Annotated in this window: 94 protein-coding genes and 2 pseudogenes (2 of these 96 running past the window's edge); 25 read left to right on the top strand and 71 right to left on the bottom strand. The window is 41.8% G+C overall.

Annotated elements, in window-relative coordinates:
- The 4 genes from NST34_RS03830 to NST34_RS03815 form a co-directional block, all read right to left on the bottom strand.
- Positions 1-961: the 5' portion of a DUF917 domain-containing protein gene (locus tag NST34_RS03830; protein WP_038568756.1), read on the bottom strand. The gene continues 152 nt to the left of window position 1, outside the view; only the first 961 of its 1,113 coding nucleotides appear in the window; it begins with the start codon at positions 959-961; the stop codon falls past the left edge of the window.
- Positions 962-965: 4 nt separating this feature from the next.
- Positions 966-2,276 (bottom strand): cytosine permease, encoded by a 1,311-nt coding sequence (locus NST34_RS03825; protein WP_341127191.1) that lies wholly within the window; start codon positions 2,274-2,276, stop codon positions 966-968.
- Between the two features lie 37 nt (positions 2,277-2,313).
- Positions 2,314-2,895, bottom strand: coding sequence for a TetR/AcrR family transcriptional regulator (locus tag NST34_RS03820; protein ID WP_341127190.1), 582 nt, complete (start codon positions 2,893-2,895; stop codon positions 2,314-2,316).
- A gap of 190 nt (positions 2,896-3,085) precedes the next feature.
- Complete coding sequence (locus tag NST34_RS03815) at positions 3,086-3,535, bottom strand: VOC family protein (RefSeq protein WP_341127189.1); 450 nt, start codon at positions 3,533-3,535, stop codon at positions 3,086-3,088.
- A gap of 96 nt (positions 3,536-3,631) precedes the next feature.
- Here NST34_RS03815 and NST34_RS03810 point away from each other — a divergent pair, with 96 nt between their 5' ends.
- Complete coding sequence (locus tag NST34_RS03810; RefSeq protein WP_341127188.1) at positions 3,632-4,570, top strand: helix-turn-helix transcriptional regulator; 939 nt, start codon at positions 3,632-3,634, stop codon at positions 4,568-4,570.
- A gap of 46 nt (positions 4,571-4,616) precedes the next feature.
- On the opposite strand, the gene NST34_RS03805 is transcribed toward NST34_RS03810, so the two are convergent.
- A complete protein-coding gene (locus NST34_RS03805; RefSeq protein ID WP_341127187.1) occupies positions 4,617-5,054 on the bottom strand; it encodes an Lrp/AsnC family transcriptional regulator in 438 nt (145 codons plus the stop codon).
- Between the two features lie 138 nt (positions 5,055-5,192).
- On the opposite strand from NST34_RS03805, the gene NST34_RS03800 reads away from it, so the two are divergent.
- From NST34_RS03800 to NST34_RS03790, 3 genes are all read left to right on the top strand, one after another.
- Positions 5,193-5,777, top strand: coding sequence for a beta-class carbonic anhydrase (locus tag NST34_RS03800; protein ID WP_076300290.1), 585 nt, complete (start codon positions 5,193-5,195; stop codon positions 5,775-5,777).
- Between the two features lie 38 nt (positions 5,778-5,815).
- Entirely contained in the window at positions 5,816-6,259 is a 444-nt protein-coding gene (gene cynS / locus NST34_RS03795; protein WP_283910234.1) for a cyanase, read from the top strand.
- 104 nt (positions 6,260-6,363) lie between these two features.
- Positions 6,364-7,677, top strand: a complete 1,314-nt coding sequence (locus NST34_RS03790) for a purine/pyrimidine permease (protein WP_341127186.1) — start codon at positions 6,364-6,366, stop codon at positions 7,675-7,677.
- A gap of 2 nt (positions 7,678-7,679) precedes the next feature.
- Here NST34_RS03790 and NST34_RS03785 read toward each other — a convergent pair whose 3' ends face one another.
- Positions 7,680-8,354, bottom strand: coding sequence for a MarR family transcriptional regulator (locus tag NST34_RS03785; protein ID WP_341127185.1), 675 nt, complete (start codon positions 8,352-8,354; stop codon positions 7,680-7,682).
- Between the two features lie 168 nt (positions 8,355-8,522).
- Between NST34_RS03785 and NST34_RS03780 the strand changes: the two genes are divergently transcribed.
- On the top strand, positions 8,523-9,146 hold the full coding sequence (locus NST34_RS03780; RefSeq protein WP_341127184.1) for an NAD(P)H-dependent oxidoreductase: 624 nt from the start codon (positions 8,523-8,525) through the stop codon (positions 9,144-9,146).
- A gap of 1 nt (position 9,147) precedes the next feature.
- Here NST34_RS03780 and NST34_RS03775 read toward each other — a convergent pair whose 3' ends face one another.
- From NST34_RS03775 to lpdA, 3 genes are read right to left on the bottom strand one after another with little or no spacing between them, the layout of a single operon-like run.
- Entirely contained in the window at positions 9,148-10,308 is a 1,161-nt protein-coding gene (locus NST34_RS03775; RefSeq protein ID WP_341127183.1) for an ABC transporter permease, read from the bottom strand.
- Positions 10,292-10,924, bottom strand: coding sequence for an HlyD family efflux transporter periplasmic adaptor subunit (locus NST34_RS03770; RefSeq protein ID WP_341127182.1), 633 nt, complete (start codon positions 10,922-10,924; stop codon positions 10,292-10,294). The genes NST34_RS03775 and NST34_RS03770 overlap by 17 nt, the downstream gene beginning before the upstream one ends.
- Positions 10,921-12,315, bottom strand: a complete 1,395-nt coding sequence (gene lpdA, locus NST34_RS03765; protein ID WP_341127181.1) for a dihydrolipoyl dehydrogenase — start codon at positions 12,313-12,315, stop codon at positions 10,921-10,923. Before lpdA ends, NST34_RS03770 begins: the two co-directional genes overlap by 4 nt.
- Positions 12,316-12,510: 195 nt before the next feature.
- On the opposite strand from lpdA, the gene NST34_RS03760 reads away from it, so the two are divergent.
- The 3 genes from NST34_RS03760 to NST34_RS03750 all read left to right on the top strand — a co-directional run bounded on the left by NST34_RS03760 (position 12,511) and on the right by NST34_RS03750 (position 14,634).
- Positions 12,511-13,077 carry a TetR/AcrR family transcriptional regulator gene (locus tag NST34_RS03760; protein ID WP_341129502.1) on the top strand — a complete coding sequence of 189 codons (567 nt, stop codon included), beginning with the start codon at positions 12,511-12,513 and terminating at the stop codon, positions 13,075-13,077.
- Positions 13,078-13,162: 85 nt separating this feature from the next.
- Entirely contained in the window at positions 13,163-14,155 is a 993-nt protein-coding gene (locus tag NST34_RS03755; protein ID WP_341127180.1) for a DUF4003 family protein, read from the top strand.
- A 20-nt stretch (positions 14,156-14,175) separates the two neighbouring features.
- Positions 14,176-14,634 carry a GNAT family N-acetyltransferase gene (locus NST34_RS03750; protein ID WP_341127179.1) on the top strand — a complete coding sequence of 153 codons (459 nt, stop codon included), beginning with the start codon at positions 14,176-14,178 and terminating at the stop codon, positions 14,632-14,634.
- Positions 14,635-14,754: 120 nt separating this feature from the next.
- Here NST34_RS03750 and NST34_RS03745 read toward each other — a convergent pair whose 3' ends face one another.
- Together NST34_RS03745 and NST34_RS03740 are read right to left on the bottom strand one after the other, a co-directional pair.
- The gene (locus tag NST34_RS03745) at positions 14,755-17,400 is read right to left on the bottom strand and encodes an FtsX-like permease family protein (protein WP_341127178.1); all 2,646 of its coding nucleotides are present in this window, start codon (positions 17,398-17,400) and stop codon (positions 14,755-14,757) included.
- Positions 17,401-17,413: 13 nt separating this feature from the next.
- Entirely contained in the window at positions 17,414-18,115 is a 702-nt protein-coding gene (locus NST34_RS03740; RefSeq protein WP_042184895.1) for an ABC transporter ATP-binding protein, read from the bottom strand.
- Between the two features lie 274 nt (positions 18,116-18,389).
- Here NST34_RS03740 and NST34_RS03735 point away from each other — a divergent pair, with 274 nt between their 5' ends.
- Together NST34_RS03735 and NST34_RS03730 are read left to right on the top strand one after the other, a co-directional pair.
- Positions 18,390-20,165, top strand: coding sequence for an ABC transporter ATP-binding protein (locus NST34_RS03735; protein WP_341050305.1), 1,776 nt, complete (start codon positions 18,390-18,392; stop codon positions 20,163-20,165).
- Positions 20,152-21,927: an ABC transporter ATP-binding protein gene (locus tag NST34_RS03730; protein WP_341127177.1), complete on the top strand. Its 1,776-nt coding sequence runs from the start codon at positions 20,152-20,154 to the stop codon at positions 21,925-21,927. Before NST34_RS03735 ends, NST34_RS03730 begins: the two co-directional genes overlap by 14 nt.
- Before the next feature lie 80 nt (positions 21,928-22,007).
- Here NST34_RS03730 and NST34_RS03725 read toward each other — a convergent pair whose 3' ends face one another.
- The 11 genes from NST34_RS03725 to NST34_RS03675 all read right to left on the bottom strand — a co-directional run bounded on the left by NST34_RS03725 (position 22,008) and on the right by NST34_RS03675 (position 35,978).
- Positions 22,008-25,373, bottom strand: a complete 3,366-nt coding sequence (locus NST34_RS03725) for a HEAT repeat domain-containing protein (protein ID WP_341127176.1) — start codon at positions 25,371-25,373, stop codon at positions 22,008-22,010.
- A gap of 171 nt (positions 25,374-25,544) precedes the next feature.
- Positions 25,545-26,297, bottom strand: coding sequence for a peroxide stress protein YaaA (yaaA, locus tag NST34_RS03720; RefSeq protein ID WP_076286119.1), 753 nt, complete (start codon positions 26,295-26,297; stop codon positions 25,545-25,547).
- 103 nt (positions 26,298-26,400) lie between these two features.
- Positions 26,401-26,652, bottom strand: a complete 252-nt coding sequence (locus NST34_RS03715; RefSeq protein WP_341127175.1) for a hypothetical protein — start codon at positions 26,650-26,652, stop codon at positions 26,401-26,403.
- A 31-nt stretch (positions 26,653-26,683) separates the two neighbouring features.
- Complete coding sequence (locus tag NST34_RS03710; protein ID WP_341127174.1) at positions 26,684-28,240, bottom strand: glycosyltransferase family 39 protein; 1,557 nt, start codon at positions 28,238-28,240, stop codon at positions 26,684-26,686.
- A gap of 169 nt (positions 28,241-28,409) precedes the next feature.
- Positions 28,410-29,282, bottom strand: a complete 873-nt coding sequence (locus NST34_RS03705; protein WP_341127173.1) for an aminoglycoside phosphotransferase family protein — start codon at positions 29,280-29,282, stop codon at positions 28,410-28,412.
- Between the two features lie 37 nt (positions 29,283-29,319).
- A complete protein-coding gene (locus NST34_RS03700; protein ID WP_143764129.1) occupies positions 29,320-29,451 on the bottom strand; it encodes a VOC family protein in 132 nt (43 codons plus the stop codon).
- A 733-nt stretch (positions 29,452-30,184) separates the two neighbouring features.
- Positions 30,185-30,805 (bottom strand): GHKL domain-containing protein, encoded by a 621-nt coding sequence (locus tag NST34_RS03695; protein ID WP_339268733.1) that lies wholly within the window; start codon positions 30,803-30,805, stop codon positions 30,185-30,187.
- 653 nt (positions 30,806-31,458) lie between these two features.
- Positions 31,459-32,187 carry a LytR/AlgR family response regulator transcription factor gene (locus tag NST34_RS03690; RefSeq protein WP_341127172.1) on the bottom strand — a complete coding sequence of 243 codons (729 nt, stop codon included), beginning with the start codon at positions 32,185-32,187 and terminating at the stop codon, positions 31,459-31,461.
- A gap of 129 nt (positions 32,188-32,316) precedes the next feature.
- Complete coding sequence (locus tag NST34_RS03685; protein ID WP_341127171.1) at positions 32,317-32,730, bottom strand: GNAT family N-acetyltransferase; 414 nt, start codon at positions 32,728-32,730, stop codon at positions 32,317-32,319.
- 53 nt (positions 32,731-32,783) lie between these two features.
- Entirely contained in the window at positions 32,784-34,946 is a 2,163-nt protein-coding gene (gene gnpA, locus NST34_RS03680; RefSeq protein WP_341127170.1) for a 1,3-beta-galactosyl-N-acetylhexosamine phosphorylase, read from the bottom strand.
- Between the two features lie 12 nt (positions 34,947-34,958).
- Positions 34,959-35,978 (bottom strand): glycoside hydrolase family 88/105 protein, encoded by a 1,020-nt coding sequence (locus tag NST34_RS03675; protein WP_341127169.1) that lies wholly within the window; start codon positions 35,976-35,978, stop codon positions 34,959-34,961.
- 406 nt (positions 35,979-36,384) lie between these two features.
- Between NST34_RS03675 and NST34_RS03670 the strand changes: the two genes are divergently transcribed.
- Positions 36,385-37,326 (top strand): AraC family transcriptional regulator, encoded by a 942-nt coding sequence (locus tag NST34_RS03670; protein WP_341127168.1) that lies wholly within the window; start codon positions 36,385-36,387, stop codon positions 37,324-37,326.
- 17 nt (positions 37,327-37,343) lie between these two features.
- Here NST34_RS03670 and NST34_RS03665 read toward each other — a convergent pair whose 3' ends face one another.
- The 4 genes from NST34_RS03665 to NST34_RS03650 form a co-directional block, all read right to left on the bottom strand.
- Positions 37,344-38,066 carry an MBL fold metallo-hydrolase gene (locus NST34_RS03665; protein WP_341127167.1) on the bottom strand — a complete coding sequence of 241 codons (723 nt, stop codon included), beginning with the start codon at positions 38,064-38,066 and terminating at the stop codon, positions 37,344-37,346.
- A gap of 207 nt (positions 38,067-38,273) precedes the next feature.
- The gene (locus NST34_RS03660) at positions 38,274-40,190 is read right to left on the bottom strand and encodes a hypothetical protein (RefSeq protein WP_341127166.1); all 1,917 of its coding nucleotides are present in this window, start codon (positions 40,188-40,190) and stop codon (positions 38,274-38,276) included.
- A 472-nt stretch (positions 40,191-40,662) separates the two neighbouring features.
- Positions 40,663-41,829 carry a DUF4317 domain-containing protein gene (locus NST34_RS03655; protein ID WP_076300262.1) on the bottom strand — a complete coding sequence of 389 codons (1,167 nt, stop codon included), beginning with the start codon at positions 41,827-41,829 and terminating at the stop codon, positions 40,663-40,665.
- 310 nt (positions 41,830-42,139) lie between these two features.
- Positions 42,140-43,261 carry an NAD(P)/FAD-dependent oxidoreductase gene (locus NST34_RS03650; protein WP_341127165.1) on the bottom strand — a complete coding sequence of 374 codons (1,122 nt, stop codon included), beginning with the start codon at positions 43,259-43,261 and terminating at the stop codon, positions 42,140-42,142.
- Between the two features lie 169 nt (positions 43,262-43,430).
- On the opposite strand from NST34_RS03650, the gene NST34_RS03645 reads away from it, so the two are divergent.
- Positions 43,431-44,618 carry a YhgE/Pip domain-containing protein gene (locus tag NST34_RS03645; RefSeq protein WP_341127164.1) on the top strand — a complete coding sequence of 396 codons (1,188 nt, stop codon included), beginning with the start codon at positions 43,431-43,433 and terminating at the stop codon, positions 44,616-44,618.
- Between the two features lie 46 nt (positions 44,619-44,664).
- Positions 44,665-45,204, top strand: coding sequence for a PadR family transcriptional regulator (locus NST34_RS03640; RefSeq protein WP_341127163.1), 540 nt, complete (start codon positions 44,665-44,667; stop codon positions 45,202-45,204).
- Between the two features lie 75 nt (positions 45,205-45,279).
- Here NST34_RS03640 and NST34_RS03635 read toward each other — a convergent pair whose 3' ends face one another.
- From NST34_RS03635 to NST34_RS03615, 5 genes are all read right to left on the bottom strand, one after another.
- Positions 45,280-46,140: a hypothetical protein gene (locus NST34_RS03635; protein WP_341127162.1), complete on the bottom strand. Its 861-nt coding sequence runs from the start codon at positions 46,138-46,140 to the stop codon at positions 45,280-45,282.
- Positions 46,133-46,711 (bottom strand): sigma-70 family RNA polymerase sigma factor, encoded by a 579-nt coding sequence (locus NST34_RS03630; RefSeq protein WP_052404147.1) that lies wholly within the window; start codon positions 46,709-46,711, stop codon positions 46,133-46,135. Before NST34_RS03630 ends, NST34_RS03635 begins: the two co-directional genes overlap by 8 nt.
- A 279-nt stretch (positions 46,712-46,990) precedes the next feature.
- A complete protein-coding gene (ssuE, locus tag NST34_RS03625) occupies positions 46,991-47,524 on the bottom strand; it encodes an NADPH-dependent FMN reductase (protein ID WP_341127161.1) in 534 nt (177 codons plus the stop codon).
- 167 nt (positions 47,525-47,691) lie between these two features.
- On the bottom strand, positions 47,692-48,807 hold the full coding sequence (locus NST34_RS03620) for a slipin family protein (protein WP_149647752.1): 1,116 nt from the start codon (positions 48,805-48,807) through the stop codon (positions 47,692-47,694).
- Positions 48,808-49,193: 386 nt separating this feature from the next.
- Positions 49,194-49,343: a hypothetical protein gene (locus tag NST34_RS03615; RefSeq protein WP_339800334.1), complete on the bottom strand. Its 150-nt coding sequence runs from the start codon at positions 49,341-49,343 to the stop codon at positions 49,194-49,196.
- A 62-nt stretch (positions 49,344-49,405) separates the two neighbouring features.
- On the opposite strand from NST34_RS03615, the gene NST34_RS03610 reads away from it, so the two are divergent.
- Both NST34_RS03610 and NST34_RS03605 read left to right on the top strand, forming a co-directional pair.
- Positions 49,406-50,716 (top strand): helix-turn-helix transcriptional regulator, encoded by a 1,311-nt coding sequence (locus NST34_RS03610; protein ID WP_341127160.1) that lies wholly within the window; start codon positions 49,406-49,408, stop codon positions 50,714-50,716.
- On the top strand, positions 50,703-51,527 hold the full coding sequence (locus NST34_RS03605) for a WYL domain-containing protein (protein ID WP_341127159.1): 825 nt from the start codon (positions 50,703-50,705) through the stop codon (positions 51,525-51,527). The genes NST34_RS03610 and NST34_RS03605 overlap by 14 nt, the downstream gene beginning before the upstream one ends.
- A gap of 372 nt (positions 51,528-51,899) precedes the next feature.
- Here NST34_RS03605 and NST34_RS03600 read toward each other — a convergent pair whose 3' ends face one another.
- Positions 51,900-52,970 carry a hypothetical protein gene (locus NST34_RS03600; RefSeq protein ID WP_341127158.1) on the bottom strand — a complete coding sequence of 357 codons (1,071 nt, stop codon included), beginning with the start codon at positions 52,968-52,970 and terminating at the stop codon, positions 51,900-51,902.
- A gap of 221 nt (positions 52,971-53,191) precedes the next feature.
- Positions 53,192-53,434 carry a hypothetical protein gene (locus tag NST34_RS03595; protein WP_341127157.1) on the bottom strand — a complete coding sequence of 81 codons (243 nt, stop codon included), beginning with the start codon at positions 53,432-53,434 and terminating at the stop codon, positions 53,192-53,194.
- An 807-nt stretch (positions 53,435-54,241) separates the two neighbouring features.
- Between NST34_RS03595 and NST34_RS03590 the strand changes: the two genes are divergently transcribed.
- Complete coding sequence (locus NST34_RS03590) at positions 54,242-54,379, top strand: hypothetical protein (protein WP_341127156.1); 138 nt, start codon at positions 54,242-54,244, stop codon at positions 54,377-54,379.
- A 395-nt stretch (positions 54,380-54,774) separates the two neighbouring features.
- Here the strand turns inward: NST34_RS03590 and dcm are convergent, their stop codons facing one another.
- The 12 genes and pseudogenes from dcm to NST34_RS03530 form a co-directional block, all read right to left on the bottom strand.
- On the bottom strand, positions 54,775-55,914 hold the full coding sequence (gene dcm, locus NST34_RS03585) for a DNA (cytosine-5-)-methyltransferase (protein WP_341127155.1): 1,140 nt from the start codon (positions 55,912-55,914) through the stop codon (positions 54,775-54,777).
- 76 nt (positions 55,915-55,990) lie between these two features.
- Complete coding sequence (locus NST34_RS03580) at positions 55,991-56,179, bottom strand: hypothetical protein (protein WP_341127154.1); 189 nt, start codon at positions 56,177-56,179, stop codon at positions 55,991-55,993.
- 326 nt (positions 56,180-56,505) lie between these two features.
- Positions 56,506-57,657, bottom strand: coding sequence for a type II restriction endonuclease (locus NST34_RS03575; RefSeq protein WP_341127153.1), 1,152 nt, complete (start codon positions 57,655-57,657; stop codon positions 56,506-56,508).
- 294 nt (positions 57,658-57,951) lie between these two features.
- Positions 57,952-58,227 (bottom strand): annotated as a pseudogene (locus tag NST34_RS03570) (sigma-70 family RNA polymerase sigma factor); the annotation flags it as partial.
- 159 nt (positions 58,228-58,386) lie between these two features.
- Positions 58,387-61,017 (bottom strand): Z1 domain-containing protein, encoded by a 2,631-nt coding sequence (locus NST34_RS03565; protein ID WP_341127152.1) that lies wholly within the window; start codon positions 61,015-61,017, stop codon positions 58,387-58,389.
- Between the two features lie 1,326 nt (positions 61,018-62,343).
- A complete protein-coding gene (locus tag NST34_RS03560; RefSeq protein ID WP_341127151.1) occupies positions 62,344-68,346 on the bottom strand; it encodes an S-layer homology domain-containing protein in 6,003 nt (2,000 codons plus the stop codon).
- Positions 68,347-68,736: 390 nt separating this feature from the next.
- On the bottom strand, positions 68,737-70,131 hold the full coding sequence (gene scfB / locus NST34_RS03555) for a thioether cross-link-forming SCIFF peptide maturase (protein WP_341127150.1): 1,395 nt from the start codon (positions 70,129-70,131) through the stop codon (positions 68,737-68,739).
- 122 nt (positions 70,132-70,253) lie between these two features.
- Positions 70,254-70,403, bottom strand: coding sequence for a six-cysteine ranthipeptide SCIFF (scfA, locus tag NST34_RS03550; protein WP_076098734.1), 150 nt, complete (start codon positions 70,401-70,403; stop codon positions 70,254-70,256).
- Positions 70,404-70,887: 484 nt separating this feature from the next.
- Complete coding sequence (locus NST34_RS03545; protein ID WP_341127149.1) at positions 70,888-71,457, bottom strand: SF0329 family protein; 570 nt, start codon at positions 71,455-71,457, stop codon at positions 70,888-70,890.
- 281 nt (positions 71,458-71,738) lie between these two features.
- Complete coding sequence (locus NST34_RS03540) at positions 71,739-74,759, bottom strand: DUF4855 domain-containing protein (protein ID WP_341127148.1); 3,021 nt, start codon at positions 74,757-74,759, stop codon at positions 71,739-71,741.
- 401 nt (positions 74,760-75,160) lie between these two features.
- Entirely contained in the window at positions 75,161-75,943 is a 783-nt protein-coding gene (locus NST34_RS03535) for a response regulator transcription factor (RefSeq protein ID WP_339244750.1), read from the bottom strand.
- Positions 75,918-77,507 (bottom strand): sensor histidine kinase, encoded by a 1,590-nt coding sequence (locus NST34_RS03530; RefSeq protein ID WP_339244747.1) that lies wholly within the window; start codon positions 77,505-77,507, stop codon positions 75,918-75,920. Before NST34_RS03530 ends, NST34_RS03535 begins: the two co-directional genes overlap by 26 nt.
- Positions 77,508-77,779: 272 nt before the next feature.
- Between NST34_RS03530 and NST34_RS03525 the strand changes: the two genes are divergently transcribed.
- Positions 77,780-79,570: a flavocytochrome c gene (locus NST34_RS03525; protein ID WP_339244744.1), complete on the top strand. Its 1,791-nt coding sequence runs from the start codon at positions 77,780-77,782 to the stop codon at positions 79,568-79,570.
- An 837-nt stretch (positions 79,571-80,407) separates the two neighbouring features.
- Here NST34_RS03525 and NST34_RS03520 read toward each other — a convergent pair.
- The 4 genes and pseudogenes from NST34_RS03520 to NST34_RS03505 form a co-directional block, all read right to left on the bottom strand.
- Positions 80,408-81,313 (bottom strand): hypothetical protein, encoded by a 906-nt coding sequence (locus tag NST34_RS03520; RefSeq protein ID WP_341127147.1) that lies wholly within the window; start codon positions 81,311-81,313, stop codon positions 80,408-80,410.
- Entirely contained in the window at positions 81,306-84,413 is a 3,108-nt protein-coding gene (locus tag NST34_RS03515; protein WP_341127146.1) for an ATP-binding protein, read from the bottom strand. The genes NST34_RS03520 and NST34_RS03515 overlap by 8 nt, the downstream gene beginning before the upstream one ends.
- A 315-nt stretch (positions 84,414-84,728) precedes the next feature.
- Positions 84,729-84,920 (bottom strand): hypothetical protein, encoded by a 192-nt coding sequence (locus tag NST34_RS03510; protein WP_143759001.1) that lies wholly within the window; start codon positions 84,918-84,920, stop codon positions 84,729-84,731.
- Between the two features lie 568 nt (positions 84,921-85,488).
- Positions 85,489-85,763: pseudogene (locus NST34_RS03505) on the bottom strand (IS3-like element IS655 family transposase); the annotation flags it as partial.
- A gap of 351 nt (positions 85,764-86,114) precedes the next feature.
- Here NST34_RS03505 and NST34_RS03500 point away from each other — a divergent pair.
- Entirely contained in the window at positions 86,115-86,567 is a 453-nt protein-coding gene (locus NST34_RS03500) for an IS110 family transposase (RefSeq protein WP_341127145.1), read from the top strand.
- A 169-nt stretch (positions 86,568-86,736) separates the two neighbouring features.
- Here the strand turns inward: NST34_RS03500 and NST34_RS03495 are convergent, their stop codons facing one another.
- The 6 genes from NST34_RS03495 to NST34_RS03470 all read right to left on the bottom strand — a co-directional run bounded on the left by NST34_RS03495 (position 86,737) and on the right by NST34_RS03470 (position 91,697).
- Positions 86,737-87,360, bottom strand: coding sequence for a hypothetical protein (locus tag NST34_RS03495; protein ID WP_341127144.1), 624 nt, complete (start codon positions 87,358-87,360; stop codon positions 86,737-86,739).
- Between the two features lie 232 nt (positions 87,361-87,592).
- A complete protein-coding gene (locus tag NST34_RS03490; protein ID WP_143759004.1) occupies positions 87,593-88,777 on the bottom strand; it encodes a DUF3800 domain-containing protein in 1,185 nt (394 codons plus the stop codon).
- A 522-nt stretch (positions 88,778-89,299) separates the two neighbouring features.
- A complete protein-coding gene (locus tag NST34_RS03485; RefSeq protein ID WP_179089273.1) occupies positions 89,300-89,482 on the bottom strand; it encodes a GrpB family protein in 183 nt (60 codons plus the stop codon).
- 218 nt (positions 89,483-89,700) lie between these two features.
- The gene (locus NST34_RS03480; protein WP_341127143.1) at positions 89,701-90,528 is read right to left on the bottom strand and encodes a hypothetical protein; all 828 of its coding nucleotides are present in this window, start codon (positions 90,526-90,528) and stop codon (positions 89,701-89,703) included.
- A 374-nt stretch (positions 90,529-90,902) separates the two neighbouring features.
- Entirely contained in the window at positions 90,903-91,160 is a 258-nt protein-coding gene (locus tag NST34_RS03475) for a hypothetical protein (protein WP_341127142.1), read from the bottom strand.
- 204 nt (positions 91,161-91,364) lie between these two features.
- Positions 91,365-91,697, bottom strand: coding sequence for a helix-turn-helix domain-containing protein (locus NST34_RS03470; protein ID WP_341127141.1), 333 nt, complete (start codon positions 91,695-91,697; stop codon positions 91,365-91,367).
- Positions 91,698-91,987: 290 nt separating this feature from the next.
- Here NST34_RS03470 and NST34_RS03465 point away from each other — a divergent pair, with 290 nt between their 5' ends.
- The 5 genes from NST34_RS03465 (at position 91,988) to NST34_RS03445 (ending at position 97,738) form a co-directional block, all read left to right on the top strand.
- A complete protein-coding gene (locus tag NST34_RS03465; protein ID WP_076104144.1) occupies positions 91,988-92,788 on the top strand; it encodes a hypothetical protein in 801 nt (266 codons plus the stop codon).
- 113 nt (positions 92,789-92,901) lie between these two features.
- Complete coding sequence (locus NST34_RS03460; protein WP_341127140.1) at positions 92,902-94,395, top strand: tyrosine-type recombinase/integrase; 1,494 nt, start codon at positions 92,902-92,904, stop codon at positions 94,393-94,395.
- Positions 94,388-95,512, top strand: a complete 1,125-nt coding sequence (locus NST34_RS03455; RefSeq protein ID WP_341127139.1) for a tyrosine-type recombinase/integrase — start codon at positions 94,388-94,390, stop codon at positions 95,510-95,512. The genes NST34_RS03460 and NST34_RS03455 overlap by 8 nt, the downstream gene beginning before the upstream one ends.
- Positions 95,513-95,529: 17 nt before the next feature.
- On the top strand, positions 95,530-96,459 hold the full coding sequence (locus tag NST34_RS03450; RefSeq protein ID WP_341127138.1) for a tyrosine-type recombinase/integrase: 930 nt from the start codon (positions 95,530-95,532) through the stop codon (positions 96,457-96,459).
- A gap of 100 nt (positions 96,460-96,559) precedes the next feature.
- Positions 96,560-97,738: a site-specific integrase gene (locus NST34_RS03445; RefSeq protein WP_341127137.1), complete on the top strand. Its 1,179-nt coding sequence runs from the start codon at positions 96,560-96,562 to the stop codon at positions 97,736-97,738.
- A 306-nt stretch (positions 97,739-98,044) separates the two neighbouring features.
- Here the strand turns inward: NST34_RS03445 and NST34_RS03440 are convergent, their stop codons facing one another.
- The 3 genes from NST34_RS03440 to NST34_RS03430 all read right to left on the bottom strand — a co-directional run bounded on the left by NST34_RS03440 (position 98,045) and on the right by NST34_RS03430 (position 101,744).
- Entirely contained in the window at positions 98,045-98,512 is a 468-nt protein-coding gene (locus tag NST34_RS03440; protein WP_341127136.1) for an HNH endonuclease, read from the bottom strand.
- Positions 98,513-99,116: 604 nt separating this feature from the next.
- Complete coding sequence (locus tag NST34_RS03435) at positions 99,117-99,689, bottom strand: hypothetical protein (protein WP_341127135.1); 573 nt, start codon at positions 99,687-99,689, stop codon at positions 99,117-99,119.
- A 312-nt stretch (positions 99,690-100,001) separates the two neighbouring features.
- Entirely contained in the window at positions 100,002-101,744 is a 1,743-nt protein-coding gene (locus NST34_RS03430) for a metallophosphoesterase family protein (RefSeq protein ID WP_341127134.1), read from the bottom strand.
- A gap of 526 nt (positions 101,745-102,270) precedes the next feature.
- Here NST34_RS03430 and NST34_RS03425 point away from each other — a divergent pair.
- Positions 102,271-103,074: a hypothetical protein gene (locus NST34_RS03425; protein ID WP_341127133.1), complete on the top strand. Its 804-nt coding sequence runs from the start codon at positions 102,271-102,273 to the stop codon at positions 103,072-103,074.
- Positions 103,075-103,174: 100 nt separating this feature from the next.
- Here the strand turns inward: NST34_RS03425 and NST34_RS03420 are convergent, their stop codons facing one another.
- From NST34_RS03420 to NST34_RS03395, 6 genes are all read right to left on the bottom strand, one after another.
- Complete coding sequence (locus NST34_RS03420) at positions 103,175-103,513, bottom strand: hypothetical protein (RefSeq protein ID WP_341127132.1); 339 nt, start codon at positions 103,511-103,513, stop codon at positions 103,175-103,177.
- An 89-nt stretch (positions 103,514-103,602) separates the two neighbouring features.
- Positions 103,603-103,785, bottom strand: coding sequence for a hypothetical protein (locus tag NST34_RS03415; protein WP_341127131.1), 183 nt, complete (start codon positions 103,783-103,785; stop codon positions 103,603-103,605).
- 592 nt (positions 103,786-104,377) lie between these two features.
- A complete protein-coding gene (gene rlmD, locus NST34_RS03410) occupies positions 104,378-105,853 on the bottom strand; it encodes a 23S rRNA (uracil(1939)-C(5))-methyltransferase RlmD (RefSeq protein WP_341127130.1) in 1,476 nt (491 codons plus the stop codon).
- 106 nt (positions 105,854-105,959) lie between these two features.
- Positions 105,960-106,850, bottom strand: coding sequence for a diacylglycerol kinase (locus NST34_RS03405; RefSeq protein ID WP_042184783.1), 891 nt, complete (start codon positions 106,848-106,850; stop codon positions 105,960-105,962).
- Between the two features lie 228 nt (positions 106,851-107,078).
- On the bottom strand, positions 107,079-107,849 hold the full coding sequence (locus tag NST34_RS03400) for a sirohydrochlorin chelatase (RefSeq protein WP_341127129.1): 771 nt from the start codon (positions 107,847-107,849) through the stop codon (positions 107,079-107,081).
- 3 nt (positions 107,850-107,852) lie between these two features.
- Positions 107,853-108,143 (bottom strand): YerC/YecD family TrpR-related protein, encoded by a 291-nt coding sequence (locus NST34_RS03395; RefSeq protein ID WP_019913624.1) that lies wholly within the window; start codon positions 108,141-108,143, stop codon positions 107,853-107,855.
- A 430-nt stretch (positions 108,144-108,573) separates the two neighbouring features.
- On the opposite strand from NST34_RS03395, the gene NST34_RS03390 reads away from it, so the two are divergent.
- Positions 108,574-109,143 carry a tyrosine protein kinase gene (locus NST34_RS03390; protein ID WP_341127128.1) on the top strand — a complete coding sequence of 190 codons (570 nt, stop codon included), beginning with the start codon at positions 108,574-108,576 and terminating at the stop codon, positions 109,141-109,143.
- 16 nt (positions 109,144-109,159) lie between these two features.
- Here the strand turns inward: NST34_RS03390 and corA are convergent, their stop codons facing one another.
- The 7 genes from corA to NST34_RS03355 form a co-directional block, all read right to left on the bottom strand.
- The gene (corA, locus tag NST34_RS03385; protein ID WP_042184779.1) at positions 109,160-110,119 is read right to left on the bottom strand and encodes a magnesium/cobalt transporter CorA; all 960 of its coding nucleotides are present in this window, start codon (positions 110,117-110,119) and stop codon (positions 109,160-109,162) included.
- 597 nt (positions 110,120-110,716) lie between these two features.
- Entirely contained in the window at positions 110,717-110,932 is a 216-nt protein-coding gene (locus NST34_RS03380; RefSeq protein ID WP_341127127.1) for a hypothetical protein, read from the bottom strand.
- 251 nt (positions 110,933-111,183) lie between these two features.
- Positions 111,184-112,176 carry an inorganic phosphate transporter gene (locus tag NST34_RS03375; protein ID WP_341127126.1) on the bottom strand — a complete coding sequence of 331 codons (993 nt, stop codon included), beginning with the start codon at positions 112,174-112,176 and terminating at the stop codon, positions 111,184-111,186.
- A 13-nt stretch (positions 112,177-112,189) separates the two neighbouring features.
- Positions 112,190-112,807, bottom strand: a complete 618-nt coding sequence (locus NST34_RS03370; RefSeq protein WP_042184774.1) for a DUF47 domain-containing protein — start codon at positions 112,805-112,807, stop codon at positions 112,190-112,192.
- A 202-nt stretch (positions 112,808-113,009) separates the two neighbouring features.
- Positions 113,010-114,107, bottom strand: coding sequence for a DUF3048 domain-containing protein (locus NST34_RS03365; RefSeq protein WP_341127125.1), 1,098 nt, complete (start codon positions 114,105-114,107; stop codon positions 113,010-113,012).
- 242 nt (positions 114,108-114,349) lie between these two features.
- A complete protein-coding gene (locus NST34_RS03360; RefSeq protein ID WP_341127124.1) occupies positions 114,350-115,126 on the bottom strand; it encodes a DODA-type extradiol aromatic ring-opening family dioxygenase in 777 nt (258 codons plus the stop codon).
- Between the two features lie 85 nt (positions 115,127-115,211).
- A protein-coding gene (locus NST34_RS03355) for an alpha/beta hydrolase family protein (protein WP_042124053.1) crosses the window boundary here: on the bottom strand, positions 115,212-115,343 show its final stretch. Its footprint extends 699 nt past the window's final position; 132 of the gene's 831 nt are visible here — the last part of the coding sequence; its start codon lies off the right edge, out of view; it ends in the stop codon at positions 115,212-115,214.

Genomic DNA, 115,343 nt, shown 5'->3' with positions numbered 1-115,343 from the left:
ATTTCAAATTCTCAGTCGTGATTGGCATACCGGTATCCTGGTCAAGCACAGAGATCAGGTCAGGAGTAATAGCAATTGAATGTCCATCTTCTGTGGCAAGAAGGAACTCATTCTGGAAGAACAAAGTCATCGTACGTCCCTTTTTAGCATCTGTACCTTCGAAGATCGCTTCACCGCGTGTAAATCCGCCTTCTGTACGACGGCGAATGTCTACTGCCTTCCCCTGGAACAACGCATATCCATTCAGCTGCTTCAGCAGCATTTCAATTGGATTCTGCTTCAATTCCTTGGACTCGAACAATGTTTTTCCGATTTCATACGCAAGCGTCAAGGTATGTGGAATTGCACTTTGCTTTACCTGCGCTCCAGTTACCGGATAATCACAAATCGAAGCTGATCCGCCCATTTGAATCGTAACCGCACGCGCCATCCGCTCTTCCCAAACACCGTCGATCGCATGCATAAGCACACCGTTGCCGCGTTCATCTGCCATCGTAATCGGACTGCAGTCAATACCGTCCAAGTAGAACGTCACCATTTGCGATTCTGGAAAAGCCCGTCCCATGGCATCCGCATCTACGATAGGAATATTGCGTTCCGCAGCCGTAATTACAGGAACCAGAGAGTTACCGCCACCAACCTCAATCGGCATAATGGCGCTCACCTTGCGTCCAAGCTCTTTCTCAATCATATCCAAGGGCTTGATCATTTGCTGAATCGAAGGAATCTTCTCATTCATAACCGTAGGTGCTCCAATCATGGATATAGGAACAACCAATGCATCGTCCTCCAGATCCTCAGGACTTACTAAACGAACAGGACCATATTTGCGAATGGCTTCCATCGCCATCAATTTACCAATATGCGGGTCACCGCCCCCGCCTGTTCCAAGAACGGCTGCACCAACAGCAATGTATTGCACCGCTTGTTCATTTAATTCTGTTAGTTTGTGATTTCTCATGTTGTTATCCCTTCTTTGTCATGATTTTGCCGATAATCCACTGCACAATAAAGGCGAACATAAACGCATCTAATGCCGGAACGCTCGTGATTTGGAACCATCCAAATCCATCTGGCGCTGCGGTTGTCATAAAAGCGAACAACGTAGCTGCAACCCATACCGCTAAGGAGCGAATCACCCAGTTTTTGTTGCGATCCAAACCTTCAAAAGTGAATTTTTTTCGATCTACAAGCAAAAATTCGGACGTGTAGATCCCCCCGATTGGAGAGACAAACACCGTAATAATATTTAGGAAAGATAAAAACTTATCATAGATGCCAAGTACGGCAAGCAACGTAGCAAAGATACCTGCCACAATAGTAATTAGCTTTTTCGGAACCTTTTGGAACACGACAGAGAACCCTAGCGAAGCAGAATATAAATTGTTCGTGTTTGTCGTCCATTGGGCAAGGGTTAAGACGATAATGGCTGGAAGCCCAAGTCCTAGCGCAATGAAAATATTCGTCAGATCATCTGTGTCCATAATTCGAGATAGAAAAATAGCTACAATCGTCATGAAGCTGTTACCCACAAAGAAGCCGATAAAGGCCGCGGTTATAGCATGCTTGGGTGTGCGCGCCCAACGAGCGATATCCGGTGAAAGCACCGTGCCGACAATAAAGATACCAATAACAAGCGAGATCGCTGTCCCCATCGGGATCGCTGCTCCGCTAATCGGTTCCCACACGGCTGAAGCTCCTTTGGTGTGAAACGCGGAATAAATAGCCACACCGATAAACAAAATAAGCAATGGTACGGACCAGGTGCTTAGTCGTTCAATAGATTGATATCCCCAAATAGCTGTCGACATCATCAAAAGCCCACCTATGAATGAAAGCACCCCTAAGGACAGATGAATATCCCATAATTGACTAAAAGCAGTCTGCATATTCGAAGCGAAGAACCCGACCTGCACCCCAAACCAACCGAGTGAGAAAATACCGAGGATAACTGCTACGACACGCGCACCCACATTTCCGAATAGAAACCGAGAGATCATCGATGTCGATAACCCTGTTTTCGCCCCTACATACGCACATAACGCTCCGATCACCCCTAGGATTAACGAACCGATTATTGTTGCTGTGAGTGAATCCGTCAGATTCATTCCATTGCCAAGCTGAGCACCCAAGAACATCGCTGATAGGTCAATCCCGATGGCGATCCAGACGAGCGACATAGATAGCCATTTTTTACGCAAATGCGCTGGAACCGGCTCTCTCTCAAAATCCCCCGAGCTGAGCTCGTTCCCCTTTACTTCACTTACTTCTGCCATTCTCCCCATCCCCTTGTTGTTATCTTCTTCTGTAGCGCTATGAGGACGCACCCTTCCAATACATTTCAAACGCATGGTTCAGCTTACGCTCATAAATTCCCTTAGAAGTGTAATAGAAATACTGCATGCTTAATCCATCCATCAAGTTGAGAAAAGCATCTGTGAGAAGCTGCACGGATTGATCGCGAATTACGCCCTCTTCCATCCCTTTTGAGATGAATTGTTCAATGATCTTCGTCAGCATCGCGTCGGACTCTAGGAATGCTTCCTCAATCGTTTCCTTTAAGAATGCCGGTGGGAAGACCACATACCTCAGTACAATTTTGCTTGCTTCAGGACTCTTCTGATAGAACTCATACTGTCTAGATAATATGCCTCGTAGACTTTCCTGCGCACTCAGTACTTTCTGCTCTTCCGATAGTTCTTGAATATAAGTGTTATAGGACTGCATAGCCTCACGAAAGACCGTCATAAACAAATCCTCTTTATTCTCAAAAAAGGCATAGATCGCCGGAGTCTTCACACCAACTTCCTTCGCAATTTCAGAGAGAGCCGTACCCTCGTAACCCTTCTCTCCGAATAGTCGCATCGCTACTTCTTTCAACTTGTTTTTGGTCAAGACATTCCACATCCCTTACTTACTTAATTAACGTTAATTAAAAAACACTATACATCTTTATGCATAATAATTCAATGTTTTTCATAAAAAATAGCCATCAATACATACAAAAAAGCCGACCAACATCAGGATAATCCCTGAATTATGATCAGCTGAATTGTGAACTGGGTTTACTTTAGATACAAAGTTGTTAATGTAATCTTTCATCAAACATGAGTTGAATCTGAATACCAAAGGGATCTTCAATGATACCGTAGGCTTTACTAAACACATTACTAGATAAAGGAGCAATAATTTTTACGCGCTCATCCGTGATTAAGCTTTTATAGAAACCTTCAATTTCCTCTAAGTTAGCACTTTGAATACATAATGAAGTGTTATTACCCACTGTATATTTCTCATTCGTATTCATTGTATCTTCTGCTATCATTATTTTTGTTTTTCCGATTAACAGGACAGAGTGAGTAATATAATTCTTATTTTCATCCGTAAGCTGTATGGAGCTGTCACGTTCTGCTAGTTGTTGATAGGTAACACGTAACAATTCCTCTGCATTAAAATGCTTTTTGTAAAATTCTATAGCTTCCTTGGCCCTTCCCTTCATTGATAAGAAAATAGCTACTTCTAGTGTTGTACTCATAGTGTAAATCTCCTTCGTATATTTGATATGTGATCCTAAACTTATTATCATATATAAAGGTATCAAAACATGACACCTTAATAAGGAGCTTTATATATGAAGAAATCAGAACGATTAAATGACATGATGAGATACTTAAACGGGCGAGAGTTTTTTAATCTAAGTGACCTTATGGAGAAATACAATATTTCAAAAAGCACAGCGCTACGTGATATTAGTTCATTAGAAGAATTGGGTATGCCTATTTTCGCGGAACATGGAAGACACGGACGTTATGGTATTTTGAAAAATAGATTGTTATCCCCTATTATTTTCACGATAGATGAAGTCTATGCACTGTACTTTGCTATGCTGACGCTAGAATCTTATCAATCTACACCTTTTCATTTAAGTGTTAACAAGCTAAACGAAAAGTTCGAGCACTGTCTATCGAGTACACAAATCATCCAGATTCATAAAATGAAAAAAGTTCTACAATTCGAAATGTATCAGCATAAGCATGTCAGTCGTTTTTTAGATAAAATCCTGGCAAGTATTCTAAATGAATGTGCCTGTACCATTGAATACACAAAAAATAACCAGACAAAAAGCTACCCTGTACAATTCTTCAGAATTTCCGCGAAGTTTGGTCAATGGTATGCTACTGGAATAGAGTTAAATACGAATACATATAGGGTGCTTAGATGTGATCGAATAACCTTCATTGAAGAAGAGGAACGCACAGCCCGCTATTCTATAGAAGAACTTCTTAGTCGTTCCTTAGAATTTTATCAATCCGAGAACAGTATTCACTTTGAAGTTGAGATTGCGGAGCAAGCTAAGGATATTTTTTATAAAGAGCATTATCCCTCTATGAAAATAGAAGCTGGCCCGAAAACAGTCATAAAGGGATTCTATAATCTAGGCGAAGAAGAATTTCTAGCTAATTATTTCATGAGATATGGTCAATATGTTAGAGCGGTGAAGCCTGAAGGCTTGAAACAAATAATTCAGGATAAAATAGAGAATCTCTTACATCATTATCAAAAATTATAAATTGGAAAAAGAAAAGAGGGGCCTACGCCCCTCTTTTTTGTATGAATTATGATTTTATTTTTCCAATGGATAGACTCACTCGATAATTGCCATGCTTCAAAAGTTGTGCCAGAAATGACTCAAGCTCCTCATTCGTAGCAAAATGTCCAGTTAACACATAACATCCTTCTCCGCTAATTCGATGCACTTCGGAAATAGCTTCCTCCTCCATCACGAACTTCTGGAATAAAGGATGATTGGTTGATTCCACAAAAAATGTAATAAAGGCCGTGATAGAAAGACCTAGCTTTGCTTTATTAGTAACGATCGTATATTGTTCGATAACCCCTAAATCTTCTAAACGCCTAATGCGATTTCCGACCGCTTGGCCGGTCATATGTATCTTTTGGCCAATGTCCTTCCACTGAATTCTGGAGTTTTCTTTTAGTAATGCTAGTATCGCAAAATCGATATGATCAAAAATAAAAATCAATCCTTTCGTCATGAAAGCAAATGGACATATAGCGTTTCGCCAACTTATTCAGCATTTAAGCATGAATATCTATACTTAGTTATATCCTGATTCACTAGTTAGTAGCCATTGAAACAGTGATAACTAAAACACTTCAAAGGAGGCCCAAGAATGCTATTACAAGAAATTTTGGAGTATAACGATCAGTTCGTAGAAGACAAGGAGTATCTACCTTATGAGGGAACGAAATTCCCTAAAAAACGCATGATTGTCGTAACGTGTATGGATGCGCGACTGATTGAACTGCTGCCTAAAGCCCTAAATATACACAATGGGGATGCCAAAGTCATCAAAACAGCAGGTGGAACGATTACCCATGCATTTGGAAGCATCATGCGCAGTATCGTAACGGCTGTCTACGAACTGAATGCGGAAGAAATTTATATCATCGGTCACCATAATTGTGGCATGAGTCAAAGCAACCCTGAAGGAACACTTCAAAAAATAATGGATCGCGGAGTCGCGACACCAGAAATTCTTTCTTCACTTGAATATGCAGGTATCGATCTTCATAAATGGTTGTTCGGCTTTACGAATGTCGTAGATTCGATTAAAGGAAACATAGATCTGGTGCGAAATCATCCGCTCATTCCGAAAGAGGTAGCTGTTCATGGTCTGGTGATAGCACCAGACACTGGTAAACTCGATCTGATTGTAAATGGATATGAACAATTAACAGGCCACGACAAGCACTAAGCGATACTCATTATACTAAACTAAAGGGAGCAATGAAAATGAATAGAAAAGAAGCGACACAACAGATATTGGACGCTAAATTTGCAAAAGGATTAACTTGGGGCGAAATCGCAAAGGAAAGCGAGCATTCAGAAAGCTGGGTTGTAACTGCACTGTTGGGCCAAGCGACAATGACGCGTAATGAAGCAGATAAAATGGGGAAATTGCTTGAACTCGACGAACAAGTGGTTCAAGCACTCACACAAATCCCACACCGTGGCGATGTCATCGATATGCCGCCTACAGATCCAGGACTGTATCGCCTATACGAAATGCTGCTTGTATACGGTCCAACGATTAGAGAACTTGTTTTGGAGAAGCTTGGCGAAGGTATCATGAGCGCGATCGATTTCCAATTCGACGTACAAAAGCAAGAAGATCCAAACGGTGACCGCATCATTCTGACGATGAACGGAAAGTTTTTGCCATATCGCAAATGGTAATAGATTAAGAAGCGAGCCAGCCACCTTTTAACGATTTCACATCGAAAGGTGGCTTTCATTTTCCTTATAGATTGTATAGTTAACAATAGTAAAGGTGAGTTGATATGGAGAACAAACGTGTTACCGATAGTCTCAGCACTGTACAATGGTTCATTTTTTTGCTAGCCAATGCAGTCGCTCTGCCCATTGTCATTGGAGGTATTTTTCAATTGTCGTTTGAACAAATTTCAACCTTAATGCAGCGGACATTTTTCGTTGTAGGAATCAGTTCATTTATTCAGGGATGGTTAGGACATAAATACCCTATTGCAGATGGTCCTGCGGGATCATGGGTAAGTATCTTTGTCATATTAGGCAACTTAGCCTTAATTCAAGGGCAAGATCAAATGTATGCATTACAAATTCTAGAAGGAGGATTAATCGTAGCCGGGCTTGTTCTCTTCGTATTAGGAACTACAGGGCTAGTTTATAGGCTTCAATTTTTATTTACACCCTTAGTTTCGGGTTCATTTTTATTCATTCTCGCCTTGCAATTAAGCGGTGTATTAGTCAAGGGCATGCTTGGGTTACAGGGAACAAGCGCCGAACCAGATGTTATGGCAGCACTCATATCCTTTTTTATTTTTGGACTTGTTATTTTTCTCTCTATTAAAGGGAGAGGATGGATTAGTAGTTACGCCGTACTGATTGGAATCGGCTTGGGTTCGGCATTATTTGCAGCATTCGGGAAAGTGGGGCCAACATTTACAGATTCAACTTCCGTCTTGAAGTTCCCTCATATTTTTGCTTGGGGAGTACCTCAATTCGATCTAGGGATCGTGATTACCTCACTGTTGTTTACGTTTTTGTTAGTATCCAATACAATTTCTTCTATTTCCGCTGTAAAACAAGTAGTTCCGGTTTTACCGAAAGATGAAAAAACAGCATTAAGTCGAGGGATTTGGACGGGAGGGATCTCTCATATACTAGCCGCCCTATTCTCAACGATAGGAGTTGTTCCATTGCCAGCCTCGGCGGGCTTTATGAAATTAACAGGGCAAAAGCGAATTGGGCCATTTCTTATGGCCTGTATGTTACTAACCGTTATCGCCCTTATGCCATCCGTTGTCAATGTGCTAGCGTTACTTCCAGCTCCTGTAGCCAGTGCAGCACTTCTAGCTACTTTTGTACAAATCGTAGGGATTGCATTCCAATCCTTGCTACAGGAACAGCTTGATCATCGCCGATTAACGATACTAGGAATAACGTTGTTGGTAAGCATTGGACTTATGTTTTTGCCTCCAGCGGTATTTCAGAGTCTTCCTTCCACACTTCGATATATTTGCAGTAATGGTCTGCTTGTCGGCACTATACTGGCCATGCTTTTAGAGCAAATTTGGAAAGCTGAAAAGAAAATAAGCCACTATCAGAAATTATAAAGCTACTCAAAAGTGGTAAAAAACACATCTTGAAGAATGGCCTTAGCTTTCTTAAGATTGCGTGTATCAAGTTGGTTAAGCATGTCTACGATTTGACTCATTTCATCGGTTTCCATTGCCTCATGAGATTCTCCAGCATTTAATCGTTCTTCTTCAGCAACCGATTCCGGATGAACCCATGATGCTTCTAAAGTATCCTCGAACGCTTGGATCAGAAATAACAATTCATCTGTGTCATATCTCTGTAGAAACCGATTTATCCCTTTATTCATCTCTTTATGTAGTGCTTGATGCAAATCGAATATTTCTTTTCCAAGAGGTGTTGTAAGAAACAGCACTTCTTTTTTATTATCGGGGAGAAACTCCGTGCGAATAATTTGCTGCAGAACTAATTTTCTAGTGATTTTGGACACGCTACCTTTCGGAATTCCGAAATGCTTCGAAATGGTAGTGCCATTCACCGGCTCAAGCTGTCCAATTGCATCGATTACATGCAGCATCATGACTGTGGAGTCTTGGAGGAAATCAATGATAAGGGGATTACTACAGTTCTGAATCAGCCACGCCTTCTCTTCATCATCCTCCGATTGAAATCGCTTTTGTAATTGGGGAATCATATCTATCAATTTTTTTATCATAATATCCTTATTAGGTAAGTTCTCGAAAGAATGCGTCACTGTTAAGTCTCCTCGTAAATTCATCTTATGCTCATTTTAACAAGACACAGCTCATAAATAAAGTTTCCTAGAAATAATATTGACAATAAGGAAACTTAAAACGTATTATTGTTTCCATGGTTAATATTTAATTTCTATGAAACAATAAAACGAAGAGAAGGTATTTATATGAATGTCTTAGTTATTTTTGATCATCCCTACGGAGCATCAGCGTCCGGGAATATCCCACATCAGCGAAGCTATTCCGCAGCCTTATTAGCCTCCGTAATGCGAGGTCTTACCACCAAAGGTCATACGATTGATCTTATCGATCTGCATGCCGATGGATTTGATCCAGTCATGTCGCGCGAAGAACTTGCTGTTTGGCGACAAAAGAAAACCACCGACCCCCTAGTCGCCAATTATCAGCAACGGCTTTTGGCAGCAGATCATATCGTCTTCCTATTCCCCATTTGGTGGGAGGCCATGCCCGCTCTCACCAAAGGCTTTCTTGATAAGGTATTCGCAAAAGGTATTGTCTACGAGGAAATTAAACCTGGAAGGCCCTTCAAATGCTTGCTCACGAATCTTAAAGGAGTGTCACTGCTGACCGTAATGAACACGCCCGACTTCTTTTATCGCTGGATTTTTGGCAACCCCATCACCAAAATTCTGTTCAGAGGGACCTTCCGCAAAATGGGAATACGGAAGAACCTCCGTTGGTATAATTATGCCGGGATGTCAGATCGCAGCTTAGAAGAACGGGTGAAGCATCTTAATAAAACAGAACAACGTTTTGCACGACTAGAGTAGATTAGATTACTGAAGCTGGGACTGATTTCGAGAGCTGAACCTCGGGTTTGTTCACCTCCCTGAGCACCAGCAATCCGATGAATAAGGACACAACACCAATAATGATCAGCAGTGCTCCCAGCTCCTGGCTGTAGGCTGTTAACGCCGCATCCCGAAAAGCCATCCCGCGTATAAGGCGATTAAGCCAGTTCATCGGCAATGCCCAAGCGGAAATTTGAAAAAACTCCGGAAACGCTAATGGGCTCAATTGGATTCCAGTGGCAAGAAACGACGGATACAATACGAAATTAGTTCGTAAATTAACTTTGGATACGTCTTTGGCAGTATAACCAATCAACAGGCCCATAAGTGACAGAGCAAAGGCATACACAAACAGCGGAATAATAAAAAGATAAGGTTCTGCTTCAAAGCGCATTCCCCCCACCTGCTTTAACAAGCCATAACACAGGAGCAGCGAGATCGTTGATAAAACAGCGTAAGGTACACTACGAACCCAAATCTGCCAAGGAGACTTCCCGTTTGCAAAAAGTTTCCCCTCCTGCCGTAAGCGAGGGGCAATTGAACCTGCTGCGCTTGTTGTAATCATCAGCATCACAATATTCACAAATCCAATGACCATAAAGCTCACATAACTTGTGGTCGGATTAAACAACATCCGCTGCTGCAGGGACAACGGAGAAGCAAGTCCTTTAGAGGTTTCGGCATCCATCCCCTTTTGGAGGAGACGGGTCATAGAAAGAGTCATATTTTCCGTCTGGATGACTTCCTGAATCGCAGTTCGGATGCCGGTTAGACCTGATGGCATGGTGTTATCCATTAAGATGCCGAGATTCGTTGATATCCCCTGCTGCTGATGCAGCCCTAACGCTTTGGGAAGGGTGATGACCGCGACAGCCTGCTCATTTGCCAATAATGTTTCTGGATCTAAGGGGCTGGCATACACATTAGTTACCTTCATATATGGAGAAGCATTTATTTTAGAGATCAGCTGTCGTGAATACGAGCTGTGATCCTCATCAATGACTACAACATGCGATTCGCTGATTTGATTCTTCGAGAACATCAAGCCAAAAAATATAGCCGCGATAAGCGGACCAATAAAAATCAGGCGTAAATACTTACTGCCCGCCACGTACTTCCACTCGTCAATCAGTGATTTCATCGAGCTTCACCTCCGCTGTCATCCCCGGAAGCAAATCAGCATTCGGATCCATAGCTATACGGACAAGAAACATGCTTAAATCGGCTTGCCCTTTTTCACGTGACATGCGTAAGCTCGCAAATTGAGGGGCGGCTGCGATGGAAGTAACCACACCCGTCACCTCGGCTTTATGGTCCAAATACGGAAAATGAACGTCGATACTTTGATTCACCTTTAGCTTTTGGATTTCGCTCTCCTGTATGTAAAGGTCTGTATAAAAGTTGTTTTTTTGCAAAACCGCCATTGGCATTCCTAGCTGTATTTGATCTCCCGGCTTTACAACAATCCTGTTGACCGATCCGTCCTCCGGCGCGAGTACATCTGTTTCTCCTTCTTCAGCGGATTTAACCTTGAACAATACCTCTCCCTGTTTTATAGAATCACCTACAGCCACACTGACCTCTACAATTGACCCTGGACTGTTCTGATAAAATATAGTCTTTTGCTCTGCATCAAGAATCCCTTGTTTCCTGCTCTCAGCTTGACTGACAGCATCCTTTCCTTTTATAGCAAGTAGCGAACCTCCAACGATTAACGCAATCGCAATTCCAATATATAAACCTGCTTTTATCTTCATTTCCCACTCTCTCCCCTTACCATTTTTTTAGCCGTATTTTCGGCAGCTTCCATAATCACTTCTCCCAATGTGGGATGAGGGTGAATGGTCATCGCCAAATCCTCTACAGTTGCTCCCATCTCAATGGCAAGGGCAAGCTCCGACACCAGTGTAGATGCTTCTACTCCAACAATTTGGGCACCAATAACGATTCCCGAGGTTGGGTCCGCTACAATTTTGACGAACCCTTCCGTTTCCCTCAAGGCCAATGCTCTCCCGTTAATCCCAAAAGAAGATTTGCCAATAACCAGCGGGATGCCTTTTGCCTTTGCTTCTGTTTCACTTAAGCCAACACTGGCCAGCTCTGGATCAGAAAAAACAACAAGCGGAATGGCTCTATAATCAACCTCGGAGGAAAGACCTGCTATGGCTTCTGCCGCAATTTTGGCTTCATAGGACGCCTTGTGAGCAAGGGCAGGACCCGACGTAATATCTCCAATTGCAAAAATATTCGAGATAGCCGTTCTGCACTGTTCATCTGTCTCAAGGAACCCCCTGCTCGTCACTGGCAAACCTATACGGTCCAGCCCTAAATTGCCATCTGTATTTGGTTTTCTGCCGACAGTGACTAACACATATTCCGCTGTCACATGCAGCTGCTCCTGATTTTTCAAATAATGCAGTGTGATGGCGTCTGCACTCTGCACTACGTTCACAGCTGTCGCTCCGGTAATCATCTTAATCCCATCAGCTTTCAACTGCCTTCCAACAGGGCTCACAAGCTCCGCCTCAAATCCAGGCAGCACTTGATCTCCTCCCTCCAGAATCGTTACCGTTGTTCCAAATTTGGCATACATTTGCCCCAGCTCAACGCCTATATATCCACCGCCAATAACTACTAGGCTAGTTGGAACTTCACGGAGCGACAGAGCTTCTGTCGAAGACAAAACACGTCCGCCAACTGGAAAGGCTGGCAGCTCAATCGGACGTGATCCTGTGGCTAAGATGGCATTTTTAAAAGAAATGCTTTGCTCTTGTCCGGACTGACTGATAATAGCGGTATGCTCATCGACCAATCTGGCCTCCCCTTCCAAAATGCTCACACCTGCAGTCTTTAATAAATAGCCAACTCCACCTGCCTGCTTATTCACAATTCCTTGCTTGAAATCCTGAGCATTCTTAAATGACACTGCCGCATCCGCAGAGCTGAACGGTCTAAGCAACTCGTAACGATGGGATTCAGCAATTAATGCTTTGGAGGGAATACACCCAACATTAGTGCAGACCCCACCTAGCTGATTGCGTTCAACAATCGCCGTTCTCATTCCAAGTTGTGAAGATCGCAGCGCCGCCACATACCCACCCGGACCTGATCCAATGACCAACGTTTCTACGAACTCAAGATTCCCCATCTCCTGATACCTCCTGTACCTGCTATTTAAAATATGATGATCGTAATATATTATTACCATCATATTTTAAAATCGTCAACAACCGTGTTTATCCTTTCATAAGCAGACAGTGCTCAGAATCGTTAAATTGACAGGCTTTATTATGATGCATATAATATTTTAAAAGTAGAATTATGAAGCTATGGAGTGATTATGATGCCCTATCCCAAAGGCCATAAAATAAAAGTACGGAATACGATTGTTGAAAGTGCTGCCCAGGCTTTTCGCACCCATGGCATTCATGATGTAAGTGTTCCCTTCATTATGAAGGGAGCCGGATTGACTCACGGCGGGTTTTATTCACATTTCGACAACAAAGAACAACTCGTCGCCGAAGCCTGCCGGTATGCCATCAGCGATACCATCGCACTTTTGCAAAAGGTCGCGGACCAGGAAGAGCAGCACCCCAAAATCAATGCGGTCATTGACTATTATTTAAGTCCGTATCACCGCGACAAAACGGAGATGGGCTGTATTATCCCTGCCCTTTCTGCCGAAATATCTCATTCTTCCGAAGAAGTTCGGCAAGTATTCACCCAGGAACTGGAGCGGATGATTGCTTTTATCTCCGATCTGGCGGGAATTGAGCCCTCCAAAGGTAGCGCACTGTTCAGTACCATGGTTGGCTCTCTAGTTCTTGCAAGGACTGTAAATGACCCTGAACTGAGCGACAGCCTTCTTTCGTCAGGCAAACGGTATGCTAAAGAGCTGGTTACGATCTAAAAACAATAAACACCCCAAACAAATGAATCCAACTCAGAAAATTTTCGTAATATTATGAATTATAGATAACTGAGGGGTGTATCCAATGAACGAGCAGTATGCTGCAAGGGTTGAATTGTTCGCAGAGAACGCGCAGAGGATCAAAAGGGCTTTTCCTTGGCATAATGCAATGGTTAGCCGTTTGGCGGGGTTACTGTACACAGCAGAGAATAAAAGTGCAGATGAGGATGCGATTCGTGCGAGCCACGAGCTTATTAAAGAAAATACCGGAATGTTTTCTTCGTTTAGGGGGAATTCGGCAATCAGTATTGCTACTATGCTCTCTCTTTCTGCTGACAAGGAACAACAGCTTGCTAACACGCTGACCGTGTATGACTTATTAAAGGATGTCAAATTTAGAGCCTCTGATTATCTCGTCGTTGCCGCTTATCAAATCGCCGCTAATACGACAACAGATCAGTATCAGCGTACGGTAGAACGCGCAAAGATGTTTTACGATAGCATGAAAGCGAAGCACCGTTTCCTTACCGGACATGATGATTATATCTTCTCTGCAATGCTCGGCCTTTCCGATATCGACGTGGACAGCGGCATCGACCGGATGGAGCAGCTTTACACTACACTAAAGCCTGAATTTATGTCGGGGAACAGTGTGCAAGCTCTGACACAGGTACTGGTTCTTGGAAAAGAAGCGTCAGAAGCAGCGGATCGTGTACTGGCATTACGAGATGCGTTCCGTGCACATGGCATCCGGTTAGATAAGGAATATACCCTTTCTTCGCTGGGCGTACTAACTTTGCTCTCCTCCAACAATAAGGACATGGTTACGGAAGTCTCAGAGACCTTCGAATTACTGCGTACCAAAAAAGGCTTTGGCAGCTGGTCCATTGTAAAGCAGGAATTGCTACTGCTGTCAGCTGCGCTGGTAGCCTTCAAATATGTAGAGGATGTGCAAAGCGGCATTGTAACCTCGATGCTTTCCACCAGCATCACTAATATTGTGATCGCACAGCAGGCTGCTCTTGCTGGGGCTGCGGCTGCGTCAGCTGCGGCTGCAGCTTCATCTTCTTCAAATTAAGTGGAAATGCGAGGGAAGACATGGACTCGATACAACCAATCACCGCTAGAAATGAAGAATGTTTATACCGTCTACTGAATATTTGGGAATTATCTGTGCGGCATACACATCTATTCCTGTCTGAACAGGACATTGATGCGTTGCGGCCACTGGTTATACAAGGGATGGAGCATATAAGTCATCTGCTTGCTTTTATAGATGACCATGACCAATCGCTTGGATTCATAGGGATTCAGGATAACAAGATTGAAATGCTATTCGTAGAACCTGCTGCAATGGGAAAAGGCATTGGAAAATCACTCGTTGCTTATGCTATACAGACACTGAACGTACGCTACGTTGATGTAAATGAACAAAATCCGCAGGCCTTAGGTTTCTATGAGCATATGGGTTTTCAAGTTTTTGAGCGTTCTGCACTGGATGAACAGGGAAATCCTTTTCCTATCCTTCATATGAAGTTATCGATCGGCTCACGTTAAAAGATTCCATCGCCTCTCAAAGCAAAAGAGACCGCTTCGAGTAGCCATAACAATGGCTGTTCGAAGCGGTCCTTTGTGTTTAAGTAGGATCAACTTTTGTTTTTGGTGTGGAAGCTCCGCTTATTCTACCGACTTCAACGCCTCAATCATATGAATCCGCTTGAGCTTAATATGCATGAAAGCCATGACTATGCCTGAGAATAGCAGTGTTAAGAGTGCGGCATACACATAGCTTGGCCACTTAATAATCGGCGCGAACATCGTCGCATCCAGCTCAGCTGTATTCAAGACGAAGCTGTGCAATATAATGCCAAGACCCGATCCGGCTACAATGCCAAGTAGGCTTAGCAGCATATTCTCACGGTAAATATACAACGTTACTTCCTTATCATAAAATCCCAATACCTTGATGGTTGATAGTTCCCTGATCCGTTCAGAGACATTAATATTGGTCAAATTGTAGAGGACGACAAAAGCCAGAGCAGCAGCCGATACAATGAGTACCAAGGTTACAACATCCATACTCTTCATGGTGTCATCAAAGGCAGTACCTACGTTGCTGGAAAAGCTGACCGCGGCCACTCCCTCATTGTCCGTTAGCTTCTCGCCGAACTTGTCCTCCCATGCTTTATCGTGCGTGGTATACTTCAGCAGCTCTGTGTTGAACACCGGTTCTTGTCCAAATACGGAAGAATAATACGCAGGTGTCATATAAACATAGTGCATTACATAGTTCTCTGTAATCCCTATGACCTTAATCTTGAATGTCTCGTTATCCTTGTCCACCACATTCAACTGGTCGCCGGGCTCAAGCCCGTATAATTTAGCCAGCTTCTCCGAGATTATAGCGCCCTCGTCCGAAAGCGTGCGTTTTTCTCCACTCACTCGATCCCGCAGCTCCACATAATCGGATATCGCATCAACAGATGCAGGGATGAACATATGCACATCCTGATCATTTACACCACTGCTGTGCGCTTTCATCGTTTCCTGTGCCACACTTAGTGATCCAGTTATAGTGGACTCGCCAGTGATCAATTGCTCGTAGGCATCCCGCGCATCAGCAGACGCATCTTCATGCAGCGCTACAAGTGCATCATATTTCATAATCGTGCCGAACTGCTGAGGGGCAATGCTGCCGATCGAGTCTTTAAGACCAAACCCGGTCAGAATCAGCGCCGTACAGCCGGCCACGCCGAACACAGTCATGAACATCCGCTGCTTGTAGCGGAATAAATTCCGTGCGGTAACTTTCTGAACAAAGCTCAGCCGTTTCCATACAAACGTAACTCTCTCCAGTAGAATCCGCTGCCCGCTCTTTGGCGCCTTCGGACGCATTAACACAGAAGCATTGCTACGCAGCTCTACACGTGCGGCAATCCAAGCCGTCAATGTAGTGCAGATAAGCGCCACTATAATGGAAATGATGGAATACGACGGATAGAAGCTTTTGATAAGATCCGGCAGATTATAAAGCGAACTGTACGCATTATAGATAATGGTTGGAAACATGGTAAAACCGAGCGCAAGTCCCGCAACCGAAGCCGTCAAGCTGGCAAGTGTACCATAAACCAAGAATTTGGCCATAATGTCACGGTTGCCATACCCAAGCGCTTTAAGTGTCCCGATCTGCAAACGATGCTCCTCGACCATTCGAGTCATAGTCGTCAAGCTGACCAGCGCAGCAATCAGGAAAAAGAATACCGGGAAAGCACTCGCAATTGCCGATAATCGATCAGCGTTGTCTTTATATTCGGCATATCCCGGATTGGCACTGCGGTCAGTGACATAGACCTTCGGGAGCCCTAGTTCTGCAAGCTTTTGCTCCCCTGCAGCCAGTTCCGCCTTGGCAGAGACCAGCCCATCAGCAATGGCTTTCATGTTTGCAGCTTGTCCCTGCTGCACCACTTCTGGCTGGCGCTTTAAATCGGCGAGCTGCTTCTCGGCGGCGGCCACCTTGCCTCGTCCACTGGACAGCTCTTTCTCGCCTTCCGCGCGCATCTCCGCAAGCCGAGCTTCCGGCACACTGGACATCGCCTGCTCTACTGACTTGGTATGCTGTTCGATCAATCCCTCATACTCTGGTGAATAAGCCTTCACTCCGGTTGTATCCTTGAAGGATAGATAGGCTTCCGTATAGACCGGGAGCTTAAAATCCGACTCTGGGATCGCTGCGAATGCATCCGCCGTCCCTTTACCAATTCCGCTGGTGCCCCGGGTACTCTTCTCAATAAATTGAGGACTTCGCACAAAGCCCACAACAGTATAATTCAATGTCTCAAAGTTGTTTGACAACTCCGCATCTGTTCCAGCTCCGCTGAACGTTATTTTGTCGCCCAGCGCATACTTTCCAGCCAGCTTGTCATCCAATACGATTTCTCCGGAATCCTCTGGAAGACGTCCTTCAATCATACTGTACTGGTTAAGAGGTTTATCTGAATTGTAAGAATGGACTTTGAGTATCAAAGCATTATCGCCGCTAAACACATCTGCGCTGTAACCCGGCTGAACTTCATCGATCCCCGGTACATCGCTCAGCAGTTCGATATTATCTTTGGTCAAACCATAGTTGGTCTGCACCTTCAGATCCATCAGCCTCGTCTCTTTGTAAAAGGTTCCGGCTGTATCCAGCATATCTGGACCGGCTGACTTGATGCCAGAAAAGAAACTAACGCCCAGCATGATAATTGCAAAAATCGAAATAAATCGGGCCTTAGTGTGCCTAATTTCACGAAAAATATCTTTCCATAACGCACGCTTTTTCATAGATGCCTTCTCCTTACCATTCGATATCTTCAACGGATACTGGCGAAGGATTGGTTACCATCTTCCGTACCTTAGCATTATTAATCTCAATAACCCGGTCTGCCATTGGCGCAATCGCCAAATTATGCGTGATTACGATGACCGTAGTGCCTGTGTTACGGCAGGTATCCTGAAGCAGCTTAAGCACTTGCTTACCAGTATTGTAATCTAGCGCACCTGTTGGCTCATCGCAAAGGAGCAGCTTCGGCTGTTTAGCTAGCGCTCTGGCGATAGCGACACGTTGCTGCTCACCACCAGACAGCTGAGCCGGAAAATTATCCAGCCGTGCACCTAATCCCACATCCTCCAACACCTTACGCGCATCTAGTGCACGCGGGGAAATCTGAGAAGCAAGCTCAACATTCTCCAGTGTGGTAAGATTCGGCACTAAGTTATAGAACTGGAACACAAAACCCACGTCATTGCGGCGGTAGCCCGTCAACTCTTTGGCACTGAACTTGGCAATGTCCGTACCGTCCACAATGACCTGGCCTTCGTCAGCAGAATCCATCCCGCCAAGAATATTAAGCACCGTCGATTTGCCCGCACCGCTGGGGCCGACAATCACTGCAAACTCACCTTTATTTATCTCAAAATCAATTCCGTCGTTGGCAACGATCACACTTTCACCCATCTTGTAACGCTTGTACTCATTTTTGACAGCAACAAAGCTCATTCTCCATCCTCCTGTCTCTATCCAAACCAAGCCTAATCACTTTACATTGTTTCAGTTTATCATAATTAGAACGCCCAAGCCCGAATGGCAAACCCTCATTACTCAAGGATAAATTCACATCATTAATAAGTTCATTTTTTTGTAACAATAATGTAACAAGGAAATTTTACCGTAAACGATACTTAGTCAATTGATAATGTTATAATCACTTTGTTTTATTCACTCTTTTCAGGCAAGAGTGAAAGAACAAGAACAATCAGAAACAGGTGATCAGATGTTCGAACTGAAATGGCTATGGCAGAACTTAGAGGGCAACCGGACACGGTACATTCTAGCGCTCTGCCTCTCAGTAGTGGGTTCAAGTCTTACGATTGTAAACCCTTACATCAGTCAGCGCATTGTCGATACGTTTATAGCAGGTGACAATGCGCTGCAGAATCTTACACAAGAACGGCAATTATTGATTATGCTCTGTCTGGGCATGATTGGATTTTCTCTACTGCGCACAGGACTTGCTTATATTACAACCATGCAGTACGAAAGATCCTCGCAAAACATGATGTACAATATCCGTATTTTTTTGTACAACAAGATTCAAGGACAGGACAGAGAATATTACGACCGTAACCGTACCGGTGATCTCATGACCAAGATGACCGGGGATCTGGACATGGTTCGGCACTCGATGGCATGGATTTTCAAAACGATCATTGAATCGCTAACGATCTTCATTGCTGCTGTTATCTATTTTTTCACTATAGATGCTCAGCTAACGCTGTGGATGCTAATCCTGTCACCGCCCATTTTTATCGTGGCTTACATATTCGCTAAACGCGTCCGTCCTATGTATATTGACCTGCGTGAGCGGCTGTCCCAGCTTAACACGACTACTCAGGAGAATATTTCAGGCAACCGTGTGGTTAAGGCTTTTGCCCGCGAAGAGTTCGAAGTTCAAAAATTTACGGAGAAGAATGTCAATTACTCTACAGCGAACAAAAAGGCCGCCCTTGTATGGCTTGATTACTTTCCTTTTCTGGAATCCTTCGCTCAGGGCTTCAACGTCATTCTAATGCTGGCTGGTGGTTTGTTCCTGATGAACGGCCGGATCACCTTCGGTGAATTTACAGCTTTCTCTTCACTGATCTGGGCTATATCCAACCCTATGCGCAACATTGGTATTATTATCAACGACATTCAGCGCTTTTTTGCGAGCTTGTCCAAAATCATTGATATCTATTACGCAAAGCCTAATATCGTAAACGAGCATACGTCTACTGACAAACGCCGTTACGAAGGCCGTATTGAGTTCGATCATGTCCGCTTCAAATATGACAGCGCTATCGTACTTGACGATGTTAGCTTTACCGTAGAACCTGGTGAAACCATAGCAATCATGGGCTCGACCGGATCAGGCAAAACAACAATCATCAACCTGATTCCTCGCTTCTATGACGTAGCCGAAGGACGTGTACTCGTCGACGGCGTTGATGTCCGAAAGCTGGAACTCGATGAGCTGCGCGATAATATCGGCATGGCGACCCAAGATGTGCTCTTGTTCTCTGATACTATCGATGGAAACATCGCCTACGGTGATCCTGATCTTCCGGAAGAAGATGCGATAAGCTTTGCCGAGCTCGCAGCCGCACATGACTTCATTACCAAAATGCCTGAAGGTTATGATACCGTTGTCGGAGAACGAGGAGTCGGCTTATCTGGAGGTCAAAAACAGCGTATCGCTTTAGCACGTGCTTTGGCAGTTCGCCGTCCGATCCTCATTCTGGATGATACGACCTCTGCTGTCGATCTTGAGACGGAGGAGCATATTCAGAAAAGTCTACGCGAGCTGGATTATCCTTGCACGAAGATTATTATCGCGCAGCGTGTATCTACGACCGCGCAGGCTGACCGTATTCTCATTCTGGATAACGGGAAGCTGGTTGAGGAAGGCACCCACGCCGAACTGCTAGCGAAACGAGGCTACTACTACGATGTGTTTAAACTGCAGAACGAGGGTATTGGAAGGCAGGTGACCGCAAGTGGCAAGGAATAAATTCGACGTCGATGAGAATCTGGAATCGCCGTTTAATATAAAACACTTCCGGCGTGCGATGGTATACATCAAACGAAAGAAAACGCCAATGATTGTTGCATTTATCCTCAGTGCACTTTCAGCGGCCATTTCACTATCAGCTCCACTGATCATGCAGCATGTGATCGACGTGACCATTCCGGCAAAAGCGAAGCTTGCGCTACTGGGCTGGGCTGGACTGATGCTTCTGACCATTGTGGTCAGCGTTTATCTGGCTACCATTCGTTCACGTATCATGACGAGTGTTGGGCAGGATATTATTTTTGACATCCGTACAGATTTGTTTAAGCATCTGCAAGAGTTGCCCTTTAAGTATTATGACGACCGTCCGCAAGGCAAGATTCTCATCCGGGTCGTAAACTACGTTAACGCCGTTTCAGATGTGTTATCCAACGGTATTATCAACTTTATTCTAGAAATCGTGAATTTGCTCTTTATCGCAGCCTTCATGTTCGCTGTTGACGTACGTCTATCATTTGTCATCCTTGCAGGGCTGCCAGTATTCTTTGTCATCATGATGCTGATCAAAACTCGGCAACGCCGGGCTTGGCAAGCAGTATCCAATAAAAGCTCCAACCTAAACGCCTATTTGCAAGAAAGTATCAGCGGTATTGGTGTGACGCAAATGTTCTCCCGGGAACAACGCAACGAAGGAATCTTCACACGTCTCGCGGGTAATTTCCGTACAGAATGGATGAAGGCTCAACGTTACAACTTACTTATTCCGTTCTCCGTAGACAACTTGTCTACGATCGTTACATCATTGATTTTCCTTGTAGGCCTACTAACACTGAGTCCACAAGATATGACCCTCGGCGTCATTCTGGCGATGAGCAGCTACGCTGCCCGCTTCTGGCAGCCTATTCTGAATCTTTCGAACCTGTACAATAACTTCATCAACGCCGTTGCCTATCTCGAGCGTATCTTCGAGACGCTGGATGAGCCCGTTACCGTCAGTGATATTCCGGATGCGAAGACACTGCGGCCTGTAGAGGGCCATGTCACTTTCGACGATGTGACCTTTGCCTATGACCCAGGACTCAATATTCTGGAGAATATCTCCTTTAAGATCAAAGCGGGAGAAAGCATCGCTCTAGTGGGACCAACAGGTGCAGGCAAAACTACGGTCGTCAATCTGATCTCGCGCTTCTATAATATTTCAAGCGGTAAGATTCTTATCGACGATCAGGATATCTCGCAGATTACGCTGAAGTCCCTGCGCAGCCAGATGGGGATTATGCTACAGGACAGCTTCATCTTCTCCGGTACGATCTTGGACAATATTCGTTACGGTAAACTCGATGCCACCGAGGAAGAAGTGATTGCTGCGGCGAAAGCCGTGTGCGCCGACGAATTCATCCGTGAATTCGATCAAGGCTACATGACGGAGGTCAACGAGCGTGGCTCCAAGCTGTCTCAGGGACAGCGGCAGCTCATCTCGTTCGCAAGAACGCTTTTGGCTGATCCGAGAATTCTCATATTAGATGAAGCCACTTCATCGATCGATGCGAAGACTGAGCGTTTGCTGCAAAAAGGTCTGAATGAGCTCCTTAAAGGACGTACCTCATTCATTATCGCGCACCGCCTGTCCACCGTAAAAAACTGCGACCGCATTATGTATGTGTCTAACAAAGGTATCGCAGAAAGCGGCTCACATGATGAGCTTATCGCACAAAAGGGGCTTTACCACCGCCTTTATACGGCGCAGAAGATGGAAGCTTAATTGAATAAACACCAAAAAAGCTCAGGCCGAATTGTAGCCTGAGCTTTTTTGGTGTTTATATTTTATTAAAACTATGAAAACTAATCTATCACCGTCCAAATATTTAGCGCAAGTGAGCGAACCGCAATATTCGTGTGATTTCTGTACACCCTCAAACGCTCTGCAGGCTCTGGACTCCAGAGTAGAGCACTTCCGGCAACCTCAAGCAACGAAAGTCCAATATACTGAGATTCGTAACTCCCCTCAGACCCTAGCACATCTACAATTTCCAATAAGGTCTCCGGACTCCAGTAGCCTGTGCTGTCTTTTAAATTATAAGCAACCTGCTTGTAGGCGTCGCTCAACAGCTGCGGCTGATTTGAAATACAGTTAACCATCTGATTCAGATAAGCGGCGGATTCCTGCACATTATTCCAGTCTATTACTGCTATATACAGCTTCATCACAACTTGCTGTAAAGTCTCATCCGATGCTAGACACTCAATCAATCCCGTATACAAAGGTTTAAGGTGCACCCGGGTGATTGTTGGCAAAGCGTTTAGCTGGTTGATAAGTTTCAGGAGACGTTGCCGATGAGGCAAATCTCTACTGGTAGTTGCATTCCATTCATCCCTTATCGCCGCACTAGCTAATTTCTGACAAACGCCGATTACAACCTCATTGATCTTACCATCGCGGCAGGTTTGTATTAGCGTGTTCATGGCAAATTCCCATCTGTTGCTGTCTTCCAAATCCATAATAGCCTGAGCGGTGGCAGCTGCAACAATGCCTTCATTTCCATTGGTCCACCACATCATAGAACTGAAAGCATACTTGCCGACAAACCCATCCGGATGATTTCCGATTTCAATGATTAATTTTAAATAGCGAAGTCTATAGTCTAGCGGAAGATCATTAGGCTGTTGGGATAACAAGCTTCTTGCGATATCACTTTCTGATGAAGCAGCCATTGCACTTAAAATCTCCCAAGCGCGTTCATCATCTAAAAGCTGTTTTGCAGCATGCCCTATGGCAATGATTACATCCTTGTGTGCATTTGGTTTCTCGAACTCGTTCATCAATAGCGGAATGCTGTCATCGCTTCTATAAGCACCCAGTAAGCGGATGGCCTCTTTTCTGACAGTGATCTTCAGCTTATCCCGATTCAGAAGCTCTTTCAGCATGGTAACCAGTAACACCGGATTCACCCTGCGGATGCATCTGGGTATCGAGTACATGGCTACACGTGCCCGGTCCCCATCCAGATTCTCCAGCAGAATGGGAAGTGCCTTCTCCGGTTCTTCCATAAGTGAAAAGGCATGAAGTGCAGCTTCTACTACAGTTACTTCCTTATCCTGCATAAGCCCAAGTAACCTATCCGAACCGAGATCAGGCATGCTTGCCATGATCTTAATAACTCTTGCACGCTCCCAAAGATTACGTTTGGCATCGTATGCAATTTTTTCTAATAAGGCACTTAAAGCTTGTTGCTGACGTGGCAGCCATCTGTGGAATCCATCCGCGGCCGGCACAAGATAGATAGTTTTGCCTGATAGGAACTTGCCCTTAATGACAGCCCCTGAAATAAAAGGATCGAGCCATTCTTGACGCTTCAGATGCAGATGCTGGAATACTTCATGGATCGTAATATACGATTTATCTAAAGCTAATAATTCCTTAACTCTGGCATCACGTGTTGTACGAGGCGCAAGCCAGTATCTGGCCGCTTGTATAGCTGTAGAATCTGCCTTTGCCCTCGTTGCTTCCTTTAACAGATTCTGAAGTTTTATGATGCCGTAACCTCTTTTACCAAATGAGCTAGCCAGGCTAAGCACCAGATTGTAGTCTTCTCTTTTGTTGCCCTGTACAGCTAATGTATAGATTTCATCAAAGATGACCTCTTCTACTCCCTGTGGTAAATTCTTCTCCAACGATGGAAGTGAAAGCTGTCCGTTCTGCTGGGCCAGTTTCCGGATCGTATTTAAAGAGAACTTGAACAACTCACTGTGAGGATTTAATGCGTTATGCCGGAGAATAGCAAATGCCAGTTGTTGAACGGAAAACTTCGTACCATATGAAGTATCTCTGGCATCTATAACACTATCAACAAGCATAGTAAGTTCTTGTACATGGGCATCGGTGAACACAGATGCAGGACTTTCTGAAAGCTCCTTAAACACAAAACCTCGAACAGGATCTTGCTCATTTCTAATCCGGCCCAAAAATACCAAAGTCTCATGCATACCCTGTCTCGACAGAACCGTACTTCTGATCAGTTGCATAAGCGCCGTGGAACGTTCTTCTGAACTGGATACCTTTGTTGCTTGTTCAAGCCCCGCTCTTGAATGAAGAATAGAACGGCAAGCGGTGAGTCTGATTGTTCTCTCCCGGTCATCATTGATTTCACGAAGGCCAAGCATCCGGGTGGCTTCCTTGTCACGCAAGGCATGCGGTAATACATAAAGTAATCTTTCCGGAAAAACACGGTCTTGGCGTTTATCTTCTTCATACACGGCATCAAAAATCACTTGGCGGTTGGAAGGTGCAATATTATGCAGCAACTTCGCTAAATGCGTCGGGTGATCTGCGAGTAATTTCGCTATCTCAATCCATTGCTCCATGGATAAATATTTTTTTCTTTTTAGAACCCCTTCAGGCACACCATAAGAAATCAGATCGCTCCGCGACTCCGTTCGAGTCAGCAGCTGATACACCTTATTCGGATTTTGGCGTACAAGTGTACCAAGTTGTTCCTTTAACGCAGGATGTATGACACCCTCGGGTCCATGATTCATCGCACACGCAAGTACCAGATCCGCCTTCAGATTGCATAGGATCTCCATAGCTGATGAGAACCTCCACCAGACATATCCTTTTTCCCTGGGTGGTGTGCTTCCCAGCGTTGTTTCAAAGTATTCCGCTACTACGTCAAGATGCCTGCTGGCTAGTTTCTTCCAGTCTTTTATGGCATATCCTATATCAGTAAGCCACTTACTAACTGTTTCCGAGTAACAGGCCTGCAGTATAATCGCTGCCTCCTCCGCTCCCCACCGGTCGTACACCACAGGCAATAAACGTTCCGCCAATTCCTGACGGTTAATCTGTGAAATACTGTGCAGCAGCTTACGGCGGCAATCATATGATAAATGGGGGAGCTCACGTTCAATATCAGCATCTGAAGCCACCTTTGCCAAAAGACCCGCAGCCGTATTTCTGATACTTGCCATGGGATGCCGCAGGGCTGACAGAATAATAGGGGCATCATGTGTTGCAATGGCACCGATTAAGGCAAGACGTGCTTCATAAACACCATCCTCCAGCAAGGAAGCTAGTAATTGGGAGTACTGGACAGATCCAAGATGATCACGGCCTAATATTGCTACTTTTTTGACTCTGTCTGAATAGCCTAGTGAATCCAATTCTTTAAGTAAGCTCTGTTTGTCCAATGGATCTCTTTTAAAAATCATAAGCCCTCCTCTTTCACCTGTTCTTATTCCATCCGAACTTTATTCTCTATACTGCAATCTATCCCCTTTAAAAAACTAGAATTTCCCATCTGGTTTCGTTGACCAAAAATAAAGGTAACCCTGAAGCTGGTTGTTCAACCGCCTCCAAGATTACCCGTAGTACTACTAACTCTATTCATTCTTTTTTTGTATAAACACATACGTACTCTCATCCGACAGCTCATCAGCAAAGCTGAAATCAAACCCGTCGAAGCCTTTGATATCCTCCACACAGGTGATTTGCCGCTCAGCCATGAAGCGTACCATTTCACCTCTGGCCATCTTGACCAGGGTCGCTCTCTCAACGATCTTACCGCCGATTTCTTGCCCGAATACACAGCTAATCATTCGAACGTTTCCGCCAACATACGGGGAGATGCACTTGCTATATTCCTTAGAGGCCAGATTCAGAATGATATCAGTCTCCGAAAATAGCTGATCTGCCAGCTTCCTGTTCCAGAACTCATAGATAGACTTGAAACTTGGTCCGCTTAGCTTAGCCTGCATCTCCAGCCTGTACGGAACAACGCCGTCAAATGGCCGGACGATTCCATAGAATCCGGACAATATCCGTAAATGCTGCTGAAGATATTCCAGCTCCTCCATTTGAAGTACCCCTGGTGCCATGTACTGGTACTGGATACCCTCATAGGAAAAGATAGCCGGTGTAAGATTCCGTGTTACATCCATATCCCGAATTCGCTCCACATTCAGCGTGGCGATGGCATCATTGCATTTCCATAGCGATTTGGCTTCTTCATAATCCAACTTTTGTAATAAGGCCAGAAGAGTCTGAGATTCACTTATAAATTGCGGCATCTGGCGGCAATCCATAAAATCTGTATCCATCTTCATCTTCTTGGCAGGCGATATAATGATTCTCATGTTGCTCCCTTTTCTCTTTTCTTACCCCCGCGGGGAATTTAAATGTAATCTTATCCTATCACACTTAATCTTCGTAGGCTTGGGGCAAGTTCATGAAATTTGTTCACTGTCGCCCACTTTGCCCGCTAACTCCTCCATCTGTACCTTGGTTGCCGTTTCTTCTTGTCCCACCATTCATGCCGGGAGAGCTCCCTCCATCTTTACCCCGGCCACCGTTAAAGCCCTGTCCCCCGTTCACCCTTGAACCAGAATCTGTACTTGATATCTTCTGAGCGGTGATGGCGTCACAGGAGACGAGCACCATGGAACAACTAAGCACTACTATGAGCAAAGCGAGATATCGCTTGATCCGCATCTTTGAACCCCCTCTTTCCGAGCAAAAATGGTCAACGTGGAAAATATCTTTTTAACATATACTCATATATATCTTTAAAACCCATGTAGGATAACACGATCAGCAGCGGATATACCGGATAAATATACCGGGACTTAATCTCCCATAGTAGATAGAAACCGATAAAGCCCAGCACCACAAGAATCACAGAGGTTTCCTCATACCTTTTGGCTCTTATTCCACCGATTAAGCGAACGAGTATAAAAACATACATCAAAAAATTCAGGACATACAGCAACCACAGTAGCCCGCTTCGGTAGCTCGAATCCCCCTTAAATAGATCCGTAGCAGCATTAGTGTAGCTATAACGGTCCATGACAAAGCCCATTCTTCCACCGTTACTGGATGATCCATCATTCCCAAGTCCATATCGTTCCATCTGGTATGTTCCTTCTGTCCAGGTCCAAACGATTTTTTTATAATACATTTTCACTACGTCGCTTAGGCTCGCCTCGGAGAGTTTATGGCTGATTTCCTCTTTAAATAGCTGCGTACTTTCTTCCTTATTATAATTGGCATCCTGCTGGTAGATCGTATAGCTCTGCCAGTTATCCCAGAATCCAAACGTCTCCAGATTGATCCCCATATTCAGCCACATATAGACCGGTGCGGAATTTTCGTTAATTGGTTCATCTACGACATTCGTCGCCTGCAGCACAGCATTTTGCGTCCAGCCTGGAACATTAAACATTAAAGCCGTAATAAACAACGCGCTCAGAGCTTTTTTTACCCCGATCGCACGCAAGTTGAACAAAAGACTGACTACCACAGCAATCAGAAAAATAACACCGATACTTCGGAAATAGTTCCCGACTGCCAGGAAGATGGCTGCGAAGACAATATCCTTTAAGGACTTTCTTTTGATAAATTTCACAGCAAAATATAAAGCACTTGTCAAAAAGGCAGTCGCGATCACATCGTTATAAATTAAATTACTCATAAACAAAGAAGGGATATAGGTAGCGGCAAACACGAGAATGCCATAATCATGATCCTCAGACTTACCCTTGAGCTCTTTATACAGCAGGTAAATCATTAACGAGGTTAAGAGTGTAAATAGAATATTGAATATTTTGATTACCAGATAATTATCCGGAAATAACTGTAGCAACGTCTTTAAGTACACAACAATCGAGAAATTAAACGGGAACATATGCAGATAACCCGTCGTGTCAAAAGATGAATAATCATTCCTGTACATCATATCGAGTGCCAGTGAAAGCACCGTCTGCGAATCATCCGTCGGCAAGCGAGGAAATAGAAAAATGATCACGAGCTGAATGGCAAAAGAACATAGCAATGTGGCTGGAATGACGATTTTCCAACTGCACTGATTAAGCTTCAGGCATATTTTATACAAAATAACGCTTAACGCCAGCACCACCACAATCCCTAGAATAAAAAGGCTGAGCTGTTGCTTCTCCAAAACTGGCGTGTCCCCATATACGAAATAATTATATTTCGCTCGGATAAAAAAGGAGGAAGCGATAAACAGTCCTATGAAGCATGCCAGTATGAGATACAATGTTTTTTGAATTGCCCTTACCATGGAAAACCTCCTTTTCACAGTAGAAGTCTATACAAGCACATCCCCCGATTCATAAAAAGCATTATAAACACCCAAACTGAATATTGAATGAAAGCAGCGAACAAACGTAAATAGACCGCCTCCCTCGCAAAGGGTTGCGGTCTGTATTGTAATTTTTTTAAGATGAAGTTCATTTAAACCCTTGGAAATCCAAATCTTTCAGGAAGCGATTACTTCCCAGTATGCTCTTTACCCTCTTCGTTACATTAGGTCCTTTAGGTGTACTGCCTCGTCTATTCAGTAAGATCCATCTTAGACAAGCCCATGCTTCGAACACCTCAAGCTCTTCCTGTTCCATAAAATTCTCCAATAGATAAGCAGAACGGAACATATCAGCGTAACGCTCGGAGATGTGGACTTTCAGCAGAATAAGTGACCATGCAAAATCATATCTAGGGTCTCCCAACTGGCCGTTCGTCCAATCGATGACGGTAAATCGCTGTTGTTCCTCTACTATATTTCCTAAATGAAAATCTCCATGAATGATACGATCTTGTCTCATAGGAGTTTGCTCCACTAGAGAAATCACAGCTTGATTAAGGTCTGTATGCTCTCTCACTTCAGGAAAAAAGTAGTCGATGAAATCGTACTTAGGTAGTTGTATATGTTCCAGATCAGCGATATCTATTTGATGAATTCTGGCTAAAATGCTCGCGAGCTCCTTCATTGTCTTATTATTCACTTTATGAATTGGCGTTCCGTCAAAGCTTGTTAACAACACCTTATTTCCGTCCGGATTGATTCCCCAACCCACTGGTTTAGAGACGGCTACCCCTCGTTCGGACAGGACATCCAATAAACGGTATTGAAACTGAACATCTGGTTTGGAGCTCTTACTCCATGTTTTCAAGACATAGCTTTCCTGATCTAGATTGATCTTTAGAACCTCAGCTTCAAAGCCATCATCCATCGGATGCGTGGTTAAGCTGGCTTCATGATAGAGTAGCTCATCCATGATTTCATGGTGTTCAAGCCAGTTTACATTAGTTATAGGGGTTCTCAAGAGCAATTCTTCCTTTCGGGTGATTGTATATATCCAATTATTCTTGTGGAATGCCAGCTACGATCTCAATGCCACCATCCCATTCTATAACCATATTCATGACGTCCCGATAGAATGTGGCCATCTTTTCCATGTCTTTTACAATCAAAGTGACAGCACCGATTTCCATGAAATCCACCCAATCTTCTAAATTATTCCTTTTATGATCGTAGATATAGTAGCATAGGCGGTAAAATATTGAAATGAATTATAACAATAATAAAAAGCTCTGTAGAAACTCTACAGAGCACTGTCAGCTTGAATCTAACTTTTCTACCTATGTCACTGAATAAAATGCTAATCCGATACTTGAAAAGATAAGCAACAGGATGGTAATAAAAACCGCAGATCCTATATACTTATTCTTCCTAGGCTTACCCGTAATTGATATTCCTCTTTTTCCAATAAGAGAATATAAAATGAATCCCAATATGGGAGTGGTCGCAATCATTAAGAATACCCAAATCCAAGGATTTATTCCTCGATACAAACAATCATTGTAGAGCCATAGACATGATAGCGTTATAGTCAATAAAGCAAATACAACCACTAATACAACTAATGGAATCATAACGTTCTCCCTCCTTTCCTATTTGATTTAGAATTCACATGTCCCAAAAAAGAAATGGATACAGTTTGCATAACGAAAGCCCGCGCAATGGCGACTCTTTGCTCCCCCCTATTTCACTTTTCTTTTGTACTTTGGAATATTCATGCCCTTGATAACCTACATTGAAATCATAAACCAATATTTTTTTGTTTTTTGATGCTCGTTGTAATCCGCACAATACTCGTTGTAATCTGCAAAATAAAAAGGCGATTTCTCATTCGATTTTTGAATGGAAAGTCGCCTTTTTGTTGTCTTACGGAATTGGTAGAACTACGATTGAATTAAAATAGCCCTCATCGTACGAAAAGTCTGAGTATCCTTTTAACTTTTTGACTCGTTCATTGATGCTGCTGATTCCAATGCCGTACCTATTTTTCCCTTTTTCAGAAATTAATCGCCCATAGGAGAAATCCACATTCACATGATTCGACGAATTTACAATGATTATGAATAATTTATCCTCACTAAATTTTATTTTGATTTCAATTTCCTTTTTTATTTCTTCTGTTAATCTAAGCACTGCTTCTACTGCATTATCTAAAAGATTCCCTAAAATGGCCGCTAGATCAATGGTATGTTCTATAAATAAATCATGAGGAACTTGGAGGTCTAAAGTGCATTCTATATTATACTTCTTGGTTTGTTCTAGCTTACTATGAAGAATGGCATCGATGGGTATACACCCGGTTAATAATCTATATGAGAATACATTGGTTTTCAATAACTCCTGTAGCTCCTCTTTTACCTCGTCTGTTCTATCCCTCTCCAATCCATAGGCTATATTTAATAAAATATTTTTCAGATCATGTTTTAGCTTAGACATTTCCCTTTGATTCTCTAAGCTCTCTTCGTAATATTTATTTTGTGTCTCCATTATGGAGTACTTATGTATAAGAAAATTTTTCCCTTCTAAACTATTGTAAATCAGCATAATGCACACATTCACAATTAACAAAAAAACACATGGAACGAATTGATTGATATCTTTATACTGAAAAATCCAATATATACTCAATAAGGATAGACAAGGCACTATACTTAATAACAAACATTCCTTATTACTTAATCCGATCTCATTATCAGATCTAAAATAGAGTAACAGCTTTGCCGACAACATCACAATTAACAACGATAAAAAGTTTGCACTAAAATATACGACTAGCATAATGAATAACTGACCTTCAAATTTTTGATCATAATTATATGTAATAATAGACAACGCCAAGTCTGCAAGTGTAGTGATCAGCGTAAAAAAGATAATGTGGTAGATCCTTTGAGCCATTGATCCGTAGAACGAATACAGTATACAGATACTCAAAAGAACAACAAATAAAAACAACTTAACCATAGAGTTTGTATCACTAGACAATAATTTTATTACTCCCATAGCGAGAAATGTTAAGGAATAAAATTTATACTTTGAAATTCTGAGGTTAAGAAATCCATTGAAATAAATAGAGATCGATGTTACCTGAACAAGCGTATAGAGAATAGCTAGAACTGCAATGCTAATAACCTCAATATTTCTCAATAGCCAATCCTCCTTTTTATGAAGTTGTTATAAGCATCTTTAACTACCTTTCTCTGACCTCTACTAATTGCGAAATTTTCTTTATTGGTGAGAATAATATCGGTTCCCGAAACAATATGTACATAATTTAGATTTAAAATGGTGCCTTGATTTACTTTTATAAAGGACAAGGGATCAAGCATTTCTTCAATCTCTTTTATCGTGCCATAAAATGAAAACTCGTCATCAACGGTTACAACATGTATAATCCTACCTTTCTCAGATGAAATGGATAGAATCGTCTCACTTTTGATTTGATAGTTAAGATTTTGAGTTTTGAAGAATAAATACTGGTTATTCCTTCTAACCTCATCAATTGCGTGGAGTAATACTTTACTTATTTGCTCTTCTTGTATTGGTTTTAGTATGTATCGAAAAGGAGAAACTTCAAAGCTTTCCATGGTGTAATTGTCATAGCTGGTAACGTAAATGATAATCATATTTTTATCTATTTTTCTAATTTCCCTAGCGACCTCGATTCCATTTAAAATCCCCATTTCAATATCTAAGAATAATATTTGATACTCTTCGTTTCTAGCTTTTAAAGCATTCAACAATGATTTTCCGGATTCATAAATGTCTATATCTAGCTCTATGTTTTGATACAAACCTGCACTATCCATAATAATCTTCTCTAACTTGGAACTATGTAATTGCTCGTCATCACAAATGCAGATTCTAATCATTCCTCTAAACTCCCTTTTTAAATAAACATATTATTTTGAAAATAATACCTTATTAGTAATAATTCAATAAAGAAGATCAGTAGTCCTTGTAAATAAAAAAGACGACCGAAGTCGTCTAGTAAATGCTTATTAATCGATTTCATAGCCAACGGTAAATCTAGAACCGCACAACTCATAACCGATCTGAGTATATAGCCTAATAGCTTTCTTATTATCACCATGCGTGCCTAATGTGGCGATTGTTTTGCCCTGCTGTTGTAGATAGTTCAGTGCGGTGCAGATGATGTTACGGGCGACACCCTTTTTCTGCCATTCAGGAATGACGAATACATTCTCCGTTGCACTTCTCTCGTCCGTGATTCTCCATGTTGAGGTGTTGCCGATCAATTGATCGTCATGAAACGAACAGAAATTAACGATTTCGGGAGATCCCTGCATCCATCCCAAATGGTTTAGACTCCACGCCACACCGTCAAAGGAAGCGAGTTCAGCTTGACGATATGTTTCCTGAGCTTCACTATTGTTCAGTGCAGTTGGCTTCACCAGAACCCCTTCTGGTAAAGGATACTTAGGAATCTCCCTACTCAAGTCAATTATTAATCCCCAATCGTTCTAATAATCGTGTCATACGGATCTAATTCCAAGGTTTGCTGTCCATATTCCGTATGAATCGTAGTTTTTTGAAGCTGATCGCTATTGTTAATGACCACGAGTATTTTGCTTTCTGGATAATAAGCACACTCTGTATATAAGTTGTCCGTAATGTACTTGATCTCCGTGAACTCATTACCCGCCAAACGAATCAAATTCAGCAGCAATCTTGTATTCTCAAAGCTGAATTGGAAAGATGGAAGGTAGATCCCCTTTCCTTTACCGAAAGCATGGGTGGACAGTGTTATTAGACCATCCGTTTCAGTCACAACCGCTGCTGCTCCATCAGTAAGATAAATGTTATTTTTGGGTGTTATGCTAGCCCCAATAGGTACTACACCAAGCTCATCCTTCACTTCATATGTCCATTTTCCATGCGCTACTCTGGAGCCTGTATCCTCATCTACACCGAGCACATGTGCCATTTTGAAAAAGCTGTCATACCCTTCAAGCGCTGAAGGCTGATTCACGCCTATAAAAGTACCACCTTCAAACACCCACTTTGTCAGTAAGTCCACACACTTGTTGTCCCTCCAGCGTTCTCCACCACTCCATGCTGAACCAGCCGATCCGGCATTGATCACTACATCACAATCTTTTAAAATTCCCTGACGGATATCCTCAAAATCAATGAACTGTACTTCAATCGGCAATCCGGATAAAGCCTCGTTGATATGAATCAAATCATGCATATACGTTTCATGGAAATGCCCGGACAAGGTCCACGATCTCCATTTGCCCCAAGCGTGCAGAATGGCTACCTTCGTCTTAATATGATACGGTTTGCCTTTATGATGCAGCTCTTTAATTTCTCTGAATTCACCCGCAATCTTTTCGATATAATCACAAAAATCCGGATAAGGCTCTACAAGATGCAAATATCCACCCAATCCAATTCGATCTATAGGCTCTCTGAGTAGAGCACGCCGAATATTGATCCAATATTTTTTGGCATCTAGTGTAGGGTTCCCTCCCTCCATAAAGGTAGGCAGACCACCTAAACCAACCGGAAACAAGTAGGGATGCAGCCGAATCTCACGGGTATCTACTTTTACACCTGAACACATTCTTGCCTCGAACCCTGAGAACACACATTTAATCATTCCGTCAAAGCCAAACTCCTCGAAACGATCATTGTAAGGCTCCATGCCAACCCAACTATCATCATAGAAGACATATGCCAGCTTGTCGTACCCATGCACAATATCAATTAATTTCTTACTAAATTCGATGACAAAGTCATTGATAAATGCCATCCAGTCCAGCTTGCGCTGCTGCGCCGGGATATGACTGACACGATATTTTCCACCATTCACAAAATCCTCGGCCGTGAGCGAATACCCATATTTTTGAGCAAACAGATCAAGCGCTCTTGAGCTTACCGTAAAATCATATGAACCCCAGTCCGAGAACAAATGGCGATTGCGCTCATTGCTGCCCCAGATCCAGGCGAAATTATAAAATAGGGACGTAAACCGAACCACCGTTGTTTCCTTATGCTTACGGCACCAATCTTCAAGGAAGTGGAGCAAATACTTTTGCGTTTCAACATAGATGGGATCAATCTGCATTAGATGTTCTTTTTCCCAGTGATTCGTGGTGTGATTGTACATGGAGATCTCTTCCCAAATCCGGTAGACCATGAAGCTGACCGTATATTTATGCCAAGGCGCAATTCCAGTAATGACTACATTTCCTGATTCCCGTTCATAATTCCACTGTTCTTTTGGAACCTCTTCACCAGTAGTTCGGTCAAAAACCTGCCAGTACTTAAACGCCTCTTTGGAATCATTCACTCGGAATTGTTCAGCGAAAAAGTCCTCCATCAAATAAATGGATAAATAATCTTCGACCGCTACCTTCGGATTAGTAATTAAAAAGCTCTGCTGTAGCTTATCAGGGTTTTGAGATGCCCATTCGTTATGATCTCTGATGATACAGATTGTAGAATAAATGCCGTATCCTGCGTTGATAATCTCATCGGACAACTGTGTGCCGTCACTGTCACGGATGACATCGGCACCCCACCGTTCAGCTAGCTCTAAGGTCAGTGCCTCATAACCGGATTCGCCCGGTAGTGTAAAGGCCCCCGTTGTTTGCTTGGACAACTTGGATCCCTCCTATTTAAGCATATCGGACAGAAAAGAGAGTGTTAAGCCTTGGCCCCAGCCTTGAATCCAGTCCTTTGGAATATTGCGATAGCCTTCCCGGTCCTTCATAACCGCTGTTCCGCCCGATACTCCCAGTACTCGTCCATCCTCGCTGATATTGCTCAAGACGCCCTTCAGGGCCTTTTGCACATATTTGGTATGCAGCGGATTGCCGTTATTGATCATAGCAGCCGCAATCCCGCAAGACGCGGATACTTCTTCATAAGATTCTTCGTCATCAAGCACTGTCCGCCACAGGCCGTTCTCCGTTTGCACAAGCTTGAGTGCCGCCAATTGATCGCGCAGTGAGCACTCCACGTCCATACACTGCGGATACAAATACCATTCTTTCAAAAGCTTTTTGACTTGCGACATGGTATATGCGCCCCAAGCATTTGCTCTGCCCCAATATAGTCCGGACATATGATCCTGCTTCACATTATTGTAGCCATGGTACCAGAGGCCGCTGCTTGGGTCTTGCAGGTATTTGATATGCCAGTAATATTGATTCAGGGCATCCTGGATCATTTCCTGATCGTTTAATTTACTTCCTACGCGTAGCAGAAAAAACGCCGCCATAAACAATGTATCTGCCCATGCCTGCTCTGGAAAATCATTAGAGACGGATACGGTATGCTGCAGCACATGATCTCCGAATCTAAGCGCATGGTTCTGCAGATAATCCACCTTGCTCATTACAATATCCCAATATTTCTGATTGCCTGTTTCTTCATACAAGGTGATCAGCATATGCCCCATGGCACAGGTGTTTACCGTCCAGTCCGGCAGGCCCAGCTCAATATATTCATCTGCCCACTGGACAAGCATATCCAAATACTCTTTATTGCCTGTCGTTTTATAAGCTCTGGATACCCCATAATAAGCCACACCACAAGGCCAGTCCCATGTTAAATCCATCGTCATTGTTTTTCTAACTACTTTGTCGATAACGCTTAGAATCTCTTCTCTGTCATAAGTTAATTGAAGCATCTTGATTCTCCTCTCTTTCGCACACGCCCCCATTGGCGCTGAGAGCTGTCCGTCCTATGTAAACGCTTTACTAACTCCATTGTAAGGAGTAAAATGGTCTGATTCTAAGCATATTCATAACTAAACTGTGCAATTTCAACCATTAAGAGTACAGGGTCAGTCGCAATTCCGGGGAATGTTGGACTTCCGGCCGCTGTTGTCGTAAGAATTTCTTGATTTGTACCGCTATTAGCGGTTGAAATCCGGAGACAAAGGCGGACGCTAACGCTCCTACAGTTCCAAAATTCCCCTCCACCGCTTCTTTCCCTTTCCTCAAGTTGTAAAGTACATCTATATTGTTGAACTTGAAATCACTTTAACCTATAATCTACTCAACCTACGTAATAAGAATGGGAGTATTGAGAATATGCCCAGAAAAAAGAAGCCCGTCATTGAATACCGCCACTACAGCTTGCCGATAAACTTCCCTATTCTACTGTTAAGCGGTGAACGTTGGAAGATTTCCGATATCAAAAGTGAACATCTCCATTTCCATAACCATTTAGAGATTGGCATTTGTCATTCGGATAGCGGCATCATGGAGATCAAAGGTGAATCCGTACCCTTTAAAGCCGGAGATGTGACCTTCATCCCTAGGTATCTGCCTCATACCACGTATAGTTCGCCAAATGAGGCCAGTCTTTGGTCTTATATCTTTTTCTCACCAGAGGAGCTCTTTCAACATTCATTCAAAAGCGCTTATAGTGACTTCGAGCCAAATTTGTGGGCGATCAAGGGAAAGAATTGTATTTTGAACAAGGAGGAACATCCCAAGGTTTATACCCTTGCGACATCGATTGTAGAGGAATTGAAGCACAAAAATCCTTACTATCAGGAAAGTGCTTACGGCTTATTGTTATCCCTTTATATAGAGCTGCTTAGAATTCATTCCCGGAATGAACCCTTAGCAGAGCAAGAAACAGAGCATAACCTGAAAGGTGATTTTGTCATCTCTCCGGTTCTGGAATACATCACCAAAAACTATATGATACCTATTACCATCAATGACCTAGCTGATCTGTGCCATCTAAGCACCACTCATTTTCGCAGAAAATTCCATGAGATCATGGGGACCGCACCTCTCGATTTCCTAAACAGCACTCGTATTGAAGAGGCCTGCAAGCAGTTAAAAAGCACGGATGCTTCCATCCTCTCCATCTCTGAACAAGTCGGTTTTCAGTCTATTTCCAGCTTCAACCGATGTTTCTCCAAGCTTATGGGCGAATCTCCCAAACAATGGCGTAAAGCCGCACATTCCGAAACCCAATCTGCAAAAGCATCTATATTAGAGTTTACGGGGTGGGTATAGGGAAAGGGAGTCCCTGTTTACTTCATTTCACAAAATCTACTTAACACATGAATGATTTGCTCCTTGCTCATAGGGGCGTCGTGCCCTGGGATATACGTAGTAAATGAAAGATTTTTTAAAAACTCAACATATTCCTTCATTTTTATGGGATCAATCTTACCTTCTCCATGATAATAATCTCCACTATGTGCATCACCTGCAAATAAAACCTCCGCTTCTTTAACATATACAACACAAGAGTCTGCTTCATGCGGCCCTCCTACCTTGAGGATTTGGCAAGTGATGCCCCCTAAATCCAATGTTAAAGAATCCTCGAAAATAATCGATCCTGTGCTGACCGAAATCTTATCGAACGTATCGTATTCTTTTTTCATACAGTTATAGGCGAATTCTATTTCTTCTTTTGTCCCTAGACGTTTTATAACGGACTCTTCATCCCATTTCCACGCTTTCAATCGCTTTAGTACCTCATTCGTTGCTGAAGATACTATGGTTTCCCCCTCAAAAGCATGCATACCAAAGGTATGATCCCAATGCCAGTGCGTAATCAAAGCATATTTGGGACGAGATAGATTGTGATCATCCAAACCCGTTATAAAGGCATCAAAATGCGATTTTGAATTGCCACAATCAATCATAATTGAAAAGTTCTCACCTACAACATATCCCAAAACAGGTCTGTCTGTTTCCCTAACATTTTCTAAGTAATAAATAGATTCATTTATTTTTTTTAGTTCCATAAGATTGTTTTCTCTCCTTTAGAATAGCGGGTCATTTTGTAATTTAATAATGGATCCGCAAGACTTTTTGAGCAAGGGAGAGTTTAGTTTTAGGCGTTCTCACCAAATGCACAAGTCAATCCAACTCCAAAAAAAGAGAGTCCCCCCGGTAGCCACTTTTTTATGGCTACTGGGAGACTCCCTCACAATTAGGTTTTTGCTATAAGGTTATTTCGAATTCTTCATAGTTGTCGAACGAACTTGGAATGCTCCGTTTTTGTAAGCAAGAACAGAGGTTTCTACGCCTTTAATTACGGAAGTAGCTTCACCACGAATCGTTTTTGTTGCAACAATCTCATAGACTCCATTTTTATCTACATCAGATGCTTTCATTGTATTGTAGAGTGAACGTTTGCCATTCACTTTCACGTACTCGTTAAGAAGAACTTTCACACCACTATCTTTGAAGGATACTACGTAAGCATTAGTGCTGCCGTTGTTACCGCCAGAGTATACAGTAATCATGACATCTTTAGATTTATCTCCGTTGAAATCTCCAACGAAGTTAATTTTTGGCTGGTAACCCGTGAAGCCTTTGAGATTACTGTTGATCACTTTTTTAGTTTTTCCTTCAATAACGATGATGTTGATATCTGTAACCAGTCCACCATTTGCGGCATCCTTGTTACCAATCAGTAAGACATTATCCGCAACACCATTACCAGTTACATCCACTTGTTGTTTCGCAAGCAGGATTGTTTTTGCTGTTGTTGTAATCCCCTTAAGCTCAAAACGTTTGCCAACGGTGAAATCACTTGTTGTAGTTGTTGGTGTAGTCGCTGGTTTGCTATCGGATTTAATGGTTTCTGTACCCACAACCTTGAAAGCACCGTCTTTGAATGTGAATGTTGTTTTTTCCTCACCTAGAACTATAGCTTCAGCGTCACCGCGAATTTTTCTAGTCCCTACCAGATCATATACACCATCTTTATTAAGATCTACTTGCTCTAAAGTATTGAAAAATGCTGGTTTACCATCCACAACAGGTTTTACACTCAAAAGTGGTTGTACCTTATCACCTGTGAAAGACAATATGTAAGCATCTGTTGTACCATTGTTACCACCGGAGAATGCTGTAAACATTACATCATTTGCTTTGTCCCCGTTGAAATCACCAATCCATTGAATTTCTGGTTTAAAGCCATCGAAACCGCTGATTTTTGCATCCTTCAATGTGTTTGTTTTGCCATCGACAACAACCAGGTTGATGTTGCTTACATAACCAAGCTCATCTGCTTTGTCACCGATCAGATAGATTTTATCTTGGACACCGTCTTTATTAACATCGTTAACTTGTTTTCTGATAAGAACAGTCTTATCTGTTGTGTTAACACCTTGCAATGCGAAAGGTTGGCCAACAGTCAGTTCACCAAGTGCAGGTTGTTTAAATGGGTCTTCTTTAGTAGTTTCTGTTTTGCTAACTTGGAATTCGCCGTTTTTGTACGCAAACCATACTTTTTCATAGCCTTTTACCTCGGCATTAGTATCACCATAGAGGGTTCTGATTCCAAGTAGGTCACTTACACCATCATTCTCTACGTCAACCGCTTCTAATGTTTTGAACAATGCCCGCTCACCTTTGATCTTCAAGTCCCCGCCCAGAATAATGGAAGGTGTTTCGTTCTTGAAGGTTACGATTCTAGCATTGGTAGACCCTTTGTTACCACCTGAGTAAGCGGTAATCATCACATCAAGTGCATGGTCATTATTGAAATCACTCACATAGCTGATTTTCGCGTTCAAACCACCAAAGTCTTTAATCCCTGCGTTTAACACTTTGTTTGTTTTGCCGTTTACAACGATGAGATTAATGTTGTCGAAATCAGGAGATTCATTTTTGTCACCGATGAGATATAAAGTGTCCTTCACGCCATCCAAATCAAGATCAACCGTGCTTGTTGCTATCAATACTGTATTGGCGTTCGTTTTAACACCAGCTAGTGTAAATTTTTGTCCAACTTGATTAGTGGATGATGCTACGGTTGAACTGGTTGGCGTTGCGACAGGATTGGCCATTGCTTGGGAAGAGAAAGATGCGACTGCTGCTACACATAATGCAACGGATAATGTTTTCTTTATTTTCATTGTGTTACCTCCGATGGTCTTTTAAGGTTGGTGTCGATTACAGACTTATTATAATCCTATAAACATAGGACAGAGTGACGGTAAGGTAACATTATCCTATTGAAATAAAACAATAACTAAATAAAATATCCAAATCAGAGGAACTTCAAGCACTAAATAATGCCAATTTCTTTGGGGGATAGCGGTCGCAAAATCAATAAAAACGCTTTCATTCGCTATACCATGGGATTTGAACAACCCTACTTTTTTTTAATAGTTTGATAACAATTCTGTAAAATCAGTTTGATTCAAATGACGCGCAAACCTATTCAAAGGCTACAACGCTTGGAACTTCATTTCAAGCCAGCGATGAAGAAATTAATACTAGTGCAAAAGAATATATCAACTATATCTTTAAGTACCATATTTGATACAAAAAGGGCTATCCCAAGTCTTGATCAAAGACTTTAAGGATAGCCCGCTATTAAAAAATCTAAAGCGTTTCTGTAGTGAGTGTAAATCCTTCGATCACGGCATCTTCGTCAACCTCAATCAAGATACAACGTCTACCTTGATAATTCACTTGCTTCACATATTTCAAATCCTGCGGACTGACCGAAATCGTAGCTACCTTTGTTTCGATCTTTATCGATTTTGTAGTGAATTTCGGCATCACGCTACTTGCCTTCATTTCATAGTGCTTATCGTCTACGATGGTTTCAAACGCACGTTCCACTTTTTCCATCGTCACGTCTTCAACGCCGCTTACCTTCAGCACACGTTCTACATCTCTATAGTCGAGCTTAGGAGGTTCTTCTTCATCTTGGTTGGTTTCAATGACCTGGTGGATTTCCTCGTACAACTGAGCAATAGTAGTCGCGTCAAGTTGTTCGCCCGCCACTTCCTTCACGATGTCTTCGAAAATAGCTCTCTCTTCCAGTGCCGTCACAGATCTTTCAGCGTTCAAGACCTGCTCGATGAAATGCGGATCTGGAAAGTTCGATTTTCCCGTACAATATAGAATGCGGTTCACATCGGAATAATTGTCCGTCACGCTCGGGTAAAAGAAGCCCTGCTCCGGTGTACTTAACTTAACAATCGGATCTACAATGACATTGTACTTGAATTCCCTTTCCACATAATCAAATAAGAGAGCTTTCCGTTGCTTCTCCGTGGAATTCACGCTGCATAGAATAAACGGATGCGCGAACATTTCATTTTTCTCACTTTCCTCGGCTTCATCGTTTCTATCTTTAGTCGGACGGTAATATTGTCCGCGAACGAAAGTGATCACCGTATCGCGTTCATAATGGGTATCCGCCATCATTCTGTCCACCAACAGCAGCATCAGGTCCTGCCATTCATCTGGATCCCCAGTCACCAAAGCTTGGTGAAGCATCACCTGCGCTGGCTCCTCCGCTTCCGCCTGAAACTTCAACTCGAACAATTTCTGATCCAGTTCGCCGGTCAAGAGCTTTTTGAAATTGCCCATATACAGCTCCTGCTTCTCTCTATCCACCATTCCAAACGGCAGGCGCTCCCAATGATAGATCTCGTTGCTTTCCTTCATAATATACACGTTGAGAATATCGTAAATATTCATTAAATCGTGATCCAGCTTAAATTGCTTGCGTATATGCGCGACTTCTTTCTTTATCATGATTCGTTAGACAACTCCTAGGAAGATAAATTGGTCTTTTCAGTATAAAGGATAAAAAAAACCTTCGCTATACTAGTTGAACTTAAGATTTTTCTATTAAGGTAAGTTCGTGACTCCGGTGAATGTTTGGACTTCCGGCCGCTGTTGTCACCAGATTTCTCGATTATTACCATGTTTCATGGTTGAAATCCGGTGACAAAGGCGGACACTACGTTCCTACAGTTCCAAACTTCCCCTCCATCACTTTTCCTTTTTAGAATGTTTTTAGTTCAACTTATATAGAAGGTTTTTTTATACGTGCTCGTTCTAATCATTTTATCGCATGCTCTAATGCATAGTCTTCAAGCGGAATATCTACCTGTTGATCCATGGCTAGCTTGGCTAGCTGTTCACCAAGAAAGGGTCCCATCGTTAATCCGGATGACCCTAGTCCATTAGCAACAATTAGTTTATTCCATCCTTGAACCCTGCCCAACACGGGAAGAAAATCTGCTGTAAATGGACGGAACCCTACTCTTATTTCATTTAGGCTGCAATCTGCAAGACCGGAAGCCGTTTGAAGACCTTTATTTAAAATTTCTTGCATTCCACCTGCGGTTACAGAGGTATCATAACCTACGACATCATTTTCGTGAGTAGCACCTACTACGATATTTTGATCCGCAAATGCAAGGATATATTGATCTGTAGGCGGCATTACGACAGGCCATTGCTCTGTACTCGCTTGTTGAGCAAGCTTCAAGTGCATAATTTGAGCCTTCTGATAACGCACCTGAAGCATGATCCCAAGCGGATGAAGCAAAGCGTTAGACCAAGCCCCTGCACACACAATCACCTCATCCGCTGTGAATGTCTGTTCTCCTACGCTAACCCCTTTAATTTCATGATCATCATGCTCAAGAACAGCATCTCCCTCAATCATCTGCACACCATTTCGCTGTGCCGCTCTTAGCAAAGCATCACGTAATTCACGTCCGTCCACTCTTGCTGCACCCGATACATGCAGCGCATGATAACCTTCCGACAATAAGGGAAACTTCTCTTGCGCTTCAAGATACGTCAGCATCGTAAGCTCACCTATTTCAGGGGCGTCCTCTCTACGCAGTTCCGCTCTTTCTTTCATCGCGAGTAACTTTTTCAAATCATCATGGATACATATCGCTCCAACTTTTGCGTATCCAGTCTCGGTTTCTCCAGCCTCTTCCAACTCTTGAATAAGTGCTGGATAAAAGCTTGCTCCCGCCTTAGCAAGACGATACCATGCTTTGTTTCTGCGTTGAGACAACCATGGACAAATAATCCCTGCTGCTGCATCTGTTGCTTGTCCAACATCTTTACGATCTATAATGATGACCTCAGCACCTAACTTGCTTAACTGATAAGCTGCTGAAGCCCCTAATATCCCTGCACCAATTACAATAACCTTGTTCATGTCCTAAGTCCTTTCAGTTATTCATTTTTTTAATCATTCACTACTTACCCATTGTATCTTAAATTTGACATTTATAATGAATTATCGTACTATAAATCCCACTCAGTTAAAAGTACTTTAATTAGAGTACTAAAATAAAAGTGTTGTTCAGAAGAAAGAAGGTATACAGTTGAAGTTTTCACAGTTTTTGAAGTCCAAAGGGGCCATTGGTTCTATTTTTATGGGTGTGTTCTATGCCATTGCGATGCTTGGTATTTTCTTACCAGGGTATACAGCACTTCCAGGGAACATGGATGATTTAAAAATTGCTATCGTCAATGATGATGCAGGTAAATATGGGGCTCAGATTTCGAGTCAGTTTTCGGAGAGCTTACCATTCAAAACGATAAAAACCGATGTATCGAATAAAAAGGCGATGGATGAATTAAAGCATAATAAGTTAGCTCTAGTTGTCCATATTCCAGAAGAATTTTCCGCCAACGTTCAAAGCGGTAAGGTATCCGCAAGTATTGATTTCACAGTCAACGAAGCTTCTGCCACCATGGTATCTTCAGCCATGTCTTCCGTTGTAGGAGAAATTAACAAACAATTAAGCGCGAACTTCTCAGAGCAAACCGCAAAAGGTGTGTTAATGAACTTTAACGTACCAGAAGAACAAGCCACCGCAATGGCTACACAAATTGAAAATAGTTATGTCGGGAATTATGTTGTCATCAATGATGTTCCGGACGGCATGCACAACAACATGCTACCTATGTTCTTAACTATGGCTGGTTATGTTGGGGCAATGATTGCCTCCATGCAATTAGTTGCTTCTTTTAAAGCGAGCCGCGGGAAAGCAAGCAAGACAAAACTGTTTATGTTCGTTCAATTAACAGCTTTATTAATCGCTGTATTATCAACAGTCGTTGCTTTAGCCATTGCATTCTCTATTGCAGATGTAGACCTATCCTTACTGTTACCAGTTGCTGCTCAGCAAATTCTAATGTATATGGCTGCATTTAACGTGTGTGCGATTATGGTCTTCCTAGTTGGCGAAGGCGGTATGGTCTTAAATATTCCAATCCTGCTCATGCAAACCATCGCCAATGGTGCTACCATGCCTCGTGATATGATGTATATACCATATGATTGGTTCGGCCGCATCACACCGATGTATTATTCTGTACAAGCTTATTTGGCACAAATGTTTGGTTCTATTAGTCCAGCACCCTTCTTATGGGGATTAGCAGGCGTATTTGCCGGGGCTATGATGATTAACATTGTAATCGTCCGGTTTGTTCATAAACCTGTACCTCTGACTAAAGAAACTATACTGCCCGTTGAAGTTAAAAATACAGCTGAAATAACCGCCTAGGTTTGGTAAGATAGAGTTTAGCCAACAATTAGGAGTGGGTTCTGTGATGTCAATTCAAATTTATATCTTAAGTAAGTTAATGGATGAAAATAATTATCCTTATAAATTAAAAAAAGAACTATCCACCCCTATTCCATTTGATAAATTGCTAAATCTATCTGAAAGCAAACTATATTATCATTTTGAATCCCTTTCGAAACAGGGCTTAGTTGAACAGGTAGAGATTATCAAAGAAGAACATCGCCCAGACAAGCAGGTGTTTTCCATTACTGATAAAGGGCGTAAGCAGCTCCCGCTCAAAATTTATCAGGTAATAGAAAATGCAGGATCTATTTCAGATATGATTGTCGCTCTTGTGAATCTTCGTTTTGTAGAGACTGACAAAGTGATCCCGATTATCGAGAAGAAAATTGAACAGTCACTGATAAGAAAAGATCAATTAAATCAAATTTACCATCAAATAGATGTAGTTAGCTCCACTCGTGAAGTCGTAGATTTCATGGAAAGCTACTACGTTTCTCAACTAGAGCAATCTATTCACTGGTGGAAGGTTCTTTTAGAAAAGCTGAAAACGAAAACGATATAAAAAAGACGCTCAGGGAAATCCCCTCGCGTCTTCTTTGTGTGTATCTATGGGCATTTCTACCCTAAGTAGACCATCTTATTTTGAATCTACAACCGGAACGGAAGCTGGAGCTGCAACTACTCCTTCATTCTTCTGTAAATTCTCTTTCACTTCTTCAGTCCCTAAGGACTGCACAGGAGCACCGATGCTGAAACTGTCGATGATCTTCCCAAGTGTAGCTTTGTCAAAGTCTTCTTGAGCGTAAAGTTCAATGGTAAAGCCATCTTTTTCCCAAATCACAATTCCATTTGCAAAATAAACTTTAGTCCCGTTAATTACTTCTGTCTTCACTTCTTCTGTAGTGCTGATCCCATTGTCGCCGCCCTTGGAGATTAGGAAATTAACAGCTTTATCCCCGGAGTTATACTGCACTTCAACCATGCTGGTCCCCTGAAGAACAACATTCACAAACGCATAGTCTGCCATCCAGGTTGGTGCCGGGAAGTTCATTCCAAGCTCCGCACGTGCTTCATCCAGGGTCAACTTGGCCGCAACCGGCAATTCAATGGCAACATTCTCCCCGCCTTTCCCCTCTTCAGATGGAGTCATTGACTGTGCAGCTGAAGGGATTTCCTTATCGTATTGCGTGATTTCGAGATTTCCTACTTCAAACTTTGCCATGATCGATTGGAACATATCCTGTGCATAGGAGGTTGCAGAGAATGCGCCACCTAGACAAATTACTGCACTACCAATCACTATTGCATTTCTCCAGCTACTTTTTTTCATCGTTATCCCGTCCTTTTTCTCTGATTTGAGTTCAAGAGCTCCATGGTCCAACTTGTATACTAAACGGTTATAAATTCTTTCTTTGGCGGCAGTGTTATCCTGTTCAACATTCTCAAGCAGTTCTATAGTTTTGCTGAATTTTGTGAGATCATCATTTTTCTTATTCATGGTTGAATCCTCCTGCTTTTAAGGAAATATGCAGTTTCTTCAGACTTCTATGCAATACGACACCAATATTGGACTCACTGACGCCCATGATCTGTGCGACTTCGGAATTTTTCAGTCCAGCCCCATATTTCATTGCAATGATATTACGTTCCTTCTCACGTAGCTTGGAGAGCGCCTTGAACAGTGCTTGATTATTATCCTCACGAATCGCCAGTTCCTCCGGAGACGGCTTGGGAAATATGAGCTCCAGCAAAGAATCTAGTGAGGTGTAGCTTCTTTTCTTCTGCCCCCGGAAGTAATCCGTCACAGCGTTCCTTACAATGGCAAACAGCCAAACCTCAAAATTCGATTTTTCTTCTGAAAAGCTGTAATACTTGCACATCACCGTCTCAAATACCTGACTGCAAATGTCCTCTGACACGTGATGGTTATTAATACGATAACTAATATATTTGTAAACACGTTTGTAGTACGTATCGTACATCCGGGTAAATTCCTCTTTTGACATCATGGCACCACGTGATCTTTCGATATTCTTGTAACGGTCCGCAGTACCCTGGATAACTTCCATCTTCACCCTCCTTCCACCTCACCTTCATCGAAAAGCTAAACAAATTGCGCAATTTGTTGTGAAGAAACTTACATAAGTTAATACGTAGAAAAGCCCAAACCATTAACAAATCTTTTGATAATTGTGGGATTAAGAAACCATCATACAACTTATAGTTCACCAAATGGAGACGGAGGACCTTTTTCAGCGATCGTTCATGGGGTTAATAATCACAACACAAAAAAACGCCACCCCGAAAGGCTGCGTTAATGTTAATCCCTTACTTACTGCTACCTTAGCTTAATTAATTATTTTTGCAGGTGCAAGCTTTAGTAATTCTACATTTAGGCGTTGCTCTGCTTCCTCATCAATACGATAACCATCTGCTTCTAACCGTTCTATTTGCCGATCTAAGAAATAAACCGTATTAAAAATCTCAGTAGCACCCAGCACGGATAATACAGGTTTCAATGCATATTCAATAGCTAGAAGATGACCTAACGAACCCCCAATAGCAATAGGTACAATTCGCTTATCAACCAGCGCTTTTTGCGGAAGGAGATCTAAATAGGTTTTTAAAATCCCCGTATAGGAAGCTTTATAGATAGGCGTTAATATGGCAACAATATCTGCTTCTTCCACTAGCGCATTAGCCTCTAGAATCTCCTCGCTGGCAAAATTGGCCGTAAGTAAATCAACTGCAGGTAGCTCATGGACATAGATCGAATGATGCCCAATCCCCTCTTGTTCTAAAAATCTTCCAACCTGCTGATGGATAGCAGTCAACCGGGACTTTCTAGTATTTCCTCCATTAATAATGACTGCTTTGCTCATTACACATTCCCTCCTGTGCTCGCACCGGTTAGTGCTTTTTCAAGTGTTGGAACAACAGGTAAAGAACCTATTGTGAACTGGATGAATATACAGAAACTTTTCAGAAAAAAACCAAAAAATGCCAATCCCCATTAGGAGTGGCACTTATCTATTCCATTTGATATTCCTTATTTTCCTGTCGCTTTTCGTTCGCCAAGCAAAGAGTTTAATTGCTCCAACAAATCCCCGCCACCCGTAAAAGATATGGATCCGATTTTCTCGCATATTCTCTCGAGGAATTCCAGCTCTTTCAGTCGGAACAGCGTCTGATTCTCATCCATTAGCTTTGCGGTGTTAAGCAAGCTTCGGGTTGAGGCCGTTTCTTCACGACGAGTAATTAGATTTGCCTGTGCTCTTTTCTCCGCAAGCAGAACGGTGTTAATTATATCTCTCATTTCCCCTGGCAAAACGACATCCTTAACCCCAGCACTCAGGAAATCTACTCCGAACTCTTCACCCTTCTCACGTAAACGGGATAGGACGAACGACGCAACGTCCTCTTTTCGTTTCAGAAGATCATCCAATTTGAGCGTTCCGACATATTCCCGCAGCATAAGCTGAAGCTGGATATGGATTTGCTCGTCAAATGACTTCATTTCCAGAGCACGTAATGGCGTTACGATCTTGTACTGACAAACGAAGTTAAGCCGCAGCGAAACTTTGTCTTCAGTCATGATCTCTTGGCCGATGAGATCCATTTGTTGTTGTCTTAAATCAATCGTCTTTACCACAGTCGAAACTGGACCTCTCCAGAAGTGGTACTTGCCAGGAGGAAGTTCTCGTTGTAATACATGATCATAAAACAGAAATCCAGATTCGTAGCTCGCAATTTCGTAGGACTGCACATTTGCTGTTAGCTTCGCTATAATTGCGCGGTTTACCTCGACAGGCAATTCGGGTTGTCTGATATCTGCATGGAAAAAGGTGTGTTCTTTAAGTATATTCCAGAATGCGTAGACACCAGGCTTAAGTAATTGAACAAATTGCCCGTCCTCATAGTACAGAATATACTCGTGATCTTGTACACGTACGATATCGAGCTCACGCACGAGATCTTCATCATGAAGGAATAACTTCATATCTTTTCCTTCCACATTAAACGGTTTAGCGATATTCAACACCACAACGGTGGATTTTGACCACATTGAAAAGTGATAGCTCCCCGGCATCAGTTTTTTCACATAACTTCCTTTATGAAATAGCAAACCACGTTCGTCAGCTTGAATCGTTACTTTGTTCAACATAATGTTTCCCCCTAATTAGTTCGACCATTGGTCTTAGAATCCCACTGAAGTTCTGGCGGAATCTCGTTTTAGCTAAGCGATTTATCTGTTGTTCTCATGGATATTCTCACACTTTAATCTAAGAGAACTTCCTGAAATTTCGCACAAGCGGTATCCACGGATTGCAAAGCCTTACTTCAGTGCACTAAAGCTAGCTGCAAGGGATTCTAGCCTTTGGTCTTTTCTTCAATTTTTCGCTCGATTTAAAGTCGAGTGCTCTACCAGAATCGCGTCCAAGGCAATTGGGGAATCGAACCCCTAATAAGGGATTCTTACCGATCCGATCGTACAGGATACCGTAACATAGCATGCACGGCACTGCGGGATACATCGATATCCGCGCCTCGTTACGACCGTCCAAATAAGAACCAATGTATGATGAAACGCCATTTGGCGTTTACCATCTTGCTAAATGCTGCCTTACAGGTTCTATAATCGCTCATTTCAGCCTTAACGAACATGGTGAAAGTATTACGACTGCATATAAACTTTTCCATTACACCCAAATCCCTCCCCTGTTACAATGGAAGAAGATGCTTCATTTGAACGGAGGATACCTTTGGCTAAGGAAAGCTTTGATAAAGAAATACAGTTTCTGCGAATGCTGGTGCTTACGAGCGGGGCATTCAGCAGACAACAGTTCGCAGACAGATTGGGGATTTCCGTTCACACCTTTGATAAAACGATCCGACGACTCAAACAAGTAGCTAGCTCCACGCACCAGCACTTGGCGGATGAACAGAGCAGGGAATTTTCCGAGACCTTTCGCCTCAGATATTATGACTCCACCGATCCATTACTCTTATTTCTATTCCGCGCCAAATCCGTAAAGGAATCTGAAAGCCAGCGAGTCTCGCTGCTTCTAGGTGCAATGAATGAACAAGCCTTGACTGCGAAGGAATTATTGGAGATGTGCTGCAGCAGTCTGCCTTCTGATCTACCTTTACCTGACGAAAAGACCATTCGCTCAGATCTCAAATACTTGGAGGAGGTCGGAGTCATTACAAGAGAGCCTGGATCTCGCCCGTACCGGTATCGAATCCAAGACGACTTGATTCGAAGCTTATTGGATGAAGAGCTTATCGATTTATATGATTTTGTAGATGTGATGGCGAACACTCAAGTTCCTTCCGTTCAAGGATATTTACTACGTGATGGATTAAAAAAACATCTTCTCCGCAATCAAGTTGAGCGGCATGCCGTTGAACCATTTTTATATAAATATCACTATTACTCGAGGATTTTAGATGAGGCGCATCTGTTTACACTTCTTCATGCCATGCGTCATCGCCGCAAAGTCAGGTTTCTGTATTTTTCACCGAAGTCTGAGAAAAGCTACGCATCCAAAAACACCAATCCCCTGTTTGAACGTGAACCAGAGGGTAAAGCTGAAAAGGTGGTTCCACTTAAAATTGTGTACGATCATCAATATGGACGATGGTATTTGCTCTCATATGATAGACAGGGTATTCGGAAATACCGGATGGAAGGAATTACGCAAATCGAAGAAGCTGAACCTGTAGATGAGATCTGGTACGAGGAAAAGAATAAAGAGCTTGTCGAGAAGATTAAGTATAGTTGGCTGATAGATACTGGCCGGCCGGTGACCGTGCGTGTCCGTTTTTTTAATCCGGGAGGTTCGGAACCGAACTTCATCAAGGAACGGGTACTCTTGCAGGGACAGTGGGGGGAAATTGTATTTGAGGATGAACATTCATTTATTTATGAAATCATCGTAAACGGGGTAACCGAAATTAAGCCATGGCTGCGTAGCTTCGGTTCCAGCTGCGAGATTCTGGAGCCCGCTTCGTTTCGCCGGGAAATCATTGCAGAATGGAAGGAGATCCAAGCTTACTATGAATCTGTTTGAGAAAATATTCAATCACCAGATCATTTCCCGATTGGAGGACTCCGGTACTTTCATGATCACTTCGCACGAACGGGTCTGGCTGAAGACGATGCTGGAGCATCCCTCGGCAGCTGATGCTTTCACTGCGGATACTATGGACAAGCTACGTACTGCCCTTGAGTCGGAACAGGGGATGGATATTTCCAATCATTTGATTGAAAAAGCCCGTACGCTAGAAAAGCAGGTCTACCACCCTCTTCTGCGATCTTTGCGCCGGCATATCATGAATAAAACGGGCATTCTTATCACCTACGCGATTAAGGGCGACCGTATTAATAAGGATCATTTGGGGTTTCCGTATAAGCTGGAATACTCCATGGTCAAAAGAGAATGGTATTTGCTCTGGTATCACACTCGGCATCACTCCTACATGAGTACCCGACTAAAGAAGATCCAGTCCGTCACATCAGAACCAATCGAACCCTCAGCTGCAGAGAACATTCTAAGGAAGATCGGAAAAACGCTTGAATCGCGCAAAACCGAAGTCATCATTGAAATTGTCCGCGTTTATAACGCAGAGCTATCCCGTATTCTATACGCCTTCTCCAGCTTTGAAAAAAATGTTGAGTATGATACGGAGAAGGATACCTATCGAGTCAGAGTTTCTCTGCTTGGGGATGAGCTCGAGTATTTACTTTCCAAGATACGTTTTCTGGGAAAGCGGGTTTGGGTGGTCGAAGGCGATTATTTGAAAAAGCGGATGCTCGAATCATCGTCAAAAGCTTTAGAGCGTTATGGAATCATACCAACCGATGAAGAACTATCTTCGTAATCTGAGATAAATAAGAGTCATGTAGTTAGCAATCTATGCCTACATGACTCTTTTGAATTATCTATTAATATTTGCTCAATATAGCTGTTAATACATCTCCATCAATGTTGCCTCCGCTTATGACAAGAGCGATGTTAGTTCATCATTTACTCCAATCTTTTTTATCTGTATTTTATTCTTCCGCACCATCAGTATTATGACTCAACCCGATCTACTACTACATTTTTCACAGCATTGCTCACCAACACAGCCACTCTCCACAAGGGATGAATGTCCGGTTTGAACAGCTTTATACGATGAATCTCCAACAAAGTTTGATATATTTCCGCTTACGAGATAGCGACTCATTGGAAGCTTATTTACCTGATGTATTTACCGATCTTGACTCTCCACAAACACTACCTTCTCACCCTTTATGAGTTCAGCGATAGAATAGTATCGTGCACCAGAGTTATTAATCAGTGGTTTGGGTAGATGCTTCAAATGAATTACATCTTTACTACAAAGATTATAAAAACGATACTCTTCTCCCGGATGATTAAATCCATACCCACCGTTTATACGATTTGATATGTATTCTTTAATTCTAGTAGCAAAATCTATCTGTACACCTTCTAATAAAACGTTGAGAGAAGGTGATAACGGATCGAGAACAACAATCTCATCAATTTTATAAAGAAACTCCATTTCTCCACCACCACTAGATCTGAAAGTTATATATATTGGAGTTTTATATGAAAAACCCTTCGCAGTATGTGGGCACGCATGAACAAAGTAATTTTTCGTTAACTCATACGTCTTACCCGCAGCAACCGACAGAACTTCAACCTCGTAGTATTTCATCCCTTTTCTCACCCCTTTAATAAAATCTATAAATTCTGTTGCAATGTTTACATCCTCACCTTTTCTTTTCTCTAGACTAATCACATCGTTTATCAATTCTATAATGTCTGTCCAAGTAAGGCTGACAAATCCATTCTCAGGCGGATGAAGAACTTTATACTTTGTTAAAGTTACACCGAGCATAGGCACATTAGCATCATGTGGAAAATTTGTTGGATCGAGATACGACTCAAGTTGTCTTGATATATCCTTTTGTTGTACAGAAGCACTTACGCTCTTAGCTTCAATTATTATAACTAGTTTTTTAGTGTTCCCTTGAAACAAAGATAAGGTAATATCGCGTCTTATTTTCTTTGCTCCAGCTGATAACATTTCTGCGTCTACTTGAACAAAATCAAATCCCTGCTTAAATTCCATGTACTTATTTGAAGTCAGACGAGTAACTTCTTTTAAAAATAACTGTATCAAGTTAGGATATCTTGAAAATAGGTACGAGAGTCCTTTGGTCTGCTTCGTCTCTGTATCCCCATGTATCAAATCAAAAAAAGTCGAATGGTAGTTTGTATTGCCCTCATGATAAAGGCGTAGCATAGTTTTCATTATTGATTCTCCCATATAAGAAGATAAATAGGTTTCGTATTCACTAGATGCTATCATTCATTCGATGAATAGTCTGTCAGAAATCTTTCACTGCATGTAAAAATGTAATTTTTATACTTTGCGATACAATTTCCGATCGTAAGCCCTTCCGGGAATCATTTATTCAACTTCATGCACACTCTCAGGGAGCTAATCCTCTCGCCTTTTCTATGATGTTAATCCTATCTTGGACTCACTGATTCCATGATCTGTGTGACTTCGAATTTTTTCAGTCCAGCCCCATATCTCATTGCAATGATATTGCGCTCCTTCTCACGTAACTTGAAGAGCATCTTGAACAGTCCTTGATTATTATCCTCACCAATCGCCAACTCCTCCGGAGACGGCTTGGGAATTATGAGCTCCAGCAAAGAATCTAGTGAGGTGTACATTCTTTTCTTCTGCCCCCGGAAGTAATCGGTCACAGCGTTCCTTACAATGTCAAACAGCCATACCTCAAAATTCTATTTTCCTTCTGAAAAGCTATAATACTTACACATCACCGTCTCAAACACCTGACTGCAAATGTCCTCCGACACTTGGTGGTTTAATACTTTAACTAATATATATGTAAACACGTTTATAATACGTATCATATATCCGAGTAAAATGATCTTTTGACATGAAGGCACCGCGTGATCTTTTTATATTCTTGATAACGATCCACAGTACCCTGGATAACCTCTATCTCCGCCCTCCTTCCACCTCAACTTCATCAAAAAGTTAAAGAAATTGTGCAATTTGTTGTGAAGAAACTTACAATATTTTAATACGTAGCAAAGCTCAAACCTTTAACTAATCTTCCAATTAAATCGTGTGATGGTGAGAATACGGAGAACGTTGGGGGATTTGTGATTTTGAAAGTGAAGAACTATAATAAATAGCCGTTTGGAGATTGGCTTTATGAAGATCAATGAAGAGGTCTTTTAAAGATGGTGATATGTCCGCATATGACTATATAGTTCACAAAAGAAGACATAGGACCTCTATTAATGTTCATACAAAAGTGGCTTATAGTAACCTTGAACTGAAATTGTGGGGGAAGGGAGAGCCTCTCGTAGACCAATAAACAGGGCCCGCTTGAAAGGCGATTTTGTCACCTTTCCGATTCTAAAGCACATCACATCCACCACCATTAATTATTGAAGAAAACTCCACGAAATCTTGGGGACAGTATCACTCGATTTCCTGAACAGCAACCGAATTAATAAGCCTGCGAGTAGTTATAATGTATGGATAATTCAATTCTATTGATCTCTGAACAAGACGGTGTTCAGACCAGTACCAGATTCAGCCGAAGATTCTACAAGTTTATGGATCAGACACCCAAACAATGGCGTAAAGGATCACTATCTGTATCTGAAGCGTAGTCGGCTAATTTGTCGATAATAGTTTACAGAGTGTGTGGAGGAGGGGGATATTAAATGGTTACGAAATTGCATCCGATCACAAAAGCTGAGTGCACTGTACTCCAATAGTGACAATATCGAAAAATTAAAGACGCTATGAGGATGAATTCCGAACGTCGTATTCTTGTGTTTTTTGATTTCGAATTATATTTATTTGCTGGCGCATCCAGTCTCACATTAAGTCCACATCGATGGACAATTAATATATACAAGTTTTAACATACAACAATAGGCTCATCAATGAATAATCTTACCAGATCTCGTAGCAGAAGACTTATATTCAATCGATGAGGCTGAATTTAAAGAAAAAGGCTCATAAAGATAATCATTGATAATCTTTATAAACCCTTTAACCCTTATACAGACATTAAAGGTTGTAGAATTTTATTGGTTTGATATTGATCCATAGCAATAACCATCTCTTTAGCAACTGCAGTGATAAGCGGAACAACGACAGAGTTTCCAAATTGTCTATAGGCTTGCGTATCTGAAACAACTATTTTAAAAGTATCAGGAAAACCTTGGAGCCTTGCACATTCTCTTGGTGTCAGTCTTCTTGGATTTTTACCTTCACCTTGTGGAATCAAAATTTCGGATCCATCTTTGTAATACCGGGCGCTCAATGTCCTAGAAACGCCTTCCAAATTAACCAATCCAAATCCAAATCCATTCCCGTTGGCTTTATGTTTTGCAGCATATTGTTGCAAGTAATTCCAAAGCTTGTCCGAGAGTGTATACTTGTCATCCACTTCTGACATAAGAATGGACTTAATAGGTCGTGGAGTCTGAGTCGGTTCTGGGAACTGAAATGATTCCATTCCTCCGTAAACCTCCATATCATAGCCCACAATAAAAATACGTTCCCTGTGTTGTGGTACGTAATGTTTCCCATCGTGTATGCCAATGTGGAGACTATAACCAAGCTTCTGCAATGTCTCACATATAATCTTAAAGGTTCTCCCCTTGTCGTGAGTTCGAAGATTTTTCACATTTTCAAGTAAGAATGTTTTAGGCCGTTTTTCCTTAATGATACGAGCCACATCAAAAAAAAGAGTTCCTTGGGCCTGATCTAGAAATCCATGGGCCCGTCCAAGACTGTTTTTTTTAGAGACTCCTGCAATGGAGAAAGGCTGGCATGGAAAGCCAGCTACCAATATATCATGATCAGGAATTTCCTTGGCATCAATTTTAGTAATATCGCCCTCTGGCATATCACCAAAATTACTCAAATATGTCTTTTGAGAGAATCGGTCCCATTCTGATGTAAAAACACACTTTCCACCGACTTCTTCAAATCCAAGCCTCATGCCCCCAATACCAGCAAATAAATCAATGAAGGTAAACTTACCAGTTTGGTTTGTTTGGTTATTGGATTGCCTAAACTTGTTGCACACAGCAGATAATATATATTCTTGAAGCGAAGATCCTTCCAATGCTGCAAGATCTGATATTCTTTTGTGTATATCTTCATCTAGTTTAATATGGATCTGCTTCATTAAAGTTCACTCCCGGGAAAAAATATATACCCATTTTACTCCCTAATACACTTAGATGCAAACAAATATTCGTTTTTTATGAATTGGAAATGGAATCCCTCCAGATTTTCACACTTTCAGTCATTTGCTTCAAATCCATATGAAAAGGATATTGTTCAGTTACAGCGTCTGGGACAATTGACCAATCAAGATCATTCCAAACTAAATCCAGCTTCCTTAGCACATCATGTAGTTCCGTTACCTCATTGAGTAATTGTTCCTTCATTTACTTCTCTCCTTTCATAGATAATTACATTTTATTCAAGTCAGCTAGTATAACAGCCTTTAGAGATTGAACCAAGATATTCAGATACTTATGGACAACAATCAATTTATATTGTACTTCTTATTTTTATTATTGTTCAACTCATCAGAGTCTAAAAATTATATATACTGATCACAGTCCATAATCAGAAAATATGTATAGCAATCAATTTCAATTATTCATTTGACAACAATGATCCCGTATTTCACAAATTAATTTTCTCCAGTGTTATCAATAATAACAAATCATATAAAAAAACCACGTAGTAACGTGGTTTTTTTATATGATTATTTGTTTCTTACCATAGAAACGAAATTTTCTAATGACAATATTTTATTTCTGTAAGCACTTGGGAAACTATTTATATAAGGGCGAGGCACAACTAATGTAACTTTGTGTTTGTACATTTCATTTAGTTGATTTTCGGAGATTCCTTGCTGTAGTGTAAACAAGTGCTTTTCTTCAATACGATCAGCCTCATTCAAAATCTGCCGCCATCGGTCTTTACAAGTTGTTTTAGCTGCTAAAAAAAATAATTTATCTTGATTAAATGTATTGTCGTGATATTGAATTGCACCAGGAAAGATAAAATCGGGTTTTTTCTTATCTTCAGTAGTTACTTGAGAATCAACACTCAAATTAGCTATTCGAAAAACCTCGGTAAGATGATGTTCCAAAGACTTCCCGGCGCGACTTTTCCTTCTATTTAATAAGGTATTGGCACAAGCCACAAGCTCATCAATTGTATCAAAAGGAGTAGACATACGCTTTTGGTAACGATTAAATTCAAGAGCTTTGAAGAGCGAGAATTCCGTATCCAACCAATTTAGAATAAGACTATCCAGATCTGCATTCTGCTTTTTTTGGCTGGTTCGAAAAAACTCTCTTGCCTTACTAGATACTTGATAAGTATCCGGAAAATCAACTGTTAAACTTTGAATATACGATTGAAAAAGCTCCTCCAGTGTCGGTTTTTGTAAATTAACATTGGATAAATCAATCAAATTATTTGTTTGATCAGCAGTTATACCGACTGAAGAAAAGAATGATTCTATATCATCATCGCCTTGGATAATATACGCATGATAGTAATTAGTATCGATCTTTATTAAAACAAATAAGTCTCCTACATTTTCCGGCTTCAATAAGGAAAATCCGCGTCCAAAGCGAGTTATACGATATTCATTTCGTGATTTTTGACCGTAATAAATAAATCGACTATCAGTTTCAAAATCACCTTGCCACATAATTTTAACATTCGCATCCTTATTTTCACCTTTTACACCCGGATTATCGAACAATATATTCCAAGAATGGAGTGGTATATACAAACCCGATTGATGTCCACCCGTAGCTCCTGCATCATTTGAAGATATAAATTTACAAAAGGATAGCGGATTATTCAAACAATCCTGCACAGCATTCTCAAGTAAGGACATCGATCTCATTCCTTTCACACTAGTTAAATCAATCTATTCATGCAAAGAGTCTTAGGATTTGTGAATTATTACAAGTGAATCTTATAAAAACATGCAATCCTAGATTCGGTCCATTGAACCCATACTCTTCGTACTTAAACCTTATTCATACGTTTAACGAATAGCATCAGCATCATCGTTATTGCATTTTTTTTTGCAAATAGTATCTTCATCTAAGTTGTCAATTGTTACAGAATTTCTAAATCCAAAGTCATCTCCTAAAAACATCTCCACTTTCCATTCGCTCAGAATAGCTTTTAACCTTCTCAATGCCTTGCTTTCAATTTGTCTTACACGTTCTCGGGTGACCCCAAATATCCTACCAACTTTTTCTAGGGTGCGTTCTATTTCATCATCAAACCCAAATCTAAATCGGATAACATTTTCTTCTCTCTCGGTAAGTTTAGAGAATCCCTCCTCAAGAACCCTACGCAGCTCCCTACGGTACACAATTTCTTCAACAGACTCCTCATTCCAAAAAAGGTGGGAATCAGACTCCTGAATTTCCGATAGAGCTTCCAGTTCTTCCAACAATTCAAATGAGTTCTTTTCCAGTAAACAATGAATTGGGTATGTGTTTATCGTCAAAAATATATTCTCTGCTAAAATCCAATTCTTAACTATTTAATAGAAAAGCTATCCCAAAGAGTCGGGATAACTCAGCTCAATTATGATTTTCCGTTTAATTAATCAACCTACGTACGTACCATCTGCCACAACATAAGTTGTTTTATCTGCTGGTAAAGCTTTCGTAAGTGGAAAGCTCATTGCTATACTTAGAATTTCAAGTGAATTATCTATTTTAATAGGATATATAAGTAACACAGCAGTTTCTTTTTGACGTAATGAAACTTTGTCTGTTCTAGTTTGAATTTTTTTTTCAACAAAGAGGTCAATAAACTCATCATCTGTAACATGAACTGCTCGCATATGTCGCTCGCTATTTTTTTGACGTTCTGTTCTAGCAATTTTATACTCACCGAGATATTCATTTGATGAATCAAAACGGTTAGAAATTAAAACTATATTGCATTTTGAAAGCTCTTTATTTTTCGTTTCATTTTGAATAGCTTTAATATAATTATTCATTTCTAATGATCTCATGCTTGGTGTCTTAAAGGCTTCAAGTACCTCAATTACATGAGACATCGGTATCCCTAGCCATACCCTGTTACTTGCACTCATCTTCGGAGGAATGGTTAAACCTTTTAATAATTTTTCAATTATTTCTTTATTTTCTTCATTTATTTTTACATCTCTTGTAAAACTAGTATCCTGAAGCAATTGACCTGCCCAAGAGCTCTTCCTAGCAATTCTAAATCCATAGCGACTTTTATCTGCAGCTGTGAGCTTTAAGTTAATATTTCCCTTCTTCTTTTTTAGAGCTTTAATTTCTGGAGGTAATGAATCTGTTTCTTCAATCATATGAAGTTCATAATCATCGGGCGATATCTGTAAATTATGCATGTCTGTTAAATCATCCATTAATTTTCCAATTGTCTTTACAGTAGTCGCAAAAGCAACGATAAGATTTTGGGTTGTATATAATCGGCATAAATCTAAATACTTATCCTTATAACCGTACCATCGCCCCATCTGGGTCAATGTATCCTGCATTTTACTTTCACGTAAATAGTAACTTATTGTAAGACCATCAAGAGTAATTCCACGTGATAACTTGTTCCCACCTATAGCTATCACATATAAACCCTTTTCCTTATAATCTTCATAATTCAAAGTATCTTCTGATTCACCATTAATCTTCATTACTTCAATTTTGGATAGCACCTCTGGAATTATCTCAAGTATCTCTTCCCATTTTAAGTTTATAGGAGTTCCAGTTACAGCTAAAGAATTAGGAATAAAGTCAGTTTCAAACAGCGACTTTAATTCAAAATATAAGTTATCGTTTTGAGTAGCAATTTGTTGATTTAAGGCTTTTATTTCTAGCCTAACTGCTTGATAAGTGAGTTCCTGTACCCGATTAGTCATTTCAGTATGTATAAGCATAGAGTTATGCTCTTTTTCACCTTCCCGTAGTATTCTAATCGACGTTGATAATACAAATGCTTTAATTGCTTCTTTTAATCCTGTCGGCAATCCCTTCCTAGTCCTAAGGTAATCCGCGAAACCTTTTGGCTCGACTTTTTGGATTTTAACCAACGGTCTTGCTCTTCCATTAACTCCAAACCACTGGTTTGGCCCAACATAGTTTTTATCACTAGAAATTGCTAAAACAAAATCTCTTGGATATAAATCATGCCCATACTCAGGATGTTCGATCCTACGATTCACTAGTAAGTTTGCAAATGGAGTAGCTGTATAGGCCACATATGATTTGCGGTTAAAAACTTTCAGAAGCTTCCTAATATGCGCATTAATCGATGAAGGCACATAATCTGGATCGTTTGGACTCTTTCCTTTATTATTAGTTTTTTTCGTTTTTTTACCATAATAAGTATCAATCGAGGCCAAATCAGATTCGTCATCGATAATTAGAGCAGCTTTATTATCTACATTATTATTACGCAAAAGTTTTATTATTGATTTTAGATTATCATGATTTTTTTTTGTGACAATTATTAATGGATGATTCTTATCAACTGATATTTTCATACCAGTTTTTTCACCGTTTATATCGCCTGACGATGTTTTATCTGTAAGGCATCCTGTTAATACCGCATCATCCCAATAATTACCAATTCCAGTAGTTAAATTTTCTTCTGGGTCACCCTCATAAGATTTTTGACCAATAACATCAGAATCGATACGTATTTGCGTTTGTGATCGCAGGTCATTTTGTGAACCAGTCAAGACTATGACTATTTCATAATTATTGTCAAAAGCTAGATTTATTAGCGAGTTAAAATGCTCAGTCTTTCCAGACTGGACTTCCTTATATACCATACCTTTTACATAGAATTCACTTTCTGACATATGCTTAACTAAATGACCCATAATAACATTTAGTGAATAGTTAAGATTAGCTATTTGCCCATCAGATCGTTTTTTTTCTATTCGTAGAAATTCTTGATTAGCAATCCATCTTTTTTTATCAAAATGCACTTGATCGGATTTAGAATCCTCAGTTTGTAAAATAATAGTTTGATCTAAAAACTCAAAGTGTTCTTTGAAATGTTCAATGACGTTAATCATCACATCTTCAAAAGTAACAGTTACTTTTAACCCAACTTTATCATAGGCTGCTTTTAGTCCTTCAAGGGATGCTTCTATTTTATTCTTGAGAGCATTGTAATCTCGGATAACACCATTCCTTACATCTTCTTCCAAAAAAGATTTCACTATACTTATCTGATCCATATTCCCCGCCCCCAACCCATTCTGGTTAATAAAAATACTTTATAGTAAATTACATAAAAGTATAATCACACCTTTTATTCCCATTCACTAATACAAACTATTATTTCCATTTAAACTTTTACAATAAAGTACAGTGTAAATTCAAATGTAGATATTATTCCTATAGTACTAGTAAGAAACTATTTGCTTGGGAGTCCCTATGTATTATTTCCCTACCCTCACCATAAGCATCTAAAGCCTCACCAAATCCAACAACAATTTTAGTATCACTATATTTTCAATTGATACAGTATAGACTCTTATTAAATTTTTAAAGTTTTGCTATTCCCCAAATGTCAAAATAAGCTTTCTTGATCTTTCAAAACTTATCACTCCAAAAAGAAGTGCTTAATGATAGTAAAATTATACCACATTAACTAACAGTCTCTTCAACAAACTGATTTACTTAGATGTACAATTAGAAATAAGCAGAATTGCCACTATCGATCTTAATTTTTTTCATGAATATGTTAATTACATTAATGGACTCACTAGTCTGGATATTCATTAGAATAGAAAATGATCATTAACCTTCACCAGATGCAAATAAATCCGACAATCCAATTGAGATGAAATGGAGATGCGAATCGCTCCCGTCCCCATTCTTTCCAACTATCTCCAAGACACACTCAAAACCCTTGTCCAGTAATAATAAACCCACTACTACTTCTCCCCCACAAATCCGTATTACACGTTCCCCATTAAAATAAAGTCTTGCACAAATCACGATTTCTGCTCAAATCTCTACTCATTTTGACTAATTTCCCAAGCTTTTCCCCACATTTTTTATCACTTTTTTCTCTAGTCATATTAAAGATTTAATACTCCTGCCCCCTCCCTAATCGTTGATGGGAGAGGGTTCGGTAAGGATAAAGAGCATAGACTATATTATAACTGGCTCGAGTAGGGTAGAGAAAGTTTATTGCGGGGCTACACATTTCTTACAAGCAGTGCAACCGACTCTACATGCGTTGAGTACTCATTATGAACAAATCTTATACGCTATGCCCACTTTAGATGTTAAGAAAGACTTCAAATAATTGCAGTCTGCATTCTTTACCTCTCCTTAGTTTCGAAGTAGTTTGTATTTTAAACTCTAGCCGATATTCTTGTCAGATCTATAAAATAAGTCCGAATTGTAACTCCATTATTACTTCTATACATAATCGTCACAGCAATCTCCTCTAATGGTAGTTTTCCAAGGATAACTCGAACATAGACCAGCTAACAACAAAAAGAGCGGATTCAGCATAGGGCTGAATCCGCTCTTCCATTACTCATTTCAATTTAATCAATTAGCCCCGACTTCTGCAACAGCCGCTGAATCAGAACAGCCACTTCCGCACGGGTGACATTAGCCTTTGCCTCCAGCTTATTGTCGCCTCGGCCGCTGATTAAGCCTGCCTTGGAGGCTAGCGCCAGGCTGTCCTTAGCCCAGACGCCTATGTTGCCTGCATCTGTAAAGGCTGCGAGTATGCTTGTCGCATCTACTGTACCAGTTTTGTCCGCAAGGCCAGTTAACTTCATCGCTTTAGCGATAATGTTCATGGCTTGCTCGCGAGTGATTGGAGCATTCGGTTGGAATGTGCCGTCCTCAAAACCGGTGATCAGACCGTACTCGGATGCCGTTTCAACCGCCCCTGCATACCAGCTATTCGCTGGTACATCAGTAAACGTAGTCTTTCCTTCACCAAGTTTCAGTCCCAGACCACGTACGATGATCGCCGCGAACTCCGCTCGGGTAATATCTGCGTTCGGGTTAAACGTCGTTTTGCTCACTCCATTAATTACTAGACGAGATCCCATATCGTTCACTGCGTCCTTCGCCCAATGATTCTCCACATCCGCAAAAGTCAGCGGATGCCAGATCACCGAATACGAGCTGTTCGTCACACTCTTAATAACTGCGTAGTATTTGCCGTCCTTCAGAACGAATCTGGTCGGCACATGGCGTACTGTGCCATCTGGCTCCACAACGACGCCAGTCGTAATCCGGTTCGGATCAGTACCACCTGGAAGTGGCACTATCCGCTCTACGTAAGCATTGAACTGACTCACTTCCACTGTCGATGTACCGTAAGTAGCGGTAACAACGAAATCTAGTGACGGTGCAACGAGTGTAAAGCCACCTCTGCTTGCCGCACCCGCCACTACCTGGTTCATGGATGCTGAGGATTCGCTGATCGTAATCTTCAGTGTGATATCTTCCAGCTTCAAGCCATTTCCAAGTTTCTCAGCTAACGCACTGATGTTGATTTCGTCGGCTGGCAAAGTATAAGTACCTTTGCTTGTCTGAAACACAAGGGTAGCCGATGCGTTCTCCATGTTCTTGATCATCTGACCGTTTAGCTCAGCGACAATGATGTTGGAATCCAGCGTCACAGGAACGGTCACCACCGCCCCATTACCTTCCGCGTTCAACTTCGCTTGGAGTTTAGCTGGGTCGACGACGATAATAGTCGTTCCCACGTTTCCTACGGTCGTTGTTGTTGCTTTGCCCGCGTTCTCTTCTTTACCGTTAACGAGTACGATCACATCGGTAACAACTGTGTTCGCATTACCGGGGGTTGTTCCGCTATTCGAGTTGCTTCCGGATCCTGGGCTGACCGGATCAGTACCAGATGTTACGGTATCAGCCACCACAGCTGCTGTTGCACTACCGTATTTCACCACTTTGCCGTCAGCATCTACCTCTGCAATCCCAATCGTATCCCCATTGGCCGCAGGAACCAATCCCTCACTGCCTACAAGATTGTATCCAGTCAGGATATCTCCCACATTTGGTACGACGACGCTACCAGCGCCAAAGTTCTTATAAAAGAGCTTATGTCCTTCAGCTAGTGCAGGCGTAACAGTGATTTGCGTATAACCGTTATTGGCCGAGCCACTTGGATCGATAGAGATCACATTCAAGCCACCTGCAGGGTTAAGCATATTAATTGTAAAGGTCAGCGTGGTTGCCGGTCCCGCCGGAACGGACCCGCTAGCTACCACCCGTACCTTAACAATGTGCTCACCACTCAAGTCTGGTAAGTTGGTTCCGTCGTACTGTACGTATGGTCCGTCATCCACTGAAAATTCCATACTTGTGTCCAGACCGACAATCGTATTGTTCTGATCATCAGCCGTGACTTCAGGCGCGGACGGGATGACCGCATTCGAGTCATGAACGATAACTTGAGCGGCAATAGAAGCGAATGCTGTTGCCGTTGCCTTTTCCCGAACATAATACGTGTCCGGTGCAAGGTCAGTAATCATTGTGTCTGTAACTTCTGTCCAAAGACCCGTGCTGCCTATTTTGTATTCCATGTGGACTGTCAGATTCTGAATGGTGCCGTTATTAGCTCCATTGTACGTTACATCCGTAACGGTCACTCCTACCGGAGCCGCTGCACGAGCAGTAATGCTTAACGTCTGTACCGCACTGTCCGTAGTTGTTGAACCGTCACCTTTCTTAAGGATGCTCAGTGATGTTCCCAACCAACTGCTTTCTATTTCCAGCTTTCCGTCTACTGACACCGTAATCGCTGTATCGTTTACCATGTATGAGCCACTTGGCGTCAGACCTGCCAACTGTTCTCTAGCATAGTCGATGACGGCTACTGGTGTCGCTTCTGGCATTTTCGTGAATGCCGATACCGTCACTTGCACCGTAGCCGAGGTAAATGAAGTCGCTGTTGCTTTCGTCCGCACATAATACGTGTCTGGAGTAAGTCCCGTCACGCTTGTACCCGGTACATCTGTCCATGCACCTGCTGTACCTTTCTTGTATTCCATCGCACTAGTAACATGGATGAGCGTACCATCGTTCGTGTTCATTCCCGTTTCACCCGTTGCTGTCACACCCGTCGGCGGCACTGAACGGGACGGAATGCTTAACGTCTGCGCCGCGCTATCCGTTGTCGTCGAGCTGTTGCCCGTCTTCACGATGTTTAGCGATGTTCCTATCCAACTACTATTAATGTCCAGCTTACCGTCTGCTGTCGCCGTAACCGCTGAACCATTTACCGTGTACAAGCCACTTGGCGTCAAACCTGTCAACTGCTCTGCCGCATAGTCAATGATGGCTGCCGGTGTTGCTTCCAGCGTTGGCACGAACGTAGCCACCGTCACGATCTTCGCTTCTGACGCAAATGCTGTCAAAGTCGCTTTCGTCCGCACATAATACGTATCAGGAGTAAGCCCTGTTACGGTTGTGCCTGACACATCCGTCCATGCCCCTGCTGTGCCCTTCTTGTATTCCATCGCGGTTGTTACGTTCGTCAATTTGCCATCGTTGGCATTTATCGCCGTTTCATCTGTCACCGTTACACCAGTCGGCACCCCTGCACGGGACGGAATGCTTAACGTCTGCGCCGCACTATCCGTTGTCGTCGATCCATTGCCTTTCTTCACAAGGCTCAGCGACGTTCCTAACCAACCGCTATCAATAGCTAACTTGCCATCAGCTGTCGCTGTTACCAAAGCTCCGTTTACTGTGTACGAGCCATTTGACGTCAAGCCTGTCAGTTGTTCGGCCGAATAATCAATAACGGCTGCCGGTACCACTTCCGGTGTTGCCACAAAAGCAACCACCGCCACTTGCACTGAAGCTGACGCAAATGCCGTCGCCGTCGCTTTCGTCCGCACATGGTACGTGTCCGGAGTTAGTCCCGTTACGGTTACACCCGTCACATCTTTCCATGCACCTGCCGCACCCTTCTTGTATTCCATCTCCGTTGTCACGTTCGTCAAGGTACCATTGTTAGCATTTATCGCCGTTTCGTCTGTCGCCGTTACACCTATCGGCGCCCCTGGACGGATCGGAATGCTTAGCGTCTGCGCTGTGCTATCCGTTGTCGTAGAACTATTGCCCTTCTTCACGATGCTCAGTGACGCCCCCAACCAACTGCTGCCAATAGCTAATTTGCCATCAACTGTCGCTGTCACCAAGACGCCGTTTACCGTGTACGAGCCGCTTGCCGTCAAACCTGTTAACTGCTCAGCCGCATAATCAATGGTGGCTACCGGTGCCGCTTCCGGCGTTGGCACGAACGTAGCCACCGTAACGCTCTTCGCTTCTGAAGCAAATGCCGTCGTCGTCGCTTTCGTCCGCACATAATACGTGTCCGGATCAAGTCCCGTTACGGTTACACCTGCTACACTCGTCCATACACCTGCTGTACCTTTCTTGAATTCCATCGCGGTTATCACGTTCGTCAATGTACCATTGTTAGCACTGATCTCCGTTTCATCCGTCGCTATCACACCAGTCGGCGCCTCTGCACGTGACGGAATGCTTAGCATCTGCGCCGCGCTATCCAATGTCGTCGAGGCATTGCCTTTTTTCACGATGCTCAGTGACGTCCCCAACCAACTGCTATCTATCGCTAGCTTGCCATCAATTGTCGCCGTTACCAAAGCGCCGTTTACTGTGTAGGAGCCATTTAGCGTCAAGCCCGTTAACTGCTCAGCCGCATAATCAATGATGGCTGCCGGTGTCACTTCCGGTGTTGCCACAAACGTAGCCACCGTCACGCTCTTCGCTTCTGACGCAAACGCCGTCACCGTCGCTTTTGTCCGGACATAGTACATGTCCGGATCAAGTCTCGTTACGGTTGCACCTGAAATATTCGTCCAAGTACCCGCCACACCCTTCTTGTACTCCATCGCAGTTGTTACGTTAGTCAATGTACCATCGTTAGCACTTATCGCCGTTTCATTCGTCGCCGTTACACCAGTCGGTGCCCCTGGACGGAATGGAATAGTCAGCGTTTGTGCCGGGCTATCCGTTGTCGACGAGCCATCGCCTTTCTTCACGATGCTCACTGACGTTCCCAACCAGCTGCTGTCTATAGCCAGCTTACCATCCGCTGTCACCGTTACCGCTGTACCGTTGTTAACCGAGTAGGCGCTGTTTGGCGTCAGTCCGGTGAGTTGCTCAGCCGCATAGTCAATGATAGCCGCTGGTGCCGGAGCTCCCGTCTCAAATATTTTAGCGGTTATTCTATAATGATCAGCATCCGTATTATCGGTTGTCACCAAGACAAGCTTGTCACCAAAGGTGGGATACAATTTGAAGCTTGGATAATATTCCACAGCGTACATCCAAGTGGCTTCATTGAAACCCTGCATAGCCACCGGAGCGGAATCCACCGGCTGATCCGATGTAAAGACTAAGTTACCGTCATTGTCATAATAATTCAGGTAAGCATACTGCGTTCCCGACCATTCTTTAAAGTTGTTGTACGCATCATTGATGGCATTGGTAGAAGTGGGGTCCGTACTTACGGTTACAAAGCCCGGGTTTGCACCATCCCTATAAATAGCAGCCGAAGATTCGCCTAGAGAGCCACTTACTGTAAAATCACCCTTACTCGTACCGTTCTTATCATATAAAGAAACCGTTGATGAGTCGTTTCTATAGTTATATTGGCTGAACATGAAATTCCCGTTGTTCAACGTGGATAGAAACAGCTGTTTTTCATCCGTTCTTATTCCTTTATTAATCGTATTTAACAGAGTCCCACTATTACTGAATATTTTCAGATAAACAGTATCCGTCTGGGGTCCTACTCCTGAATTGTAAGCAACCATATATACACCGTCTCCAGCGGATACATTAGACATGCTCGCATTATGGGAAACCAGAAGTATTTCTCCCGAAACTGGGTTACCCTCAACAGTGAACACACGCGTAGCCGTGCTAATATTGTCGTTCCGTTGCCAGGAAAAAGCTATATTGCCGTCAGACAATTCCGTTATAGAGACAAAGCGCGTGAGTGCCGGGGTACTGGCGGCAGAGTATGTATTAATCTGTGTCTGACCGACCACCTTTTGTCCTGACTGGTTTAGCACCATGAAATAGGCATTGGGAGTACTCTCCCTAACGGTTCCCAATTGCAAATTGTTATCGCCGCTGTCGCTTTTATGGTAAGTAATCAGAATCCTTCCATCACTTAGCGCAAGCATATTCACATCAATCATTTTGTAATAGGTATCCATTAGACTACTCAGATCAACATCTGATCTAAGTGCTCCCGTGCGGTCAAAAATCTTTAAAAAATAAGAATAAACATAGGAATTGCCTTGATAAGCGAATGTGTTCAACACTACTGCGGTACTTCCGTCAGGAAGAACATCAACATCAGAAACATTCTTACCCGAGGCGTTTGTAACTGGAGTCTGAATGGGAAAGTCCACCGTTTTGGTGAATGAGGGGATGGCAGCGTATGCCCGGAGTGAAATCATCGGTAGCAGTCCAATGACTAATATAAAAGCCAATCCAATCTTGCCTAACTTTTTTAACATTGCTTTCCTCCTTGTCGAATGACTATTCATATAATTGTTAACGCTTCCGTAATTGCAGTTAATACAGAAAAGCAGATTTCTATCCTATTATATCGACATTTCTTAGAAAATAGTTTATTTTTCGACAAAAAAATACGATAAATCACAAATTTATTGTGACTTTAGTCATATATATTTGTGATCAAAGAGAAAATCATGGATTCGCACATTAAAAAAGCCCTCTCTGTCCACTAAACAGATTAGGCTGTCACGTTTTGAATTCCACATCCTGATTGCCGATGAAGAAGACAATCTATGATCATAGTTCTAGTTAAAACAAAAAACCGAGAAAGAGCACTTCATTTAAAAGTGTCTATTTCTCGGTTATGGTTTATTGATCCATTATTTTAATTAGTTAGGTTGCTCTTCCATCGCTCTAATGGATTCATCCACCTTTACCATCATGGAACATTCGACTCTTTTGCGGAAGACGTCACAGCTGAAGTCATAGGTTCCGACCAGAGAACCCGTCGCGTGCAGTGCATTGGCAGGACAACCACCGCTGCAGTAGAGTTTAGCCCAGCAGTCCTTGCATTCCGGCTTCGAGTAGCAGTTGCTCTCTTTGAATTGACATTGCAGCTCAGGCTTTGTGATGCCATCCCAGAGGTTCCCCATGCTATACTCTTCATCCCCTACGAACTGGTGGCAAGGAAAAAGCTCTCCCCAAGGGGTGACGGCAAGATATTCGGTTCCTGACCCACAGCCAGTGATTCTCTTCTGGATGCAAGGCCCTTCTGAGAGGTCAAGCATGTAGTGATAAAAGGTAAACCCCTTGCCTTGTTCACCGCGACCGATCATTTCCTTGGCGAGAATTTCGTACTGGTTGTATATCTCCGGCAGGTCCTCCTCGGTAAGTGCATAGGGCTCCTTTGGATCACAGATGACCGGTTCCATAGAGATTTTGTCAAAACCAAGGTCTGCGATATGAAATATATCGTTGGTGAAATCGACATTGTTACGAGTGTAAGTTCCTCGAACATAGTACTCTTGGTCCCCGCGCTTACGAACGAATTCCTTGAACTTCGGAACAATATGATCGTAGCTGCCTTTTCCGTTAACCGTTTGGCGCAGCCGGTCATGAACCTCTTTTCTTCCATCCAGACTCAATACGACATTGTACATTTCCTGATTTAAAAACTCGGTGACCTCATCGTTCAGCAGCATCCCGTTCGTCGTGAAAGTGAAGCGGAACTTCTTTTTGTATTCTTGTTCTTTACTTCTTGCATAAGCTACGATCTGTTTAACCACTTTCCAAGCTAAAAGCGGTTCTCCGCCGAAAAAGTCGATGTCCAGGTTTCGATGATGACCCGAATTTTCAAGCAGGTAATCGATAGCTTTTTGTCCAACCTCATAGCTCATGATTGCTCTATCTCCGTTGTATTTCCCCTGGCTGGCGAAGCAATAGTCGCATGACAGATTACAGGTATGCGCAACATTGAGGCAGAGCGCTTTGACATAAGTTTTTCGCTTTTTTAAATCAAACGAGAGGTTCTCATACTCATCTTTTGTAAAAAGCTGACCATCTTTTATAAGCTCCTCGATATCCACGATGGTTTCTCGAATGTCGCTCTCAGAAATACTGGAATCATGCTTATATTTATCCATCATCATGGTCACGATTTTGTCGACAGGAGTTTTCTCATAAAGTTCTATAATTTCATATGCTAGGTCATCAACAACATGCACCGAGCCACTGTAAGTGTCGAGCACGATATTGTATCCGTTTAGTTTATATTGATGAATCATACTTACTAATCAAGCTCCTTTTGCACACAAGTAGAAATGGCTTTGCCATCCTATAGAGGAAGCGTCCATTTCTTAAAAATAGCCGCCCATCAACAGAGCAATGGGCGGTAAAATTTCGAATCTTATCTGTTCATTGCATTTTCACACTTCTGGTTTGCAACGCCGCAGGAAGTTTTACAAGCGGACTGGCATGAGGTCTGGCATGCGCCGCATCCGCCGTGTTTTGCGGTATCCATCAGTTTACGGGTGCTCAGTGTTACGATTCTTTTCACGATAAATAACTCCTTCTGTAATTTCTTGTGATCACTTTCACTTAATTTCCATGGAACATCGTAGCAACCTGACGTAAGTACGTCTATGATTCCCGTCACCTAGCAGAGCAGAGAGGGATTAAACATAAGCATCAACGTTAATTTTGGTGCATTCTTTCATGCTTGTGATCGTAGGATGCCGTAGCAGGAACCAGAGTCAGAGCAATGCTAAAAAAGTGACTAAAGAAACAAAAAAGAGACGGCAATGATGCCATCTCTTTAACAACGATTTTTTCTCATACTTGTCGGTAAAGTCCAATAAATATAAGGATTTCATAACACTGTATCCTTCCTTACCAGTAGAACGACACTCTCCGATTCAATATGCACATTATGCGAACATCCCTCTCATTATCATGGCTATTGTTATGGCGGGAAGAAGTCGCGTAGAATTAGGGATTCTTGTAGGGAGTGTTTCTTGAATATTCCATGAAGTTATTTATTTTCATAATGAACTACGCCTTAGTTCATAAAAATATTGCACACTTGGATGCTTTAACTTCATCTTCTCGCTCATGTTTAAAATTCGCTTTTTCCCAACTCGTCTGTCCACTAAAGCTAGAATATTCAATAAGATATCGTCGCTTTCTAAGCTCTCCTCAATGGAAATAGATAAATACTTAGTAGCTATAACAATAAAATTCGATTTACTTAATGACGTCTGTGCTGACAAAAGCTCCTTTGCAACCTCTGATATTTTTCTGCTTCTTGCAATGACTATTAAACGATCCTCCGGGATGATCCCCTTACTATCTTTTCTAACCGCTTCAATGTCTTCATGGTTGATAGGAATTTGAAGATCTGAATCATTCTTAATCTCCTGCTCCGTCTGATACCATCTAATTGAGCTAGTTCTATCATTCATATTAAGTACGTTCTTTTTATCTACCGAAATATAACAATTCCCTGATTTATCAGGTAAATAACGGTAACTGCTTGCGCGATATTCAACCCTGCCGTATAACGCAGGACAGAGAAAACTCTCCAGTTGTTGCTTCAATTTGCTCCAGGACATGTATCCTCCTATGTTTTATGTTATAAATACCTGTTGAGGCAATCGTTCTATTATACAATACATAATACAATCCCACTAAAACCTGAATAATATCTTGATACTGTACATAGAAACAAGCCGATTAGGTATAGACCCCGTGGTCTGGCACCTAATCGGCTTGTTATGTTACACCTCAAACGTTTTTACTTCAGTTATTAGTCTTACTCGGACAGATAATTCGATAACCGGTACAGGAAGTTTCAGCGCGGGTCGTATTTCTGCTTGGATGGATTATTTCTCCATTACTTATCGTGACCTTTACCCGGGTTTTCTTTTGAGTATTCAAAGGTCACTTTTACAGGCTCGCTCATATAGCCAGTTGATAGATACGCCTCATTGGTTCCTTTTAAATTACCCGTAAGTTTGAATGTGAATTGGAAGCTTCCCGCGACTGTACTCTTCGTCTCATCTTCGAGTTGAACCTTGCCTTTCGGATCAAGCACCTTCAACTTCACATTTGTAAGGACGCCATTCATCAGCAATCCATCAATCGTTACTTTTTTCGCTTCCTCGTCAACCTTTACTTGTATGCCCTCAATGCCCTTCACGTCTACAGCGCCCGAGAGGTTATAGACACCAAACTCGTAGATGGAATATCCGTAATCGGTTGCTCTTTTTATGCCTTGTAACTTCATGTATCTTGCCTTGACCGGGTTGAACTGAATCGTTTCTTTGCCATCATGCGCGGTAATAATTCCGTCATTAGGCATGACATTGATCCAGTTCTGCTTATCGTTCGACACAAGAATTTTGTATTTATCGGCACGAGCATATTCCCAATCTATTCGAACCGTATCCATTTCCTTCACTTCATCGAGATCGACCAGGAACCAAGTATTGTCCACGTATTCACTCGCCCATCTTGAAGCAGGGAATCCATCGACGGCTTTAGCCGGTGCATAATTCGCATTATTGCCTTCGGTCGATGAAGCTTCTACCGTTTTATTCTGCGCCAAATTGCCTATCAGGTAATAGACATTTTCTTTCAGCGTATTGTACGCCTCATCTTTTATCGTACCTGCCTTCTTGAATTCATCCAGCTTTGCGTTAAAGCCTTGGAGATACTTGGTGACTTGCGCTGCATCTTTCCCTTCATAGCGCTTCATCATTTCCAAATAGTTGTTCAAAGAACGCACCGTTGCAGAATTGGTAAATTGCTTCACTTGTTCGAAGCGGTCGACTAACGCTTTCATACCAGATGCATTTGTCGTTGCTTCGATAACATATGACTTTGTCACCATATGCCCCGCCGTAACGGTAATGTTAAGCTCATGCTTGCCAAGCTTGCCTGCAAGCGAAATAACGGTACCCGCTGTATAAGGCTTGCCGTCATATGTCGCCGTCACTTTCGTCAGACCATCATCCGTTCTAAGCTTCCATGTAAAGGATACGGATTCTGAATCGGGCAGCTTCATCCCGCTCTGGAAAGGCTTGTCGTTCATCTGCACGTCTACCTCGGAAGGCGGAGCCTCGTTGACCTGATACGTTCCTTTAACAAATTGATACAGCCAGTCGTAAAGAACGCGTGTCGCTGGATCTTTACTTACCGCGGTGTTATAGACTGCATTGTTGCCTTGGTAATACGATTTGAAGCCATCCTTCATGAGCCCTGTCTTCGCACCGCTGTTCAAGTAATCGATATACCGCTCGCGGAACACGCCGTCCGTCAGCATCCGATCATCGAACTCGAGTTCATTGGACATGCCATACTGCTTCGCCAGATTCGCAGAATCCTCCAAGCGCTCGATATCCGTCGGCTCGAAGAAGTAGTTCGGTTGGATCGTCACCGCATCGAAGCCGACATCCTTCCACATGAACGCTTTATAAGCGAAGAAGTGCGGAATCCAGAAGAACTTCAGGTCCTTGCCGCTAATTTGCATGTCATGCAGGGTGCTGCTCACCGAACGGATCAGATCCGGTCCGGATTGGCTTGTGCTGATTTGCTCTTCGAACCAGTACATACCTACAAGCTCGAGGTTAGCGTAACCTTTTGCTTCCCATCTCGATTTGACTTGCTGCAGCCACCATTGAACTGCTTTTTCACGGTTCGCAAGGGCTTTCTCTTTGCCAACGGAATCATTGAAGTTCAGCGATTCTCCACCTTGTTCAATAGCTCCGAAATTAGTGATCGATTCACCTGGATCCGGAATCATGAGGACAACCTTTTCCTTCACGCCAGACTCGTTCAGCGCATCGGATACTTCCTTAGCCGCTGCGTTTAACGCATCCATATCACCGCCTACCGCAAAGGTCTTATCCAGATACCATTGCCAATCTTCAAGATAAGCCCGCCCGCCGAAATCACGACCTGGATTTGGAGAGTTAATGCCAAGATACAGGACGCCGTCGAAGAGTCGATCCTTAATCTTGCCGTCCTTATCGACATAACTAATGTTCGGAATGATCCGTTCTTTCGTCCAGATGCCTAAGTCATTCGCATATTGCCCGTTATACAAAAGTCCAAGATGCTCTATACCCGCTGTCGCTTCGCCTGCCGCCAAGAATTTCGGCGTATGCGTTGGAACAGTTACGGCTCCGGCAACTTTGCCCTCTTCACCGAGGATTTCAATCTCATCCACGAAGGTCATTGCACGCGTATGCATTGTGAATGTTACTTTCACGTACCGAGCATACGCGATTTTCGCATCTGGGCCGATCGCTTTAATACCGTCCTTGCTGCCATCCCACACATAGGTCTCCGTGTATTTACCATCATTCCACAGCTTCTGCGTGGCATTGTCTTTGAGCAGTCCCCAGTTCACCTTGTCATCAGAGACGTACATCGATACCGTGAGTGGCACGAGTACATTGTTCGTTGGCCAATCTTCGAGGAAATTGGCTTTAATACCCGTGAGTGATTTCTTCGCCCCCAAATCAAACACAACTTCGCGTGTCTTACCCAAATGATGTCCAACCCATGCTACGTCGGATCTATTGCTTGCCCCATATATACCATCCGTAAGTGTGTTGCCTTCATCCGGATAGGAAGCTTCCGGCTCTCGCGACCACTCATAAGATAAGCCCGCTGCAAGATTGTGATATACCGCCCCATACACTGACGCAATAACACCCTCCGTACCCGCTCCCGGTAGGTGTGATGGATTCGTCACCTCGACCGGATCGGCTTCGCCCGGCGGGTTCGCTGGTGTCTGTTCCTCTGTCTGTGTAGGCGGCAGCGCCTCTTCCGCTTGCGCGATCGGCATCATGGTTACGATCATGATCGCAACCATGATGAGAGCTACCCATTGTCTACTCCTCTTCATATCGTACGAACTCCCTTCTGATTCTTGAGTCAAGAAACATCAATCTCCTAAATGGTATGCGCTTCCATTTCAGCTTACCTCGATGCTCTTTCCTCCCTTCCGAGATTCCGACACGTCATAGAAGCTTATAACATATGTCAATGTCCTTATAGTAACATTATGAAAAGTGGCCTTTCTTTCAAATAGATAATTAATGACATTGGGTATACACTTGTTGACATGAAGGCCTTCACGTCGCGTTTTTATAGGTATAAAGATAGCGCTTACCTCCTAAGGTCCTACCTATTTTCTATCAATGTCCTCTAAACAATCCGCCACATAAAAAACGCAACCCCTCGAGGCTGCGTCGTGTTTATATATGGTGGCGCCTAATTACTGCGGCGTTCTACTAAATTGATGCCCTATCCATAACCGAACGGATGCTTTTTGTACTCTAAGGGGCTTGAGCCGACTCTATTTTTGAACACACGACTAAAATAGTACTGGCTCTTATACCCTACCTTCACGGCCAGATCCCCGATTTTGATATTCGGCATTACGTCATCCAGAATCTCCTTCGCCTTCGATATCCGGAGCTCGGTGACATAGTCAAGGAATGAAGCACCGATTTCTTGCTTCATACGCTTGCTAAGATAGGTTTGGTTGATATGAAATAGCGCTGCTACTCTAGTAATAGACAGCTCCGGATCCTGATAATGACTGTCAATATACTCGATCACTTTTTGGATAAGCACTGTTCCATCCCCTGTATACCCGGGAAGCCCCAGCTCCTTATCCACCCTGCTTTCATGTGAATGCAAAGGATATTTTGCCTGAAGATGCTCATCGATCCGATGAAGCAGCTTGTTCAGATCACTCTTCGGCACAGGTTTCAATACATAATCGAATGCTTGCAGTTGCACGGCTTGACGCGCATATTCAAAGTTATCGTAGCCGCTGATGATGACAACCAGAACCGACGGACAGCGTTCGCGCAATATATTCATCAGATCGAGCCCATTCATATTCGGCATGTTGATGTCCACAAGACATACATGTGGTGGGGCTTCCTCCACCATATTCAATGCTTCGTTTGCACTTTTCGCTTCTCCTGCAACCTCAAAAAGATACGGACTCTCCTCAATGTATTGTCGCAAGCCTTTGCGAATGATCGTTTCATCATCGACGATGACAATCTTCCACATCTTCATTCCACTCCCCGTCCAAAGGTATTCGAATGACCATAACGGTAATGCCATCTTCGCTCTTCACTGCAAGGCCATATGGCACCCCGTAAGCTAGTCGAATGCGATGGTTTACACTGTATAGCCCAAAGCCTGTGGCAGAACGATCATATTTATCATCAAGAAGGGCTTGATTCATCTGTTCAAGCTTCTCTTCAGGAATCATAACCCCATTATTTTCAACCTTAATGACCAAATAATCGACCTGTTTATATGCTGTGATCGAAATTTTGCACTTTTGATCCCCAAGTGGCTTAATCCCGTGATAAATCGCATTTTCTACCAACGGCTGCAGCATGAAGCGAACGACTTGGCACTGAGCAAGCTTTTCATCATATCGAAGCTCGTAGTCCAGAATCTCCTCATATCGTACGCCTTGAATATGAAGATAACTCTCGACATGGTACAACTCCTGATCAAGCAGAATGTAGGGACTGCCTGTGCCAAGCCCTAATCGAAAATACGCGCTAAGCGCTTCCACCATCTCCACCACATTGTCTGCTCCATGTTCCGTTGCCATCCACTGGATCGTATCCAATGTGTTGTATAAAAAATGCGGCTTGATCTGCTCATGAATCAGTCTGAGTTCCATCTCCTTTCGGTCCTGCTCCACAGCGTATAATTGAACAAGCATGTCATTGAAGCTTCGCCCAAGATCGCCGATCTCATCCGAGCGCGTAACATCTGCTCGTATGGTTTGGTTGCCGTTCTGCACATTTTCCATTACCTGGCGAAGCGACTGAATTGGACGAATAATGGAAGAAGCAAGCAGCATCAGAAAGACGATAAACGCACTACCGATAAGAACGCCTACCAGCAATGCAGTCCGCTGGGTTTTGATCACCGCTAGCGATAGACTTGAATTCGGTACTTCGAGTACTAGCTTCCAGCCTTCCACATTTTGAATTGGAGCCTCAAATACACTCATGTTCTTCTTATCTGCTGCATCCTCCGCTCCATCTCCTTCACCCAGCTCTCTGCAATCGATGATAAGCTGGCCTGACTGGTCATATAGCATTACATCTTGAGCAATCTCCTTCATCTTCTTGACGGAGACGGCTGCGGCAATATAAGCTACTTCATCATTCACCGATGGATTCACGCGATAGAGAATGACGACGATTTCAACTGCATTCGCTTTGGATACGATCGGATTACTCACCACATAATTGGAATCTGAATTTAGCAGTTGTTTTCGATAGTAGGGTCGGTTTAGTATCGAAAAAGGCTTGTCCCTTGCTGACCAGGAATTTCCGTGAATATCCACCACGCGTATGGATTCGTACTCTACTTGCTTCTTCACCTCGAACTTATCGATCTCTTGCAGCAATTCATCTCGTGTCCACTGATGGTCCGAAGCTAGAGAAGCAAGCATGTCTATCTCTCCAATGCGCTGATTAAACCAATAATCAATCTGGTCGCTGCGTGCATTAACCACTTGCTGCGTTAAGTTCTTATTCAAAGGGACAACCGTATGGTTCATCTCCAAATATATTGTTACAAGCAATGCAACGAACAGCAGCAAGAAGCAGCCTCCTGCGATTAACGTAATTTTTAAGTGAATTGATTTCATTGTAATCATAGCCCTTCACAATATCCGTTTCTTACATGCCCGAAAAAGACAAAAAAACGCTAATCTGTGCAAATACATAATGCTGTACTAAATCTATAATAGGTCTTGTGCATATTTTCACATGAAATAACATTCATGTCTAGGCTAGAGATAAGGGATTTGCCTAGCAAATCTTCCTCTCCCTAGTGTATGTAACCAATTCACAACAGAATGAAGGAGATATTATGCGAACTCACACGAAAAAGCTGTTATCTATTCTACTAGTCCTCAGTCTTATGTTCACGCTTGCTGCCTGCGGCGGTAAAGATGCAGCACCCGCTGCAGATGCAAACGGAGTTCAAGTCTTTGAAGGAGTTGGGCAAGGTAAACATGGCGATATTAAAGTACAAGTTTCCTTATTAGATAACAAGATCACTGACATTAAAGTAACAGAGCATAAGGAAAATGAAGTACTTGCAGAACCTGTTTATACGCAGCTCAAGCAAGATGTCATGGCAACTAACAGCGCAAAAGTTGATGCCATTAGCGGATCTACGGTTACAAGCAAAGGATATCTCGAAGCCATTCAAGATGCAATTACGAAGTCTGGACTTACCCTTGTCGCTGGCGCTGCAGTCAGTGGAAACAAAGACAAAGAAGAAGCCGAGCAAACCTATGATGTTGTCGTCATCGGTGCCGGGGGTGCTGGCTTTAGTGCGGCTATCGAAGCGAACAGCGCTGGAGCTAATGTAGTTCTGCTCGAGAAAATGCCAGCTGTTGGCGGCAACACATTGATCTCCGGTGGTGAGATGAATGCGCCGGACAACTGGGTTGAACGTGCTCTAGGCATCACAGATGACACGGCTGAATTGTTCTATAATGATACGATGAAAGGCGGAGACAACCTCGGGGATCCAAAGATGGTTCGTATTCTTGCCGACAATGCTCTAACATCTGCCGAATGGCTGCGCGATGAGATCAAGGTAGAGTTCTTACCTGATCATCTGTTCCAATTTGGAGGCCATTCCAGAAAACGTGCGTTGATTCCTGTAGGTCATACAGGTGTTGAATTGATTACTAAGTTAAAAGCCAAAACAGACGCTGATCAAATCACGATCAAAACGAATATGAAAGCCGAAACCTTGCTGAAGGACGAAAGCGGCAAAATAACAGGTGTAACTGCGACTTCAGGTACTGGCGACAAGATCACATTCCATGCGAACAAAGGCGTCATCATCGCTACCGGTGGTTTTGGATCCAATGTAGAGATGCGTAAAAAATATAATCCTAAAATGGATGAAAAATATATGTCTACCGATACACCAGGATCTACAGGTGACGGTATCGTTATGGCAGAAACGATTGGCGCCAAACTGACAAACATGGAGAGTATTCAAACGTATCCAATCTGTAATCCTGAGACAGGTGTTATTTCCCTGGTTGCAGACTCCCGCTTCGATGGTGCGATCCTGATTAACCAAGAAGGCAAGCGCTTCGTTGAGGAATTAGAACGTCGTGACGTTATTTCTAAAGCAATTCTTGCCCAAACGGGCGGATATACGTATCAATTATGGAATCAAGGCATTGAGGATATTGGTAAAACGATCGAAGTTCATAAAGACGAATACGATCAACTCGTTAAACAAGGCTTGCTCTTTAAAGCCGATACGATTGAAGAGGCGGCTGATTTCTTTAAAATTGACGTGAACACTTTGAAAGAAACGATTAATAAAGTAAATGATTATGCGAAAACAGGTAAAGACCTTGATTTCAAACATCGCGGTGGATTGAAATCTCTTGAAAAAGGCCCTTACTACATTGAAAAAGCTGTACCATCCGTTCACCATACAATGGGCGGATTGGTGATCGACGAGAAGACTCGCGTATTGAATGAAAAAGGCGAAGTCATCCCTGGGCTGTTCGCTGCAGGTGAAGTAACAGGGGTCATTCATGGTGCAAACCGTCTTGGCGGTAATGCCATCGCTGATATCTTCACATTCGGCCGGATTGCAGGTAAACAAGTTGTAGCAGAGTAATCTTATGTTTGTGTAACTGCTCTATTAATAAGTTAGCCTTAAAAAAATGCAAGATAGTTTGTTGAGTGCAGGTTGACTGCTAACTTTCAAGCTGCCCTCTATGACATAGCAAACCGCCCTGTAAGCAACATTGCGAACAGGGCGGTTTTTTATGGTGGAGCCTAGGGGCTACGCTCGTCTAACTCTCTGCTATTTTATCGTTCTCCGTTAGTGGAATTAATATTGTCCAATTATTTAGTGTCTACTTGACAAGGGTTCCTCACCAACAAAGCTACCGACTCCACATGCACCGTATGCGGGAACATGTAACACTAGGATGTGGGCTGTTGCAATCCGCAGAAACCTTGATTTGACAGGCTTTTCAACAATGCTCATCCGTTCCGCGATGCTGATTTAGGTGCATTTCTGTTGATGTTTTACATCAATTTCACATCAATTTGTCCCTTACTGATGACCTCATCGCTGCCAGGATTCTTATTACTGCGAAAGTTAGTCTAAATAACTGTTTCTTTAATCATACCATTTATTGTATCTAGATATGTATTCTCCACTAATTGCTCTTTTTGAGATAAATTCGAGAAGGCTTCACTTTAAAGAATTTTCCTTAACAGCTTTGTTGCTCTATCGATCTCGGTGTGTATACTAATACTTCCCGTTGCCCCTTAATGTGGGGAGAAGGGACGTTACGCTTATCTAACCCCAACTGGCGCCAAGTACCAATCCAGACTCCATAACTGGATGCTATCTCCAAGTCTGCTGTTCTTAAATGCCTGGTTTTATGGGCTTTCGTAATTTAGGTTTAAAGTTAAATTAATGGGGTATTGAGAATAATATAAATCAATGAATTCTGACACAAATATGATACAAGCTAACCGCTCTACCCGATCGACTGTGATTGGTTTTCATTATTCTTAATTCAGAATACCGATATTCATCATCAATACTTGTATCTGATGAGAGCAAAGGTGCAGTATAGCTGTGATTCCTCACATGCGCAGAATATCTTTCCCAGAACGAATTGAAGTCCGCAATTTTGACGTAAGATAGGCATACATTGAATTTATTTCCTGAAGTATCATATGAAAAAATCTTATCCAAATGTTTGTTAATATTGCTTGTGTTTAAAGAATCAAGGTTCATTGCTTCAATAACAGTAAACGGTAGTCCGTCTTTTGACACGAATATATCTAGTTCACCAGAATCTTTGCCCGACGAAGAACTTCCACGCCTAGTTTGGTCTTTTATGGTATAACCGATAGCTCCAAGTATGTCACCGATATAGTCGTTACGCTCATCTTCATTTGCATCAGAATAATGCTTTCTTGCTTGTAAATTGGAACAAGCCAAAACTAGATTTTTGACAAAAGATTCTTGCGAGCCGAGATCTTTTGTAAAATTCATGGAAAGAGCTTTGTGGCTATTTCTTAACTTTATTACAAATACATTTCTTCCACTAATATCTACGTTTTCGTATTCTGCTTCGATTGCAAAGGATATAAGGTTCAGTGCAGTCGCAATGGGTTCTTTAGCTCTGTCTTTCGTCGTGGGACTTAATCCATCAACCGCGTAGTTGTTGATGAGCTTGGATACACCCATCACAATATACCCGTATTCTTCTGAGTTATCCAAGCAACGCAACATAAGCAATGCCAATTCATAAGGCTTCAACTCCATGCCTACACCGACTAAATTTTTTGATGATGTTGTACTTAACAACGTACTGATTGTGTCTCTATCAATCATTGTCCTTTAAACTCCTTAACGGAATTTTGTTTACCCCTGTCAACTTCAGTATTCTGCCAAGAGTAATTTTTTTTGGGATTGGATCAACTCCATTCTCCACCCACAGCTCACAGTCTTTATCGAAATCCAGTAGATCAATTTCGGTATCGTAGTACAAGATTATTTGTTGAAAATCTGAAGGCCTGGCAATAACGTAAATTTCTTGCCCTAATTTACGAACTCTAAAGATCGTATTTGCTATAAACTGAAGATTGTCTTTGTCAAACTCGTAATCATCATGTGCATACAAAAAGTTGACAATATTGATTCTTGAGCGATTAAGAATGTTCTTAACATAACTAAAGAGCTCAGCACTATTTGTAGATTGATGAATTTGGGCAGAGCCAAAAACGTTATTTGACAGCGCCCTGAGAAGTTCTTCTTCTGAAGCTATGCCCCACTGAGCAAGCAGTTCTTTTGAAATGCTGATTGTTTCGCTCTGGGCTGTATTTACAGCTGGATGAGATGCAAGGATATTCGCCAATTCATCTATATCAGCTACATTATATTTTTTTAAAACTTCATCATACTGTTCTGACTTTGCCATGCTTTCAGCAATTTCTTCATCGTCATAGAACCAATGAAGATTTTCTATAAGCTCTTTGAAACACTTACTCACTTTACTATCCTTGCGGTTATTCCTAATCCATGCGCATGTGTTTCTAAATGTTTCACGCAACTCGAAATTCTGCTTACTTATGGATTTATTATTGTTGCGAACATAAGCAGTGATTGCAGGGGCTACAGATTCAAGCGAAATTATTCGGTTTGGAGGCAATTCAAGCGCAATACCTCTAAACAACATTTTTTTTCTTATATCATTGTCTGAATACATAGCTGCGTCTTTAAGAATTTCATTTACACTGCCGTCGTCAGAAAAAATTTCGCTCACTCGCATAAATTCTCCATTTTGATTAGGCAATACAGCGTATTTGTCAAGTAAGTTTTCGTCCTCGCATATTCTGAAATGGTTTGCCAATTTTGAAACCCATTGAGCTACTTCTCTGTCATTTTGAAAGTCATATTTCTTTAGTACACTGCTAATAGAAGTACAGGAACTTAGATCTATACAAATCTTCTCTCTCCAAAACTTCAATGCGTCAGATAGCAGTTTTTCATTAACATGATGGACTCTGATGTATTGATTAAAGCAATCTGGATAAAGGTGTTCAGCGACTTCAACAAACTCATTTTGCTTTTCATTTTTGCCTGCACGAAGATTTATGATCGAGTTGTAAAATTCAAGTTTTGCTTCTTGGTTAATTTCGGCATGAATAAGCTCAGAAAAAACATTCTTCAAGTTAAGTTCTTGCAACCCTTGCAGACTTTCAATTGAAATACTACTATCAAGTAATCTAGTTCTGAAATCAATACCTGCTATTAAAGCTATATCTTTGTATGTGTCGCCGATATTGTTTTCGGCAAATATTTTGTCCAATGGTAAGAAATCCCCATATTGGTTAGGAAAAATGGATGGACTGTATCCTAATTCAGAAATGAAATTTCTAGAATTAAGATACAAAAGAATAATTAAATCGTTAAGCCATTTTATCGAGTTACAATCTAATCGATTACTCAGGGTTACTAAATTACCGCATCCTTCAACCTCTTTTATTAAGTCAATAATGCCAAAGTTGCGACACTCCACCCACAGCGAGTTGTACCAATGTTCGATTTCATCCTGTCGAGTCAACTTCGTGGGCATCAATCTATTTGACAACTCCCAGACTTTTCTTCTAAGTTCAGGAGTTTCATCACTCATAATGAAAATGCATGAGGTTCCCCAATCATCATAAAGAGAACAGGCATCACCCAAACTATTTCGAATGAAAGTAGTTGTTTTTACATGCTCTTTAATTGGCTGAACCAATACTCGCTCAACCCAATTTGAATCGAGCCAGTATTTTTCGGATTGTTCAGAAATCTTAACAATATTGTATAGGTCTTTGTAACTTTTTGTTGCAAAATAGTCGAGCATAGCGTTATATAGTTCTATTGCTTCTGTAATTCTGTTTCTGTTCTCATCTGAATCACCACCCGAACGCTCGGACTGAATCAAGGGAATGCCGTCACGAGGCTCTGTAGGATTAAATAATGGACTATTGACTACTACGGGAAATGAAAAATCATTCGTTCCCAACAAGGGGAAATCGCAAAATATTCGTGGCAACTCCTCATGCAGCCTAATCAAATGTTTTTCATTGTCGCTGTTTTTTTTGATTTCTACAGCGACTGACACTTTATCATTCGACTGCACAAAGACATACCTATTTTCACAGGTCGTTTTTCCTCCTTTGGAAGTTGAGATTTGCACCTCGGTAACATTAGCAGACACAAGTTCTACAGATACTTTTTCCCCTCTCCGGATTACTCTTTGATAATTATCCACACTAACGGTTATTGAACTTAACTCCGGCACAAATGCAAATACGTATGGAATAGAAATCAGAAGATTTTTTAAGCCTAATTTTGCCGTTTCTATACCTACTCTATCCAATTCGTAAACAAACCTTGTATTCATTTGACTCTCATTCACAGTACACTCTGTTCCGTTGTCCAGCATATCACAACTATCACTTATGGCATTCATTATTGCAGCTTTGTCTTGTCCAGTCCTGTCTAATACCGTCTCGAAGGAACGAGGGCTTTCATTCTCATCTTGTAAATATCCATGCACCTGCACTTTTTCAGAAAGCAAATGAGTCGTCAAGAAACCCGTTCCAAATTTACCAGTAGATTTTTTCTTATTCTCAGCGGTCAATGAGCGTTCTTTTGTTGACACCTGTTCAATCAAAAAAACAATATTTTCAGTCGTAAATAATCGACCATTATGGTTAAATTCAATAGTTTTATTAGCTTCACTAAATTTAATCTCAATATCAACGAATCCACTTGTATTCACGACATCCTTAGCGTTTTGAATCAACTCCCAAATCCATCTATATGATGTATCTGGGCCATTGCTATCTTTAAGCGCCTTGAGCTTATCGATAATTTTTGTTGCAGATTGAGCCTCGCTTGCGCCTTTGCGCAATTGTTGAATTTTCTCCCGAAACGTCATAAACTATCTCCTCTCTTATAGTAGAATAGCCTCTCGGCATTCGCCGAGACAGATGAGGCAAGGCTTCAATTGCTCCATCCAAACTCGCATCCGCCATGATGTACATACTATTATATTATCCCGCGCTTCATACCACGCTTGAAATGATGAAAAAACCTCAGAAGGATAAATGTTTAATACACGCGTGAGCACGGTGCAAAAGCCTACAATAATAGCAGGGCCTTCACTGTTATTCTCAAACTCAATGTCCCTTTCTTGTAAATAAGCTGTCAGCCTATCGAAATCGTCCTGATATTCCGGATAAAGCGGATAAGCTCATCCGTGGATATGTTGTATAAGATCCCATGCTCCTAGCTTGACAAACTTCGGCTGCCGTTCTTCAAAATCAGACAGGTTGCCATATGCAGTTTCAAAAGCCAGATCAATAAACTTCTGGCTCCTTCGAAATTCACTCCACTCCGGTTGCGTCAACTTGGCTCCTAGAACTTGCTCTATCTCATCTTGCAACTCATCTAAGAGCAGAGATTGCCATTATTCGATTGGAGCTACTAACGAGAATTCTGGGTATTTTTTCCTACTTGTTCATTATACAAACTTTTGCAATATGAGGATAGGGTGTTAATAATGACCACCAGGTAATAGGAGTATAACGCACTGAACTACAGGCAGGCTGTCAGTGAAAATACGTTCGATTACGCAAGCAAACTCGTTTCTGCTGTAAATCGATTCAGTTGAAACCCCCTTCAATCCATCACCCCAATAAATACATAAGTAAATCCACCTCAACTGCATCTACATCCTCCCCGGGTACAACTGCAGGAACGACCCGAAACCAGACTCTATCACAGTTGGATAGATTCATGACCGGGATACACAAACAACGTTATGAACCGCGTGCGGGCATAGTTATGGACTCCACGAATGTTTGTGACTACTGAACCCAGAGTTTCAATTCATCAAAATAACGAATACAAGAGCCAATATAAATAAAAGCACCTCAAACAATTAGAGGTGCCTAACAGTTGTATGCTATTGGTTTAGTTGCGCCATCCACGTCACGACTCAATATATTTCATCGATTGAACAAGTCGATGAGCACGCAAATATAGTGCCATTTGTTCTGAACCTTTGCGTAGGTTAGATCACTTACAACAAAGCGCTTAGCCTCCGTTTGCTCGAATTCACGGTTCAGCACATTCGCTGTAGCCGCGTTGTTACAACCGTCTTATCGGGCTTAAACTGTGCGACAGTGTAGGTCGAAACTAGCCCCTGCTCTTTCATGATTCGTCCAATACGGCGCCCGGATGTACCCAACCCTTGTCCCTTCAGCTTTACTTTAATTTTGCGTTGCCGTAGGCTTTATCAGCATTGGACGGCCAAATATGGCGAGACGCAGCTTCATTTTCGCGCAGTTCTGGATGTCCTTTTTCCGGGTTATGATAAAGCTTTTCAAAAGGTCTGTAACCGTACTTCCTTAGAATTATTATCTCGTTTCCCTACTCCTGCCGAGCTCTTAGCCGCAGATCGTGAAAAGGTTTTAAACTGCTCCTTGGCAACCGTCAAGGCCAAGTTTGGAACGAAGCAAAGCTACTGCAGTTGCTCGAGATCGCTAGACACAGCCTACCCGATCTTCATGGAATTGAAGCTCAAAAGGTAGTTCTTAGACAGTATATTCACCTTCTTAAAACGTACCAGCATCGCATGGATGACCTTTTACAGTCTATGCAAACCCTCGACGAATCGATGGAAACCTACCATCTTCTTCGTACGATTCCGGGCGTAGGGCCCTTAACTGCCGCCATGCTCATTGCTGAAAATGGAGATATAAAAAGGTTCCCTTCCGTGAAGCAGCTAACAGCTTTTGCAGGGCTAGACTCAGCTGTTCACGAATCGGGAACCTTCAAATCCAAGAAGAATCGTATATTGAAACGAGGCTCTTCGTACATTCGAATAGCTCTTTATCAGGCTACCGTAGCAGCCATTTCCAAGCAGGTTCATGGCCCGAGAAATTCGACTCTCTTTCAATTCAATCAGCAAAAACGAGACGAAGGCAAACCGGCAAAAGTCGCAATTGTGGCTGCTTTCATAAGCTTTTACGCATTATTTTTGGCATGTGGAACTCGGGAACGGCAATTCAGGCTCATTAGACTCTAAAAATGGATTATAATTTCAGCTTTATCTATTCTCCAGGGTAGGTTTATTTAAGTATGTTCAATTTTAAAATGACAAAATTATATTATCGAAGGCTTGACTTTGATTAGCTGGTTTATACGAAGATCAACTTCTCTGGTTTTATATATTATACAAAATGTATTAAATTATTTCATCCATAGTAATCTTTTAATGTATAGTTATCTTTTTCTTTGAGTAACTCCGTTTTATGAATTTCAATTAACTTTTGGATTCCTGCCTTTTCTTCAATAGATATTACTTGCTGAATAGTTTTTAATTCATCCATCATATTTGCTGAATTATTATGGCGGATATTTATCATCAACTCTATCAACTTTAATATATTTAATGTTCTAACCAACACAGATTCAGCAAACTTACTTTGTTGACTTTTTTCCAAAAGGTAGCTCTCAGTATTGAATAAATACATTAATTCTGAATTAATTTCATTAATTGAATCAATATCCTTTCTATATAGATCATCGGTTTTTTTATTATGATCTACATACTCGATTACACTCATTATCTTCTGTAATAATATTGAACTTATAATGTAATATTTTTTATTAAGATTGTTTTCTTCTCTGAAATAGGAAGATATTGATAAAAACGATGTAACTATGCTACTTGTAAACAATCCAATTGTTACATTGATTAGAAAACTAATCCATTTAGAGTCGATTGACTCAACAAAATAATTCAACAAAATAGATAATAAAATAGATATGCCTGCAATCGTCAATGAAACATAAAATATATTCCTATTCAAATTCATTATAAGCCTTCTTTCTAAAAGATAATTAAAAAAAGGGGGCATTTGATCTTCGTATAACGTTTGGTATTTCTGACGTTCAAGTGGCTTAAGTGACCAAAGGGAACGGGTCGTGAGACTGGCCAGCTGAATGTGTCGCTTGAATTACTTCCCTGATACTCCTCTTCGCGGCCAAGGAGCAAACGCGACGTTGCAGAAATGTTATGTTAGATGATGTCGGCTCTTCTTCGATAAACTATTTACTCAAGTACCTTTCAATTCCTGTGTTTCTATTAATGTTAGGTATTTTAACCTGTAATCCCACACTTTCCAGTAGTGTATTAAGGAAATTTATAGAAGTTACTGTGTCATTCATTTTTAATTCAACTTCATTGTCACTTGCTAGCATTCCACCAATTATTAGTTTTCCAAACTCTATTGTCTCATGAGATATTCTTTTATTTAAATAAATCCTAGTTGCAAAAAGATTAGTAAAACTTGCAAATAGGTCCGCCAATTGAATCATTGGAGTGTCAGTTGACTTAACCATCTTAAATACTTGCAAACTGTCAAAACCGGAAATGATCTCAGCCCCATTCTCTAACCTAAAAGTTGCTTTACCCCCTTTTCTATACCAGTTAAAAGCTTCTGGATATGCTTCCTCGAATTGTTTTGTTTCATCATGAAAAAATCTAACCTTTCTCATTCCAACTTTGCGAGCAAAACTCTCTGATAATTGAATAAACGAGGCAAATGTAGGTAGGTTTAGACTATGTAATGCTTTGTTTTTCATTGCTGTTAATGAATGAGTCTCTTCCCAAAGAATATCCTCCATGTATCCAGATGATCCACTTATAGCTTGAGCTATTTTGTAATGACCAGAATTATTTAATTCTGAAATAATAGTCTGTTGAACATCAATAATCCCTTCAATAGAAAGATTATTATGAACATTTGCAAACTTAGCTATTGATTGAGGACAATCGTTATAGATTATCTCTGCAATTGATTTTTTCACTCCATTCATCCAAGAAAAAACAGGAAGAACAATGTCATTATGTTCTGAATCTAAAAATGCTTCAACAATTTTTCCAGAGATACAGTATTTTTTTTCAGCAATAATATACAACGGTACACAGCCTAATTTCCCTACTTCATGAAATAGTTGATTTGCAATTTTTTGACCTTGATTACTTTTAAGAATTTCTGCTCCCTTTAATTCAGTCTTCTCGGGATAGTATTCTTTCAAATATCTTCGAACTATCCCATCTACTTTAAATCTTTGATCTTTCTGAATAAGCCATCCTGCTAGTACATAAAATGGCTGTTGAGGATCCAAGTAGTTTCCGCCACTATTACCGGATTCATCACAATATAGATCATGGATAGTCATCGTTTTTTCCTTTCCTTTGCCGATTTCATCTAACGTTCTTGTTTCCACGAACCCGAGAGGCTTAAAGGAGTGCAAGCGACTGGGTCCGCCAGGACTTAGCCTCGAAGTGGTTATCGCCTGAGTCTGCTTCCTTGCTACAGAATTCGCTCCGTTGTGAATCTGCCACTACTACTTCCAGTGCGACCTAGGAACCTTCAAGTTCCGCAGCGTGGATACTGTGTTATCGGATGCTCCGCTGTTTACACCCAAGCAAGATCGGTTTTGGGTTTCTCGCCCTTGATCTTCTCTTTATAATGTGTTTTATTCAGATTTTATACGGGCTTTATATAGGTTTATACAGGTTATAGTGTCTTTTAGATAAGGTCTATAAATCCGGCGACCACGTGCTTTCTCCTTCGTCTACCGTTTCTCGTTACGTTCTTCTACCGTTGAAGGTTAACAAGTAGCTATCAAGCTTTTTTCGTCTTTATTGTGTTTCAAAAGGGGGAGAAACCTGGGCCTAGCTTGCTTTCAGGCCCTACGATCTTGCGTTCCTCCACTCCTGTGATTTCTCTTCCTACAGAGGATGGGTTATTCTTCTTGTTTTCGCTTCAGGAGTTTCCGATAACGTTCTACTGCCGTCGATCCAATATGATCAATTCTATGTACATCAAAGCCAATTTCCGTTACGATCTGGGCTCTTAAGTCTTTAAAGAGACTTGACCAGTTATCGCTGTACGGCTCGATAATTACTGGATCCTTTACTGAGATCACCAATCCTAAAGATTTTTTAAGCTCTTTGCTGATTTCTCATAACGTTCTTATATTCACGACGTCCATTACCCTTAGATAGCTCTTATCTTAGGGTAATGGATGTGTCCAGCTGCCTATGCTTCTCGAAGAATATCTGAAAGACCAAGGGCTATTGGCCCGAAGCGCGAATATTATGTTAGGTGAAGTTGCTGGCATCATTGAATATACTTATATACCTCTTATATTCTTGTTTGGGTAAGTTCTTCCACATGAAATCTTGTGAAATTATTATTGTCGTCACAAGTTAGATGAACCAAACTATATTGTGTTTTTAGTTCAATATCGGTATAACCAGTTTCGGAATTATTTCTGATATCAGTTATTCTAATATTCATAGCATTTTCATTAATTTTCTCTGAAACAGCAGATATTATCTGATCGCTATCAAATGACTTACTCATAACAAGTTGGTTCTGGTTCATTCCCGTCTTTACAAGAATAAGAGTAAATATTCCTTTTATTACATCCCAGGCAACTCCCGATTCGATCGATGATTTTATGAATAGAATTAACTCTTCACGATAGTCTCCTGCGCCCCTCTCATAAGAGTGTTTCTTGTGTCCTATAATTTGAACCTCTAAGCTATTTTCGGCAAACACTTCTGATAAATCTGCTAGAAACTCAGTATCATAGATATCATCAAAATTGAGCAACACCCCATCACTTGTGGTTCTAAAGTTATCGAACGCTAGCTTATCATCTACTCTGTCTAATACTTCGAACATCTTCTCACACCAATTGCGAATCATCTCGACTAACTTTAGATCTGCTTCTAATCCCATGGAATAAAACAAATTAACAACAATAGTGTGATAACTTCCAATAGAATGCACATCGAAAGTCATTCCATCGTTCTTTGCTGTCATTATCTCTACAAACAAATCCCTTTCAGCCTCTTTTTCGAAAGTAGATGATTTGTATATTGCTTCATATTTCAATTCTTTATAGCTCTCTGTTAACTCGTCATTAAAAAATTCATAATAAATTTTAAGATCAATGTAATTCATATGCTTAACTCCTCTTAATAGATTTCACAGCAATTTCACCTAACGTCTTATTCACGAACTTTGTAAATAACTCCATATTTAGAGTATTCGCGAAATCATTAGGCTATCCTGCCCGTTGGCTTAATCACTTCATCATCCATTCTGAACTTATGGCAATATTGAAAAGTAAGGTTTGAGGAAGAAGTTAAATTATTCTCACTCCCATCATGAGTCAGTAATCGTTTTGAAAAACAAAAGCACCTAGCCGCTCAACGGCTAGTGCTCTATTTGAATTATTATAGGATATATGACCTTGAAATTATCGTTCGACGGCGAAGTTCTAACATACTAGACAACCGTAGAAGACGCGGAGACACACAGCAGATTCGATGATTCTAATGCGTATTAATTTTTTCAACATATTCATTGATCAGTAACAACTTCTCTTCCGGTAAGCTCATTATTAGTTTAATCAACTTTTCTCTGTCGATGGAGCTCTTTTTCTTTTCAATGGTCTCTGAGTTTACTCCTTTACCTATCCAATTTGCAATCTCATCAATGTTCTGAATCATTTCGGCGAAATCTTCGGCATTTGGTCTCATTACCCAATTTTTAATAGTACAATAGTATTTTTCAAGGAGCTGTTTGGCCATAGATTCATCCGAACCTTTTTTCTCTGCAACTGTTTTATTAGCACAAGGAATTATTTACCACTTGTTTTGAATGGTTATCCTGCGGTACTGTTAAAACAATCAACCACCACAGTATATTTCATCCGTTACGGATGAGATATTTTGTGGTGGTTTTTTCTGATTAATAGTATTCATGAATCAATAAAACTAGCTAAAGCAGCACCGTTATTCAAGGATACGGGAGGTAGTGTTAATCCATGAATTGATTGAATCTCTGTAGAATAGGATTCTTCTTCGTATTCTTACAAAGGGAATTTGATTTTCTCGCACCATTGCATAAATACAGTCCGTCGAGACGCCGAGATACTCAGATAACTCCGTTACAGAAAATATAAATTTCATCTGATGATTATCTTGTTGAAAGATTGAATTCTCTTCTCCGTTTTCTGCAAGTGTGTCTGATTGAAACTTTTCTTTCTCGATACTGATAAGTAGCTGTTCTTCCATTTGTACTAACGTTTTTAATAATTGAATTCGTAACAAGTCATATTCTCTCATAACAATCACCCTTGATATTAATCAATTTAAATACTTAAACTTGAATCTGTTTGGAGGCGATCTTACACTATTACGCTAATTGATCTGTTGATTTCCAACTACTCTTTAATGAGGTTATGTCCACATTGCAAATTACACAAACATGGAGAAGCGTGATACTATTTGACTTTGCTAATGACCACCATACATGCATTAATCTCCTACTCTCGTTTGTTCAATCAATCACTCACTTATGTGAGTGATCCAGAATTCAATCCACACCATGGTTATGATATATATGGTGAATGCAAATGAATGAACATGATAAATATTGGGTTGAGCCTATACTAATGGCAAAGAAATTTTTGAGTACGACGGATAAAATAGAAAAAGCGAAGTGTCGTAACTATGTACTTAATGCAAACTATCGTGATCTATTCCGTATTCAAATCTATAAATCTCTTTGGGAGCAGCTAGTTCTGTATCCTGATGTCTTCTTTCGAAGACAGCTATTTGCAAATTCGTTAGGCTTAAGCCAACAAATGATACGGGAAGTAACAGGGGTTGCATCTGGAACCGTTCATAATCTGTTAAACACGAGCCAGCAGCCCCCTCTCAGTGTCGTCCATATATATGCAGTCATGTGTAACGTTCCTTGGCAAACGATTGTAGAGCAAAATCCTAATAAGAAGTATTTTTCAATTCCAACAGAATATTGGTTTAACGGCGCTTCAGTTGAAAAACGAATCGATGAACTTAATGAAGAGCGAAATCAGGTTCAGAGCATACGAGGTTACTGGATCAGTGATCCCCTTTCACTTTTTGAAGGGGAGAATAGTCCCATTACAGCAAGATGGGTGAGAAGCTATCCAGAAATAGAGTATCTCGAATTCCATCTAAATCACGAACCCTCACTCTATCCTCAAAAAAGAACCAACATTAAGAAAATGTTTCCGTTTGCAACACATCTTGTGACGACCTATACGCCTTTGCAACCACTTCATAAACGGTCCTTCTGGATAATAGGACCAAAACCAAAAAAACAGACTGCATTTGAAGAATTGTTAAAAGTCATCGAAAAGCGACAGTACACCGACGTTACCTCTCTTTAGAAACTGCTTGTATTCCCCTCCATTATGTTGGCTTTCTCATGTTGATGAGTGATTAACTACAAATCATCAACATGGTTAGGCTAGTGCTAACAAACCTAATGGAGGCTACGCTTATGAAGAAACAATCTTCTGATACATCCCCTCATTTAGAAAATCAAAACAACCTCGAAACCCAAGAATCTTTTCGGCAGAATTTTTCTTTTGCCGAAAAGATTCTTGACGTTCAGGGTATGTTTCCCACCCTCAGTGACGATCATGATATTAGAAAAGTCACGCGTGAGAAGGTGGAACATATGCTGTATGCCAAACAACTGATACCTGAAATTCAACCTATTGAAGACAAGACCTATCTAGGGGCAAAAGGTATTAATCAATGGATATGGGAAAACAAAATACATCCTGAAATATCTCAAAGCTTATTACGAGAGTATTTAAGTCGTAGTATGCGCAATGCACCCCATGTCTTTTTCAGGAAATTCCAACTTACTCGCAACCTGGTGCTTCACACTGCAGAACTTTTTGAGATCGCACCTTCTCAGATTGAAGATGGACACTTGCTTGATCCCAAGACCCTTCATCAGGGGTTCGAACACCTAGCGAAGGATGCGTACACATCAACCCTATTCCAATTTTTAATGCGAAGTTCCATTCAAAGCGGAAGGTTAGAAAAGATCTTCCCGTTCTTTAAAACATCAGACAAGCAGACAAATATGCATCCGAGAATCCTGGGCTTCCAAATGCATATGGAGGAAAAAGGATTTTCTCGTAAACATATTCGAAACACATCTACCCACGTCACCCAGCTCTTTGTTTGGCTTTGTGCAAACGTCCAGACATTTAAGCAAGCTACTCCTGACACAATCTCCGTTTTTCAAATTCAAAATGAACATTTACTGATGTACCGCACCTACAAACTTAAGCTCGTAAGGGATGGAGAGTGCAGTCAAATCTCATTTACACATAGTATATATGCCATTCGCTCATTCTATCGTTTTTTACATGAAAGATTTGGCTTTGAGTCTCCTTTACAGCGCTTCCGTTCCATTAAGGCACCCCGATACAGCCCTCGTGAGCTTCCAACGGATCAGCAAATCGAAGCCTTTTTTCAAGTCGTGGAGCAGTACGCAAGAAATCCTGTCCGTGAACAGATTGGGTATCGATTGATGTTCCATCTGGGGCTCCGATTATCTGAAGTGGCTCATATCAAATGGAGTGATATTAATTTAGGAATACGAACGATTGTTATCCATAGCAAAGGTAAAAAGAGTCACGTTTTACCACTGTCCGAAAAACTTTGTTCCCTCTTACAAGAGCTTCAAACTCAGCCTAGAACAACCTACCTCTTGGGACAAAGAATCTCTACGATTAAACACGATGTATATGAATATTTCATTCTTTATGCCATGATCACCGGTTGGCCGTTTCCAGGCGGCGTTCATATCTTCCGTCATATGTTTATTACTCGCCTTGCCTATAAAGGCATCCTCCCGCAAGCGATAAAAGAATTAGCCCGTGTACGAATGCTGGATACTGTAGGGTTATATATTCATATGTCGCACCGAGACGGACACATGATTAGTCAAATCGATTTGCTCCAATATGAGTAAGAAGGGGATACGTGTTATGCCAATATTTGATGATACGATAGCCAATGATATTGCTTTTGAAGAAAACCTACTCCAACTGGCGGATCAATACGGACCAGATACATTTAAACGCATGTTGCAGCGCCTCTCTCCCCAAAACAATGCTGATGCGATAACAATGAAGGAATCAGTTCTGCTGGATGTTGCGGTTCTCCATTATTATGAGAGTGATGCGTTTCAGAGCTTAGCAAAAACTTCGCAACAAGCATATCGCTATGAAATGGATTTGTTCTTACGGTATTGTGAACGCTCAAAAGGAGCAAACCCAAACCTCAAGGAGATTTCATCTACAGCCTTTTTAAACGACTACTTAGCCCCCGTTCAAAAACTGAATACACGCAACAAAAAAAATGCTTTTTTAAGAAGTTTTCTAAGAGAGGTTTTTGCTCATTTCTTCAACCAGGATATCCGGAAACTCAAACGAACCCTCCCTGTGGTAATAGATCAAAACCGTGAGCCACGTGCGTTTGCCAAAGAACAGTTGGATGAGCTGCTATGCCTTGTTAGACTTGGGCGAGAAGCTCACCGAAATTTCACCATTTTATGGACCTTTTTAGGTTCGGGTATTCGACTGAGCGAATTGTTACATCTACAGATTGGTGATATTGTTTCTTCCCGGCAAGAGATCCTTGTACGCGGAAAAGGAAAAAAGGGATATAAGCAGCCTAGTAAAATAACTAAATCATCCCTTCAGATACTGAGTACATACGTGAGCTTTCGTTACCATGGTGTAAAAGACGCACACGATTATCTGGAACGATATATTTTTTCGGATGATAGAGGAAACTCTCCTCTACACGAAAGCACGGTTCAGAAGATGTTTGCCGCCTTGATTGATCAAGCAACAACTATACCCGAATCCGACAAAAAACCCTATAAGCTTTCCGTACACTCTCTACGGCATTCCTTTGCTCTCTATCTGCTTGAATCCGGAGTAAATCTATATACGATTAAGGAGCTTATGAGGCATTCGTGGCTGAGCTCCACGGAGGTTTATTTAAAATTATTTGATAGTATGCTGGTTAAAGCAATCGATCAGCATCCCCTCGCTCAGCTTAAAGCAAGCGACCTTTTTTGAATCAGGAGGCAATCCCTATGGCTTTTTTACTTCAGTCCGCCTACTTCCAGATTTGGAGCAACCAATTCACATTAAGTTATTCAACCAAACAACACTATATAAGCGTACTCAAGAAATTCGAAGCTTTCTTACTTCACAATGGTTTTGAAGGCGAACTTGATTTTGATCGATTTCATGCCAGTCGTGAACACCCCGGTAGATTTCTCCCCATTCAACGACAGGTCTTCGATCGTTTTTTTATTGACTTAAAACAACATGAGCGTATGTCGAATATGAATTTGGCAGCGACCATTACCGTGTTAAGATGTTTCTTTGAATTCCTGTATGAAGCGGATCTGATTCAACATAACCCACTAGTCGGATATCCTAGGCCAAAATTCGAGTCTCCCATTCAAAACACGGCCTTGTCGAAGGCAGAGTGTCTCGCCCTTCTTCAAGCTGCATTGCATAGAAGCCCGTTCTACCGGCAAGAGTTTGTGTTTCTCTGGTTCATGTTGATCACGGGTCTTCGAATCTCAGAGGTCCGTTTCCTGAGGCGTAAACGGGTACACTTGGATACACGGATCGTCCACGTTTTTGATGCACAAAAAACCGAGAAATACCCTGTCGCTCTCCCTAAGGATCTCACAGCAGAACTTGAACGATACATCCAACATCCTGAATATCTTAAGTATGCTCATCAGGGGGATGAGTACCTATTCCATCAACAAGGAAAAATCATGACCGTCGATAAGATTAAACGGATACTATCCGATTTAACTCATGATGCAGGTCTTGACAGGCATATTCGGCCACATGATCTTAGACGAACAGCAGGATATTTGATACAGACAGGTGGTATGAGCATCATCGATATTCAGCATCAGCTGCGACATAAAAATGTAGGAACAACGTTGCGATATGTACCACCTTTGAATGATTTGACTAAGATTCTTGAGGATACCTAAGGTGATATCAATCAATATTAATCTATTAAGGTAAGGTCTCACTTCTTCATGAATGGACATAATGACTAATATAAAAATCCATTGTAGAAGGTGTTTTGACTTGGCTAATATCCAAAAACGTGGTGATAATTCATGGTTCTTAACGGTTAATGCTGGTAAAGATGCTAGAGGAAAATACGTTCGTTTCACAAAAACCGTTCATTGCCGAACAAAACGAGAAGTGGAAAGCGAATATGCTAAATTTCGGATGGAAGTGGAAGCGGATGAATATGTGTCGCCTCAGAAACTAACATTTGGGGCGTTCGTCGAAGAATGGAGAGATAAGTATGCCGTAAAGCATCTGGGATTCAAGACGTTATACACATATGACTCTAATCTTAAGACCCGAATTCTTCCGTACTTTCAGCATCTAAGACTGGAGGAAATCAAACCACTTCACATCGTAAACTTTCTGAATCAACTCGAAAAGGTAGGAAGTCGTGGAGATAAAAAAACAGAAGGCTTAGCCTCGGGTACGATTGAAATTCAGCACCGTATCTTAAAAAACATACTCAAACGTGCAGTGGAATGGAGAATTATTAAGCGAAATCCGGTTATCGATGTACAGAAACCAAAAGTCCATTCCAAAGAGATCGTCCCCTACAATGAAGCAGAGGTAGAGCAAATGCTTCGAGCGTTGCAACGTGAGCCATATCACTGGAGGGTCATGATTACTCTGGCTCTTACAACCGGATTACGGCGGGGCGAATTACTCGGACTGGAATGGAAGCATCTTGATTTCAACAATGGGATGTTAGATGTTTCACAATCACTGATTCATGCTCTTAAAGGTGAAGTCATCGTCAAATCTCCTAAAACAAAAAAATCCATTCGAAAAGTAGCATTACCAAGTTCCATGTTAAAGGAGCTAAGAGAATATTACGCTTATAGAATACAAGAAAGAATTGACGTTGCCGATTCGTGGTATAACGGAGATTGGTTTTTTATATTCTCACATCCCAATGGACAACCTTTCCATCATGAGCGTCCCTACCTTTGGTTTCGACAATTCATAAAGAAAAATGACTTTCGATACATTCGCTTCCATGATCTCCGGCATACCTCAGCCACAATTCTGATTAACCAAGGCGTTCATGCTAAGATTATTTCAGAGCGACTTGGACATGGTAGCATTGCCACAACTATGAATATTTATGGACACGCTCTCCGTACTGCTGACCAAGCTGCAGCTGATAAATTCGAATCTTTTTTTACATCTGATGCTGCACATGGACAGTGAAAAAGACGTACATGAAATTCCTGGCGTCTTCTTTTCTCTCTGGATTTAAGAAAAATCCCCTTCTGGAGTGATTTATCGAACCATGTCTAGTTACCCAATCCAACTTTTTCTTCCTACATTAATTGCAGCTTGGAAGATGAATTCCCACCTAGAACCTAAGCTACTCCATCTTCACTTAAATTATAATGACCAGTTCAAAAAACAACGGCAGTCTAGGGGTCCTTATAAATTCCTAAACTGCTGTTGTTTTTCTATTTGGAGGTCAGTCTATTACTTTTCTTCTTTCTACACTCAGCCTTTCTAATCTTATGCCTTTTTCAACTTTGATACATTCCTAGCACTGTGCTTCATTTTTCTCATGTTATCTATTTCACGGATTCTTGCATCATATTTATCAAACGCATTTTTTATAGCAGGGTCGGTCATTTTACGTATGTCGACTAAATCGAGCGGATTATATCCTTGAATTTTCTTCTCGATGACTTCGATAAATTGACTATTCTTCTTTTGAGCATATTCACGCCAAGGTGTTTCACGTTTGTCGTCATTACAGCCTCGGCAGGCAGGGATGATGTTTGCCAGTTCCATTGTCCCTCCTTCCATATTAGAGACAACATGTTCTCTGGTAAGAGGTAGCTCCTGGTTACAATAGGCGCACTTATTAAAGAAGTTTTTCTCCGCGTCGAGTAAGAAGTTCTTTCGCGTTAAATACGTTCTATCAGGCAACAGTCGAGTAAGTCTATCTCTCAATTGTCTACCATTAATGTTTGCCATAATTGAGAACGATTGACCTCGTCTCCTAGTCTTTTTCTTCAATACAATGACCATTTCCAATCATCCTTTCTACATAATTAAGAACTTGGATTCAAAGGCATACATAATCGAGTGACGATAATCGCACACCACCTGATCATAGCAGGACATAGAGTGTTTGCTGCGGCGTCTTCACGGCACAGAGGCTGAAGCAACTGCAGCCGCTGTGCCGTGAAGGCGCCACGCAACGTCTAGAAGAATATCTTCCAGGAGTGTGGACTGGATGTGGGATACTGTGTGTACATGCCATAGCTGGCGCACCAATCTCACACCGACCGACTAGGCGGCCGTGATAACCGATTCGCGTACGATCTTGTTTCCAGATGAGTCCTGACAATATGACCGGTACTAGCGATCATTTAAAGGAAATAAAGTTGGAGATTAGCACGATGGATCGAACAATTGCAGATCACGTTCCTAGTTCCTCCGTATGAGCCTACGGCCTTCAGAGAGCCGGTGAGAGCCGTCGGGATAGCAGTTAAATACTTTTACTGTTAATGACTTGCTGATCAGATGTTGAGGCGATTCTGACGGCACAATCGGCTCCACATGTACCGCCAAATATTTAAGCTTTGCTTTTTGTTTTTTTTGTAGGGCAGCATTGAGTCATAACGTTCGGGCTCATCATTGATTGACAGCCGGTACATCTATAATTAATTTGGTCGTCCTTATCAAGTTTTTCTAGGGGCTGAGTGGAATATAAATTAGGCTCCTCAACAAACTCAAAGTAAAATTGTTTTTGCAATTGTTTCCGGGTCTCCCACTCGATTTCCTGACCAGGAACGTAATTATGCACGTCTCGAAGCCATATTTCAAACCGTTGCATGATTTCGGTATACGGTCCGTCCCCCTTTTTCTGACTTCCGGTTTTAGGAAATGCAATACCAAGAGCGTCGGACCATTTTAGTTTGCTGTTTCGTCTTGCATATAGCCGGCTGCTTTTTTGACTTTTTCTTTGTGTATCTAAACACAGGTTACATAGCTGCAGGGACTCATTGCGCTCAGCCAGTGCAATATCCTGAGGAAGTCTCGCATAGAGCTTCCCACATGAGGAGCACTCCAAGATATGAATCAGTGGTGGGTCAGATTTTCTACGCTGTGCCGAGTTAATTTGCTGAGCAGCTGCTCGTAGATCCATTTAAATCACTCCTTATGTGCGTTGCTTACAAGACACATTATAGATGAACCTCAGTATTGTGTCAAACCGACTAGGTACATTGGGGTTTTTTCTGAGTCATATATTAAAGTATGGACAAGCCAACTGTCTTAGGAAAATAAAGTTGTAGACTTAGAAAATAATGTATTAGTCTGTAGTAACTAATTAAGCTAACGGGCAGATTATTTTAATAGCGTTTCCAATGTATTTCTAACTACTTTTAATAATAAACAACGACCATTATTAATATAATGGTCGTTGTTTATTATTAAAGGGGTTTTATAAAAAGGAACATTAATATGAAATGACCAGAGGAGAAGAGCTTTTCACAAATTGACCCATTGGATTTTTATCAAAATGATTTACTTCAATAGAGTGGACTTGATTTGTATTTATGTCGGTATAAATGTTAACGATTTGAAAGCTGTTTGTTCTACCGTATGTCATTCCGAATAACGAGCCCCCTGATACAAAAAGTAATTTTCCTTTAAAGTCCTTAATAAACAGTTCTTGCCTCTCCACTAAAGGGTCATGCTTATGCCCGGAGAATACAGCAGTAAAGCCAAGTTTCATTAGGGTATGTTTAAATGTAAAAGCATTAACTGCTTGGGAATACCTTTTAAACTCTATACTTGGGTGATCAATCATATTATGATGTACAACTGCGACTTTTATATAGTTATCAAAACCAGGGTGTTTAGTAGATAATTTCTCGTGAATATTTTCAAGCTCATTCAATTCCTCTGTATGTACATATATTACTTCATGCGATTCTTCCCCAACTCTATGAAAATGGACGGATTTAAAGCCATAAATAAATAACTTCAAATCATGATCAATAATATACTTATTCATATGAAGTGGGTTATGGAAATCATCAAAATAATGTTTAAACGATGCAAAAGCTAATGTATCAATCTGCTGCTTCGCATAATCATGATTACCTGGAACTACATAAGTATTAGAATTGTGTACTCTAATATTACCTAAAAAATCCTTTGCTTCTCTAAATCCCACCTCTTCATTTTTTGAGGTTAAGTCACCACTCACAATTAAAAAAGCATCATCATTTATTTCTGTTCTTATTGCATTGAAAAATGATTTTGCATTAGCCTGCTTAATACCAGTTGTATCTTCAATTTTATCTTTATTGTCTAACCCTGCATCCTCTAATGATCCAAAATGCAGGTCTGAGATATGTAGTAACGTAATGGTTTTTAAAGAAGGGTTACTTTCCTCTTCTTTAATTATAATTTTACCTTCTGATAAAAAAATACGCCCCCGGTTAGTTAAGGTTATTTTAGTGGAGAGTCGCACATCATATAATAAAAGATCTCTTCTAAATAATTTTAAAACAGTATTATTTAATAATTCTTTAACTTTAGCAAAATTACTATATTCATTACTACTTTCTATATCGTATATGGAATTAAACCGTTCAATAGTTGGATTAAACAAGTTAATAACTCTAAAAGCTAATTCATCAAAACGTATAGATAAATCATACATACTCTCGAATTCATAAACCTTTTGAAGAATTATCTTTTCTAGTTCATCGCCTTCTATTATCTTGAGTTCTGTTTCCACTTTTTCCATAACTACTTTCTCAACAAGTGGAGCTGACTTAACTTTTTCAAAAAAATAGTTCGGGTCTTTTCCTTGTGCTTTCAGAAGGCTGTATTCTATGAAGCCAGTCTTTGTAAAACACAAATATCTTTTATCGACATATGGACTCCAAAAAACTAAAGAAAGGTCAACTAAATGATCTTTTATATGTTCATAAAACAATTCAATTTTCTGGAAATTATATATATCATGTATTGCAATTTCTCCCCAATCTTGATTTTCAGTTGGGATATGACCAAAAAATTCGGAATATAGGTCTAATTTTAAATCAGAATGCTTAATGCGTCCTTCTATTGTTTCACCATCTTTAAGTTTACTAATTTTAAACATTCTTTCAAAAATTACTTTAGTAGCTTTATTACAATTTTCATCTGTAATAAGTTCATTTTGTTCTTTTACATTTGTCTTCATTGTTTCACCTCTTGCAAGTATTTTACAGGGGTTGTTGTAAAAATTCTACTATGTTCCTTTATTAATTGGACCAAACAAAAAAAAAATTTATTGGTTTAAAAATCTTATCTTTTGATGGCCACTGATAGTAATTAAATAGTTATATGCAATAAATTGAATATATTAAGAAAATATCATTCTATTATTGGGCAGGAATTTCTGATACCGATTTTATTGAGACTTAATTAGTCTAAGACCTTCGTTTAGAAGAAAACTAGAACTATTAGGATGGTTTTATTATATATTCAAGCGAACTTTGGTATCATTAGGTAGCGGATAAGTAATTTTATAAAAACCTCAAAGAAATATAAGTAACAGAGAAGGTAGCTTAAGTTCCGTCCGCAAGATGGATTTCGAAGAAGTGGATTCAGCGGACAACTCTGTACTACCTAACCGCATTCGCAGCCGGGGCTAAAGCCCCTTAAGGTAGTAAGGGTTCGTAAATGCAACATCGTTTGATGACATATTTAAAAAAGGAGTTCACTCAATGACAGACAGAAAAAAGCTTCCAACAGGTGTGGAAGCAGAAGTATTAATTAAATCCAAAAGAAGATGTAGTCTTTGTTATGGACTTAACAATGATCTTGAAGAAAAAGCAGGACAGATTGCCCACTTAGATAAGAATAGAGATAATCATTCAATTGATAATTTAGCTTTTTTATGTTTTGTTCATCATGACAAATATGATTCTAGAACAAGTCAAAGTAAAAACTATACTATTTCTGAAATTAAAAAATATAGGGAAGAACTCTATAACTATTATACATCCCTATACGAAATCAATTTCAGTGAGAATGATTACTATGGATATTTGAATCAAAAAATATCAGTAACAGCAAAGAATCTAGATATGGTTGATAACAAAATAAGGGTCAAGGTACCGAGTTTAGAAATGATGAAATACAAGCGGATTAATTTAGAACTGTGGAACAATAGTGAATATGAATTAATCATTAATAAGATAGAAATGAAAAATAAACTTTCATTCCACTATAGTAGCGCAGACTGGCATCCACTTCCGTTTAAAGGATCAGATAAAACACAAACATTTTCCAGTATTAGATATAAAAACAACCATTTTATTAACTTTGAAATTGAGAGTAATAAGTATATTAATTTATATTATGAATTCCCTGAGTGTAGAATTGGTCTCATACAAAGGATGTATTCATTACAATTTGATTTTCAGATTATGGTGACAATCCCTTCCAAATCACTTAATTATAAGACACCAGATATACAAAGAGAAATTACTAAATCAATCTATTTTGAGTTTATCGAAGAAGTATAAATACGTCGTCTAACACCATATTCACGCATCGGGCCCTTCGAATCCTTAAGTCGCTGGGACATCAGCAATACGGGGACGTTATCTGAAAGTGACGTATTAACTAATATTTGACTTGCATTTTTTTTAGTTTTTGATATTCGTTATATTCCTTATTACAAGAATCATTAATCTCAGAATTTAAATTTTTTAGTAGGTGAAAATCAGTTTTTATAGTTTGTCCTCGATCAATTAATGAGACAGTATTATCTTGGCTAGTTAATAAGTCATACCACTTTCTTAAATACCCATTAAAATGACGGACTCCAAAATAAACATCCTCATTTATTATGATAGCTTTTTCTTCAAATTCACTAGAATATAGTCTAAGATGTTCATGAATATAAGTCGAAAAGTTTGAAAAATCATCTGATACTAGACACTTATCTAATCTCTCAATCAATTTTTCCTGCTCAAGGTTAATATCATTTGAGTATTTGAGCTTTAATGGGTATCCTTTTAGAAATTCAGATCTATATTGGTTACTAAGAGTTAATTTAACACCTGATAATGTACAAAACCACCAATCACACCTCCAATAATTGATCCAACGAATGCTAAAGCATCCCAATCTAACTTGAACGCTTCAATTGCTTTTGCACCGACAAGAAATAAGAGTCCAAAGCATAATAGTATAATAATGATCATTAAAATATTTTTCAGTTTTTCAAACAAAACTATCACTCCTTTAGTATTTTTATACGAGTATGTAGTAGATTGGATTCAAAGGCTTTAGTAATTTCAAGAAGTCGCCCCCATCAGATAACAGTGTATTCACGCTACGGGCCATTTGGCCCTAGGTCTGCCAGTAGAGAATTCGGGGAAACGTAATTAGGCAGACAACCCTACGGGTTCGAAAATAAGGGAACTTTAGATGAAATCATCCACTAAAATAAATGGGTGATGACTAGATAATTTTTTACTCGTAGTGATTCCGCTAAGGGAAACGTTGGTTCAATAAACCAGTGGCTGTCCAGGACTTTTTTTCCAGTTCAAAACTTCCTTCAATTTTTATATTGGAGCTAGCCTAATACTTAATTTTCTTTGAACAGTTACACTCAAATCGATATTTGAATCTGATTCTGTACAAGCACAAAAAAGAAGACGCACAGGAGTTTCCCGGTGTCTTCTGTTCATTTAGGCTGAAATTGGGTGGATTTTCACATCAATTTCACATCAATTTTACATCAAGTCTCTTCTCCGCCATCTGTACCACCAACATTTTTAATCTGTACCATATTGGAAATCCCCGGTAAATAAAAGGATTTCATTTCACTGTACCAACCCTCACCAGCCAAGCCACTGATTCCACATGCACCGTATGCGGGAACATGTCCACCGGAGTCACCTCCACAGTCTTATACCCGCCATCTTCGAGCATCCGCAAGTCCCTTGCCAGTGTCGATGGATTACACGATACATACACCACACGCTCCGGCTTCATCGCCAGAATCGTCTCCAAAAGTCGTGGATCGCAGCCCTTACGCGGAGGATCGACCACGATAACATCTGCCGTAATCCCCTGCTCTTTCCAGTTAGGGATTACATCCTCAGATGCGCCTACCTCAAACACTACATTATCCATACCATTCAAAGTGGCGTTCGCCCGTGCATCCTCAATCGCCTCACGTACAATCTCTACACCGTAGACCTGTTTAGCATGCTGCGCAAGGAACAATGAAATCGTCCCGATGCCACAATAAGCATCTATAACAGTCTCGTTTCCCGTAAGTCCTGCATATTCCACTGTCTTACCATAGAGAACCTCGGTTTGCGCCGGGTTAACCTGATAAAAAGAACGGGCAGAAATCGCGAATTTCACATCGCCGATATAATCGTAAATAACATCGTTCCCCCAAAGGGTACGTGTTGTATCACCGAAGATTACGTTCGTCTGCTTAGTATTCACGTTCTGGCAGATGCTTGTAACAGCTGGGATTTCACGGCGGATCTCAGTGATCCATTCGTCCAGATGTGGGATGCGTTCGCCATTAGTGACGAGTACGACCATCATCTCACCAGTACGGAAGGCTTTCTTTACTACGACATGACGCAGTAAGCCTTTGCCGGATTCTTCGTCGTAAGCAGTAATGCCGCGCTTCCGTCCGATTTCTTTCACCTTGCGCACAACGTCATCGTTATCTTCATGCTGAATCAAGCATGTTTCCATATCGATGATCCGGTGGCTTCCTCTCGCGTAAAAGCCGCCCACAAGGCCGCCTTCGGTTACACCGATCGGCACCTGAGCCTTGTTGCGATATCGCCAAGGCTCGTCCATGCCCAGTGTAGGGCGGACGAGAATACCCCCTGTCGGATCCGTTCCAGCGTCTCCGCCACCACCACTCACCCGGAGCTTCCCAATCCGCTCCAGGTTGTCCACCACCAGCTGCCGTTTCCACGCCAGCTGTGCCGCATAGTCCATATGCTGCAGCTGACAGCCGCCGCATTGGTCATAGATCTCGCAAGGCGCCGCGATGCGGGCGCTGCTCGCCTCTACTAAATTCAGCAGCTTGGCGTAGCCATACTGCTTCTTGGTCTTGAGCACCTTTGCCCGGACCTTCTCTCCGGGAAGAGCTCCCTGCACAAAAAGGGTAAAGCCTTCTACGCGGCCTACCCCTTCACCTTCATGGGTCATGCCGATAATATCGAGCATAACCTCATCATTTTTATTCACAGGCAGTCCGGCGACAGGCGCCTTGCCGACTGGGCGGCTGGTGCTGCGTCCACTGCGGTGTTTACTCATTATTTATAGTTCACTTCTTTCATTATCATCGCTGTATAAACCCAATCAAATGCCTTCAATCATTATCATATCTATATATCCACAATAATCTTCAATCGCTCTTAGCTTAGTTATTTTCAGCAAAAATCCGCAAATGCTGTGGCAAAATCCGGAATCGCCCTGGCAGTTCTCCACCCAGTTCGCCGTCCAAGTTCAATTGGACATGTCCTGGAGAGATTACATCCATCGCATCCGTACGGAAATAAATAACCTTCTTATCATTCAAATGCTCACCACGAAGAGCCAATCTGACCAAACGGACAAACTCTGCCAGGTTGCATTTTTTAACCGCTATAACATCTAATAGACCGTCATCGATCCGAGCGCCGGGAGCAAGCTTTTCGAAGCCGCCAACAGAATTCGTATTTGCAATCAGGAACAGCATAAACTCATCATGAATAACTTCCTGCCCATTGGCACGAATGATTAGTTCCTGAGGAGATAGGCTGACCATTTTTTCAATACCTTTTAAATAGTACGCAAGCTGCCCAATCATGGTCTTCAGCTTACTAGGAACTTCATATGTCAGTTCGGTTAGACTACCGCCGCCTGCTATATTAATAAAATAACGGTCATTTGCCTTACCGATATCAATCGGACGTGTCTCTTGGCGAATGATCAGATCACAGGAATCTTCCCAGTTCTTCGGGATCCCCATTGCGCGTGCAAAATCATTAGTAGTACCAAGCGGCAAAACGCCGAGCGGGGGAAGATTAGGCTTCTCCGCCATACCATTAATAACCTCATTTAAAGTGCCATCGCCACCGGCTGCTATGATCAAATCATAACCGCGTTCTACTGCATCTGCAGCAGCTAGCATAGCATCGCCTTCTCCGGTTGTTGCATGGCAGGTAGCTTCAATGCCACCAATATCCAGCCGGTCCAAAATATCGGCGAGCCGCTTCTTCATTTCTTCCCGTCCAGAAGTGGGATTATAAATCAATCTCGCAGTTTTCATTACCGGAACGCCACCTGTTTTTATAATAGAATAACCTAATTGATTATACCTAATTCGGACCACTACAATCAATGTTAAAGGCCCTTTCATGCAAATATTCCATTATACAGCAATTAATGACACTAAGTTAGAGAAAAACAACTATTTATATGTGTATGCAACAAATCCCGTATTATCCACAGATGTGGGCACTTTTTTTATGATTAAGTGTGCTCAAGGGTAGGTGCTTTATCGTTTCATTCGAATCTGTTCGAGGAGTGTCTCTACCTGTCTCTCAATCCAATGCGGAAGAAGGGGATGGGGCAGAAGCGTTTGACCAGAATACTTATAGGTTAACCCTTTAAGTCTGTTAGGAACCACATGCTTAGTAAAATAGCCTTCACTCAAAAAAAGCGGTGCCACCAGAACCTCGTGACCCTGCTCCTGCCAATACTCTACCTTGCTTCTTATACTATCCGGACTCAGCAGACCATAGTCGGCCGCCGCTACGCCACTTACCTCACGTACACGTCCCGCCAGCGAAGATATACCTTTCTGCCAGCGCTGCCGGAAGCCATCATATACACTGCCATGACCCACAAGCAAAATCGTCTCTCGCTTCGGTTCCGTAGACAGCTCACGTAGCTTGTCCCAGATCATTACAGCGATGTCCGGATCATCGTCGATAGGATAACCGTAGTGAACTTTAGCCTTCACTGAGAACAGCGCTAAATCCGTCTCACGTTCAGGCTCAGGTTTGGCGCCAAGTGCATATTCTATCTCATCGACATGTGTGCTTCCTGAGGAAACGAACAATGGGATCACAATAATATCTGTGATCCCTGCGTGTTCCAGCTCATTTATTCCATCTTGAATCAGACGGCCCTCTACCAGCTCTAAAAAAGAGACCACAACAGGAATCTCTTCACCTAGCGATAATCCGCTTACGGCCTCCTCTACGATTGACACCCAAGCCTTATCGCGAGAGCCATGACTGATAATAAGTACGCCCGGTACCATAAATTAGCGTCCCAAACGTTCCAGCGTTAATTTATATCCGTCATTGCCGTAGTTCAGGCAACGTTTTACACGGGAAATCGTAGCTGTGCTTGCGCCCGTCTCTGCTTCGATCTGGTTGTAGGTGGAGCCTTTGCCGAGCATACGCGCTACTTCCAATCGCTGCGACAGCGATTGAATCTCGTTCACAGTGCACAAATCATCAAAGAACACGTAACATTCTTCCATATTTTTTAACGTTAAAATAGCTTCAAATAATTGGTCGATACTTTTATCATTCAACTTCTTAAGTTGCATCAGCTTTTCATCCCCTAAAAGTTCTATCAGCATTAGTTTCTCTAATTAAGCTCCGTACAAAACTAGCTCCGGAAACATAAACCTCATGCGACTATCCTGCCTTTACTATATTGCACTGGAGCGCATTTTTCAAGCATTAACGATTTCACGCTGTAAAGAGTGAAATCGATGGACAAACGTCCACCTGTGGCGCACACTCAATATGTATCAAACTACGTTTGTTTCTTCCTACATAAGAAATAGCACCTACACTATAGTACTACATAAGCGCCGAAAATCAAGCATGTACACGCTTTTTTCACTTCTTAAAGACGATTATAGGCATTCGCCCTTTTCCGCTCCTATCACGGGTAACCCGGGCATTCGTCTATACCGTATGTTCGCCCATGACATACAGTATAGCAAACCACTAACAAAGGAATGTGATATTATGCCTGATCATTACTATAATCATTCCCGCCGGAACCAGCGTTCACTGACCGATACTTATAATGCATCTGCTTACCCCGGGCTCAGTCCATATGCGCCTTCATCCCCCCCAGGTGAGAGCGCAATCCTTCCCGCTTTAGGAGCAGAAGCTGCCACTGAAACAGCTCTAGCGCTTCCTGCTGCTGAAGCTACAACAAAGGCAAGCGGCGGGCTTGCCGGATTGCTTAGCGGCTTAGGCGGTTTAGGCGGCGGGGGCGGAATCGGTGGGAATATGGAGCAAATCAAAGGTATCATCGACCGAATGGGCGGTATTGACGGGATCGTAAACTCCATGGGTAAAGTGCAGAAGGTGATGTCCGGCTTCCAGCAGATGGCTCCGATGGTTAAGCTCTTCATGGGTAGCTTCGGCAAAGGAAAAGGAGCAGCAGGCGCACTGGCAGCCGAAGAGGATGCCGCAATGTTCAGTCCGAGTCGGCGCAAAAAAAGACGCTCCACCTCTGGGCGTCGTAAATCTACTACAACCACACGCCGGCGCTCTACTGCCTCTACCGGAAAACGTCGCCGCAAATAGCGGTGACGTTTTATTTTTACTTAAACCATCCACTACGCCGGAACCATCTGAACATGCTAACACCCACCACCAGCATAAACAGCAGAACACCAAAATACCCATACTTCCATTCGAGTTCAGGCATTACCACAAAGTTCATCCCATAAATTCCGGCGATCAGCGTCAGCGGCATGAATACGGTGGTGATTACTGTTAATGTTTTCATGATCGAATTCATCCGGTTGGAGTTAAGAGAAATGTAGCTATCACGTAAATCCGCAGTCATTTCTCGATCTGCTTCAATCATATCCGACAGTTTTAACAAATGGTCATAGATATCGCCAAAATAAATCCGTTCCTCACCGTTGCTCTGGACATGCTGCGAATTCACGATCCGGTACATCAAATCGCGCATCGGCACAATCGTCCGCCGCATCTTGAGCAGCCTTCCGCGCACATTAAACACTTGGCTCATCAAATCCTCCACCGACTCACTGCCGCCATTGCTCTCCAGATCCGCAAGCTCGTCCTCTAAACTATAGAGGCATGGAAAATACTTATCTACCAGCTTGTCCATTACAGTATATGCAGCCGCCATCGGACCACCCGACCAGCCTTTACGACTATGTATTTCACGCTTCACCTGCTCCCAAGCTTCATTCATCTCTGTTTTTTCCTGATGATGATAGGACACGAGGTAATTCGCACTCAAAAAAAGGTCAATCTCTTCAGCATCCAGCGTCTCTTCATTCAGCGCATGCAGCACAAAAAACTGTACTTCCTCATAATGATCCAGCTTCGGCCGCTGTAGCACATGCATACAGTCCTCAATCGCCAAAGGGTGAAAATGAAAATAGTGATCCAGCAGCAATGTCTCCTCTGCCGTAGGTGTAGCAAAATCTGCCCATATCCATGCATAATCCTCCCGCCGGATATCCTGCAGAGGTATGTCTGTCAGCACCTCACCTGTATGCGTCACCGCAAGTGTACGTATCATAAATGTTCCTCCGCTTCATCTTCTTCCACGCATCTATTGTACCGCAAGAAGTGGAGTCTTCCAAAAATAACAAAAAAGAATCTCAGCCGTGAAGTCGTAGCTCTGAGGCTCCATTATTCAATAGCGTCCCATTCCGGAAAGGATGGAATACTCTTTAGTAAGTTTCGTTCATCCTCTTCTCCCTCTGATTATTCAGCTCATTGTGTATATAACGATGCTCCTCAGATGGCGGGGAAAGAATGGATAGAGTAAATAGGGTTGGGTTGGGTTGGGTTGGGTTGGGTTGTCACCGAACTTAATCAAATCGTATTAAGTGATTTGTTTAATGATCAGTTAGTTTAAATTCTAACCCGCCGCTTAGATTCGACAGATGCACAAATAGCTACGCCCAGACATAAGCTCATACGCACCTTATCCAAGCTTTAGCCACTCTCGGTTGTACGAGCTAGACTCTGCAAATTTAGGGCACTTATACCCTTCTTTATGCTTCTTCGACGTCATTCACCAATTCTGGGGTATTTATACCCCTCTTTATGCTTATACGACGCTATTTCGCCAATTCAGGGCATTTATAACCCTCTTTATGCTTTTTCGACGCTATTTCACCAATTCTGGGGTATTTATGCCCCTCTTTATGCTTTTTCGACGTAACTTAGCTAATTCTACGGGATTTATACCGCTCTTTGCCCTCCAATCGCCGAATCCCATCATTTCTACGGGATTTATACCGCTCTTTCTCCTCCAATTGCCAAATCCCGTCATTTCCACGGGATTTATACCGCTCTTCCCCCTCCAATCGCCCAATTCCATCATTTCTACGGGATTTATACCGCTCTTTCCCCTCTAATCGCCCAATTCCGTCATTTTTATGGGATTAATACCGCTCTTTCCCCTCCAATCGCCCAATTGCGTCATTTTTACGGGACTTATACCGCTCTTTCCCCTCCAATCGCCAAATCCCGTCAATTCTACGGGATTTATACCGCTCTCGCCCCTCACCACCCAAACAACAAAAAAAGATGTCCGCAGCCAAAGGCTAACTGACATCTTTTTATTAAAGGGATTTAAAAAATGATTTTGAAAATCAGACCGGCTAATACCGCACTGATTGGAATCGTAATAAACCAAGTAACTACAATACGTCCAGCTACTCCCCATTTCACGGCAGAGAAGCGTTTCGCAGAGCCAACACCCAGGATCGCTGAAGTGATAGCATGTGTGGAGCTGACTGGCAAATGAAGCAGTGTTGCCGAGAAAATAACGGAAGCCGCGGAAATATCAGCCGCGAAGCCGTTGATCGGCTCGATTTTGAAAATCTTCGTACCCATGGTCTTGATAATCTTCCAACCACCAATGGAGGTACCGAGTGCCATAGCCGTAGCCGCAGCAATCTTAACCCATAGAGGGATTACATCCATAGTCTCTTGGCGTCCTGATGTAACGAGGGCAAAGGTAATGATCCCCATCGCCTTCTGCGCATCATTCGTACCATGAGTAAACGACTGTAATGCCGCCGTCACAACCTGCATGGAACGGAAGCCCTTATTAACCGTATGTGGACTACGCTTTGCAAAAATCCATTTCAGGACTATCATGATGATATAACCGATAACAAATGCAATAATTGGCGAGAAGATCAACCCCTCGACAATTTCCACAAATCCGCCCCAGTTAATATGCGACGAACCTGCACCCACATATACTGCACCAGCCAAAGCGCCGATCAGTGCATGAGAGGAGGAGGACGGAATTCCGAGCCACCAGGTGATCAAATTCCAAATAATCGCAGCAATCAGCGTGGCTATTATGATATCCAGACCATTTTCCAGCAACGTGGGGTCTGTGATACTTCCGCCAATTTTCTTAGCTACACCTGTAAACATCAAAGCTCCGACAAAGTTCATCAGTGCCGCCATAATAATAGCTGTTCGAGGTTTTAACGCACGTGTAGAGACAGAGGTAGCAATCGCGTTGGCCGTATCATGGAAACCATTAATAAAGTCAAACGCAAGCGCGAGAAATATAACAATTCCAAGAATCCATATCGATGTTTCCATATTCTAGTACCCCTTATGAGTTGCGCATGATGATCGATTCCAACATGTTGGCTACATCTTCACATTTATCTGTAGTGGTCTCGAGTCGCTCATATAATTCCTTGCGCTTAATCAGCTCAATCGGGTCCTTAACGGTTTCAAATAGAGCTTTGGTACAAATACGAAGGACTTCGTCCCCTTGATTCTCAAGGTCATTCAAACGGATCGTATATTCACGAATGGCCAGCAGCTTCTTCTGGGAAAGCAAATGAACCGCTTTTTGGATTTCATAAGCACACTGACGAAGGATTTCGGCAAATTGTACAATGTATTCATCCGGGTCAAGAAGGTTGTACATATAGAAACGTGAGGCAGATGCCTCCAAGCCATCAATGACATCATCCATGCTTGTAATCAAGTCCATAATGTCGTCACGCTCAAGTGGCGTAATGAACGTCTTGTTCAATTCCTTAATTACGGTGTGCGTGTAAGTATCACATTGGGATTCGTACTTCTTCATCTCTGCAGCGAAACTATCGACATTATTCTGGAGATCAGTGATATTCTGAGCAAAATAATCTGCAGCTTGGACAATGGTATCCGCCATATTTTCCAGCGTCTCAAAGAATATGTCCTTTTTTCTCAACTTCATTGTTTTAAACCCCTTTACATAATATTACCGTGAGTACAGAGTCACCCATATGTAAAAAGCATGAAAATGAATGACAACCCTTGTTATCTTAACATATCCGTAGAAGGTATAGAAGCTATAGAAATGAACTTTTTTACACTCTATTAACACTTACCCATAATTCCGAACACAAATCTGTATAACACTGGATATTCCGACTTTCTTAGGTTGCACTATCTGCTCCGCCATATACCACATGACTGCTAAATGAAGGTGCATTAGGGACGACCAAAATATGGGTGATTCCTGGATACAATAGCTCTTCTTTACCATCCTTCACAAACCGAATCACATCACCTGGCTCACGCGACCATCTGCCCTTTGTGACCTGTCCCCGCTGAAAGAGCAGCGCTTCTCCACCAAGCTCCACGTCAACCTGAAGTCTTCCAACATCATCAAGTACTTTATGATCGGAACCCATCACCATCACATTTGCAGCTTCTACTGGCTTATTGTTATTCAGATCCAAATGTGGCTTACCATTCACGTAACGCTGATAGGTCTGGAGCTGAGTATCGTATTTATAGTCAATTTTATAGCTTTTAAGTAAGAAGTTTACGCTAAACTCAGCGGCCTGTTCTCCGCCTGTTGGTATGTAATCTGGATTGTTAAAAAGATACCCTGGCACTTTCACACTTTTCTCATAACCCAGCTTCTCGGCACCTTCCCGCAGCTTCGCTGCATTACTGTAGAGATTATGAGGGGCTTTACGTGCTTTGTCCCGCCAGAAATAAGCTCCGGCACGACCGATCTCGTCCATATCTGCTTTTTTCTCTTTTTGCAAAATAGCATAAGCCGCGGGGCTCCCCCCGGCATGCACCGTCACACCACCGTAGCTCTCGCCAATATCGAGCAGATAAGGGCGAATACTGCGAATCGGTCCGATTTTGACCACTCCGGTATGACTTTGAAAAATACCAATCAACCGCGTAATGCCACCTTCAGCAAGAACCTCATATAAAATATCCGCTTCACTTACCCCCGATTGTGGCCGGGCCGCTGGAGCATTATTAATCATAACAGCTAAGGGACGTGGGAGACTGTTTTCAGAAACGGGAAGACCTGTTAATCCGGAAACGAGTTCAGCAGATGGATCTGCAGTAGGCGAAGGTTGGATAGTTTCAATTGGCGCGGGATCTGCTGTAGGTTGCTGTGTCGGGGCAATTACATTATTTGCACTCTCTGTTCCGCAAGCGGAGAGCAATAGGGTACTTAGTACAAGGGCAGATAATAGACGGGAAGAAGAGCAGTTTACTTTCATAAGCTTGTAGTTCCTCCTAAACGTTTTATGTATCTTAACTGGTTTCTTCCATTTAATCACAGCCAGTCCCATTTGTCTTGATCCGCTTGCATCAAGTGTAATCGACTTCAGCGTCCTTATTAGGACGATATACGTTTAAGCGAGAAATATAAGGATAATGCATAGCGTGAAACTTTTACTTTCTTATATTTTAAAAAAGGGCACAGCCGATCTCCGGCTGTACCCTGCGTGTATCTATCCATTTAGTCTAGCTTCCAGCAATTGAGGCTTAATGTCCCATATTGATACGCTTGAAATATTCGCTCTGCCTTCCTGCTGCCATCCGCTGTTCCCATCGCATAAAAGAGAGGTGCGAAATGCTCTCTTCCGTAAGACGGAACCGCATCACGAACATGCGGAGCTTTTTTCTCATAAGCAAACAGTGAAGGTAAATCCCAAGATTCTAACCCCTTGGCAATCCACGCATCGAATTCAAGCGCCCACTCTTCAGGCTGATCACTTTCATTAAGCATCCGCAAATTGTGAACAAGTCCACCGCTTCCTATCAGCAGTATGCCTTCGTCACGCAGAGGGGCTAACATCCGCCCGATATTGTACTGTTCCTTGGGAGAACGTAGTGAATCGACGGATAAAGCGACTACCGGAATATCGGCTTTCGGAAACATTTTTTTCAGTATTACCCAGACTCCGTGATCGAGTCCTCGCCCCAGAACGGGCTGATGTGAAAGATTGTTACCCTTAAAGAGCTCGGAAATCCGCTTGGTTAGAGCTGGATCGCCTGGGGCTGGATAGGTCAGCGTATACATTTCTTCAGGGAATCCGTAGAAGTCGTGTTGTGTTTTGTGCTTCTCATCCATGGTGAGTAGCTGTTCTGGGCTATCCCAGTGCGCTGAGAATACTACTATACCCCGTGGTGCTTCTAGTTCTTGACCAAGCCGCTCCAGAAAACGGGTATACTCGTTATCCTCCAGTGCGAGGAGCGGAGAACCGTGCGCGATAAAAAATGACGGTAATTTCATAGGATGCCAACCTCCATAACCCAGTATATGGTGTGCATCTTTATTTTACCGCTAATTTCAAGTTATTGCGAGTAAAGTCCATCACCTATATCATCCAATTTTGCCACTCTGTCTGCACATGCTCCTGTTCGTTCATCCACTCTCTTGTCCGCTTTAGCAGCTGCTGCTGTGCTGGCCCAGAAGAAAAGGTATGATCACCTTGAAAAATGATCTCTTT

The sequence above is a fragment of the Paenibacillus sp. FSL H7-0714 genome (assembly GCF_038003765.1).
Lineage (GTDB): Bacteria > Bacillota > Bacilli > Paenibacillales > Paenibacillaceae > Paenibacillus_AQ.
This window is presented reverse-complemented; position numbering and strand designations above follow the sequence as displayed.

What these genes read in the sequence shown, in the direction of transcription:
- NST34_RS03825 (WP_341127191.1), bottom strand. Translation starts at nt 2,276, where the DNA reads ATGGCAGAAGTAAGTGAAGTAAAGGGGAACGAGCTCAGCTCGGGGGAT.
- NST34_RS03815 (WP_341127189.1), bottom strand. Translation starts at nt 3,535, where the DNA reads ATGAGTACAACACTAGAAGTAGCTATTTTCTTATCAATGAAGGGAAGG.
- NST34_RS03810 (WP_341127188.1), top strand. Translation starts at nt 3,632, where the DNA reads ATGAAGAAATCAGAACGATTAAATGACATGATGAGATACTTAAACGGG.
- NST34_RS03805 (WP_341127187.1), bottom strand. Translation starts at nt 5,054, where the DNA reads ATGACGAAAGGATTGATTTTTATTTTTGATCATATCGATTTTGCGATA.
- NST34_RS03800 (WP_076300290.1), top strand. Translation starts at nt 5,193, where the DNA reads ATGCTATTACAAGAAATTTTGGAGTATAACGATCAGTTCGTAGAAGAC.
- cynS (WP_283910234.1), top strand. Translation starts at nt 5,816, where the DNA reads ATGAATAGAAAAGAAGCGACACAACAGATATTGGACGCTAAATTTGCA.
- NST34_RS03790 (WP_341127186.1), top strand. Translation starts at nt 6,364, where the DNA reads ATGGAGAACAAACGTGTTACCGATAGTCTCAGCACTGTACAATGGTTC.
- NST34_RS03780 (WP_341127184.1), top strand. Translation starts at nt 8,523, where the DNA reads ATGAATGTCTTAGTTATTTTTGATCATCCCTACGGAGCATCAGCGTCC.
- NST34_RS03775 (WP_341127183.1), bottom strand. Translation starts at nt 10,308, where the DNA reads ATGAAATCACTGATTGACGAGTGGAAGTACGTGGCGGGCAGTAAGTAT.
- NST34_RS03770 (WP_341127182.1), bottom strand. Translation starts at nt 10,924, where the DNA reads ATGAAGATAAAAGCAGGTTTATATATTGGAATTGCGATTGCGTTAATC.
- lpdA (WP_341127181.1), bottom strand. Translation starts at nt 12,315, where the DNA reads ATGGGGAATCTTGAGTTCGTAGAAACGTTGGTCATTGGATCAGGTCCG.
- NST34_RS03760 (WP_341129502.1), top strand. Translation starts at nt 12,511, where the DNA reads ATGCCCTATCCCAAAGGCCATAAAATAAAAGTACGGAATACGATTGTT.
- NST34_RS03755 (WP_341127180.1), top strand. Translation starts at nt 13,163, where the DNA reads ATGAACGAGCAGTATGCTGCAAGGGTTGAATTGTTCGCAGAGAACGCG.
- NST34_RS03750 (WP_341127179.1), top strand. Translation starts at nt 14,176, where the DNA reads ATGGACTCGATACAACCAATCACCGCTAGAAATGAAGAATGTTTATAC.
- NST34_RS03745 (WP_341127178.1), bottom strand. Translation starts at nt 17,400, where the DNA reads ATGAAAAAGCGTGCGTTATGGAAAGATATTTTTCGTGAAATTAGGCAC.
- NST34_RS03740 (WP_042184895.1), bottom strand. Translation starts at nt 18,115, where the DNA reads ATGAGCTTTGTTGCTGTCAAAAATGAGTACAAGCGTTACAAGATGGGT.
- NST34_RS03735 (WP_341050305.1), top strand. Translation starts at nt 18,390, where the DNA reads ATGTTCGAACTGAAATGGCTATGGCAGAACTTAGAGGGCAACCGGACA.
- NST34_RS03725 (WP_341127176.1), bottom strand. Translation starts at nt 25,373, where the DNA reads ATGATTTTTAAAAGAGATCCATTGGACAAACAGAGCTTACTTAAAGAA.
- yaaA (WP_076286119.1), bottom strand. Translation starts at nt 26,297, where the DNA reads ATGAGAATCATTATATCGCCTGCCAAGAAGATGAAGATGGATACAGAT.
- NST34_RS03715 (WP_341127175.1), bottom strand. Translation starts at nt 26,652, where the DNA reads ATGCGGATCAAGCGATATCTCGCTTTGCTCATAGTAGTGCTTAGTTGT.
- NST34_RS03710 (WP_341127174.1), bottom strand. Translation starts at nt 28,240, where the DNA reads ATGGTAAGGGCAATTCAAAAAACATTGTATCTCATACTGGCATGCTTC.
- NST34_RS03700 (WP_143764129.1), bottom strand. Translation starts at nt 29,451, where the DNA reads ATGGAAATCGGTGCTGTCACTTTGATTGTAAAAGACATGGAAAAGATG.
- NST34_RS03695 (WP_339268733.1), bottom strand. Translation starts at nt 30,805, where the DNA reads ATGGAGACACAAAATAAATATTACGAAGAGAGCTTAGAGAATCAAAGG.
- NST34_RS03690 (WP_341127172.1), bottom strand. Translation starts at nt 32,187, where the DNA reads ATGATTAGAATCTGCATTTGTGATGACGAGCAATTACATAGTTCCAAG.
- NST34_RS03675 (WP_341127169.1), bottom strand. Translation starts at nt 35,978, where the DNA reads ATGCTTCAATTAACTTATGACAGAGAAGAGATTCTAAGCGTTATCGAC.
- NST34_RS03670 (WP_341127168.1), top strand. Translation starts at nt 36,385, where the DNA reads ATGCCCAGAAAAAAGAAGCCCGTCATTGAATACCGCCACTACAGCTTG.
- NST34_RS03665 (WP_341127167.1), bottom strand. Translation starts at nt 38,066, where the DNA reads ATGGAACTAAAAAAAATAAATGAATCTATTTATTACTTAGAAAATGTT.
- NST34_RS03660 (WP_341127166.1), bottom strand. Translation starts at nt 40,190, where the DNA reads ATGAAAATAAAGAAAACATTATCCGTTGCATTATGTGTAGCAGCAGTC.
- NST34_RS03655 (WP_076300262.1), bottom strand. Translation starts at nt 41,829, where the DNA reads ATGATAAAGAAAGAAGTCGCGCATATACGCAAGCAATTTAAGCTGGAT.
- NST34_RS03650 (WP_341127165.1), bottom strand. Translation starts at nt 43,261, where the DNA reads ATGAACAAGGTTATTGTAATTGGTGCAGGGATATTAGGGGCTTCAGCA.
- NST34_RS03640 (WP_341127163.1), top strand. Translation starts at nt 44,665, where the DNA reads ATGTCAATTCAAATTTATATCTTAAGTAAGTTAATGGATGAAAATAAT.
- NST34_RS03635 (WP_341127162.1), bottom strand. Translation starts at nt 46,140, where the DNA reads ATGAATAAGAAAAATGATGATCTCACAAAATTCAGCAAAACTATAGAA.
- NST34_RS03630 (WP_052404147.1), bottom strand. Translation starts at nt 46,711, where the DNA reads ATGGAAGTTATCCAGGGTACTGCGGACCGTTACAAGAATATCGAAAGA.
- ssuE (WP_341127161.1), bottom strand. Translation starts at nt 47,524, where the DNA reads ATGAGCAAAGCAGTCATTATTAATGGAGGAAATACTAGAAAGTCCCGG.
- NST34_RS03620 (WP_149647752.1), bottom strand. Translation starts at nt 48,807, where the DNA reads ATGTTGAACAAAGTAACGATTCAAGCTGACGAACGTGGTTTGCTATTT.
- NST34_RS03615 (WP_339800334.1), bottom strand. Translation starts at nt 49,343, where the DNA reads ATGGAAAAGTTTATATGCAGTCGTAATACTTTCACCATGTTCGTTAAG.
- NST34_RS03605 (WP_341127159.1), top strand. Translation starts at nt 50,703, where the DNA reads ATGAATCTGTTTGAGAAAATATTCAATCACCAGATCATTTCCCGATTG.
- NST34_RS03600 (WP_341127158.1), bottom strand. Translation starts at nt 52,970, where the DNA reads ATGAAAACTATGCTACGCCTTTATCATGAGGGCAATACAAACTACCAT.
- NST34_RS03590 (WP_341127156.1), top strand. Translation starts at nt 54,242, where the DNA reads ATGGATAATTCAATTCTATTGATCTCTGAACAAGACGGTGTTCAGACC.
- dcm (WP_341127155.1), bottom strand. Translation starts at nt 55,914, where the DNA reads ATGAAGCAGATCCATATTAAACTAGATGAAGATATACACAAAAGAATA.
- NST34_RS03580 (WP_341127154.1), bottom strand. Translation starts at nt 56,179, where the DNA reads ATGAAGGAACAATTACTCAATGAGGTAACGGAACTACATGATGTGCTA.
- NST34_RS03575 (WP_341127153.1), bottom strand. Translation starts at nt 57,657, where the DNA reads ATGTCCTTACTTGAGAATGCTGTGCAGGATTGTTTGAATAATCCGCTA.
- NST34_RS03565 (WP_341127152.1), bottom strand. Translation starts at nt 61,017, where the DNA reads ATGGATCAGATAAGTATAGTGAAATCTTTTTTGGAAGAAGATGTAAGG.
- NST34_RS03560 (WP_341127151.1), bottom strand. Translation starts at nt 68,346, where the DNA reads ATGTTAAAAAAGTTAGGCAAGATTGGATTGGCTTTTATATTAGTCATT.
- scfB (WP_341127150.1), bottom strand. Translation starts at nt 70,131, where the DNA reads ATGATTCATCAATATAAACTAAACGGATACAATATCGTGCTCGACACT.
- NST34_RS03545 (WP_341127149.1), bottom strand. Translation starts at nt 71,457, where the DNA reads ATGTCCTGGAGCAAATTGAAGCAACAACTGGAGAGTTTTCTCTGTCCT.
- NST34_RS03540 (WP_341127148.1), bottom strand. Translation starts at nt 74,759, where the DNA reads ATGAAGAGGAGTAGACAATGGGTAGCTCTCATCATGGTTGCGATCATG.
- NST34_RS03535 (WP_339244750.1), bottom strand. Translation starts at nt 75,943, where the DNA reads ATGTGGAAGATTGTCATCGTCGATGATGAAACGATCATTCGCAAAGGC.
- NST34_RS03525 (WP_339244744.1), top strand. Translation starts at nt 77,780, where the DNA reads ATGCGAACTCACACGAAAAAGCTGTTATCTATTCTACTAGTCCTCAGT.
- NST34_RS03520 (WP_341127147.1), bottom strand. Translation starts at nt 81,313, where the DNA reads ATGATTGATAGAGACACAATCAGTACGTTGTTAAGTACAACATCATCA.
- NST34_RS03515 (WP_341127146.1), bottom strand. Translation starts at nt 84,413, where the DNA reads ATGACGTTTCGGGAGAAAATTCAACAATTGCGCAAAGGCGCAAGCGAG.
- NST34_RS03500 (WP_341127145.1), top strand. Translation starts at nt 86,115, where the DNA reads ATGGATGACCTTTTACAGTCTATGCAAACCCTCGACGAATCGATGGAA.
- NST34_RS03495 (WP_341127144.1), bottom strand. Translation starts at nt 87,360, where the DNA reads ATGAATTTGAATAGGAATATATTTTATGTTTCATTGACGATTGCAGGC.
- NST34_RS03480 (WP_341127143.1), bottom strand. Translation starts at nt 90,528, where the DNA reads ATGAATTACATTGATCTTAAAATTTATTATGAATTTTTTAATGACGAG.
- NST34_RS03475 (WP_341127142.1), bottom strand. Translation starts at nt 91,160, where the DNA reads ATGGCCAAACAGCTCCTTGAAAAATACTATTGTACTATTAAAAATTGG.
- NST34_RS03470 (WP_341127141.1), bottom strand. Translation starts at nt 91,697, where the DNA reads ATGAGAGAATATGACTTGTTACGAATTCAATTATTAAAAACGTTAGTA.
- NST34_RS03465 (WP_076104144.1), top strand. Translation starts at nt 91,988, where the DNA reads ATGAATGAACATGATAAATATTGGGTTGAGCCTATACTAATGGCAAAG.
- NST34_RS03460 (WP_341127140.1), top strand. Translation starts at nt 92,902, where the DNA reads ATGAAGAAACAATCTTCTGATACATCCCCTCATTTAGAAAATCAAAAC.
- NST34_RS03455 (WP_341127139.1), top strand. Translation starts at nt 94,388, where the DNA reads ATGAGTAAGAAGGGGATACGTGTTATGCCAATATTTGATGATACGATA.
- NST34_RS03450 (WP_341127138.1), top strand. Translation starts at nt 95,530, where the DNA reads ATGGCTTTTTTACTTCAGTCCGCCTACTTCCAGATTTGGAGCAACCAA.
- NST34_RS03440 (WP_341127136.1), bottom strand. Translation starts at nt 98,512, where the DNA reads ATGGCAAACATTAATGGTAGACAATTGAGAGATAGACTTACTCGACTG.
- NST34_RS03435 (WP_341127135.1), bottom strand. Translation starts at nt 99,689, where the DNA reads ATGGATCTACGAGCAGCTGCTCAGCAAATTAACTCGGCACAGCGTAGA.
- NST34_RS03430 (WP_341127134.1), bottom strand. Translation starts at nt 101,744, where the DNA reads ATGAAGACAAATGTAAAAGAACAAAATGAACTTATTACAGATGAAAAT.
- NST34_RS03425 (WP_341127133.1), top strand. Translation starts at nt 102,271, where the DNA reads ATGACAGACAGAAAAAAGCTTCCAACAGGTGTGGAAGCAGAAGTATTA.
- rlmD (WP_341127130.1), bottom strand. Translation starts at nt 105,853, where the DNA reads ATGAGTAAACACCGCAGTGGACGCAGCACCAGCCGCCCAGTCGGCAAG.
- NST34_RS03405 (WP_042184783.1), bottom strand. Translation starts at nt 106,850, where the DNA reads ATGAAAACTGCGAGATTGATTTATAATCCCACTTCTGGACGGGAAGAA.
- NST34_RS03400 (WP_341127129.1), bottom strand. Translation starts at nt 107,849, where the DNA reads ATGGTACCGGGCGTACTTATTATCAGTCATGGCTCTCGCGATAAGGCT.
- NST34_RS03395 (WP_019913624.1), bottom strand. Translation starts at nt 108,143, where the DNA reads ATGCAACTTAAGAAGTTGAATGATAAAAGTATCGACCAATTATTTGAA.
- NST34_RS03390 (WP_341127128.1), top strand. Translation starts at nt 108,574, where the DNA reads ATGCCTGATCATTACTATAATCATTCCCGCCGGAACCAGCGTTCACTG.
- corA (WP_042184779.1), bottom strand. Translation starts at nt 110,119, where the DNA reads ATGATACGTACACTTGCGGTGACGCATACAGGTGAGGTGCTGACAGAC.
- NST34_RS03380 (WP_341127127.1), bottom strand. Translation starts at nt 110,932, where the DNA reads ATGATGGAATTGGGCGATTGGAGGGGGAAGAGCGGTATAAATCCCGTG.
- NST34_RS03375 (WP_341127126.1), bottom strand. Translation starts at nt 112,176, where the DNA reads ATGGAAACATCGATATGGATTCTTGGAATTGTTATATTTCTCGCGCTT.
- NST34_RS03370 (WP_042184774.1), bottom strand. Translation starts at nt 112,807, where the DNA reads ATGAAGTTGAGAAAAAAGGACATATTCTTTGAGACGCTGGAAAATATG.
- NST34_RS03365 (WP_341127125.1), bottom strand. Translation starts at nt 114,107, where the DNA reads ATGAAAGTAAACTGCTCTTCTTCCCGTCTATTATCTGCCCTTGTACTA.
- NST34_RS03360 (WP_341127124.1), bottom strand. Translation starts at nt 115,126, where the DNA reads ATGAAATTACCGTCATTTTTTATCGCGCACGGTTCTCCGCTCCTCGCA.